General features: G+C 65.5%; 83 protein-coding genes, 1 tRNA gene, 3 pseudogenes and 2 riboswitches (1 of these 89 cut by a window edge). Of the genes and pseudogenes, 44 read left to right on the forward strand and 43 right to left on the reverse strand.

The features are described 5' to 3' along the window. On the reverse strand, positions 1-520 hold the 5' portion of the coding sequence (locus ACFVVI_RS32535; RefSeq protein ID WP_378628561.1) for a TetR/AcrR family transcriptional regulator. The gene continues 116 nt to the left of window position 1, outside the view; the window shows 520 of its 636 coding nt (coding positions 1-520); it begins with the start codon at positions 518-520; its stop codon lies beyond the left edge, outside the window. Positions 521-755: 235 nt separating this feature from the next. On the opposite strand from ACFVVI_RS32535, the gene ACFVVI_RS32540 reads away from it, so the two are divergent. Next, on the forward strand, positions 756-1,223 hold the full coding sequence (locus ACFVVI_RS32540; protein WP_379316189.1) for an SRPBCC family protein: 468 nt from the start codon (positions 756-758) through the stop codon (positions 1,221-1,223). A 266-nt stretch (positions 1,224-1,489) separates the two neighbouring features. Here ACFVVI_RS32540 and ACFVVI_RS32545 read toward each other — a convergent pair whose 3' ends face one another. Next, complete coding sequence (locus tag ACFVVI_RS32545) at positions 1,490-1,708, reverse strand: hypothetical protein (RefSeq protein WP_378990365.1); 219 nt, start codon at positions 1,706-1,708, stop codon at positions 1,490-1,492. Positions 1,709-2,097: 389 nt separating this feature from the next. On the opposite strand from ACFVVI_RS32545, the gene ACFVVI_RS32550 reads away from it, so the two are divergent. The 3 genes from ACFVVI_RS32550 (at position 2,098) to ACFVVI_RS32560 (ending at position 5,763) form a co-directional block, all read left to right on the forward strand. Further along, positions 2,098-2,526: a Fur family transcriptional regulator gene (locus tag ACFVVI_RS32550; RefSeq protein ID WP_387448510.1), complete on the forward strand. Its 429-nt coding sequence runs from the start codon at positions 2,098-2,100 to the stop codon at positions 2,524-2,526. Positions 2,527-2,548: 22 nt separating this feature from the next. Continuing rightward, entirely contained in the window at positions 2,549-4,780 is a 2,232-nt protein-coding gene (gene katG / locus ACFVVI_RS32555) for a catalase/peroxidase HPI (RefSeq protein ID WP_387448311.1), read from the forward strand. 497 nt (positions 4,781-5,277) lie between these two features. Then, entirely contained in the window at positions 5,278-5,763 is a 486-nt protein-coding gene (locus ACFVVI_RS32560; protein WP_378628534.1) for a hypothetical protein, read from the forward strand. Positions 5,764-6,024: 261 nt separating this feature from the next. Here the strand turns inward: ACFVVI_RS32560 and ACFVVI_RS32565 are convergent, their stop codons facing one another. The 5 genes from ACFVVI_RS32565 to ACFVVI_RS32585 all read right to left on the reverse strand — a co-directional run bounded on the left by ACFVVI_RS32565 (position 6,025) and on the right by ACFVVI_RS32585 (position 9,381). Beyond that, positions 6,025-6,561, reverse strand: coding sequence for a hypothetical protein (locus ACFVVI_RS32565; protein ID WP_387448315.1), 537 nt, complete (start codon positions 6,559-6,561; stop codon positions 6,025-6,027). Between the two features lie 135 nt (positions 6,562-6,696). After that, positions 6,697-7,023 (reverse strand): hypothetical protein, encoded by a 327-nt coding sequence (locus ACFVVI_RS32570; protein WP_387448318.1) that lies wholly within the window; start codon positions 7,021-7,023, stop codon positions 6,697-6,699. A gap of 545 nt (positions 7,024-7,568) precedes the next feature. After that, positions 7,569-8,528, reverse strand: a complete 960-nt coding sequence (ligD, locus tag ACFVVI_RS32575; RefSeq protein WP_387448321.1) for a non-homologous end-joining DNA ligase — start codon at positions 8,526-8,528, stop codon at positions 7,569-7,571. Between the two features lie 159 nt (positions 8,529-8,687). Next, positions 8,688-8,975 carry a DUF1905 domain-containing protein gene (locus ACFVVI_RS32580; protein WP_379315572.1) on the reverse strand — a complete coding sequence of 96 codons (288 nt, stop codon included), beginning with the start codon at positions 8,973-8,975 and terminating at the stop codon, positions 8,688-8,690. Between the two features lie 25 nt (positions 8,976-9,000). After that, positions 9,001-9,381, reverse strand: a complete 381-nt coding sequence (locus ACFVVI_RS32585; protein ID WP_387448325.1) for a DUF1761 family protein — start codon at positions 9,379-9,381, stop codon at positions 9,001-9,003. A gap of 76 nt (positions 9,382-9,457) precedes the next feature. Between ACFVVI_RS32585 and ACFVVI_RS32590 the strand changes: the two genes are divergently transcribed. Beyond that, positions 9,458-10,105 (forward strand): TetR/AcrR family transcriptional regulator, encoded by a 648-nt coding sequence (locus tag ACFVVI_RS32590; protein ID WP_378990374.1) that lies wholly within the window; start codon positions 9,458-9,460, stop codon positions 10,103-10,105. Positions 10,106-10,118: 13 nt separating this feature from the next. Here the strand turns inward: ACFVVI_RS32590 and ACFVVI_RS32595 are convergent, their stop codons facing one another. Continuing rightward, a complete protein-coding gene (locus ACFVVI_RS32595; RefSeq protein ID WP_387448328.1) occupies positions 10,119-11,327 on the reverse strand; it encodes an alpha/beta fold hydrolase in 1,209 nt (402 codons plus the stop codon). Between the two features lie 325 nt (positions 11,328-11,652). After that, entirely contained in the window at positions 11,653-13,098 is a 1,446-nt protein-coding gene (gene gndA, locus ACFVVI_RS32600) for an NADP-dependent phosphogluconate dehydrogenase (protein ID WP_387448331.1), read from the reverse strand. A gap of 165 nt (positions 13,099-13,263) precedes the next feature. Continuing rightward, a riboswitch (TPP riboswitch) is annotated at positions 13,264-13,360 on the forward strand. On the opposite strand from gndA, the gene ACFVVI_RS32605 reads away from it, so the two are divergent. The 4 genes from ACFVVI_RS32605 to ACFVVI_RS32620 all read left to right on the forward strand — a co-directional run bounded on the left by ACFVVI_RS32605 (position 13,351) and on the right by ACFVVI_RS32620 (position 16,726). Beyond that, positions 13,351-14,058, forward strand: coding sequence for a TenA family protein (locus tag ACFVVI_RS32605; RefSeq protein ID WP_387448334.1), 708 nt, complete (start codon positions 13,351-13,353; stop codon positions 14,056-14,058). It overlaps the preceding riboswitch by 10 nt. Further along, positions 14,055-15,077: an ABC transporter substrate-binding protein gene (locus ACFVVI_RS32610; protein WP_387448337.1), complete on the forward strand. Its 1,023-nt coding sequence runs from the start codon at positions 14,055-14,057 to the stop codon at positions 15,075-15,077. Before ACFVVI_RS32605 ends, ACFVVI_RS32610 begins: the two co-directional genes overlap by 4 nt. Next, positions 15,055-15,894 carry an ABC transporter permease gene (locus ACFVVI_RS32615; RefSeq protein ID WP_378990380.1) on the forward strand — a complete coding sequence of 280 codons (840 nt, stop codon included), beginning with the start codon at positions 15,055-15,057 and terminating at the stop codon, positions 15,892-15,894. Before ACFVVI_RS32610 ends, ACFVVI_RS32615 begins: the two co-directional genes overlap by 23 nt. Next, on the forward strand, positions 15,887-16,726 hold the full coding sequence (locus ACFVVI_RS32620) for an ABC transporter ATP-binding protein (protein WP_387448341.1): 840 nt from the start codon (positions 15,887-15,889) through the stop codon (positions 16,724-16,726). The genes ACFVVI_RS32615 and ACFVVI_RS32620 overlap by 8 nt, the downstream gene beginning before the upstream one ends. Here ACFVVI_RS32620 and ACFVVI_RS32625 read toward each other — a convergent pair. Next, positions 16,673-17,332 (reverse strand): DUF3159 domain-containing protein, encoded by a 660-nt coding sequence (locus ACFVVI_RS32625; protein WP_378990382.1) that lies wholly within the window; start codon positions 17,330-17,332, stop codon positions 16,673-16,675. The genes ACFVVI_RS32620 and ACFVVI_RS32625 overlap by 54 nt on opposite strands. Positions 17,333-17,499: 167 nt before the next feature. Beyond that, complete coding sequence (locus ACFVVI_RS32630; protein ID WP_378990383.1) at positions 17,500-18,075, reverse strand: hypothetical protein; 576 nt, start codon at positions 18,073-18,075, stop codon at positions 17,500-17,502. A gap of 406 nt (positions 18,076-18,481) precedes the next feature. On the opposite strand from ACFVVI_RS32630, the gene ACFVVI_RS32635 reads away from it, so the two are divergent. Next, a complete protein-coding gene (locus tag ACFVVI_RS32635; protein ID WP_378990431.1) occupies positions 18,482-19,315 on the forward strand; it encodes an alpha/beta fold hydrolase in 834 nt (277 codons plus the stop codon). 36 nt (positions 19,316-19,351) lie between these two features. Here the strand turns inward: ACFVVI_RS32635 and ACFVVI_RS32640 are convergent, their stop codons facing one another. The 6 genes and pseudogenes from ACFVVI_RS32640 to ACFVVI_RS32665 all read right to left on the reverse strand — a co-directional run bounded on the left by ACFVVI_RS32640 (position 19,352) and on the right by ACFVVI_RS32665 (position 23,208). After that, the gene (locus ACFVVI_RS32640) at positions 19,352-19,582 is read right to left on the reverse strand and encodes a hypothetical protein (protein ID WP_387448345.1); all 231 of its coding nucleotides are present in this window, start codon (positions 19,580-19,582) and stop codon (positions 19,352-19,354) included. A gap of 28 nt (positions 19,583-19,610) precedes the next feature. Continuing rightward, positions 19,611-20,603 carry an alpha/beta-hydrolase family protein gene (locus ACFVVI_RS32645; protein WP_387448514.1) on the reverse strand — a complete coding sequence of 331 codons (993 nt, stop codon included), beginning with the start codon at positions 20,601-20,603 and terminating at the stop codon, positions 19,611-19,613. A 6-nt stretch (positions 20,604-20,609) separates the two neighbouring features. Beyond that, positions 20,610-21,259: pseudogene (locus ACFVVI_RS32650) on the reverse strand (alpha/beta-hydrolase N-terminal domain-containing protein); the annotation flags it as partial. 355 nt (positions 21,260-21,614) lie between these two features. Continuing rightward, positions 21,615-22,193, reverse strand: a complete 579-nt coding sequence (locus tag ACFVVI_RS32655) for an XRE family transcriptional regulator (RefSeq protein ID WP_378990432.1) — start codon at positions 22,191-22,193, stop codon at positions 21,615-21,617. A 15-nt stretch (positions 22,194-22,208) separates the two neighbouring features. Then, a pseudogene (locus tag ACFVVI_RS32660) lies at positions 22,209-22,415 on the reverse strand (helix-turn-helix domain-containing protein); the annotation flags it as partial. 124 nt (positions 22,416-22,539) lie between these two features. Next, positions 22,540-23,208: a TetR/AcrR family transcriptional regulator gene (locus tag ACFVVI_RS32665; protein ID WP_387448348.1), complete on the reverse strand. Its 669-nt coding sequence runs from the start codon at positions 23,206-23,208 to the stop codon at positions 22,540-22,542. Positions 23,209-23,271: 63 nt separating this feature from the next. Here ACFVVI_RS32665 and ACFVVI_RS32670 point away from each other — a divergent pair, with 63 nt between their 5' ends. Together ACFVVI_RS32670 and ACFVVI_RS32675 are read left to right on the forward strand one after the other, a co-directional pair. Then, positions 23,272-23,574 (forward strand): hypothetical protein, encoded by a 303-nt coding sequence (locus ACFVVI_RS32670; protein WP_378990388.1) that lies wholly within the window; start codon positions 23,272-23,274, stop codon positions 23,572-23,574. Positions 23,575-23,692: 118 nt separating this feature from the next. Next, positions 23,693-24,043, forward strand: coding sequence for an Lsr2 family protein (locus tag ACFVVI_RS32675; RefSeq protein ID WP_378990390.1), 351 nt, complete (start codon positions 23,693-23,695; stop codon positions 24,041-24,043). An 88-nt stretch (positions 24,044-24,131) separates the two neighbouring features. Here the strand turns inward: ACFVVI_RS32675 and ACFVVI_RS32680 are convergent, their stop codons facing one another. Continuing rightward, positions 24,132-24,773 (reverse strand): hypothetical protein, encoded by a 642-nt coding sequence (locus ACFVVI_RS32680; protein ID WP_387448353.1) that lies wholly within the window; start codon positions 24,771-24,773, stop codon positions 24,132-24,134. A gap of 85 nt (positions 24,774-24,858) precedes the next feature. Beyond that, positions 24,859-25,842 (reverse strand): helix-turn-helix transcriptional regulator, encoded by a 984-nt coding sequence (locus ACFVVI_RS32685; protein WP_387448356.1) that lies wholly within the window; start codon positions 25,840-25,842, stop codon positions 24,859-24,861. Positions 25,843-25,951: 109 nt separating this feature from the next. Here ACFVVI_RS32685 and ACFVVI_RS32690 point away from each other — a divergent pair, with 109 nt between their 5' ends. Then, on the forward strand, positions 25,952-26,419 hold the full coding sequence (locus ACFVVI_RS32690) for a VOC family protein (RefSeq protein WP_387448359.1): 468 nt from the start codon (positions 25,952-25,954) through the stop codon (positions 26,417-26,419). Between the two features lie 28 nt (positions 26,420-26,447). Here the strand turns inward: ACFVVI_RS32690 and ACFVVI_RS32695 are convergent, their stop codons facing one another. Continuing rightward, a complete protein-coding gene (locus ACFVVI_RS32695) occupies positions 26,448-26,681 on the reverse strand; it encodes a winged helix-turn-helix transcriptional regulator (RefSeq protein WP_387448362.1) in 234 nt (77 codons plus the stop codon). 100 nt (positions 26,682-26,781) lie between these two features. On the opposite strand from ACFVVI_RS32695, the gene ACFVVI_RS32700 reads away from it, so the two are divergent. The 4 genes from ACFVVI_RS32700 to ACFVVI_RS32715 all read left to right on the forward strand — a co-directional run bounded on the left by ACFVVI_RS32700 (position 26,782) and on the right by ACFVVI_RS32715 (position 39,342). Next, the gene (locus ACFVVI_RS32700) at positions 26,782-26,958 is read left to right on the forward strand and encodes a VOC family protein (protein WP_387448365.1); all 177 of its coding nucleotides are present in this window, start codon (positions 26,782-26,784) and stop codon (positions 26,956-26,958) included. Between the two features lie 292 nt (positions 26,959-27,250). Further along, positions 27,251-29,344 carry an MMPL family transporter gene (locus ACFVVI_RS32705; protein ID WP_387448368.1) on the forward strand — a complete coding sequence of 698 codons (2,094 nt, stop codon included), beginning with the start codon at positions 27,251-27,253 and terminating at the stop codon, positions 29,342-29,344. Between the two features lie 309 nt (positions 29,345-29,653). Further along, positions 29,654-36,817: an amino acid adenylation domain-containing protein gene (locus tag ACFVVI_RS32710; RefSeq protein WP_387448371.1), complete on the forward strand. Its 7,164-nt coding sequence runs from the start codon at positions 29,654-29,656 to the stop codon at positions 36,815-36,817. Between the two features lie 35 nt (positions 36,818-36,852). Beyond that, positions 36,853-39,342, forward strand: coding sequence for an FAD-dependent monooxygenase (locus ACFVVI_RS32715; RefSeq protein ID WP_387448374.1), 2,490 nt, complete (start codon positions 36,853-36,855; stop codon positions 39,340-39,342). 83 nt (positions 39,343-39,425) lie between these two features. Here the strand turns inward: ACFVVI_RS32715 and ACFVVI_RS32720 are convergent, their stop codons facing one another. Both ACFVVI_RS32720 and ACFVVI_RS32725 read right to left on the reverse strand, forming a co-directional pair. Next, positions 39,426-40,283, reverse strand: coding sequence for an alpha/beta fold hydrolase (locus ACFVVI_RS32720; protein ID WP_387448377.1), 858 nt, complete (start codon positions 40,281-40,283; stop codon positions 39,426-39,428). Between the two features lie 47 nt (positions 40,284-40,330). Further along, the gene (locus ACFVVI_RS32725; RefSeq protein ID WP_387448380.1) at positions 40,331-41,800 is read right to left on the reverse strand and encodes a long-chain fatty acid--CoA ligase; all 1,470 of its coding nucleotides are present in this window, start codon (positions 41,798-41,800) and stop codon (positions 40,331-40,333) included. Between the two features lie 140 nt (positions 41,801-41,940). On the opposite strand from ACFVVI_RS32725, the gene ACFVVI_RS32730 reads away from it, so the two are divergent. Beyond that, a complete protein-coding gene (locus ACFVVI_RS32730; RefSeq protein ID WP_387448383.1) occupies positions 41,941-43,146 on the forward strand; it encodes a PucR family transcriptional regulator in 1,206 nt (401 codons plus the stop codon). 93 nt (positions 43,147-43,239) lie between these two features. On the opposite strand, the gene ACFVVI_RS32735 is transcribed toward ACFVVI_RS32730, so the two are convergent. Then, entirely contained in the window at positions 43,240-43,803 is a 564-nt protein-coding gene (locus ACFVVI_RS32735; RefSeq protein WP_387448386.1) for a TetR/AcrR family transcriptional regulator, read from the reverse strand. 104 nt (positions 43,804-43,907) lie between these two features. On the opposite strand from ACFVVI_RS32735, the gene ACFVVI_RS32740 reads away from it, so the two are divergent. After that, the gene (locus tag ACFVVI_RS32740; protein WP_387448389.1) at positions 43,908-44,888 is read left to right on the forward strand and encodes a zinc-dependent alcohol dehydrogenase family protein; all 981 of its coding nucleotides are present in this window, start codon (positions 43,908-43,910) and stop codon (positions 44,886-44,888) included. Between the two features lie 71 nt (positions 44,889-44,959). On the opposite strand, the gene ACFVVI_RS32745 is transcribed toward ACFVVI_RS32740, so the two are convergent. From ACFVVI_RS32745 to ACFVVI_RS32755, 3 genes are all read right to left on the reverse strand, one after another. Then, positions 44,960-45,754: an SAM-dependent methyltransferase gene (locus ACFVVI_RS32745; protein ID WP_387448392.1), complete on the reverse strand. Its 795-nt coding sequence runs from the start codon at positions 45,752-45,754 to the stop codon at positions 44,960-44,962. A gap of 603 nt (positions 45,755-46,357) precedes the next feature. Then, positions 46,358-46,693, reverse strand: a complete 336-nt coding sequence (locus ACFVVI_RS32750) for a YnfA family protein (RefSeq protein ID WP_387448395.1) — start codon at positions 46,691-46,693, stop codon at positions 46,358-46,360. Positions 46,694-47,036: 343 nt separating this feature from the next. Then, complete coding sequence (locus tag ACFVVI_RS32755) at positions 47,037-47,876, reverse strand: S8 family serine peptidase (RefSeq protein ID WP_387448398.1); 840 nt, start codon at positions 47,874-47,876, stop codon at positions 47,037-47,039. 199 nt (positions 47,877-48,075) lie between these two features. Between ACFVVI_RS32755 and ACFVVI_RS32760 the strand changes: the two genes are divergently transcribed. Beyond that, positions 48,076-49,170, forward strand: coding sequence for a hypothetical protein (locus ACFVVI_RS32760; RefSeq protein WP_387448401.1), 1,095 nt, complete (start codon positions 48,076-48,078; stop codon positions 49,168-49,170). Positions 49,171-49,201: 31 nt separating this feature from the next. Here ACFVVI_RS32760 and ACFVVI_RS32765 read toward each other — a convergent pair whose 3' ends face one another. The 4 genes from ACFVVI_RS32765 to ACFVVI_RS32780 all read right to left on the reverse strand — a co-directional run bounded on the left by ACFVVI_RS32765 (position 49,202) and on the right by ACFVVI_RS32780 (position 52,311). Continuing rightward, the gene (locus ACFVVI_RS32765; protein WP_387448404.1) at positions 49,202-49,429 is read right to left on the reverse strand and encodes a hypothetical protein; all 228 of its coding nucleotides are present in this window, start codon (positions 49,427-49,429) and stop codon (positions 49,202-49,204) included. A gap of 425 nt (positions 49,430-49,854) precedes the next feature. Further along, positions 49,855-50,787 (reverse strand): SDR family oxidoreductase, encoded by a 933-nt coding sequence (locus tag ACFVVI_RS32770; RefSeq protein WP_387448407.1) that lies wholly within the window; start codon positions 50,785-50,787, stop codon positions 49,855-49,857. A 52-nt stretch (positions 50,788-50,839) separates the two neighbouring features. Then, positions 50,840-51,463 (reverse strand): NADPH-dependent F420 reductase, encoded by a 624-nt coding sequence (locus ACFVVI_RS32775; protein WP_387448410.1) that lies wholly within the window; start codon positions 51,461-51,463, stop codon positions 50,840-50,842. A gap of 113 nt (positions 51,464-51,576) precedes the next feature. Continuing rightward, positions 51,577-52,311 carry an SDR family NAD(P)-dependent oxidoreductase gene (locus ACFVVI_RS32780; protein WP_379218653.1) on the reverse strand — a complete coding sequence of 245 codons (735 nt, stop codon included), beginning with the start codon at positions 52,309-52,311 and terminating at the stop codon, positions 51,577-51,579. Positions 52,312-52,537: 226 nt separating this feature from the next. Between ACFVVI_RS32780 and ACFVVI_RS32785 the strand changes: the two genes are divergently transcribed. After that, complete coding sequence (locus ACFVVI_RS32785; protein WP_387448413.1) at positions 52,538-53,449, forward strand: LysR family transcriptional regulator; 912 nt, start codon at positions 52,538-52,540, stop codon at positions 53,447-53,449. 154 nt (positions 53,450-53,603) lie between these two features. Here ACFVVI_RS32785 and ACFVVI_RS32790 read toward each other — a convergent pair whose 3' ends face one another. Further along, a complete protein-coding gene (locus ACFVVI_RS32790; protein ID WP_387448416.1) occupies positions 53,604-54,335 on the reverse strand; it encodes a hypothetical protein in 732 nt (243 codons plus the stop codon). Between the two features lie 94 nt (positions 54,336-54,429). Here ACFVVI_RS32790 and ACFVVI_RS32795 point away from each other — a divergent pair, with 94 nt between their 5' ends. Together ACFVVI_RS32795 and ACFVVI_RS32800 are read left to right on the forward strand one after the other, a co-directional pair. Then, positions 54,430-54,816 (forward strand): hypothetical protein, encoded by a 387-nt coding sequence (locus ACFVVI_RS32795; protein ID WP_387448419.1) that lies wholly within the window; start codon positions 54,430-54,432, stop codon positions 54,814-54,816. Positions 54,817-54,902: 86 nt separating this feature from the next. Then, positions 54,903-55,295, forward strand: a complete 393-nt coding sequence (locus ACFVVI_RS32800; RefSeq protein ID WP_387448422.1) for a hypothetical protein — start codon at positions 54,903-54,905, stop codon at positions 55,293-55,295. A 94-nt stretch (positions 55,296-55,389) separates the two neighbouring features. On the opposite strand, the gene ACFVVI_RS32805 is transcribed toward ACFVVI_RS32800, so the two are convergent. Then, positions 55,390-56,361 (reverse strand): DUF6670 family protein, encoded by a 972-nt coding sequence (locus ACFVVI_RS32805; protein ID WP_378990419.1) that lies wholly within the window; start codon positions 56,359-56,361, stop codon positions 55,390-55,392. A 523-nt stretch (positions 56,362-56,884) separates the two neighbouring features. Between ACFVVI_RS32805 and ACFVVI_RS32810 the strand changes: the two genes are divergently transcribed. Then, positions 56,885-56,969: transfer RNA gene (locus ACFVVI_RS32810), tRNA-Leu, on the forward strand. 733 nt (positions 56,970-57,702) lie between these two features. Here the strand turns inward: ACFVVI_RS32810 and ACFVVI_RS32815 are convergent. Continuing rightward, positions 57,703-58,611 (reverse strand): annotated as a pseudogene (locus ACFVVI_RS32815) (recombinase family protein); the annotation flags it as partial. Between the two features lie 1,759 nt (positions 58,612-60,370). Between ACFVVI_RS32815 and ACFVVI_RS32820 the strand changes: the two are divergent. Together ACFVVI_RS32820 and ACFVVI_RS32825 are read left to right on the forward strand one after the other, a co-directional pair. Then, positions 60,371-61,153: a DUF2637 domain-containing protein gene (locus ACFVVI_RS32820; RefSeq protein WP_387448427.1), complete on the forward strand. Its 783-nt coding sequence runs from the start codon at positions 60,371-60,373 to the stop codon at positions 61,151-61,153. Positions 61,154-61,598: 445 nt separating this feature from the next. Beyond that, positions 61,599-61,946 (forward strand): hypothetical protein, encoded by a 348-nt coding sequence (locus tag ACFVVI_RS32825; RefSeq protein WP_387448430.1) that lies wholly within the window; start codon positions 61,599-61,601, stop codon positions 61,944-61,946. Here ACFVVI_RS32825 and ACFVVI_RS32830 read toward each other — a convergent pair. Then, positions 61,931-62,449 carry a hypothetical protein gene (locus tag ACFVVI_RS32830; RefSeq protein ID WP_387448433.1) on the reverse strand — a complete coding sequence of 173 codons (519 nt, stop codon included), beginning with the start codon at positions 62,447-62,449 and terminating at the stop codon, positions 61,931-61,933. The genes ACFVVI_RS32825 and ACFVVI_RS32830 overlap by 16 nt on opposite strands. Positions 62,450-62,679: 230 nt before the next feature. Here ACFVVI_RS32830 and ACFVVI_RS32835 point away from each other — a divergent pair, with 230 nt between their 5' ends. From ACFVVI_RS32835 to ACFVVI_RS32880, 10 genes are all read left to right on the forward strand, one after another. Then, complete coding sequence (locus tag ACFVVI_RS32835) at positions 62,680-63,255, forward strand: hypothetical protein (RefSeq protein ID WP_387448436.1); 576 nt, start codon at positions 62,680-62,682, stop codon at positions 63,253-63,255. Between the two features lie 97 nt (positions 63,256-63,352). Next, positions 63,353-64,567 carry a hypothetical protein gene (locus tag ACFVVI_RS32840; RefSeq protein WP_387448439.1) on the forward strand — a complete coding sequence of 405 codons (1,215 nt, stop codon included), beginning with the start codon at positions 63,353-63,355 and terminating at the stop codon, positions 64,565-64,567. Then, positions 64,555-65,331: a hypothetical protein gene (locus tag ACFVVI_RS32845; RefSeq protein WP_387448442.1), complete on the forward strand. Its 777-nt coding sequence runs from the start codon at positions 64,555-64,557 to the stop codon at positions 65,329-65,331. Before ACFVVI_RS32840 ends, ACFVVI_RS32845 begins: the two co-directional genes overlap by 13 nt. Positions 65,332-65,414: 83 nt before the next feature. Further along, a complete protein-coding gene (locus tag ACFVVI_RS32850; RefSeq protein WP_387448445.1) occupies positions 65,415-66,665 on the forward strand; it encodes a hypothetical protein in 1,251 nt (416 codons plus the stop codon). Continuing rightward, positions 66,653-67,429, forward strand: coding sequence for a class II glutamine amidotransferase (locus ACFVVI_RS32855; RefSeq protein ID WP_387448448.1), 777 nt, complete (start codon positions 66,653-66,655; stop codon positions 67,427-67,429). Before ACFVVI_RS32850 ends, ACFVVI_RS32855 begins: the two co-directional genes overlap by 13 nt. Positions 67,430-67,478: 49 nt before the next feature. Beyond that, on the forward strand, positions 67,479-67,820 hold the full coding sequence (locus tag ACFVVI_RS32860) for a hypothetical protein (RefSeq protein WP_387448451.1): 342 nt from the start codon (positions 67,479-67,481) through the stop codon (positions 67,818-67,820). After that, on the forward strand, positions 67,817-68,296 hold the full coding sequence (locus tag ACFVVI_RS32865) for a hypothetical protein (protein WP_387448454.1): 480 nt from the start codon (positions 67,817-67,819) through the stop codon (positions 68,294-68,296). The genes ACFVVI_RS32860 and ACFVVI_RS32865 overlap by 4 nt, the downstream gene beginning before the upstream one ends. Then, positions 68,293-68,637 (forward strand): hypothetical protein, encoded by a 345-nt coding sequence (locus tag ACFVVI_RS32870; protein WP_387448457.1) that lies wholly within the window; start codon positions 68,293-68,295, stop codon positions 68,635-68,637. Before ACFVVI_RS32865 ends, ACFVVI_RS32870 begins: the two co-directional genes overlap by 4 nt. Continuing rightward, positions 68,604-69,254: a hypothetical protein gene (locus ACFVVI_RS32875; RefSeq protein ID WP_387448460.1), complete on the forward strand. Its 651-nt coding sequence runs from the start codon at positions 68,604-68,606 to the stop codon at positions 69,252-69,254. Before ACFVVI_RS32870 ends, ACFVVI_RS32875 begins: the two co-directional genes overlap by 34 nt. A gap of 314 nt (positions 69,255-69,568) precedes the next feature. Beyond that, complete coding sequence (locus ACFVVI_RS32880) at positions 69,569-69,985, forward strand: hypothetical protein (protein WP_387448463.1); 417 nt, start codon at positions 69,569-69,571, stop codon at positions 69,983-69,985. 28 nt (positions 69,986-70,013) lie between these two features. On the opposite strand, the gene ACFVVI_RS32885 is transcribed toward ACFVVI_RS32880, so the two are convergent. The 4 genes from ACFVVI_RS32885 to ACFVVI_RS32900 form a co-directional block, all read right to left on the reverse strand. Continuing rightward, positions 70,014-70,505 (reverse strand): inorganic diphosphatase, encoded by a 492-nt coding sequence (locus ACFVVI_RS32885; RefSeq protein ID WP_387448466.1) that lies wholly within the window; start codon positions 70,503-70,505, stop codon positions 70,014-70,016. Between the two features lie 22 nt (positions 70,506-70,527). Next, positions 70,528-71,064 carry a universal stress protein gene (locus ACFVVI_RS32890; protein WP_387448469.1) on the reverse strand — a complete coding sequence of 179 codons (537 nt, stop codon included), beginning with the start codon at positions 71,062-71,064 and terminating at the stop codon, positions 70,528-70,530. Positions 71,065-71,085: 21 nt separating this feature from the next. Continuing rightward, positions 71,086-71,172: riboswitch (Fluoride riboswitch) on the reverse strand. 99 nt (positions 71,173-71,271) lie between these two features. Then, complete coding sequence (crcB, locus tag ACFVVI_RS32895) at positions 71,272-71,625, reverse strand: fluoride efflux transporter CrcB (protein WP_387448518.1); 354 nt, start codon at positions 71,623-71,625, stop codon at positions 71,272-71,274. 5 nt (positions 71,626-71,630) lie between these two features. Next, complete coding sequence (locus ACFVVI_RS32900) at positions 71,631-72,134, reverse strand: fluoride efflux transporter FluC (RefSeq protein WP_387448472.1); 504 nt, start codon at positions 72,132-72,134, stop codon at positions 71,631-71,633. 543 nt (positions 72,135-72,677) lie between these two features. On the opposite strand from ACFVVI_RS32900, the gene ACFVVI_RS32905 reads away from it, so the two are divergent. Together ACFVVI_RS32905 and ACFVVI_RS32910 are read left to right on the forward strand one after the other, a co-directional pair. Next, entirely contained in the window at positions 72,678-73,559 is an 882-nt protein-coding gene (locus tag ACFVVI_RS32905; RefSeq protein ID WP_387448475.1) for a DNA-processing protein DprA, read from the forward strand. A gap of 28 nt (positions 73,560-73,587) precedes the next feature. Further along, a complete protein-coding gene (locus tag ACFVVI_RS32910; protein WP_387448478.1) occupies positions 73,588-74,046 on the forward strand; it encodes a DUF3085 domain-containing protein in 459 nt (152 codons plus the stop codon). A 183-nt stretch (positions 74,047-74,229) separates the two neighbouring features. Here the strand turns inward: ACFVVI_RS32910 and ACFVVI_RS32915 are convergent, their stop codons facing one another. Together ACFVVI_RS32915 and ACFVVI_RS32920 are read right to left on the reverse strand one after the other, a co-directional pair. Continuing rightward, on the reverse strand, positions 74,230-74,817 hold the full coding sequence (locus ACFVVI_RS32915; RefSeq protein ID WP_387448481.1) for an IS3 family transposase: 588 nt from the start codon (positions 74,815-74,817) through the stop codon (positions 74,230-74,232). After that, positions 74,814-74,978, reverse strand: coding sequence for an IS3 family transposase (locus tag ACFVVI_RS32920; RefSeq protein ID WP_387448521.1), 165 nt, complete (start codon positions 74,976-74,978; stop codon positions 74,814-74,816). Before ACFVVI_RS32920 ends, ACFVVI_RS32915 begins: the two co-directional genes overlap by 4 nt. Positions 74,979-75,578: 600 nt before the next feature. Between ACFVVI_RS32920 and ACFVVI_RS32925 the strand changes: the two genes are divergently transcribed. The 6 genes from ACFVVI_RS32925 (at position 75,579) to ACFVVI_RS32950 (ending at position 78,866) form a co-directional block, all read left to right on the forward strand. After that, positions 75,579-76,415, forward strand: a complete 837-nt coding sequence (locus ACFVVI_RS32925; protein ID WP_387448484.1) for a pentapeptide repeat-containing protein — start codon at positions 75,579-75,581, stop codon at positions 76,413-76,415. A gap of 327 nt (positions 76,416-76,742) precedes the next feature. Beyond that, positions 76,743-77,210, forward strand: a complete 468-nt coding sequence (locus ACFVVI_RS32930) for a DUF6301 family protein (protein ID WP_387448487.1) — start codon at positions 76,743-76,745, stop codon at positions 77,208-77,210. Between the two features lie 77 nt (positions 77,211-77,287). After that, positions 77,288-77,548 carry a hypothetical protein gene (locus ACFVVI_RS32935; protein ID WP_387448490.1) on the forward strand — a complete coding sequence of 87 codons (261 nt, stop codon included), beginning with the start codon at positions 77,288-77,290 and terminating at the stop codon, positions 77,546-77,548. A 477-nt stretch (positions 77,549-78,025) separates the two neighbouring features. Continuing rightward, complete coding sequence (locus ACFVVI_RS32940; protein WP_387448493.1) at positions 78,026-78,211, forward strand: hypothetical protein; 186 nt, start codon at positions 78,026-78,028, stop codon at positions 78,209-78,211. A 77-nt stretch (positions 78,212-78,288) separates the two neighbouring features. Further along, entirely contained in the window at positions 78,289-78,582 is a 294-nt protein-coding gene (locus ACFVVI_RS32945; protein ID WP_387448495.1) for a hypothetical protein, read from the forward strand. 155 nt (positions 78,583-78,737) lie between these two features. Then, the gene (locus ACFVVI_RS32950; protein ID WP_387448498.1) at positions 78,738-78,866 is read left to right on the forward strand and encodes a hypothetical protein; all 129 of its coding nucleotides are present in this window, start codon (positions 78,738-78,740) and stop codon (positions 78,864-78,866) included. Between the two features lie 149 nt (positions 78,867-79,015). Here ACFVVI_RS32950 and ACFVVI_RS32955 read toward each other — a convergent pair whose 3' ends face one another. The 3 genes from ACFVVI_RS32955 to ACFVVI_RS32965 are packed head-to-tail and all read right to left on the reverse strand — an operon-like array spanning position 79,016 to position 81,599. Then, on the reverse strand, positions 79,016-80,245 hold the full coding sequence (locus tag ACFVVI_RS32955; protein ID WP_387448501.1) for a hypothetical protein: 1,230 nt from the start codon (positions 80,243-80,245) through the stop codon (positions 79,016-79,018). Between the two features lie 48 nt (positions 80,246-80,293). Then, positions 80,294-81,223 carry a hypothetical protein gene (locus tag ACFVVI_RS32960; RefSeq protein ID WP_387448504.1) on the reverse strand — a complete coding sequence of 310 codons (930 nt, stop codon included), beginning with the start codon at positions 81,221-81,223 and terminating at the stop codon, positions 80,294-80,296. A 28-nt stretch (positions 81,224-81,251) separates the two neighbouring features. Further along, positions 81,252-81,599 (reverse strand): hypothetical protein, encoded by a 348-nt coding sequence (locus ACFVVI_RS32965; protein WP_387448507.1) that lies wholly within the window; start codon positions 81,597-81,599, stop codon positions 81,252-81,254. Positions 81,600-82,033: the final 434 nt, after the last annotated feature.

Genomic DNA, 82,033 nt, shown 5'->3' on the forward strand with positions numbered 1-82,033 from the left:
GCGCGGTGGAGAAGCCCGCGTTGAGCACGATATAGGCCATGGTGTCGACGTCGAGGCCGTGGGTCGGACCGAGCGACTGGATCAGGTAGAGCTTGATGAGCATTCGCAACCGCGGTTCGAATTCGGGGATCCCGCTGCCGTAGAACTGAAGGTCGGCCACCAAGGCGCGCACGAGGGGGCCGTTGGCTACGAGGATTTCGACGCCGACACGGATGATCTCGGCAACCGTGTCGCGCCGAGGTTTGTCGGCGACCGACTTGGTGAGCAACCGAGCGTATTGTTCCTCGGCCTGCACGAACAGGCTGTCGGTGAGTTCCTTGACGATCTCTTCCCGGTCGGTGAAATACCGGTACAGAGTGCCGATGCTCATGCCGGCCTCGGCGGCGATCCGGTTCGTCGAGGTGTTGCCGATACCTCGATCACCGAACAGCTGAGCGGCCACCTCGAGAATCCGCGCTTTGGTCTCCTTCGCGCGATCCTGCTGAGGGCGTTTGCGCTGTTGATCGGCGTGGGTTGGCATCAGGTAGACCTCGAGAGCAGGCGGAACAAGAGAGAGCGAGAACGCACACCGCCATGATCACGAAAACACCGGAATCGGTCAATTGCCACCCGAAGTCCGAGTGCCGCACTCCTGTTTGCGCTTTCGGGCCTCGGGTAGGCCGCCACTGTACGAGTTGCAGCGCCTCGAAGGCGCGCAGCTGCGAACGAATCCAGGCTGTGGCGGCGACGCAGGCAGGCTGGGGAATGGAGTACTCGTGAGCACAGTAGCCGCAACTGTCGATGTAGACGTCCCGATCCGTACCGCCTACAACCAGTGGACGCAGTTCGAGACCTTTCCGCAGTTCATGGAAGGAGTCGAGCAGGTCAGTCAAGTCGACGACCGGCACACTCACTGGCGCATCCATGTCGGACCGTCGACACGGGAATTCGACGCCACCATCACCGAACAGCATCCGGACGAACGAGTCGCGTGGAGGTCCGACGACGGGCCCAACCACGCCGGGGTAGTGACATTTCACCGTCTCGACGACACCCATACCCGGATCACCGCGCAAATGGATGTCGACCCGGAGGGTTTCGTCGAAACCGCCGCCGACAAGCTGGGCGTGCTCGAACACCGAGTGAACGGCGACATGAAACGCTTCAAGCAGTTCATCGAGACCGAGGGCCGCGCAACCGGAGCTTGGCGTGGCGATATCCCGCGCCCCGATGCCGGGATCTGAACCGCGACGTTTCGGGTGAGGCACTACGGGCCGCCGTGTTGGGCTGTCGCGCACCCTCAGGAGTTCGACCGGTAGCCGTGAAGATTGTCCGGCGGCCGACTTCCACGGTGTGATCGGCGACCGCTCGCAGTAGCGGCCCAGCAAGGTCACGTCGACATCCACCGCCTGAGTGCCGGGCGGCAAAGAAGGTCGAGTCCTCGGTTCCCGAGCCCGAGGTCAGGTGAGGGCTACCGCGATGCGCCACGGCGGCCGGCGACCAACAGGGATCAGAGCTGTTCGGTGTTCCGCAACGCTTCGGCTACCGCTTCGAGCCGCCACTGCGCCCGGCTGGATAATCCGGCGGCGCACGTACACAGCCTGCGCAGATCCAGGTCTTGGAGTTGGGCGACAAGCTGGTTGTCGTGCGTCACCATCGCCGCAACGGTCTCGATATCACCATTTTCAGGAGTTCTGTCGAGTTGCTGAGCTGGACCAGAAATCGGCATAAGCGGTCTCCTCGTGTCCCGCACGGCAAGGCCACCGGCGCGGCGAAAGTTCTTCTGTTGGGGTGCAGACGGAATTCCCTTCTCCGACAACATCAAACAGCCAGAAATCGACCCGATATCGCAAACTTCGGGCTATTCCGGGGTGTCGTCATACCCCCGTTGGGCACCGCCACCGCGGACTCGTCGCGCGAGCAGCGTCCGCCACCGCACCGGCGACGAACGCCACAGTCGCAACGACAGCGGCGACGCCGGGCCGGGCGGCGGGAATCCGTGCCGGGTGCGGAGCGCCGAAGCGGTCAGCGCGAAGACACGACGGCCAGCAAATACTTGACTGATTCCAGAAAACGCGGAAAACTGCGGATGTGCCCACGGACGCGGAGTTCCAGCAGATGCTGCGGGGAGTTTCTGTGCGGGTGACAGCGCCGCGCGTGGCGGTGCTGAGCGCCGTGCACGCGCACCCGCACTCCGACACGGATTCGATCATCCGTGCCGTTCGGTCCCGTTTGTCGGCGGTCTCGCATCAGGCCGTCTACGACACCTTGCGCACGCTCACCATCGCCGGGCTGCTCCGGTGCATCCAACCTCGCGGCCTGCTTGCCCGCTACGAGGCACGAGTAGGTGACAATCACCACCACTTGATCTGCCGAACGTGTGGCGCGATCGCCGACGTCGACTGCGCGGTCGGCGAAGCACCCTGCCTGACTGCCTCCGACGACCTCGGCTTCGTGATCGACGAGGCCGAGGTCATCTACTGGGGCCTGTGCCCCGAATGCGCGGACTCCGCGCTCAGCGAACACAACTCCGCTCCCAGCCTGTAAGACCCGTCCAGGAAGGAATATCGTGACCTCCGATAGCCGCCCACCCGCTCCTGACGCCGAAACTCTCAGCAACAGCGAGAGCGAGAACCCGGCGATCCCCTCGCCCACCGCGGACACCGACCGTCGCCCCCACTCCAACAAGGACTGGTGGCCCGAACAGATCGACGTCTCGGTCCTGCACGCCCACTCGTCCAAGTCCAACCCACTGGGCGAGGACTTCGACTACGCCACGGCATTCGCCGAGCTCGACGTCGACGCCCTCAAAGCCGATATCGCCGCGGTACTGACCGACTCGCAGGACTGGTGGCCCGCCGACTACGGCAACTACGGTGGCCTGTTCATCCGGATGAGCTGGCACGCGGCCGGCACCTACCGCATCGCCGACGGACGCGGTGGCGGCGGTCAGGGCGCCCAGCGCTTCGCCCCGCTCAACAGCTGGCCCGACAACGCCAACCTCGACAAAGCTCGTCGGCTGCTGTGGCCGGTCAAGCAGAAGTACGGCGACAGCATCTCCTGGGCCGACCTGCTCGTGTTCACCGGCAACGTCGCCCTCGAGTCCATGGGTTTCCAGACGTTCGGCTTCGGCTTCGGCCGACCCGATATCTGGGAGCCCGAGGAAGTGTTCTGGGGCCCGGAGGACACCTGGCTCGGCGACGAACGCTACAGCGGCGACCGTAAGCTGTCGGGCCCGCTGGGCGCGGTCCAGATGGGCCTGATCTATGTGAACCCGGAAGGGCCCAACGGCAGGCCTGATCCGGTGGCCGCGGCACGTGACATCCGCGAGACCTTCGCTCGCATGGCGATGAACGATGAGGAGACCGCCGCCCTGATCGTCGGTGGTCACAGCTTCGGCAAGACCCACGGTGCGGGCGATGCGAGTCTGGTCGGCGCCGAGCCCGAGGCCGCGCCGCTCGAGCAGCAGGGTCTGGGCTGGAAGAGCACGCACGGCACGGGCAAGGGCAAGGACGCCATCACCAGCGGCCTCGAGGTCGTGTGGACGGCCACCCCGACCCAGTGGAGCAACGGCTTCTTGCAGAACCTCTACGGGTTCGACTGGGAACTCACCAAGAGCCCGGCCGGTGCCTGGCAGTGGAAGCCTAAAGACGGTGCGGGCGAAGGCCTTATCCCTGATCCGTTCGGTGGGCCCGCGCGCACCCCGACAATGCTGACCACCGACCTGTCCCTGCGCGAAGACCCGATCTACGAGGCGATCACCCGACGCTGGCTCGAGCACCCCGAGGAGCTGGCCGAGGCGTTCGCAAAGGCCTGGTACAAACTCCTGCACCGCGATATGGGTCCGCTCAGCCGCTATCTCGGCCCGTGGGTGCCCGAGGCGCAGCTGTGGCAGGATCCGGTTCCCGCTGTCGACCACGCACTGATCGACGACCAGGACATCGCCGCGCTGAAGAACACGGTGCTCGCGTCCGGTCTGTCGGTCGCGCAACTGGTCAAGACGGCGTGGGCCTCGGCCGCGAGTTTCCGCAGCACCGACAAGCGCGGCGGCGCGAACGGCGCCCGGATCCGGCTCGAACCACAGCGCGACTGGGACGTCAACGAACCCGCCGAGCTGGCGAAGGTGTTGCCGGTTCTCGAGCAGATCCAGCGAGATTTCAACGCCGCTGCTCCCGATGGCAAGGCGGTGTCACTGGCCGACCTGATCATCCTGGGCGGTTCGGCGGCGATCGAGAAGGCAGCCGGCGATGCCGGTCATCAGATCACCGTGCCGTTCTCGCCCGGGCGCACCGACGCCACGCAGGAGAACACCGATGTCGACACCTTCGATGTGCTCGAGCCGCGGGCAGACGGGTTCCGCAACTACGTGCGTCCCGGCGAGAAGGCGCCGCTCGAGCGTCTGCTCCTGGACCGCGCCTACATGCTCGACGTGACAGCGCCGCAGCTGACGGTGCTGATCGGCGGCCTGCGTGCGCTCGGCGCCAACTACGGTGGCAGCGCACACGGTGTCTTCACCGACCGGCCGGGCGTGCTGTCGAACGACTTCTTCGTGAATCTGCTCGACCAGAGCACGGAGTGGAAGGCCTCGGAGTCGGCGGAGAACGTCTATGACGGTGTCGACCGGCGGACCGGCGAGAAGCGATGGACGGCCACCGCCAACGATCTCGTCTTCGGCTCGCACTCGGTGCTTCGCGCGGTGGCCGAGGTGTATGCGCAGAACACAGCGGGAGCGAAGTTCGTGAACGATTTCGTCGACGCGTGGGTCAAGGTGGTCGACAACGATCGGTTCGATCTGCGCTGACCTCTCGAACGCCGATGATTGCCGTCGGCGCCCACGATCGAGCCGACCGGGTGTCCCGGTCGGCTCGATTCGTTTCGAGCGCTTACTTGCCGAACTTCTGCTGCCCCTCGGCCGCGCGGGTCGTCGGTGAAGCGGCTCCGGAGAACGCCCTTCGGCGAAAGGCCTTGTGCAGTCAGGAGTTACCGCCCGGCCGCCAAATCTGCCGCAGATTCCCTGGTCGGGACACGTTATTAAATGTTTCTTGAGAGAGTGCACCGGCTGCGGCGACCACGTCTGCCGCCTGATAGCTTGACGGATACGAATATCGGATTCTGCAAAGACCCTCGCGGCGCCGGGGCGGGACCGTGCGCAGGATCGGAACCCTGCTTGTCCGCTGGGTCGACCCGTTCATGCGGATGTGTGCTTGATCAGGAGCTTGCTTTGTCCGGTGCCAGAAATCTGAATTCCGCAATTCCACAGCAGTGTCCACTCGGGGCAGGCCTGTCCGGTGAGCGCAGGTGAGCGCACCGGATTCGTGGTACCCGGCGCCGGCTCAGCACGGTCCGTTTCTTTCGCCGCAGGAATTGCTTGCCGCGATCAACGGGGGCGCCGATTGTGATCAGCCGCTCGCGCGCTGGGCTCGCACCCTCGGGTCGTTGTATCGGGACTGGCTGGCCGAACCGTCCGCCGTCTGGGTCGGTCGTCAGATCGCGGAAGTCGCGCACACCATCGATGTGTGGATCACCGCGCAGCTTCCGCGGCCACGCCCCGGCGCTCCGCGGGGAATCGACACGGTGGGCGGGGTGATCGGCCGGGTCGCGGAAGCCGCCACCTATGCCCACTGGGCGCTCCACAACGCCGAGGACGCCCAGCGACATCGAGCCTGGCACCATCTGGCCGAGATGCGGGAGGGCTACGAGGACCTGGTGCGGTTGGTCCTGGACGGTTCGGTCAACCTGCCGAAGTCGTGGCCCACCATCAGCTGGCCGGCCGCGGCGACATAGAAATCTGCTGGGTCTCCCCGTTTCGAAGCGACACACCGGGGTATCGCCCGCTTGTAAACCAGAGACCGCCACCGGGGACAGGATGACCGAACTCCTGACCGGTCGGCGGGCGGTTGCCGGGACCAGCGCGTCCCGTTCGGACGCTGCCCCAGACGACGGCCCCGGCAACCGCCAACCATGGTCGGCGAGGCAGGATCCGAGGCCACCGTGTCGATGGGTGCTCACAGCAGCACCGGACCCTGCGACAACAAGAGCTGGTGCCTAGATCGCCGTCGGAGCACCCGTCGCGACTACGGTCGCCACCTCTGATGCGAATCCACCTCCGGCCGGCGACAACGGCCAATCCGTGGCGAGACGAAACCTTGCGCCGATCATCGACACCGCGTTCAGCACCGCGTCGACACCGTCCCACCCTCTCGCGATCGCGCAGGTTTCGCCGTCGACCCGAAACAGACACAGCATGCCGTCCCCGCCGCCGGCCTGTACAGGCCGGCAGATGGCAATCGTGTGCCGGTCGCCTGCGTGGATGATCGTCTGCGTCGCCACAACATCGGCGTCATCCACGGCCTCGGGTCGATCACCTGCGGGTGGTACCGGAAAGCCGAGGTTCGCCGGGACGACAAAGCGCGCCGACGCGCCGCGATTCGCCTGCGCGAGCAAGTCGCCGATCTCGAGCAGAGCCCGGTAGAGCGCCGCCAGCGAATCGGGGCCTTCGGTGGTGCGCCGCGTGTCCGCCAGCCGATAGGCGCACTCCACCTTCCCGCCAACCGGTCGCGGCCGACTCACCTCGATGACCACGATCTGGCCGCCTTCGGTGACGCGCCGGGACAAGATCGGTACTTCGACGGACTTTCTCACAACGCCTCCCACTCATGGCATCCACGCGGGCTGCCGCGGATTTTCCTGGTGCAGTAGTACTGAGGCGGATATGACTCAGTCGCGCAGAGATCGGTGCTCGAACCGACGCCAGATCCGGGTGGTCTGCAGCCACATGCGAAGTCCCCACGAACCCAACAGAGCCGAAAGGAACATGTGCAGGCAAAAGGCGATGACGACGAGCTCTGCCCCATAGTCGCGGGTCCACTCCCCCATTGCCGAGGACGCGATGCATCCCGCCGCCACAAGCACGAACGACACAATGACGGCCAGCGGCGCCAACGGCGCCAACTCGTCGCCGCGTTCCTCGGAGATACCGCGCGGACCGTCGCCGTGTTCCTGTAGCGCGAACCGATTATCGAAGTGAGCTCTGATGTAGACCATGAATCCTCCCACCCGGCTACCCCAGCCGGACCATTTCTCTTACGCGCCCGTTCATTCCCCCTATAACGACGAGGAGCTCAGCCGAGATTTGCGGTCGCCGCAATCGGTGCCGCGATCTCGGTGACCCATACAGTGCCAGATGGTGGAAGTCGATGGAAGCAGAAACAGAAATTCCCTCACCTCCCGAAGGGCCGTTATTTGCCGGTGACAATTGGCAGGTTTCCCTGATACGAGGTCACACGCGGCAAGCAGGCACTTCACGCATCGGACAGGCAAGAATTTCACCGGCGTAGTTTATGCAATCGTGACGAATGTGGGCACGACATGACTTCGAGTAACCTGTCGCACCATTTGCTTCCCGCTGGAATCCCTGGCCCGAATCACACTCGGCACTTCCAGCATGAATTCTCATTCACTTGCGTTGCCACTTACAGACCGGCACACCTCGAACACAATCCACCGACCCGAGGCAGTGATAGCAGCCAGGCATCGACATCTGCGCTGACCCCGAGAGAACAGCACCGAACAAATACGCGCGCGGCCGGTCAGTTGCGCCCGGTCGGGGTTTCGACCTCGTCGACATCCTTGTCGAAACGTAGACCTCGCCAACTCGGATGCCGCAACCGGCCGTCGTCGGTCCATTCCGTGAACGCCACTTCCCCGACAAGTTTCGGCTGCACCCACGACACCCCGTCCGGGGTACGGCCGATGCCCGATACCGGCGGATCAGCACGGTGCAGCGGTGCGAGCTGTTCGGAGAGATCGGCGAGCATCGCGGCCGTGAACCCCGTGCCCACACTGCCGGCGTATTCCAGGCTGCCGCGATCATCGGGCACGGCGACCAGCAAGGATCCGATCTGCCCGGCACGGCGACCGGTGCCCTTCTTCCAACCGATCAGCACGACTTCTTGGTGGGTGACATTCTTGACCTTGGTCCAGGCGGGGCTGCGCTGCCCGGGCAGGTACCAGCTGTTACGACGCTTGCAGATGATGCCTTCCAGTCCGAGTTCCTGCGAGATCGCCAGGGCGTCTGCGGCGGGACCGGGGAGCAAGTGCGGGACGCGCCAATGCGGGCGGGTCAACCCGAGATGTTCGAGGAGCTCGCGTCGCTGGGCATAGGGCAATTCGATCAGCGGCCGGTCGCCGATGTGGAGAAGGTCGAAGATCATGTAGGTCGCCGGAGTCGATTGCGCGAGGGCGCGGATAGCGGCTGGGTTGCGCTGGTGCATTCGCGGCGCCAATGCCTGAAACGAGGATCGGCCCGCGTGCTCGATCACGATCTCGCCGTCGACCACGAACCCGGGCTCGGCCGGAGCGAGCCCGGACAGCTCGGGCCAGGCGACGGTGATGTCGTTGCCATTGCGCGACTCGAGCCGCAGTTCGTCATCGATGTAGGCAATGGCCCGGATTCCGTCGTACTTCACTTCGTATGCCCAGCGGTCACCGTCGGCAGGCAGATGACCCGCCGTGGCCAGCATCGCGGCATAGTGCGGCAATCGGGTCATACAGGCCTCACCATCACCTGATCGATCCCCTGGACACCGTCAGCAAACATTCAGCATAGCCCTGGTGCGTTACGCGCCGATGTCGCGACGACCAACTCGGCCACCGTGTGGCCGTCCCCGGATCCACTGCGCCCCAAGCAGGGCACCGCGCACCGTCTGTCAGCTCAATCGTTCAGTCAGCTCGACGGTGACTTCGTCGCCATCGGTCTTTCCGATGCGGCGGCGGATCTCGGCGGCGACGGGAAGCTTGTGGGTGCCGTCGCCGAGTGCCATGAACGACGATGTGAACGCGACACCGTCCACCGTTCCCTTCACCTTGACCAGGCCCCGGGTGCCGAAGATCCGCGCGGAGTCGGGCAGTTGCACGCATGTCCACGTGTCACCCGCCCTGACTTTTCCGAGGACAGCGGTGAACGTGATGTCGATCGGTCCCGGTGCGGTGTTCATGAGAGCTCCTGTCGGGGTGCGGGATTCAGACAAACATGCCGAGCACGACACCGCTGACGACCAACTTGAGGACCCAGTCGGTCATATGCACCAGAGCGGTCGGTATCGGCACGTTCTCGTGGACGATGGCGCCGGCGAGGATGGTCACCGGCAGTACCGCCACGATCGCACCTACCGCCGCCCCGGCGGCGATGCCATGCCGATCGCCGGCGACGAGCAGCGCCGCCAGCACCCCCGCGGCCAGCAGCCCACGCAGCACCACGAACAGCATCTGGACCGGCATGCCGATTCCGGGACGCGGGGTACTCGTCCTCGACACCAGCGCGGCGATCGGCGGTGTCGCGTACAGCACCGCGCTGATGACGAACGAGACGACCGCCGCAACGACGACACCTGCAACTATCATGGCCAACTCCTTGAGTACGATCCAGTACTTAATCTAGGAGGATGAATAAGTACTGTCAAGTACTAATATGGGGAGCATGACCTCTTCTGCTCGACGCCGTGGCCGGCCACCCGGGAAGTCCGGCGCCGAACTACTCACCGTCGCCCGCGAGGTTTTTCTCGAGCGCGGGTTCGCGGGATCGACGATGGACGAGATCGCCGCACGCGCCGGGATCTCCAAAACATCGCTGTATCGCGAACATCCGTCGAAAGAGGGCTTGTTCGCCGCGGTCGTGGAGCACTGGACCGCCGCCGGGCGTGATGCGATGCGACCCGCCCTCACCGAACTCGAGTCCGCCGAGGATGTCCGCGAGGGCTTACTCGTCTGGGCACGAACGCTGCTGGCCGGCGTCCTCTCGCCGACCGTGGTGGAAATGCGCAGGCTGGTCACCGCCGAGGCGGCCCGCCTGCCCGAGGTCGGGGCGACATATCTGCACCAGAGCTGGGTCCGCAATATCGGCGCTCTCGCCACCACGCTGCAGGCACTCGACGCACGCGACGTGCTCGCGATCCCCGACCCCCGGGCCGCAGCCGAACAGCTCACCTGGCTGGTCGTGGGCGCACCGCTGAACGCCCGAATGCTCGATGCCACAGCAATATCGGCGAACCCCCCCGGCGCAGCGATAGATCTCTTCCTGGCCGCTTACCGACCTGCCCTGACCGCATCCGAGCTCGGCGGTCCGTGATGCGGCCACGCCCTCAGGCGAGCGCCTCGTCCGCGAGCGCTCGCGCCGACTCGTCGGGCGCGTAGCTCGCCAGCGCGAGGACAAGGCTTCGGATCCCGGTCCGCGCGGATGGCGGCAAGTGCGCGTGGCGTACGACATCGAGCTCGTTGGCGATCGTCAGCACCGCGAAATCATGCAGTTCAGCACCCCCGACCAGCGTGGAGGTGCCGGTGAAGCGGTCGATCACCGACAGCGGCTCTCGCCCGAGGCCGCGGTATGTCCGTTCGCGGTCGCATCCGCCGTAGAGATAGACCAGGCCCTCGGCGTCGTACCCGATCACGGTCGCGAGCCGCGGCCGATCGGTTGTCGGCAGGAGTTCGACAGCGAATCCGTCCGTGCCATAGGACGCGTGGCAGATCGCGGCCAGACGGGTTCGCGGCGTGGCGTTCCATTCGACCACGAGGGCATGGACCCGGCGCAGGTGAGCGTGCAGAGTTCCGCCGGGATGTTCGATCTCTTCGGCACCGAGAACCCGCTGCAGGTCGAATGCGCTCTGAACAGCGTGGGCGGTAGCGAGCCAGGTGCCTGCGTGCTCCGAGACGATGCGTGCGAGCTCTTCGGAAGCCTCCCGGGCGACGAGGTGTCCGGCTTCCGGCACACAGGTAACCGTGACACGACGATCGGCGAGGAACCGATCCACTTCGGCGTCGGTGAGCGGCGACCGTCCGCCGCGCACGAGCAGCATCGGCACTTCCGAACCGACAGCCGTCGCATGCAGCGCAGGCCCCGCCGCGAGGCTGTCTTCCACCAGTTCGGTGCGTTGATCGCGAAGCCCGCTGTCACTGAGCCAGGCGCGTACCCGATCCGGATCGGAATTCGGCACCACATCGACAAGGATCAGACCGGCCACACGACCGGCAATATCCGGTTCGCCGAGCGCGGCGATGGCAGCGAGCCCGCCGACGGAAGCGCCCACCACCACGAGCGGGGCCGGCTCACGCCGCACCATGTCGGCCACGTCATCGGCAACCGCCCGAAGGACGGTCGCCTCCCCCGTATTGTCGCCGTGTCCACGCAAATCGAAGGCCACCGCCCGGAATCCGGCCGCGGCGATCTGCGACGCGACCGGTGCCCACACGCCGCGATCCTCGCCTCCCGCATGGAGCAACAGCACCGTCGGGCCCGCGCCGGTCACGGTGCCCCGCAGGGTGACATCACCCAGGGCGATGCTCATGTCGGTCATGAGTGAACCGATCGCCGGCAATCGAGGCCACCGCCGGCCGTGAGCACACTGTTCGGTCGCGGATTGTCCTTACGCGCAGCAGGTTCGGTCGCATTCATAATGCTCCTCGGCGAACTTCGGGAATGACGCTGTGTGGTTTCGTCGCAGACTTCGGAATTCGGGTCGACACCCGCCCCGCGTCCTGCGTCCCGAACGGGGACGTATCGATAACGCGGGGCGGGTTGCCGCCCTAAGTCCACGACCATCATCAGCGACAAACCACCAGCGGGTCAATCCTCGGTTTCCCTTGGCCGACCCCGAGATTCAGCCCACCGGCGGTCAGAGCTCAGCCCGCGACGACCTCGCTGCGGTCACCGCTCCACAGAGTGTGGAACTTGCCGTCGGCGTCGATGCGCTCGTAGGTATGCGCGCCGAAGAAGTCACGCTGGCCCTGGGTCAGCGCGGCGGGCAGGCGCTCTGCGCGCAGTGCGTCGTAGTACGACAGCGAGGACGCGAACGCCGGGACCGGGATACCGAGCAGGGTGGCGGTGGATACCACGCGCCGCCAGCTGTCGATCGCGGTCTCGATGGCCTCGCGGAAGTACGGCGCGAGGATCAGGCTCGGCAGGGCGGGGTCCTGCTCATACGCTTCCTTGATCCGGTTCAGGAACCGAGCCCGGATGATGCAGCCGCCGCGCCAGATCGTCGCCAGATCGCCGGGGTGCAGATCCCAGCCGTACTCGGCGCTGCCCGCGGCGATCTGGTCGAAGCCCTGTGCGTAGGCGACGACCTTGGACGCGTACAGCGCCTGCCGGATGTCCTCGGTGAACTGCTCGACATCGGTGGGCTTGTCGGCGAGCGTGCCCGAGGCGAGACCCACCGCGGCTTTGCGCTGGGCACGCGAACCCGACAGCGCCCTGGCGAAGACCGCCTCCGCGATGCCGGTCACCGGCACACCGAGATCGAGCGCGGACTTGACCGTCCAGCGGCCGGTGCCCTTCTGCTCGGCGGCGTCGACGATGACGTCGACCAACGGCTTGCCGGTCTTCGCGTCGACCTGCGCGAGCACCTGCGCGGTGATCTCGACCAGATAGCTCTCCAGGTCCCCGGAGTTCCACTGTGTGAACACGTCCGCGATCTGCCCGGCGTCGAAACCGAGCGCGTCACGGAACAGGTGGTAAGCCTCACCGATCAGCTGCATATCGGCGTATTCGATGCCGTTGTGCACCATCTTGACGAAGTGTCCGGAACCGTCGGGCCCGATGTGGGTGCAGCACGGCGTGCCGTCGACCTGCGCCGCGATCGACTCGAGCAGCGGGCCGAGCGATTCGTAGGATTCCTTGGGCCCGCCCGGCATGATCGCGGGACCGTTGAGCGCGCCTTCCTCACCACCCGAGATGCCTGCCCCGACGAAATTGAGGCCACGTTCGGCCATGGCGGCCTCGCGGCGAATCGTGTCGGTGTACAGGGCGTTGCCACCGTCGATGATGATGTCGCCCGGCTCCATCACGGCAGCCAGCTCCTCGATGACGGTGTCGGTCGCCTCGCCCGCCTTGACCATGATCAGCACCCGTCGCGGCTTCTCCAGCGCCGCGACGAACTCCTCCACGGTCTCGGTGCGGACGAAATCGCCGTCACCGCCGTGCTCGGCGAGCAGTGCGTCGGTCTTGGCCACGGAACGGTTGTGCAGCGCGACGGTGTAGCCGTGCTTGGCGAAGTTGCGGGCGATGTTGCTGCCCATCACTGCCAGGCCGGTGACACCGATGTGTGCACGCGCGGTAGAGGTCGACATTGATCAGCTCTCTTCGTTCGGCGATTCGATGGGTGCAGAAGACGAACTCCTTGGCAGGCAAGTTACTGGGTGCCGGTTCGCCGCCGAACACCTACCACCGTGACCGGGGCTACACGGCGAACCGGGCCCGGCCCGCGTGTCGGCGGTCGCTGCTAGTGTCGGTCGAGTTCTGACACGGGGTGTCTCGCGACCGCGAGGCTGAGAACAGACCCGCTGAACCTGTTCAGGTAATGCTGACGAAGGGATGTCACGGTGTTGCACGCCCACACCACAGATACCGGCCTGTTCACCGATCACCTCTGGGACCGCACCAAGGTCCTGCGGAGCGCGATCGATGAACTGGAATTCCTGCGGCACCTCGGCGAGGGCACCTTGCCGCTCGAGGTGTTCCGGACCTACATCGAGCAGGATTCGCTGTATCTGACCGGGTATTCGAAGGCGCTGGCGATTCTCGCCGCCAAGTCACCGGACCCGCAGACCGCGGCCTTCTGGGCCACCTCGTCCGCGAACGCCGCGGCTGTCGAGTCGGCCATGCACGACCAGATGCTCAGCGGCGGAGCGCTGCCCCCGCGGCAGGGCGAGCCGGAGCATTCCCAGACCTGCCTGGCCTACGTCTCCTACCTGATCGCCGCCGCGGCGACCGAGTCCTACGCGGTCGCGGCGGCGGCCGCGCTGCCCTGCTTCTGGATCTATGCCGACGTGGGACGCGGCCTGGCCGAGAGTGCCGCGAAGGTGATCGCCGCCGACGCCGCCCACCCGTATGCCCAGTGGGTCACCACCTACGGCGCGGAAGAGTTCCAGCAGGCTGCGGCCACGGCGCGATCGCTGGTCGACGCCGCTGCCGAGTCGGCGAGCGAGCGTGAGCGGGCGGCGATGGAGAAGGCATTCATCCTCGCCGTGCGCTACGAGCTGATGTTCTGGGACACCGCCCTGCACCCGCAGCCCTGGCCTGCCGGATGAGCGGGCGGCTGCGCCGCGCATTCGCGGTCATGGCAACCACCGTCGCGACCCTGTCGCTGGTCACCGCCTGCGGTTCGGGCGGTGGCTCCGACCAGACCATCCGCTTCGCGCTGGATTGGACGCCCAACACCAACCACTCCGGGTTGTATGTCGCCTTGCAGCGCGGCTACTTCGCCGACGCCGGTCTGGATGTGCAGGTGCTGCCCTACAACAACACCTCGGTCGACACGGTGGTCGATGCGGGGAATGCGGAATTCGGGATCAGTACCCACAATTCGTCGACGTTCGCCCGCGCCTCGGGTGCGCGCATCCAGTCGGTGCTCGCACCCCTGCAGCACTGGGCGACCGGGATCGGCGTGCGCGCCGACCGTGCCGACCTCGCAAGCCCGAAGAATCTGGACGGCAAGACCTACGCCGGTTTCGGTGACCCGGGTGAGAAGGAGTCACTCGCACAGGTCATCCGCAACGACGGCGGCACCGGCGAATTCACCTCCGTCATGCTGGGATCGTCGGCATACGAGGCCGTCTACTCCGGGAAAGCGGACTTCACCGTCTCGTATCTGGCGTGGGAGGGCATCGAGGCCGAACACCACGGCACCCCGATGAAGTACTTCCGCTACACCGATTTCGGATTCCCCGACTCCTACGCCATCGTGATCGACGCCAACGAAGGCTGGCTCGCCGAGAACCCCGACCGCGCGAAGAAGTTCGTCCAGGCCCTGCAACGCGGCTACCAGTTCGCCGCGGACAACCCGGACGCCGCCGCCCAGGACCTCATCGACGCCAACCCGGGCGCGTTCAACGACGAGAAGCTGGTCTTCGACAGTCAGCGCATGCTGGCCGACCAGTTCATGAAGGACCCGAACGGGCGAGTCGGCACTCAGACCGTGGAGCAGTGGTCGGCGAATTCGCGATTCCTGTACCGCAGTGGCCTGCTCAACGGGCCCGACGGTAAACCACTGACCACCGAGCCCGACTGGTCGACATATTTCACCGATGACTACCTTGCCAACCCGTGACGGGTCCGTAGACGCGCAAGTCCTGTCCGGCGACCGTCCCGGTCGCTGGGCCGGGATCCGGTGGGCGGTGCCTTCGATCGTCACGGTGGCGGTCCTCGTGGCCGTGTGGCAGATCTATGTCATCACCAGCGGTGTGCGTCCGCAGGTGCTGCCCTCGCCGGTGCGGGTGGTCGAGCAGGGCTGGGCGCATCGCGACGAGATCGCCACTCACGCGGCCGCCACCTTGCAGGTGACGCTGATCGGTTTCGCGGTCTCGCTGAGCGCGGCATGGGTACTGGCGGTGATCGTCGACTTCTCACCCTGGCTGCGACGCGCGTTGGTGCCGTTGTTCGTGGCGTCGCAGACCGTGCCGATCGTCGCGATCGCACCGTTGATGATCATCTGGTTCGGGTTCGGCCTCCTGCCGAAGATCCTGGTGGTCGCGCTGGTCACCTTCTTCCCGATGGCCATCGGCCTGATCGAAGGGTTCGCCGCGGCCGACCGTGACGCGGGCGCGCTGCTGCGCAGTATGGGCGCCTCCCGTGTGCAGGAGTTCCGGTATGTGCGGCTGCCCTCCGCGCTGCCGCGGTTCTTCACCTCGTTGCGGATCGCGATCACCTACGCGGTCGTCGGTGCGGTGTTCGCCGAATATGTCGGCGCCAGTGTCGGTCTCGGCATCTATATGAGCCTGCAGAAGAATTCGTTCCGCACCGATCTGGTGCTGGCGGCGGTCTTGGTGACCGCGCTGCTGAGTATCGCGCTCTACCTGACGACGTTCGCGGTCGAGCGCCTCGTCGCGCCGTGGGCGCGCGCGGAGAACAGGAGCCGGCGTGACTGACACCGAAGGCGACCGGATCGTCGTCGACCGACTCACCAAGTCGTTCCCCCAGCCCGGTCGTGGCAGCCCTGGCCTCGAGGTGTTGGGCGGGGTGTCGTTCGCGGTCCGATCGGGCGAGTTCGTCACGGTCATCGGCCCCAGCGGCTGCGGCAAGAGCACGGTGTTCAACATGCTGGCCGGACTCGAATCCCCCGACTCCGGCAGCGTCGGCTTCCACACGGCCGACGGCGAAGACACCGCGTCGCACTGCGCCTATATGCCGCAGAAAGACCTGCTGTTCCCGTGGCGAACCGTCCTCGACAACACCATTCTCGGTTTGCGTGTGCAGGGTGTCCCGAAAACAGAGGCCAGGCGCCGCGCGCGCGAACTGTTTCCGATATTCGGCCTGTCCGGTTTCGAGGACGCCCGCCCGTCTCAGCTGTCGGGCGGGATGCGACAGCGGGCGGCACTGCTGCGCACCGTCGTCCAGGAGCGCGAGTTGCTGTTGCTCGACGAGCCTTTCGGCGCGCTCGACTCCCTGACTCGCACCGAGATGCAGTCGTGGTTGCAGGAGGTCTGGCAGCGCTACCGGTGGATGGTCCTGATGATCACCCACGATGTCCGTGAGGCGGTCTACCTGTCGGACCGTGTGATCGTGCTGTCGGCGCGGCCGGCCACCGTGCGCCGCGAACTGCGCATCGACCTGCCGCGCCCGCGCGGGTTGTCCATGATCACCGCCCCCGAATTCGTCGCGCTGGAGGAAGAACTGCTCGCGATCCTGCACGAGGAGTCGCGTCGCTCACTCGAGCAGTCGCTGGGTCGAGCGACGAAACGCCCAGACGACAACCACTAGCGCCAGCGCCAGCAGCGGTGTTCCCATGACGATCTTGGCGGTGGCCAGCCACCCGGCTGCGTCGATGTCGTAGAGCCAGCCTTGGACGAAGTAGCGTGCCGCGAACACCGCGGCGAGGGCGAGGGTGGCGATATCGTGCCCGCGCAGGGACGGGCGGTCCTGCCGCCAGGCGAACTCGTTGCCGTGCAGCATGTTCCACAGCACGCCGGTCAGTGGTCGGCGTGCCAGCAGCGAGACGAGTGCGACAACGGCGCCGGCCAGACTGGCCCAGATGCCGACCAGGAAGAATCCGCCCGCCGAGCCGGTCCACGCGGCGACGCCACCGGCGACGACGACTCCGACGAGCCCGCCGCTCGCCTGGACGACCGGCTCACCGCGAACGATCCGACATCCCATGATCACCACCGCGACGGCGACGGCGGACCCGATGGCAATAGGTAGTGCCACCAGCGCATTCGCCACGACGAACGCAATGACCGGTATCGCCGTGTAGATCATTCCCGTGGTGCCGCCGAGTTGGTCGACCAGCCGCTGTGCGGGGTCGGCCGTCGATACACGCGAGGCGGCGGACTCGTCGACGTCGCGGTGGGATTCGGGCTGAATCATCGTGCTCTCCAAGCGGTTGCGCGAAAAGGTGTTGTACGAGGAACAGCTCCAACGTTCGTCGTCGCGAAGGTCGGAAACCAGTGCGCGCCAACACCTTTTCCGATGACACCCTCATGGATGCGACATGACATCTGTCACGACAACCGGCTCGGGATGACCTGCGGTGCTCAGCGCATGGGTTCCATCAGACTCAGCAACCCGAGATCCTCGGCGAGCGCGCCGTCCTGGCCGAGCGCCGCGAAGTCGGCCTCCACCTCCGACAGGGCGAGCTTGCCCGCGCGCACCGCGCGGTAGCGCACATACGACCAGAGGAAGACGTCGAGGTTGTCGAAGCGGGTCCCGCCCTCGAGAACCTCTTCCTCGTGAAACCACACCGCGACCTGACCGGTGGTGAGCACGACGTACAGGTTGCCGCCGCCGTCGGCCCCGAGGGAGAACACGTCCTCGTCGGTCAGTTCGGTCGTGTAGTCCGCGTCGAGAATTCCGCAGCCGTTGCCGGCGAAGTCGAAAGCGTAGGACCAGTCGAAGATGTCGAGGAACTGTGGCAGCCGACCGGAACGGACCCGGCGGTCGAAGGCCGCGAGTGCGGCAGCGCCGGCCGCGGGCAATCGTTCGAGAAACGGTTCCACCGAACGAGTTCCGGCGGAGACGACGACAGGTTCGCCGTCACCGAACCAGCGGGCGAGATCGGCGTCGAGGCCACGATCGGTATAGCCGACGAGGTCGGCGAGGGTGAGCGTCACGCCGAAATTGTAGAAACGACCACCGACATGCGCGCGTCTTCCTTCGATCAGGAGAACTCAGCGCCGCTGCGGTCCGAACAAGCGGACCTGGGCCACCGCTCAGCCGACTTCTCATGGGCACGAACCATCGATTCGCGATCCAGCGGCTGGTCCGATCGCATGTCGCGGTCGGGATGTCGGATCACTCAGTGTATTTTCGGGACTCGAGCAAGTGGCCCGCCGACTCGTTGTCGACGTCGTGCTGCTGTATCCGAGTGCGATCCGGTTCGGTCTCACCGGGCCGGTGAGGAACACGATGGACGCCCGCGATGCCGCCAGGTTCATCCGGGTGAGGCACCCGCGTCTCACGGTGCCGGTGAACTACGAAGCCTGGACCCGTTCGATCGAAAGTAAGGGTGAACTGATCATGTCCTCGTCGACCAACGTTGCGAATCCGCGCCGGCGCCGGATGCTGAGCGTCGTGGCAGCGGCGATTGTCGCGCTCGGCCCCTTCGTCCCCGCACTCGCGACCGCCGACCCGGGCGAACCCACCGTAGTTCTGGTGCACGGCGCCTTCGCTGACGCCACCAGCTGGGATGGCGTCGCCGCCGAGCTACGCGGACGCGGCTATCGTGTTGTCGCAGTGGACAACCCGCTGCGCGGGCCGCGCAACGACGCGCAGGCGCTGCAGGGCGTGCTCGACTCCATCGACGGCCCGGTTGTGCTTGTCGGGCACTCCTACGGCGGGTCGGTCATCACCAACACCCACGACCCCAAGGTCAAGGCCAACGTCTACATCGCGGCATTCGCCCCGGCGCAGGGTGAGTTCGTGCTGGGACTGATCGACCCCATCCGGTTCCCCGGCAGCCAACTGCTCCCACCCGCACTGCAGGTACGGGTCGTGGACGACCCCACCGGGATCGCGGGCAAGAATGTCGACGGCTACATCGAGGAACCGTATTTTCGCGACATCTTCGCCCAAGACGTCAGCGCCGAGACCGCCGCGAACATGTATGCCCATCAGCACTCGGCGGCACTGAACGCCAATTTGGAGCCCTCCGGCTCACCCTCGTGGGCGAGCACACCCAACTGGTACCTGATCTCGGGTGAGGACCGCGTCATCCCCGCAGCCGCGCAACGGTTCATGGCTGGACGTGCCGCGGCCACCACCCGCGAGATCAGCTCCTCGCATGCCTCGTTGGTCTCCCAGCCGATCGCCGTCGCCGACACCATCGCGGAGGCCGCGGACACGGTTCGATAGCCGAGCCGACCACGGCACCGGCGACCGGCCGAGCATTCATTTGCGGGCGCGACGGGTGGTGAGAACTCCGGCGATCCAGCCGACGAGGAACATCGCCAACAGGATCAGCCACATCGGGGAACTGACCGTGATCAACAGGATCTCGACAGTGACCTTTCCTCTGTTCTCCAACACGAACACGACGGCGAAGATGCTCAACGCGATGGCGACCCATTGGGTTGGTGACACGCGACTCAGCAGGGACCGCTTTCCGGCGGCGTCGTTCATCAGAGTCCTCCTTTCGACGGGGTGGCGTTCACTCGGCGCCACGCAGGATCTCTCGTAAACGCTCGGTGTCGGCGACGGTCCAGTCGGCCGGTGACAGGATCGCGGCCCAGGCATCGGCGATGTCGGCTTGGAAGGTGTGGCCGTGCCCGTCTGGCACATCGACCGCGACTGCCATGTCAGCCGACACCTGCAGAAACGTCACCACCGGGATCCAGCGGGTGCTCGGCAGGACATCGCGACCGCGTTCCTCGGTGAGCCAGTCAGGTTTCTGGAACAGCAGTCGCGGTGTCCACCAGGTGATCGGGTCCGAGGCGTGCTGGAGATAGACCACCTTGGGTGCGATCCACACGGCGCCGGGACGGGCGAGATCCGGAGTGTCAGCGACGAATCGCACCGTGTGCCCGTCCCGGTAGATCGGCAGCCACTGCGGGGAACCCGGGTCTCGTCGTGCGGTGGCATCGCGCCACACCGGGTTGGTGGCGGTAGGACCGACGAACAGGACGCCGTCGGTACGGGCCGCCATGTCCTGGATACCGGAGAACGCCGCCTCGCCGCCGAAAGATCCGAGGCTCTCCCCGAAAACCACCAGCTTCGGCCGGCGATCGACCGGCAAGAGGTCCCACTCGGCGTGCACCGCCTCGAACAGCGCTTGTCCGGCCTGTCGAGCTCGTTCCTGGTCGACGACGAAGGACAGCCAACTCGGTAGGTAGGAGTACTGCATACTCACCAACGCACTGTCACCGTTGGCCAGATACTCCAACGCCGAGGCAGTCGACTCGTTGATCCACCCGGTTCCGGTGGTGGTCGCGACACCGAGGACCGCTCGTTCGAATCCACCGGCCCGACGCAACTCGGCAACCGCGAGATCTGCTTCGGCTCTGATGCTCTCCGCGGAATCGAGGCCGGTGTAGACGCGAATCGGCTCGCGCGCGGGCTTTGCGCTGAACGCGGTCAGTTCACTCGCGGTGGGACCGTTGGACACGAAGATCCGACCCTGCCTGCCCAGCGAGTCCCAGCTCACCAGCGAGCCGGGACCACCGGACCGCTCCGCGAGAACGGGCTCCTCGGTATCGGGCGAGCTCTCGTCGTTCACGGCCTTGAATGTCTCGTTGAGCATCGACATCCCACGTCCGCGACCACCCCGTTGACCGCGGCGACAGCCAGTGCGACCACCACCACACCGCCGAGCACCGCCGCGACGCGCGGCGGCATCACCCGCGCCAACAGCCCACCGACCCCTCGCGACAGCGCCCAGCACAACCGCGCTATCGCGATCAATACCGCGAACACGACGGCGGCGATCACCACGATGATCGGATAGGCGTGCCAGGCAAGTCCGCTCACGCCCATGAGCGAACGCAGATCACTTTGCCAATCGGCGTACCAGACCAGCACCGCGACCGATCCGAGGCAGGCCACGATGCCCAACGCCCACCGCGCCACCGACGGCGCGGGCCCACGCTGTCGTTGCAGCATCCACCGGATCAGGGCCGCGACCGCGATGCCGAGTCCGTAGCCGAAGGCAGCGGCGGCACCGGTGACGATTCCTTGGAACAGCGGTCCTCTGGGCAGCAGTGACGGCGTCAGCGACAACCACACCAATACCAACGCCCCCACGGCCCCACCGAAATGGAATCTCCGACCGGTCGGCATCGCGGCATCGGATCTGCTGCTCATCAGCCGACCCGACGTCGGTGGTATCTTCGCGTGGAATTCATTTGTTCCCCTGTGATCGGCCAACGACCCACCGGCGCACGGAATTCACTACCGAACCCGGTGCAGCTCTGTCGCGCAATCAAGCCGACACGAGGCCTGGTCCGGGATTCTTTCAGTGGTGTGAACTATACGACCCGGTGATGCCACGACGCGGAATTCGGGCAATCGACACCGATATGTGAGCTGAACGCGGGTCAAACGTGGTAGCCCCATCCAGTACAACCACTGGACAGAACAAAATCCTGAGAAGGCGCCGCACGTCGAGGTCGACGACCGGAGCATCGGGCCTCGACGGTGGTCGGCAAAGATCGGTCCGCTACACGTTCGATACCCTCGCCATCGGAAGGTCGCGGCGAATCCCGACAAAGGCGCGCAACCAGCCCGGATAATCCACGACATCGACGTCGAACACCTGAACGAAGAGACTGACCGGTCGTGGCGCCCCTGATTCGCGGAGTCGGATCGGCGGCAGCTCCGAGGTGAACGTCACTTCGCCGGCGTTCCATATCGAGCAGAACTCCGGGTAGGCACCGAGCTCGTCGAGAAGCTGCTCTGGCCAGTCGGCGTGGCCGAAAGTGCCGATTCGGCCACGTAATCCGCTCACCGTCGCCTGTGCGACGGTGTCCCAGTCCACGAAGACCTGCCGGGCAATCTCGTTCCCGAACAACCAGTGCAGCCCATTTTCCCCGACGCGCAGCCCGGGCAACATCGACTGTGCGGCGCTGTTGAGCGCCAGGATATTGCCGCGGGCGTCGAAATATCCCGCCACTCCGCCGCGCTGCGCTTCGAGTATACGAAGCGCGTCGTCGCTGATTCGGGCGCGCAATTGCTCAACCGTGGGAGTCGACGTGATCGGCAGCCCTGCCAGGTCGAACAGGTGCCGTCGCTCGGTCATCGTCAACGCACGGGCTCGACCCAGGCAGTCGACCAAGGATTCGACGACCGCACGCGCTGGATGATCCCGGTCACCCCATTCCAGGTGGGTGACATAGCTGGCGCTGACTCCTGCCGACACGGCCAGTCGCTCGCGTGACATTCGGCGTTCGTCACGCAACCACCGCAAGAAGCTGCCGAATGTCGGCAGCGTCAGCAGTTCCGGATCGTGCGACCTGGTCATTTGGTTCACGGCACTCACTCCCGTTCGAGCCTTGCCTACGCCCTGCACGATAGCGACCACAGCACGTTACCGGCCCGGAACACGCAGGTTCGGACCGGTGACAAGGGTGCTTTCCTGTGCGGCGCTACCGCGCGACCTGCCGATCGCGCAGGAGCAGTCGGATCCAGGCATCGGCCAGCCAGTCACGGAAACGCTCTGCCGTCCAATGGCGTTCGCCTACGAGCAGTACCCAGTACTCGGTTGCGTTCATGCTCCAGATGATGTCGGCGACCTCGTCGTCGGACAGATCCTCGCGCAACTGCCCTGTACTGCGCAGGTCTGCAGCGAATTCACGCATGTTCGCTGCGCGGCGCTCGCTGATCTCGGCCCATACGCGCGCGCACGACGCGTCGGTCGTCGCCGCCTCGCGTAGCGCCAGGAAGATCGGCGCGAGGCGTTGCTGAATGATGACCAGCGCGTCGGCATAGATCGCGATCTTGTCCTCGGCCCCGTTCGCCTCTCGGATTGCCCGCACGTACTCGCGCTGCCGAGCCGGAATCGCACGATCGGTCCCGGACAGAGCAGTCTCGACCAACTCTCGGAGCAATACCGGCTTGCGTCCGATCGATGCGTAGACCGTGTCCACGGAGACACCTGCGTGCGTGGCGATCTCAGCCACCGTGGTGGCGGCATAGCCCCGCTCCACGAACAGCGCTCGCGCCGCCGCGAGGATCGCGTGACGCGTATCCGCGGCCTGCGCGGCGCGCCGAGGGGCGTTGTATCGACGCTTGTCTGCCTTGACGTTCTCGCTCATCGGCGCCTATTCTACCAATATTCATCCGATACCTATTCGGGTGAATTCAGAAGGGATCCGGCCATGGTCTACGCCTACATTCAAGATGTCCCTATCGGCGAGGAGCTCTACAACCGGATCATCGAAGGACTGGGCCCGGAACCACTCGACGGCTCGCTACTGCACCTGTGCGTGCGTCGCGACGACGGCGGACTGCGCTATATCGACGTGTGGGAGTCCGAGGCGCATTGCGCTCGCGCCTTCGACGAACGCATCCACCCCGCCGTCGATGCCGCCTTCGCGGGCGCCCGTCCCGGCGAGCCGACGATTCAACACCTCACTGTCGTCCACGCCACCGGCTCGCTCCTGATCGCGAAGGACACCTGACCGTCGACGCTGCGCTTCGCGCCCTTCTGCTGCCTGTGCACTGGCACTAGGCGCACTCGACCCGCATTCGGCTACTACGATCCGGGGACACCTCCGCACCCGAATGAGAAGGATTCCCATGGCGCGCAAAATCATTGTCAGCCTTATCGACGACTTCGACGGCACATCCGAAGCCGACGAGACCGTCACATTCGGAATCGACGGAGTCGCCTACGAAATCGACCTGTCCGAGACCAACGCCACCAAACTGCGCGAAACGTTCGACCAGTGGCTTCCCTACGCCCGCCGAATCGGCCGCACCAAGACTTCCACCGGTCGACTCTCCGCGAAAACCGCGGCGAGCACACCGATTCGACGCAATGATCTCACCGCCATTCGTGCGTGGGCCGGCAACAACGGCCACCCGGTGTCGACTCGCGGACGGATCTCCGCAGACGTTATCGCCGCATACGACGCAGCGTCTGCATAAAGCACGACCGTTGTCGTGCTGAACGTTCGCCGGTTGCGACGGGTGACCCGGACACAGTCAAACGTCCGGGTCCAGCACCGCTCCCCGTTCAGATCTCGGCGAGGACCGCAGCATCCACATACCGCGGATCACGGGCGATCGCGGCAAAACTCGACTCACTTTCGGCACCGACCGATTCCTGCACCTCTGCCAACCGGACGAGTAGATCGAAATAGCTCGCCTCAGCCGGACGCAACTCCGCGATCGTCGCCGTGAGATCGAAATCGGCGGCGAACCGCGCCCGGTCGAGACCCACCAACAGCGTCGCCAGCCACCCACCCGAATCCGCCGCGAACATCGACCCGCTGGTTTCGGCCCAGAACAACACCGCGCTCGGTGCCATGTCAGAGCTCAACCGCCCCGCTGCGGCGAGCATCACCAGCGCGGTATAGATGTTCGACTCGCAAAAACCGAAGTGCATCAAATACGCCTCGAGCGCTCCGGCCCGATACCTCAGTACATAGGTCAGCCCGCCGGTGTCCTCCCCGAAGCAGTCGGCGAAGTACTCCCGAGGCGTGATCCCCTCCTCGGCCTGCCGCCAATCCGGCGCCTTGCCGTCCCAGAACCACCCGTCATACATCGCGCCGTGATTCTCGATGGTCTCCGGCCCCGGCGCCGGTGTCGCCAACCACTGCTCGAATGCCTGTCGCTCCATGGGAATTCGAGCAGCAACGACAAACGTGTCCGACACAACCGGCTCCTCATCTCGACGGCACCCACCATCGCGGGCCCACGCGCCATCCTAAGATCTCGCACCCACTACTTCGGCGGCCTGATCACACCGACGGCGCCCGCGCGGCCCGCTCGGCGCGCCGGGACAGCGCCGCGAAGGCATCGCGTAGCGCTGGGGGGCCGATGACCTCGATGTCGGTGTCGAAACGCGCCAGTGCCGCGGCGAGCGCCGCCCAGGACCACGAACCCATCGACAGCCTGGTGCGCCCCTCGCCCAGCGCCTCCACGACTGCTTCACCGGCGAACGGAGCGACCCGGGTGGCGGGAAGATCGAGGATTACCTCACCGTTGCACGGCCAGACATCGTCGCTCTCAGAGCCTTTGAACCGCGCGGAGAGAAACGTGACGACGTCTCCACCTGGTAACTCCCGAGCTGCGAAGCGCGGGCCGTGGGGGATGCGCAAACTCATCCGATCGACGCGAAAGCTCCGCCAGCCCGCGCGCTCGGGATCCCAGCCGATCAGGTACCAACGCCCGTTCCGAACCACGAGATGATGGGGTTGGACGCGGCGCGGCGCGCGCAACTCGGTTGTGTGTGCAGACCCCTGATAGTCGAAGCGCACCTCCGCCGCGGATCGAATCGCGGTGCTCAGTTCCACCAGAATTCGGGTGTCGACTTGGATATCGGCACCGCTCGCGGCGAGCTCGAGCGCGTCGACTCGCGCCCGCAACCTCGCCGGTAGGACCTGTCGCACGGTGGCGAGGGCTCGCGCGGCGCCTTCTTCGATGCCCGCCCCGGTCCCGACCGCGATGCGCAACGCCACCGCGAGCGCGACGGCTTGCTCGTCGTCGAACAACAGCGGCGGTAGTTCACTGCCTGCCTCCAGCCGGTAACCGCCCTCGGGGCCCTTGATCGCCTGGATGGGATAGCCGAGCTCGCGCAGACGGTCGACGTCGCGGCGCACCGTGCGCGCGCTGACGTCGAGCCGCTCGGCCAATAGAGCTCCTGGCCAGTCCCTGCGGACCTGCAGCAAAGACAGCAGCGAGAGCAGGCGGCGAGAAGTCGCCGTCGAAGTCGATGTCGGCATGGTTCCAGATTGCCAGGAGTAGCGGACATTCCCTGTCCGCTACCGGTGACAGTGTGGAATTCGTCGCCCCCCCGGCGGCGCACACCACTCGAAGGGACACTGATCAGACATGACGGTCAATACTGTTGCCCACCTGAATTTCCACGGCCAGGCCCGTGCGGCCCTGGAGTTCTACCAGTCGGTATTCGGTGGCCGGCTGACCCTCGCCACCTACGCCGACTTCGGCATGCCGACCGAACTGCCCGACGCCGCCAAGGTGGTGTTCGGTCAGGTCATTGCCGACAACGGATTCCGGGTCATGGCCTACGACGTGCCCGGCCACGACTCCCCTGCCGCTGCGGCCGCGCCCACCACCCGCCGCGACAACGGCACCACCATCACCGAGGAGCGGTTCTTCCTTTCGGTGCGCGGCGAGACCGTCGAGGAGGTCGGCGCGCTGTGGGAACGCCTCGCCGAGGGCGCGACGGTGATCGAGGCATTCGGCCCAGCTCAGTGGGCGCCCGCCTTCGGGATGCTGAGCGATCGCTTCGACGTCACCTGGATTCTCGACGTGGCAGCCGACTACGTCCCGGCTTGAGCCGTGGTTCGGGGTGCACAGTGATCGGTCAGCGAGGGTCCGCGGTGGGATGGGCGGCGAGCAGTGACTCCAGGTGCGTGCGCGACCAGCCACACAGTTCGTGCACGGTCGTGAGCAGGTCGATCCCGGCCGCGGTGAGCGAATAGTCGACGCGGGGGTTGGCGGAGTGGTGGTCGTAGCGGGCAACGACTCCGTCGGCTTCCAACCCACGTAGCGTCTGGGTGAGCATCTTGTAGCTGATGCCGTCGACCGACCGATGCAACTAGCGCTTGCTCGAGGTAGGTGACAAAGAGTCGGGCGTAGGCCTTGTCATCGCCGGGCCGCAAGACGCGGTCAGCGCATACCGCGACACCATCGGACCGGTGATCGTGGACGACCTCGACGCGGCGAGGCAGTTCGTCATTGACATCGGCGGCGAAATCACCGGCGGACCAATTGTCTCGGCGACAGGTCGGGTGGTGTACGCGCGCCACCCGGACGGCACGAACGTCGAATACGTGCAGTGGGCAGCCGGCATCCGCTCGCACGTGCTCGACTGACAGCGGCGGGCCGCTCGAATCCAACTCAGAATCCTGTCGCTACGACAAGTTCTCCGGCGGAAATTCTCCGGAGGATGCAGTGACAGGGGCCGTTCGCCGCATCGATACTTGCTTCGACCCGGGTCGCGGGATGGCACCGGCGCCGCCCCCTCCATGCCCGGGGTCGCGGCGGTAGTGATGGCCGTCGCGATGAAGTCGGCGCCGGAGTGCACGTGCGGGGCCCGCGATGAGATGAGGGACGGTGCGAGTACTCGCGCGGACAGCTGTTGGTCGACCGAAGACCGTGATCGCGGTGATCACGCTGTTACTCGTTCTCGCGGGTGCGGGTGGCGCCTCGCTGCAGCAGCGATTGTCCGGCGGCGGGTTCTGGAACGCGGACGCCGAATCCGCGCGCGCCGCGCGGATCTTGGCGGACGAGTACACCACAGGAACACCGAATGTCATTGTGCTGGTCGATGTTCCGGCCGCAGGAGGAACCGTCGATACACCCGCGGTCGCCGCCACCGGTCTACGGCTGACCACCGAGCTGGCCGCGGTATCCGGTGTGCGTTCGGTGAGCTCGTACTGGTCCACCGGATCGCCAGAGTTCCTTCGCACTACCGATCGCGGCAAGGCGCTGGTCGCCGTGGACGTTCCCGGTGACGAGATCGTGGTGGACACCGTGGTGTCCCGGCTGATCGACAGCTACCGGGATCGGGACTACGGCGAGCTCCACCTGCGGCTGGGTGGCGCCGCGGTGAGCTATCACGATGTCACCGAACAACTGTCGCATGACATGAAAGTCAGTGAGGCAGTGACGATTCCGATCCTGCTGGTGCTGTTGGTGCTGATCTTCGGCAGTCTGATCGCCGCGGGACTGCCGCTGGTACTCGGCGTGGTGTCGATCATCGGCACCTTCGGAATCCTGCGTCTGCTCACCGAGATCACCCAGGTTTCCAGCTATGCGCTGAACCTGACCACGGTGCTCGGACTCGGTCTCGGCATCGACTACAGCCTGTTCCTGGTCAGCCGATTCAGAGAAGAGCGCCACGGTGGTCGCGACGTACCGACCGCGGTGCGGGTGACCGTGCTGACCGCCGGGCGCACGGTGCTGTTCTCGGCCGCCACGATCGTCATCGCGATGCTGGCGATGCTGCTGTTCCCGATGCCGTTCCTGCGTTCACTGGCCGCGGCCTGCCTGTCGGTGACACTCTTGGCCGCGCTCGCGACCGTGACCTTGCTGCCTGCCCTGCTCATGTTGTTCGGGCACCGCATCGACTCACTCGACCTGCGTCGAGGCCTCCGGCGGCTGCGCGGGCGAGCCGACCCAGCACCGATGCGGCCCGAGAACGGTTTCTGGTATCGCACCGCACGGCGAGTTACCGCGCGCCCCTGGGTATTCGGTGGTGCCGCGCTGCTGGTGGTGGTCTTGCTCGGCGTCCCGTTCGCCGGGTTGCGATTGGGACTGACCGACGACCGAGCATTGCCGGTGACGGTGGAGAGCCGTCAGGTCGGTGACGTGCTGCGCGTCGAATTCCCGGCGACCTCGGCGGGCCGATTCGATGTGGTCGTCGACGGGCCGATCAGCGCGGACGAACTGGCCCAGCTGACACAACGCATACAGCACCTCTCGCATGTGCGGCTGGTCCGTGGCCAGCCCGGGCCCGAGGGCGCACATCTGACGGTGATCCCCGACGTCGACCCGTATTCGCCGGCAGCCGAAACCTTGCTCGATGACATCCGGCGGACCGATTCGCCCGCGCCACTGCTGGTCGGCGGCGCCACGGCCGAGAACACCGATACCAAATCCGGATTGGCAGGGCGCCTGCCGCTGGTGGTCGCACTCATCGTGGTCGCGATGCTGGTGTTGCTGTTCGCGTTCACCGGCAGCGTGGTGATCCCGTTGAAGGCGGTGCTGCTCAACACGTTGAGCTTGTCGGCGACCTTCGGTGCGATGGTCTACATCTTCCAGGACGGGCATCTGAAATGGCTGGTCGGCGATTTCACCGAGATCGGCTATCTGGCCGCGCCCGTACCGGTGCTCGTCTTCTGCTTGGCCTTCGGATTGTCGATGGACTACGAGGTGTTCCTGCTGTCACGGATCGCCGAGGAGTACCGGACGCGCGGTGTGACAGCCGACGCGGTCGCGTACGGACTGGAGCGCACCGGCCGCATCGTCACCGCGGCCGCCGCGCTGATGGCGATTGTCTGTGTGGGGCTGGCCTTTTCACAGGTCGCGTTCACCAAGCTGATGGGCGTGGGCTTGACGCTGGCGGTGCTGATGGACGCGACCGTCGTCCGGGGCGTGTTGGTACCTGCCTTCATGCGCCTGCTGGGCGCCGCGAACTGGTGGGCACCGCCGTTCCTGCGACGAGTCCATCGTCACATCGCCGTGCGTGAGAACTGACCGATCGCCTGCGCGGCGGTTTGGCTCCCGGTGCAATTCTTCGGCTCCGTATTCGTCTCACAGGACCAAATATCCGGACAATCCGGCGTTCCGCCGGTCCATTTCCGCGATAAGTGACTTCCGTTACCGCACAACAACATTGGCTATCGACCAACCCGAATGACACAGTGAAACGAGCGCCGTTTGGGCGCACGGACCACTCGTGAATCGCCCGATCAGCCGGGCGAAGACCGCCACCGGACGGAATTCGGATCGCTGCAGCGCCGCGCGATCGAGCACATTTCAGCTCTTCACCTCAGGGGTATATCCATGTCCGTTTCCATGCGCCATCCACTGACTGCCTATCAGCGCGACATCTGGACGATCGTGGAACATTTTCCCGGTCTGCCCAGCTACCTCTCCAACGTGGTCGGCCGCTTCTCCCTCGCCGTCGACGTCGACGTGATGGTCGCCGCGATCGAGCGGACCTGGGCGCGCAACGACGGTCTGCGGCTGCGGTACCGCGTCCTCGACGGTGTTCCCTACCAGGAGCTCTCGTCCGACCCGATGCCGGAGGTCCAGGTCATCGACGTCGGTGCTGCCCCCGATCCACATGCCGAGGCGCAGCGCCGGATCGAGGTGCTCACCGGTTCGGCGATCGACCTCACCGGGGCGGTGCCCTTCCGGGCGCACATCATCCGCGTCGGCGCGGAGGCCTCCTACCTGGTCTTGACCACCCACCACGTCGCCGCCGACGCGACCGGGCTGTTCCATATCGGCGCTCAGATCCTCACCGACTACGCCACGACGATGACCGGGAATCCGATCGAGCTACCAGGGTCCTCGTTTCTGGGATGCCTGCCGTTCGAACGTGATTATCGGGCAAGCGATCAGTACCTGCTCGACCGCGACGCTCTGGTCGCCGCGCTGACCACCAGCACCCCCGCACTGTTCGACCGGCCCCGCGCCACCGAGGGGCTGGCACCGGTCACGGCGTACGAGTTCACGCTGGATCGCTTGCTGGTCAACCGGATTCGCGAATCAGGGCTGTCGCTGTACCCGTATTTCTGTGCGATGCTCGGCCTCTACCTGTCGCGTGTCCTGCGCACCGACGAGGTCGCCATCGGTATCCCGTTCGGTAATCGCGCCAACCCCACCGAGCAGGCCACGATCGGTCACTTCGCCAACACGCTGCCACTGTCCATCCGGACAGCGGGCCCTCGCACCGTGCGCGAATTGGTGTCCGCGGTGAAAGCCGATGTGCGCCGCATGAAGCAGCACGAGCGTTATCCGCTCGGCGATCTCATGGGTGAGCTGCGCCGCCTCGGCAACCCGGCGAGACAGCTGTTCGACGTGACGGTCGCCTACCCGCGCCTGCCCTCGGCCGCGGGCTTGATCGACGGACTCGAGGAAGTGCAGCAACCCTCCCAGGGGTACAGCCCGCTGGCGATGGCCTGGACGATCTCGGAGATCGATGACGACGGGCCGCTGCTGATCCGCCTCGATCACGCCGCCGACATCTTCGATGCCGACTACCCGATCGAGTCCGTCGCCGAGCACCTGATCGCGTTGCTGCACGCCGGGATCGACGCTGTCGACACCGACCCGGCGCTGCTGCCGATGTTGTCGGCGGCCGAGCACGACCTGCTGGTCGACCGCGCTCGCGCGACGACGCGCCCCTACGAGGACCAGACCACCGTCATCGCCCGCATCATGGCGCAGGCCGAGCGCACGCCGGACGCGGTCGCGGTCCACACCGCGACCGCCGACTCGATCACCTACCGCGGGCTCACCGACCGTGCCGCCGCCCTGTCCGGTGTGCTCCGCGATTCCGGGGTCGAGGCCGGCGATCTGGTCGCGGTGCTGCTCGAACGCGGTCCGGACATGCTCGTCGCGATCCTGGGCGCTGTGCACGCCGGAGCCGCCTATGTCCCGGTCGACCCCGGCTATCCTGCCGACCGCATCGCCTACCTGCTGGCCGACAGTGCCGCCAAGGTGGTGCTGACCGACACCGAGATGTCCGGCGGGCTCGTGCTGTCGCCAGAGAACTGGTCGACGGACACCCCGGCGCGGACTCCGGCCCCGACCGGCACCGACCCAGCCTACGTGATCTACACATCCGGCTCCACCGGTCGTCCCAAAGGTGTGGTGGTCGAGCATCATTCGGTGCTCAACCGGATCGGCTGGATGCAGCGGCAGTATCCGCTGGGCCCCACCGATGTGATCCTGCAGAAGACGCCGTCCTCGTTCGACGTGTCGGTGTGGGAGCTGTTCTGGTGGGCGCTCGAGGGTGCCCAGGTGGCGCTGCTGCGGCCGGGCGGTGAGAAGGATCCCCGTGAACTGCTCGCCGCCGTCGCCGACTTCGGTGTCACGGTCATGCATTTCGTGCCGTCGATGCTGACGCCCTTCCTGGATCTGCTCGAGTCCGACCCGACCGCGGTGGACGAGGCCGCCGGTCTGCGGACGGTGTTCTGCAGTGGTGAGGCGCTGCTCCCCCATCAGGTCAACCGGTGGAATCAGACTTTCGCCGGGCTCGGTGCCCGCGCGCCACGCCTGGTCAACCTGTACGGCCCGACCGAGGCCACCGTGGACGTGTCCTATCACGACTGCCCGGTCGACCCGGCCCGAACGGTGACCCGCGTACCGATCGGCCGACCGATCGACAACACCCGCCTGTACGTGCTCGGCCCGTCCGACCAGCCTCAACCGATCGGCGTCGCGGGCGAATTGTGCATTGCCGGAGCCGGTCTGGCGCGCGGCTACCGCGATCGCCCGGAATTGACGGCGGAGAAATTCGTCGCCGACCCGTTCCACCCGGGCGAGCGGATGTATCGCACCGGCGATCTGGCTCGCCGCCTCGCCGACGGTGAACTGGAGTACCTGGGACGCATCGACCGGCAGGTGAAGATCCGGGGCAACCGGGTCGAGCTGGGCGAGGTCGAGAACGCACTGGCCGCACTGCCCGGCATCACCGCCGCCACGGTCATCGACCGGGCCGCCCCCGACCGCGCCACCTATCTGGCCGCCTACTGCGTGGCGGCATCCGCACCGGAGCCCGCAGCACTGCGTGCTGCCTTGTCGAAGACATTGCCGGAGTTCATGATTCCGTCGCTGTTCGTTCGCGTCGACGCGATCCCGCTGACCCCGAGCGGCAAGGCCGACCGCGCCGCGCTCGCGGCGATCACCGCCGAGAACTCGACCGTCGAGCACACCGCACCCCGCACACCGGTCGAGGAACAGTTGGCGCTGATCTGGCGCGAGGTGCTCGACCGCGAGTCGGTGTCGGTGTTCGATAATTTCTACGACCTCGGTGGCGACTCGATTCTGCTGCTGCGTGTGCGAGCCAGGGCCGAGGCCAGGGGGCTGGTGATCAGCGCTCGTGACATCGCCGAATGCCCCACCATCGCCGAACTGGCCGAGCGGGCGGGCACCGGTGCTGTCGTCGCGACCGCTCTCGCCCCGTTCGAGCTGGTGGCCGGGATCGACCGAGCCCGCCTACGGCATGTGGTGGACGCGTACCCGTTGACCAGGTTGCAGCTGGGCATGCTGTTCCACAGCCGCGAACGTGCCGAATCTTCGCTCTACCACGATGTCTTCCGGTATTCGCTGCGGATGCCGTGGGACGAGGCCGCACTGCGTGCCGCGACGTCGCGATCGGTCGCCCGGCATCCGATGCTGCGCACCTCCTTCGAGCTCGCCGGCTACTCCGAGCCGCTGCAACTCGTGCACGCCCACCTCGATCCCCCGTTGACGATCGTCGACCTGCGCGCGACCGAAACCGACCAGGCCGAGGCATTGATCCGTGACCATATCGAGCAACGACGCCTGCGCCGGTACGTCTTCGACCAGCCAGGCCTGTTCGATCTCACGGTGTACCGGCTCGCCGACCGGATCGATCTGGTGCTGGCGTTCCACCACGCCATCCTCGACGGCTGGAGTGTGGCGACGCTGATCTCGGAGCTGCTGGCGGACTATCGGGGCGCGGGCGAGTTCCCCGCCGAGCTTCCGTCCTTCGCCGAATATGTTCGTGCCGAGCGTGATTCGCTCGACGATCCGGCCGATCGGGAGTACTGGGCACGGGAGTTGGACGGTGCGGAGACGATCGGTGTCCCCGGACTGCGCCCCCATGTCCCCGTGGATGCGACACCGACCGCGGGCCCGGCGCAGGCCCGTGTTTCGGTACCGGTTGCGGTCGGCGCCGACTTGCTGGCACGCGCCGACGAAGTGGCCGCCGCCGCGCATATCCCGGTCAAGGCAGTCCTGCTGGCCGCGCACCTGTGCACCGTCGGCCTGTTGTCCGGTCGCACGGATGTGACCACCGGCGTCGTCACCCATGGGCGGCCCGAGCGCATCGATGCCGAGCGCATGGCCGGACTGTTCCTGAACACGATGCCACTGCGGTTGAACTTCAGCGGCCGCAGTGGGCGTGAGGTGCTCACCGGTGTCTTCGAGCGCGAGCGCAACAGCGCACAGCACAAGCGGTTCCCGCTCACCGACATCCAGCGCGAAGTAGGCGTGGTCGTCGACACCGCGTTCAACTATGTCCACTTCCATGCCGCGGGCGCGGCCATGGACGCGCTGGACGTGACTTTGCTCGGCATCGACATTCGCGAGGACACCAACTTCGCGCTGCTGGTGAACGTGATCCGCAACCCGCTCGACGGAACGCTGGCACTGCGCGTCGACGGCGACCCCGCGACCTACACCCGCGACCAGCTGGTCGGCATCGGTGAAACCTACCTGCGCGTCCTCGACCTGCTCACCGGCGATCCCTCGGCCACAGTGGACTTCGGCTCGCTGGCTCCCTCCCCGGAGACGCTGGTCGCCGCACCTGCCTCTGGCACGGTGATCGACCTCTTCGATGCCCGCGCGGCCCGCACACCCGATGCGGTTGCCGTCGAATTCGGCAGTCGGGCAATGACATACGCGGAGTTGCTCACCCTATCCAATCGGGTCGCGGCAACACTGGTGGCGCGCGGGGCCCGCCGGGGCGACCGCATCGCGGTGGCCGTGGACCGATCACCCGAGCAGATCGCGACAGTTCTGGGAATCGCCAAGGCGGGCGCGGCCTGCGTGCCGCTCGATGTCAGCTATCCGACCTCGCGCCTGCACGCGATGCTGGACCAGGCACAGCCGTTCGCGGTGATCACCGGCGCCGGCCACGAGACTCTGGTGCCACCCCGGTATTCGCGACTCACCCTCGACGAACTGCTCGCTCCCGGAAGTATTGCCGAACTGCCGGCGAGCGATCCCGAGGCCACCGCGTACGTGTTGTTCACTTCCGGCTCCACCGGGACGCCGAAGGGTGTGGCCATGCCGCATCGCGCGCTGGCCAATCTGATCCGCTGGCAGCTGTCGACCGCCAGCGGGACACTCCCCGGTGTCGAACGGGCCCCGGCGACCACGCAATTCGCCCCCTTGTCGTTCGATGTGTCATTCCAGGAGATCTATTCGACCCTGTGCGGTGGGGGTCGCCTCATCGTGCTGAGCGAGGAGCAGCGCCGCGATCTACCTGCCCTGGCCCGCGTACTCACCAGCACCGGCACCGAACGGATCTTCCTGCCCTATGTGGCCTTGCAGCAACTGGCCGAGGCCGCGATCCGGCTCGGCACGGCACCGACCGGGCTGCGGGTGATCATCTCCTCCGGCGAGCAACTCCGCGTCACCGACGAGATCCGGGCGCTGTGCGCGGCAGGGACCGAAGTGCTGCTGGAGAACCAGTACGGCCCCACCGAAACCCATGTCGCCACCCGATACACGATGACCGGCGACCCGGCGCTGTTCCCGGTGCTGCCACCGATCGGCACCGCCATCGACGGCGTGGAGATCCTCGTCCTCGACGACCGGCTACGCCCGGTTCCCCACCACGTGCCCGGCGAGATCTACCTCGGCGGTGCCGCCCTCGCCGACGGCTACGAGCACCGGCCCGATCTCACCGAGGCCGCCTTCGTTCCGCACCCGTTCGCACCGCCGCGCCGGCTGTACCGGACCGGCGATATCGGTCGCCGGCTGCCCGGCGGCGAGGTGATCAGTGACGGTCGCCGTGGTGGACAGGTCAAGATCCGCGGTCACCGGGTGGAACCGATGGAAGTCGAGCTGGCGCTGCACCGCGTCACCGCGGAGCTGCCCGGCGTCAGCGAAGTCGCCGTGGTGGCGCACACCACCGTCGCAGGGGCCTCCAGCGCCCACACCGTACTGGTGGCGTTCCTGGTCGGCTCCCGTGCCGGTGCCGACGAGGCGGAGATCTCCGCCGCACTGCGGGAATGGTTGCCGGACTACATGATTCCCAGTCGGCTGGTCTGGCTCGACGCGATGCCACTGACTCCGAGCGGCAAGCGAGCCGACGCGGTCCTGGCCGCAATGGCACTGCCCGCCGCCACCTCGGCGGGCCGGGTTCGCCCGCGCACGCCCGCGGAATCAGGGCTGGCGGCACTGATGGCCGAAGCACTCGGCCTGCCCGAAATCGGCGTGCACGACGACTTCTTCGCTCTCGGCGGTACTTCCCTGACCGCGATGCGCCTGATCGTGTCCATCGAACAGCGCTACGGGGTGTCGCTGCCGGTCTCCACCCTGGCTACCGGCCCCACAGTCGCCGCCCTGGCCGCGCAGCTCGACGACCGTGCCGAGGCGGGTGTCGATCCGCTGGTGCTCCTGCGACCGGGTACCGGGACACCGCTGTTCCTCGTGCACCCGATCGGCGGAAATGTGCTCTGCTACATCGAATTGAGCAAACACCTACCCGATGGGCTGCCGCTGTACGGCCTGCAGGCCGCGGGTCTCGAGACGGGCAGCACCCCGGCCGAATCCATCGCGGAGATGGCGAGCAACTACATCGCGGCACTGCGCCGCGTCCAACCGGCGGGGCCCTATCATCTGGGCGGCTGGTCACTGGGCGGGATGGTCGCCTTCGAAATGGCGCGCCAACTGTCCGAGGCCGGTCACGAGGTGGGCACCCTGGCGCTGATCGACACCATGACGGTGCGCCACGGCGACGGCATGCCGGTGCCCGAACACGCTCTCTACGAGTTCTTCCTGTGGGAACTGCTGTGGCTGGCGCGCGGCGCCGACACCGCGGTGATCGAGATCCCGCAGGAGCTCGACACCGACGATGCGGTCTTCGACTTCATCCTCGACACCGCCGTCGAAGCGGGCGTGCTGCCGCCGACCGGATCCCGTGCGCTGGTCCGGCGGTTGTTCGAGGTGTTCGTGGCGGGGTGGCGCGCGATCGACGCCTACCGGCCGCAGGCCTATGACGGCGACATCACCCTGTTGCGCGCCGCGCTGCCGCTGCCGCAGGTGCTTCGTCCCGCCCATGATCGGGCGGGCACACTGCACCGAGACCCGACCAACGGCTGGGATGCCTACGCGGCAGGACATCTCGAGGTCGTCGAGGTACCCGGTGACCATCTGACGTTGATCCAGTCCCCGCACGTCGCCGAGGTGGCCGCCCGACTGGCTCGATTGCTCGAACAAGCGGCAGCGACCGCATCATGACTCTGACGAATCCCGCGACACAGCAAGGAAATCCAGTGAACTCACCCGTGAAGTCGGCACTAGTGGTCGGCGCAGGCATCGGCGGTCTCACCGCCGCCGCGGCCCTGCGCCGGGCCGGAATCGATGTCGTGCTGTGCGAGCGCGGCCCGGAACTGCGCGCGGCCGGATTCGGTCTGTCGGTGCAGTCGAACGCGATGAACGCCCTGCGCACCCTCGATCTCGGCATCGACGAGGAACTGCTCCGAGCGGGCGCACAGGCGCGATCGTTCACCTTTCGCCGGCCCGGCGGTTCGGACATGCGACGCATCGACGTGTCCGGCATCGACGCCGAATTGGGCGCTCCCGCGGTCGCACTCGCCCGCAAAGACCTCCACGACGTGCTGCTGGCAGCCTGCGGCGACGACCTGCGGGTAGAGCTCGGCGCCGAGGCGGTCGCGTTCACCGAGACCGCCGACGCGGTGCAGGTCGAGTTCACCGACGGCCGCACCCTGAACGCCGATGTGCTGATCGGCGCGGACGGAATCAACTCCGCGATCCGCGCCCAGCTGCACGGCGCCGAGGCTCCGCGGCCGGGCAAGTTCGTGTGCTGGCTGGCGCTGGTGCCGTTCGCGCACCCAGCGATCGAGCCCGGCGCCTCGATCCACTACTGGGGCAGGGGCATGCGCTTCGGCATCCACGACATCGGACACGGCAATGTCTACTGGTGGGCCACCCTGACCACCACCGCCGAGCAGGCCGCGGACTGGCCGCACGGCAAAGACGATCTGCTCGCCAGATTCACGGGTTGGGCGCCCGAGATCACCCAGATCATCACCGCCACACCGGAATCGGACATTCTCGCACTGCCCGCTCAGGACCGCCCGCCGCTGACCGCGTGGGGCAGCGGCCGGGTGACCCTGCTCGGCGACGCCGCCCACCCGATGCTGCCCAGCCTGGGCCAGGGCGCGAACTCGGCGATCGAGGACGCGGTGGTGCTCGCGCACGCGCTGGCCACCCACGACGACGCTGCGGCCGGACTGCGGGTCTACGAACAGCGGCGGATTCCGCGCACCACGATGCTCGTCGACGGATCCCGCAAGCTGGGCCGCCTCGAACAGACCCGCAATCGTGCGCTGATCGTCGTTCGCGACGGCTTCATCGTCAAGAGCGCCGAAGCGAAACTGCAGGCCAGTCTCGCCGAACCGATGACGTGGCCCGGGCTGGGCGACCTCGAGCCGGTCGCCGCGCTGCCGCGGCCGTTGTCCACGCTGGAACGCTGGCACTGGACCGTGGATCAGGTGGCGCCGCTGCACATCGTCTCGCGAGTGCGCGTCACCGGCGACCTCGACGCCGATACGGTCCGCGCCGGTCTGGCCGCGCTGACTCGGCGGCATCCGATGCTGCATGCCGAAGTGCGCAGCGATGACGGCCGCAATCCACGCTTCGTCCCGGTCGCGATTGCCCCGATTCCGTTGCGCGAGGTGATATCCGAGGACTGGGCCGCCGAGGTCGACGCCGAATTGCGGACACGATTCGAAGCAGAGGCACCGCTGCTGCGCGCCACCTTGATCACCGTCGCACCGGACGTCCACGACCTCGTGCTGACCTCCACATACACCATCGCCGACGCGGTGACCGTGCTGTCGTTCGCCCGGCAGGTGCTCGAGCTCGCCGCCGAAACCGGCGGCTGGGTTGCCGAAGTGCCCGCGCCACCCGCGCCGGAAGCGTTGTTCCCCCGGCCTTTCCAAGGCTGGCGAGGCAAGCGCAAGGCCATCGCCCGGCTGGCGGCCGACGGGGTGCGCGATCTGCGGGTCAAGCCGGTGCGAGTCAGCGCGGGCACCGAAGTTGCGCCCACGCAGCGTTTCACCAAGCTGACGCGGCGAGTGGTGGACGGGACCCGGTACCAGGCACTCCTCGACGCCTGCGCCACACGCGACGTACCACTGTCGGGTCTGGTCGCCGCCGCACTCGCGCGCGCCGCCGGAAACGACGCCGATGCACCGCGAGCCCACTTCCCGGTCGGTGTCTCGGTGCTGTTCCGCGAGCAGCTCGAGCGACCGCTCGACGCCACCCACACCGGTGCTTACCAGGCGATGATCGCCCTTCCCACACCGGCGGGACAACCGCTGTGGCAGACGGCCACCGACTTCGCCACCGACTTCGCGAGTCGTATCGAACAGCGCCAGCACCTGGCCAACCTGGGTGGAATCGGATTCATGCTGCCCAAGACACCGGCGCGACCGGACAAGGTGGTCGGCCTGCTGGACGCCCGCGGGCCGGGCAATCTGTGCCTGACCTTCGTCGACACTCGTGACTTCCCTGCCCGTATCGGCAACTGGGAGGTCTCTGGCGCCGAAGTCGTCTCCGGCATGTCGATCAGCGGTCTGATGATGCTGACCGTCGGTCACGGCACCGACGCGTTGTCGCTGAATCTCGGCTACATCGACGGACTCCTGTCGCCCGAACGCGCCGACGCGTTGATCGACACCGTCGTCGACGCTCTGCTCAGCGTGGTTCCCGCACCGGAAGTCGCTGCTGTGCACTGAGTTCCGCCCACGACCGACCACGGCACTGCGGTATCGATCTCGACATCGAAGTGCCGTGGTCGTTCGGATCGACGCGCCGGCACCTAGATCACCGGAACGCGGTCCCGCGAGATCCACGCGATGAGTTCGTTCTCCACCTCGTCGCGATTGATCTCGTTGAGGATTTCGTGGCGGGCGTTCGGGTACACGCGGTAGGTGATGTCGCTGAGCCCCGCGTCGCGGTAACGCCGCACCTGCAGATCACTCAGTCGCGCACCGTCATTGAGCGGGTCACTGCCGCCGACCATGACATACAGCGGCAGGTCTGTCCGGATGCCGCGGGGCCGGGCGAGCCGTTCGTTGCCCAGCTTCGCCAGCGATGCCATATTCACCGCATCGATCTCGAATCCGCACCACGGGTGGGCCAGGTAGGCGTCGACCTGGGCCTCGTCGCGGCTGAGCCAGTCGGCGGGCGTGCGGGTCGGCTGGAACTCCCGGTTGAACAGGGCGAGCAGGTCGCCGTCGGCGGCGGCGATCTCGACGAACAGTTCATCCACCGCGGTGGTACCGCACAGGACCGCGGCATCGACCAGCGCGTCGTGATCGAGCAGGTACTGCTGGACCGCGAACGAGCCGAGGCTGTGCCCGAACAACACCACGCGCCGATCGGAATGGAGCTCGCGCAGGATCGTGGTGAGCGCCGCCATGTCCTCGACGAGCAGATTCCAGCCGTTGTCGCCGAGGTCACCGGGTGCACCGGCCATGCTGTGTCCGTGTCCGCGATGGTCGGCTGCGTAGACGGCGTAGCCGAGCGCCACGAGACGTTCGGCGAGATGGCTGTAGCGCGCGGCATGTTCTCCCATGCCGTGCGCGATCTGGACCACGCCGGTGACGTCGTCGCCGGCGGGCAGCCAGGACCGGACGTGGATGGTGGTGCCGTCACTGCTGGGGTAGCTGAACATGGATCACTCCTGTGTGATGTGCGGACAGTGTTGTGCGACAGCGGCTTTCACGGAGCGGTGATGGCGCGTTTGAGGATCTTGCCGGTCGGCCCGGTCGGCAGGGCGTCGAGTAGCCACACCTGCCGCGGGTATTTGTAGGCCGCGACCCGATCCCGGACGAATTCCTGGATCTGCTCGCCGGTCGTGCTCGCGCCGACGCGCAGGGCGACGGCGGCCACGATCTCCTCGCCCAGATGCGCGTCGGCGATCCCGATGACCGCGGCCTGGGTGATCTCGGGATGCTCGTAGAGCACCTCTTCGATCTCGCGCGGATACACGTTGTAGCCGCCGCGGATGATCATGTCCTTCTTGCGGTCGACGATGTAGAGGTAGCCGTCCTCGTCGCGGCGGGCAAGGTCACCGGTGTGAAACCAGCCCTCAGGTATCGCTGTGGCGGTGTCGGCGGGTCGGCGCCAGTACCCCAGCATCACGTTGGGGCCGCGCACCACGATCTCGCCGATTCCGTCGATGCTGTCGACGAGTTCGACCTCGACGTCGCGGATCGGCGTACCGATCGAGCCTGGTTTGCGTGGCTGTCCCACATGGTTGAACGCGACCACCGGACTGGTCTCCGACAACCCGTATCCTTCGAGAATCACACAGCTGAAACGCTGTTCGAAGCCGTGCAACAGCTCCACCGGCAGTGAGGCGCCGCCGGAGACGCAGCGGCGCAAGGTCGAGACATCGGCCTCGGCGGCGCCGGGGTCGTGCAGCAGCGCCGAATACATCGTCGGCACACCGGCGAACACCGTCACACCGTCGCGCGCGATCGCCTCGAAGACCGCCGCGGGCTCGAAGCGCGGCACCAGGGTCAGGCAGGCGCCGCTGCGGATCGCCGCGTTCATCGCGCAGGTCTGGCCGAAGGTGTGGAACAGCGGCAGGCAGCCGAGGATCACGTCGTCGGCGCCGATATCGAGCACGGTCGTGGAATAGACGTCGGCGTTGTGGACCAACCCGGAATGTGACAGCGCGGCGCCTTTGGGCGTGCCGGTGGTGCCGGAGGTATAGAGGATCACGGCCGGTTCCTCGGCGGTGATCGAGCGATCGTCGCGGCGGGGGTCGTGCCCGGCGAGCAGTTCGGCCAGAAGGTCGGCGTCGATGGTGAGCGCCGTGGTCCCGGCTTCCTGCGCGCCATGCGGACCTTCACCCGGCCCGTCGACCCAGTCGAACAACAGCGCCGCCATTGAATCCCGCAGGTAATAGGCAACTTCGCGCGATTTGAGCAACGGGTTCATCGGCACGACCACCGCGCCGGATCGCAGGATGCCGTAGTACAGCACGACGAATTCCGGCACGTTCGGCAGCATCAGCGCCACCCGATCCCCTGGCTCGATCCCATGCTCGCGCAGAAAGGCGGCGACCCGAGCAGTGCGCTCCTCGAGTTCCTCGTAGGTCAGCACGGTCGTCCCCGAGCGCAGCGCAGGCCGGTTCGGGTGGCGCAGCGCGGAGTGGAGCAGGTTCTCGCTCAGAGCGGGCATCGGCAGATCCTCGGGGACGAAAGCGGTCGACAACGCGAAAATCGTCGCACCGCTGTGACCGCGATCCCATGGATCGCCGGACAACATCGCCGCGAAAGCATTGTCCGCGGAAACAACCACACCCCCGGTAAGCTGCGGAAATGGTCCGAACATCGCCACCGAGCCCGATCGTCGACGTCGCCGCGGCACTGCTCGCGCGCATCGACGATCTCGGACTACAGCTGGCCCGGCGATTCGTCGACGAACTCGAGACCTACCGCAACGAGAACCAGGTTCCGTTCGACACAATCCGCACCTCCTGCACCCGCAATCTGACGCTGATGGTGCAGCACTTCACCACCGCCGAACCGGTGGATCCCGAGCCGCCGAAGGAAACCGGCAGGCTGCGCGCCCAGCAGGGTGTGCCGCTGGCCGAGACCCTGCACGCCTTCCGGATCGGCTTCGAATTCCTGTGGTCGGAACTGGTCGCCGAAGCCAGACGGCATCCGGCGGTCACCGACGCCGTCCTCGTCGATCTGGCGGCCGAGGTCTGGGCGCTGGCAGGCGAGTACTCCGTCGCCGTCGCGGCCGCCTACCGGGAGATGAGCTCAGAACTCGTGCTGCAACGCGAGCACGAGCGGTCGGTGCTGGTCGAGGCGTTGTTCACCGGCGTCATCGCCGACCCGGCCACCCTCGGCGAGGCCACGCGCGTTCTCGGGCTGCCGCCGCGGGGACGCTACGTGGTGGTCGCCGCGGAGGTCAGCGCCGCGGGCCGGGAGGCGCTGCCCGGCATCGAAACCGAGTTGCGCCGTGCGCAGATCATCTCCGCTTGGCGACTCCGCCCGGATCAGCAGATCGGCGTTCTCGCGCTCCCGGCGAATCAGGAGTCCACCACGCTGGCCACATTGCGCAAATTTCGAGCACGCGTCGGCATGAGCCCACCGTACGAGTCACTCACCGACACCCCGCAGGCGCTGCATTTCGCCCGGCTCGCGGTGGTCGGCCTCGGCGATCACACCTCCGGCGTCGCCCGATTCGACGACAATCCGCTGGGCATGGTCGTCGCCGCCGCGCCACTGGAGGCTGCGCGCATGGTCGACCTGCGCCTCCACGAGGTGCTCGCCCTCCCCCACGACGACCGCCACCGCCTCCTGGAAACCCTCGAAACCTGGTTCACCGCAGGCGGTTCCGCGGCCACCACCGGCGAACGGCTCTACCTGCACGCGAACACAGTGCGCTACCGCCTACGCCACATCGAGAAACTCACCGGCCGCTCCCTCACCGACCCCGCCGCAGTACGCGATCTCGGTGCGGCACTACAGGCTTGGAAGGTACTGGCCACAGTACGCGCGGATCAACGCCTGTAACCTGAGGTCCCGGAGTTCGCCCTTACCCGTGCTGGCGATCCATTCCAACCTTCGCGCCACCTGCTGTCCTGCCGCACAAGGGGTTGGCGAGGGTTACGGTCGGCGTTCGAGGGCGCTCAGGAAGCTTTCGGCAGCATCCTGGACCCGGTTCCGGTCGCCGGTAGTGAGTAGGTCGAGCAGCAGTCCACGAATCGTCGCGATCACCAATGTAGCTGTGCGAGAGGCAGTCTCGGGGTCAACGTCGGGGGCCTTGCGCAATGAGGTCATCCAATCGGTGACGACGTGGTCGAGGAAGTCCGCGAACTGCTGGGGGGCTTGCAGGGCGCGGCCGTAGGCGGCGAAGAACAGCCGGAACTCCGCCTGCATGCGTGGGTCGGAGGTTCGAGTCCAGGCCGCGCGTGCTGCCGTCGCCAGGTCGGGATGCGGACCCGCCGCATCACTGGTGGCGGCGAACATGCGCCGCCGTAACCGCTCGAGGACGACCTGGAGCATCTGCTCCTTGGTGCCGAAGTGGTGCACCAGCGTGGTCGGCGAGACGCCGAGGCCGGCGGCGACGGGCCGCCACGACAGCTCGGAGAGCCCGTGCTCGACCATGTAATCCACTACCGCGTCGAGCAATTCGTCCCTGCGCTGATAGTCGACCGGACGTCCTGCCATCACTTGCCTCCCGATCCACCACGATTGACATTCCTAGAACGACTGTACTATCTATATTCATAGTACGACTGTACGAGAAATAGATGAGCGGTCAGGAGCCCCCCATGTCACGAGTCGTCGTCTTCGATGAGACCGGCACCCCCGAAGTCCTGCAGATCGTCGACGAACCGGTCGGCGACCCCGGCCCCGGCGAGGTGCGGATCAAGGTCGAAGCCGTCGGTATCAATCGACTCGACCAGATGATCCGCGCGGGCATGTCACCGCGACCGATCCGCCTGCCACACGCCCGCCTCGGCATCGAAGCGACCGGCACGATCGACGCCCTCGGCTCGGGAGTCGCCGGATGGGCCACCGGTGATGCGGTCATCGTCACGGCCGTGCCCGACATGGACACCAACGGCACCTACGCCGAACACCTCGTCCTCCCCGCCGACCGGGTCGTCGCCAGGCCCGCCGGCCTGGACGCCATCAGCGCAGCAGCGTTGTGGGTGGCGTACTCCACCGCCTACGGCGCGCTCGTCGAAAAGGCCGGGATGCAACCCGGCGATCACGTCCTGATCACCGCAGCCTCCAGCGGTGTCGGCCTGGCCGCCATCCAGATCGCCAACCAGATCGGCGCCATCCCCCTGGCCGTCACCCGGAGCGCAGCAAAAGAACGCACCCTGCTGGCTGCCGGTGCCGTCGCCGTCATCGTCACCGACCGCGACGATGTCGTCGAGGCCACACACCGACACACCAGCGGCATCGGCGCCGACATCGTGTTGGACTCGGTCATGGGTCCCGGCCTGGCCGAACTCGCCGATGCGGCCAAGCGATTCAGCGGCAGGCTGATCACCGTCGGCTGGCTGGATCCCCGGCCGGCACCGTATCCGGCCAGCCCCATCACCATGATCCGGTACATGAGCTTCGAGCACACCCTCGACCCGGCTGCCGTGCACCGCATCACCGCATTCCTGACCGCCGGCATCCGCACCGGCGCCCTGCGCCCCATCATCGACACCGTGTTCGCCCTCGGCGACATCGTCGCCGCCCACCGCTACCTGGAACAGGGCCACCACACCGGCAAAATCGTTGTCACCGTTTGACGCCGACGCCGCCGGGCGTCCTCGCTCCTACTGTCGTCCCGATCTCGTTGGGCGCGAGGCACACAGTGCGGTCATCGGTGGAGTCGGCCCACTGCAGCGTAAGCACTCAGATCCGACGCCGCGCGGTGTCGCGGCGTGGTGGAGAGTGCGCGTACCCCGCTGCCGGGGACGGGTCGCCACCGGTGTGGGGCGATCAGGCCGGGTGTGACGAGTCGGTACCCGGTGAGCATGGCCGTGATCTCGTCGCGCCCGCGTGCGTGGTAGGCGATGCCCGCACTGCGGAAAGTTTGGGTGGCTGAGTGGATCTGGTGAGTGTGGACGTCGTCGGTGACGTGGGTGAACACCATCCATGTCCCGGAAGCAAGGCGGTCGGTCAACGCCGTGACCATCGCGGGAGCGTCACTGATCAGTTCCGCGGTCCCCGACACAAACACCGCGATCGGCCTGGCTGTGTCCATCACGGCAATGATGTCGCCGAGGACCGCCGAAGTGTCGGTCAGATCGGTATCGGTAAAGAAGCGGTTCGGACCCGTCAGCAGGGCACGGCCGTAGGCGGCGACAACGGGGTCGTTGTCGATGTAGAGGATTCGGGTGAGGTCGTCGTTCCGGTCTCCCGCGATTTCGTGGATGTTCGGGGCGTGCGGGTAGCCGCAGCCCAGTTCGACGAACTGGGAAACCCCGTGCTGGTCGATCAGGTACTCGACCGCGCGCAGGATGAAGCGACGTGATTCGGTGATCGCGGGCGTGATCTTGTTCGCCGCCAGGCTGGTGGCCAGCGCGTGGTCAGGCGCGTAGTGGTCCTTCCCACCCAGGATCGCATTGTGCAGTCGCGCGGGGGTGGGCCGGTACGGGTCGGCGGTGGTCATTGCGGGCTCCTGCCGCTTGGGCATCGCAAGTTGTGCCTGTTGTTGCGGTGCAACAGAATTGGATGAGCTAGCTAGCGAGGCCATTGGGGATAGGTCATCGCGGCGCTGCTTCCGCGTCGTAGGTCATCAGCACGAGTCGACTCCTGTCGAGTTGTTGCACCGTTGGAGTTCGTCGGCGCCTTCGGCGTGGGGCCCTTCAATGACTTAGACGCCGCAAAGATGAATTCGGTTCCCTTGCAATGGATATCGGTAGAGTTCGGCTCCTCCGGCGTTGGGTCACCGGTCGACTTGGTGGCATTCAGGTGGTTCGGAAGCGCATGAGGCAGGGCCGAGATGCGGCGACATCGCCAGGCCCGGAAGGTCAGGGCAGCAGGTTAGGCGAGCACCGCGAAAATTGTTGCGGGCGAGCCGCTCCTACTGCTGAATAGCCTCACGGATCCGATCGGCCAGCACCTGGGCCCAGCGGCGATGAACTTGCGGCCCGTACTCATTGCCTTGTTGATTTCAGGCAGGCTGTACCCCGACGGTTTCCCCGGGGCTGCCCGGCAAATCTGTCCATCTACCGATTGCCGTCGACGATGTGTCTTGCGACTGACCAGCCGATCAAGCGGCGCGCGGCGCGTACATGATGACTGCGACACCGACCAGGCAGATCACCGCGCCGACTACGTCCCACCGATCGGGACGGAAGCCGTCCAGCGCCATCCCCCACAACAGTGATCCGGCGACGAACACGCCACCATAGGCTGCGAGGATGCGTCCGAAGTTGGCGTCGGGCTGCAACGTTGCGACGAAACCGTAGATCCCCAGGGCTATGACTCCGGCGCCGATCCATGCCCAGCCACGATGCTCACGCACGCCCTGCCAGACCAGCCAAGCACCGCCGATCTCGGCGATTGCAGCAAGAACGAACAGCAGGATCGAGCTCACCACGGTCATGGCCAGAGCCTAGATATCCGGTTCAGGATGCTGTGATCGTGGTGGCGTACCCGTAGACCGAGCCCGAACACGATGACCGTCCTCGTGATCGATTCAGTAGCCACAGCCGCTGTCTCCCATACTCGATTGCGGTTCAGGTCGTCGAAAGGGACTGGGCAGATATGGCTTTCGCTGCATGCGAGCAGGTCATCACAGTCTGCGGCAAGGGCGGCGCGCAATGTGTTACGTACCGCGGTCAGCTTGGCGAGCTTCGCGTCGATGTCAGCTGGTTTCTAGGTGGCGCGGGCCTGTAGCCCAGCGACGCCGCTTTGCCGAACTGGGTTGCCGCGAGCGATCGGCGACTTCAATCCCTAACTGATTTCCGCCGCCGCGCCATGTATTCGATCGCAGCAGTCCGACCGTATTCGGTCATCAAAGTAGTCGCGAGCCCTCCCGCAAGTACACACGCGACCGAGGTCCCGCTGCGGGTTCGCAGCAACCGTCCGCGGACAGGTGCGCGGACCCGGTCGCCGCGCACGAACAGGTCCACCTGCGGTTCGCTCACACAACCAGGTAGCAGCGCACCAGTCGCGGTGCATGCCCCGACTGCCAGGCATCGTGGGTCACTCGCCGGGAAGAGGATCGGTCCTGCTGCCGAGTTGCCCGCTGCCGCGATCACGGCGATCCCGGCGTGGGTCGCTGCCCGCAGCGCGGCGGTCAGTCCGGCATGAGCGTTGGGCTGGCCCAGCGGGATCACGATCACGTCTGCACCCGAAGACGTCAGCCATCGAATGGCGGTGGCGACATCATCGGGCCGGATGACGCCGTCCGCTGACGCGGTGCAGGCAACGTTCAGGCGCGCACGTGGCACGGTTCCGCGCAGTCGAAATATGCCCTGTCCGACCAACAGCGATGCGGAGAAGGCCCCGTGTTCGCGGAACCACAGTGGAGCAGTCCGTCCGCCACCGAACCACCGGACGGTGATGCCGACGCCGTCCAGGTCGGCAACCGACTGATCGAAGCCGCCTTCGATCAGTCCGATCGTGAGGCGCGTCTCCCGTTCCTCGGCCATCGAGCTCGGCCACCACACGACGCGCGGATCGTGCGCGGCGGCTAACTGCGGCCGCAGATAGTCGACCGCATCGATGACGGCCGTGCGCTCGCGCTCCACCGTCGACCTCGAATTGTCGTTGATTCCGCACATCCGGAGCACTTCCTTCGATCTACCCACGGGCTACTGACTGCAGCCGTTCATCACCTCCACAGCAGCATGTGTCGCGAACGCGCCGACCGCATCCGGGCTACCACGGTGCCCTTTTCGGTGTCAGCACCGAAGTGCGCCAAAGAATTCATACATAGTGTCGAGTTCTCATCGAAGTGATGAAACACGAAAGGAAATCGACATGGCCATCAACAGCATCGATTCGCAGCTCGGCGATATCATCGATCCGAAACTGCGCAAAATTGGCGAGCGCGTGGTTCGCCAGCTCGAACTGGCGGCAGATAAAGTCGCCGCACACGCTGCCGACGCAGCACGGTTCCCGCTGCCCACTCAACGAGATTCCGCCGAGAATATTTTGGCGAGCTGGTTCGACACCATGCCCGAAAAGAAGCGGGCCGCCGCCGGAGTCGCCGCTATCCAGCGGGTGAATACCACCGCGATCCGCACGGCGCATCTCGGGGAACTGGCCGGGGTAGATCTGCAGACACGGACTCCGATCGCCTCGCAAGGCTCCGCTTTCGCCATCCCCAACCTGAAGTTCTCCGCCGCGGACCTCGCGAAACTGCAAAATCCGGCGTTCCTCGGCACATTGCGCGGGATGATCCCCCAGCATGCACCCGCTCGAGCGACGCGGTCGGATAGCCTCCTGCTGCGAGTGACCCAGATCCGCTGCGCCAACGAGACCAACAGCCCGTTCGGCGGTCACATCGGCGAAGACGACATGTGGCTCGGTGGCACATCTGTCGATGAAAGCGGTGACACAAAAACCATCAAGCCGATCAAACTCGGGAGTTTCAACAATAAGGAAATCAAGCACTACAATCCCCCGCGAACCTTCACGAATTTCGATATCACAGAGCGCGGAAATTCCTTCCCCAAGGCCTATCTCGTGACACTCGTGCTAGTCGAACGAGACAATGGTAAGGCTATGCAAACATTTCTGGATCGGGTCACGAAGGAGATCAAGAAGCAGGTTCAGGACGCTCTGGTCAAGGTGGGTACGACCATCGGAGGGCCGTTCGGGCTGGTGGTCGGAACCATTTCCGCCTGGGTATTCGGCGAGCTGATCGACTACATTTCCTCGGGATGGCGGGACACTGTATTCCGGCCCCTCACTGTCACTGCCCACATCGGCTCGTACGACAGCGTATGGGTCAGCTCCGGCCGCAAGGACAGCACGGATCGAATGCTGGAGACCAAGGCGCCACAGGCGCGGTATCAGCTCTGGTACGACTGGTTGCTGTACAACTCGACAGCCGGGTTAGGAATCATCTAATGCCGCGTCAGGCGACCTTGGTTGGGTAATTTTACCGCCGGATCTTCGCACCGACAGCGAAGTTTCGGGTCGGGCGGGCGTGCTGGTTGTGCCAGCGAATGTTGCCGCCGATCGCCGTATCCTGCACGACAGGGCTGCGGCGATCGGTGCCGTTGAGCGCGAAGCAACGGAACGCCGCGAACTCGCCCGTCTTCGCTGGTCTGCCCCCGTTCCGTCTTCGGCGCAAAGGGCCGCCCTTCTCGTCGAAGTCGTGGATCACTTCTACACCTACGCTTCCGACATCTAGCCGACCCGCCTCAGCCTCCGACCATGTGCACGCCGCCGGGCGCCCGTGGCCGGTCTGACGGCGCAACAATGTCTGATCAAGGTTGGGACAACATTCACCTCGCCCTTTCGAACTGCGCACCATCGCCAGACGGCATCCGACGCCGCGGCTCCGGCCATCGGGGGTGTTGAGGTGGTACCACTCGCTGGGGTGAGACGTTTGTTATGCACCCCTGCTCACGTCGGTCGGGTTGGAGCAAAATGGCGGGTGGAACAGTCTTTCCTGTCCTTTCACAACAGATTTCGATTTCCACGGATGCCCTGACGCAGCGGGTTGAAAGTCCGCGTCGCCACAGCGAACTCACGACTGATCACAAGGACTGCCGCCCGATCGTGTGGCAGTCCTTGTGATCAGGCTCCCTACCCGGGGAAGTAATGGCCGTTATCCAAATCGGCGAGCAGGCCGGGCTGAGCGGGTTCCCAGCCGAGGGTCCGGCGGGTGATGAGGTTGGACGCCGGGTAGCTCTGCGTGACTATGTTCGCGAGGAACCCGAAGTATCCCGGCACCATCAGTACGTCCGAGGGAATGCTCACGACGGGCAGGCCCAGTCGGCTGCCGATGGCCTCGGCGATATCCCGGAGTGGGATGGCCCCGTCCCCTACCGCGTGCCAGTATCTGCCGGCCGGCCCCTTCTCCAAAGCCAGGCGGAACACGGGGGCGATATCGCGGACGTGCACGGCGTTCCACAGGTTCGCGCCGTCTCCGGGGTAGCCGACGAAACCCTTCTCCTTCGCGAGCGCGATCAGCTGCACGAGGAACCCGCCACGATCGGTCGTGCTGTGCGCGATGTTGGCAAACCGCACGACCGAAGACCGCACTCCCTGCTCAGCGAGGTCGACTACGGCGGTTTCCACGACATTGCGAACCCGCAGGGTGCCCTTGTACTCATCGCCGCCCGGAAGGGCCGGGTCCTCCTCGGTGGCCGGCCGGCCCAGGTTCCCGGCTGAGCCGATGCTCCCCGCCGCGACCAACGGCTTTCCGGTTCCCGCGAGTGCCTCGCCGTAGGCGAGGATGATCGGGAGTTCCGCGGCGGCCACGGCGTCGAGCCCGCCGGAGGGAAGCAGGTCTTGCCGGTGCGCGACGTGAATGACGCCCTCGGAATCCGCGGCCGCGTCTTTGAGCCCGTCGAGATCCTCCAGGTCGCCGCGGCGTACCTTCGCGCCGAGCGCGGACAGGGCCGCCGCGGCCGTGTCCGACCGGGCCAGGCCGGTGACCTCGTGCCCGGCGGTGACGAGTTCGGGGATGATGTACGAACCGGAATGGCCGGTCCCGCCAGTGACGAAAACGCGCATGTTATTGCTCCTTGTGCGTGATGCGGCGGAAGAAATGGCGGTGCGCGCCCACTCAGTCGGCGATGTCTACGCTGAGGGCGACGTCGAAGCTCCCCACGCCGTGGCGGGCCAGGCCCATCAGCAGCGGACCGACCCCTTCCAGCCAGCGCGCCATCTCGAGTCCGCCGACATCGAAGGGACGCAGTCCCAGGCTCTCGATGAGCGCCGACACGCCGGCCTTGGCCCGCGCGTCATCTCCGGCGAAGAACACGTCCAACGGACGGCCCTGGGCGATGATGTGACCGAAGACGGTGTTGAACGCCTTCACGACGTGCGCGCTCGCGGGGGCGGCCTCGGCGATCTCTTGCGCACCGGACGTACCGTCCGGAGTGACGAGCCCGGTGGCGTCGGCGTTGAAGGTATTGGTGATGTCGATGATGACCTTGCCTGCCAGTGCATCCCCGTACCGGGCGACGACCGATACCGCGCTGGTGTACGGCACGGCGAGGACGACGATGTCGCCGGCAGGGACGGTGCCGAATGTCCCGGCCGTGGCACCGCCGCCTAGCGCGGCAGCCAGGCCCTCGGCCTTGGCCGAGTCGCGGCCGAGGATCTGCACAATGTTGCCGCCGGCGACCGCGCGAGTGGCGATGGCGTGGGCCATGGTTCCCAGACCGATGAAACTGATGCTGCTCATGGATGTGTCCGTCCTTCTCTGATCTGAATCGAACTGCTCGGACCGGGGCTCAGCCGGTGAACTCGCCGACACCGAGGGCGAAATCCCAGTGGCCTACCCCGTTGCCGTGTGGTTCAGATGGCGGTGGTGCCGCCGTCGGAGACCAGTTCCAGACCGTTGACATAGCTGGAGTCGTCGGACGCGAGAAATAGTGCGACGGTGGCGATTTCTTCTGGGCGGCCCATTTTCCCGCGGGGGATGAGCGACTCGAATTCGGCCCTGGTGGCCTCGTCGAACAATTCTTCTTGTTTGGCGGTGGCGACCTGGCCCGGGGTCAGGACGTTGACCCGGATCTTGCGGTCACGCAATTCGTTCAGCCAGACGCGGGCCCAAGCCTGTTGGACGGCTTTACTTCCGGCGTAGAGGCTCCAGCCGGGGAAGGCACCGAGGGAGGCGTTGGATCCGGTCATGAAGATCGAGCCGTTGTCGTTGATCAGCGGCAGTGCCTTCTGCACCGTGAACAGGGTGCCGCGCGCATTGAGCCAGAAGGAGCGGTGGAACTGTTCCTCGGTGATCTCGCCGAGGACGGCGGGTTCGCCCGTCCCGGCGCTGGCCCACAGCACGTCGATCGAGCCCTTTTCCCGCTTGACGGTGTCGTACAGGCGGTCCAGGTCGTCCAGATCGGACGCATCACCCTGGACGGCGGTGACGCTGCGTCCGATCAGCTCGACGGCGGCGTCCAGCGCTTCCTGGCGCCGGGCCTGGATGAAGACGTGCGCTCCTTCCTCGACGAACAGTTTGGCGCCGGCCAGTGCCATGCCGGTGGATCCGCCGGTGATTACCGCTACCTTGCCATCGAGCTTTCCCACGATAACTCCCTTGAATTGATGGGTATCCGAAACAGTTCGGTTTCTTGTTGCGCTCGTCAATGCCGTCGAATGACGCGATGGAGGGGACCGATCACTGACGTGCGAATTCTGGTTCGATTCCGAATTCGCTTGCGCCCCATGAACGATGCCACTGGGTCGAGTTGGCGTCCAAGACCCAATTCAGCCGTGGTGATACCTTGGAGGCATCACCGGACCAGGAGGCGCCATGGATCTGGATCTGCGCAAGTTGCGCTACTTTGCCGCCGTCGCCGACAGGCTGCACTTCGGCCGCGCCGCCGATGAGCTGCACATCGCGCAGCCGGCGCTCAGTCGGCAGATCCGTGCGCTGGAACACGATCTCGGCGCAGAACTGTTCACCAGAGATCGCCACGGCGTAGCGCTGACCGACGCGGGCCGACAACTGCTGGCCGACGCCGGTCCGCTGCTCGCCTCCGCGCACGCGGTCCGGCGCCGGGTGGCCGTCGCCGCCCGCGGCAGCCATCGGCTGGTGGTCGGCTTTCGGGTCGGCATTCCGGTCATCCCAGCGGCGCGGGCGTTCGAGGCTCAGCATCCGGACGTGGTCGTGGACGTGCAGCGCATGGAATGGGACGACCAGGCCCCGATGCTGCTCGACGGCCGCGTCGACGTCGGCTATGTGCGGCTGCCCATCAACGAGACCGGTCTGCGCCTGACTCAGCTCTACACCGAGCCGCTCATGGTGGTGCTGCCCGCCGATCACCGGTTGGCAGGCAAGGAGGAGGTCTCCGAGGCCGACCTGGCCGGTGAGCCGCTGATCTGGCATGCCGACGCGAGCACGCAGCCCACCACGCGCCCGCTCCCCGACTCAGGGCTTCGGGTGCGCGGCGTGGAGGAGAAGCTCGAACACGTCGCGGCGGGCCGCGGAATCTCGTTCGTGGGGCGTTCGGAGACCGTGTTCTACTCACGTCCGGACATCAGCTACGTGCCCGTCCCGGATCTGGCGCCCGACCAGGTGTACCTCGCGATGGCGGCATCGCGCACCTCACCGCTCGCCGACGACTTCTTCACCGCAGCTCAGGCGACGGCTGAGATCACGGCGGAATGCGGGAACTATGAAATGTGGCGGCGTCAAAGCGATGCGGTTTCACAGCACGGCTGAGCAGTCGCGTGCGCTCGGCACCTGGTGGTCCGACGGCCCATTTCGCACCCCGCTCCGACGGCCGCAACTGCATCGTCGGCGGCAAACGGAGACTTCGCACCAATCCGATTCTCTGGCGCTGGGTGACCCGACCGAACGCTCCGGGTACGCAGCATCAGTGATCCGCCGGATCGTCCATGGCTGAGGATCGCATTGCATCGGCCAGTTCGCCGATGTTCGCGAATCTCTTGCCCGGCACCGCCATTCGACCGGTCGGTTCGCCGTTGAGCCAGTACACGATCTTCTCGTCGTCAGGCTCGACGCCATACATCCAGCCCACCGCATCCGTGGCGCGCGCGAGCTCGGCGAAAATCCGATGGAACGCGGGGGAACGACTGAACAGGAAGTGCGTCGAGGTCGACCATGAGAAGACGCGTATCCGTGCGCACGAGGGGACGAACCGACTGGCGAACTGGACCTTCAGTCGCACGTTGACCTGCGTTGTCCCGGTCGTGACGAGGGCGCCCCGCGCGAGTTGTTCCTCGGCGGTGAGTTCGAAGAGGTCCACCATCTCATCGGCGCTCAGATCGTCTCGGTAGCGGTAGAACTTCCCCTCGATCTCAGTGAACATGACCGACTCGAAAAGCTTGTACCGGTGGGCGATCTCCTCGTCGACGTCGACTCGCATCGCCAGCAAGAGATCGAGGTCGTTGCCCCTCCTGCAATCAACGAACGACCGGTCGACGATTCCGCCAACGCGATAGGGCAGGTCCACTTGCCGTCGGTCGGGCAACAACACTTTCGTTGCGACCTGCAGCGGTCGAGCGGCTCGATCGGCCAATATCTGCAGTGCGTGCTCGACCTCCGCGGGCCGGACATAGATCTCGTAGTCGACTGCTGTTCCCACCGCACTCCCCCTCGAATCTCCCCGCCCATAATGAATCAGGTTCGACTGACTGTCATCCGAAATTTTCATGGCAGCGACGAGGGGGAAATCACACATGTCGAGGCACGATTGCGACGACGAACTGGCCCAATTCCTCACGAGCGTCGGCGCAGCCTGGTACGCGATCGCGTTGGACGAGATCATGGGGTGGGCGACAGCGATCGGGGGATTTCGCCCAGGCCGTGTCGGCGGCGAGGGCTACATCGTTCGAGGTGACGAGCTCGGGCCGGAGTTCGCCGACTGGATCCAGCACTGCGCGACTCACCCGGACGCACGCGACACCCTGACCATCGTCGTGTCCGATATCGCCCCTGATGTCGTAGCTCGCATCCAGATTCTCGGAGCACGCGCAACGACACAAGTGCCAACGCAGCAGGAGCGGGTGGTCATCGCCTACGACGAGGTGAATATCGAAACGGCCCGCCAGACACCGACGCCATGAGCTCGGAACCGTCGTCGTGGCGAAGTCGACGTTTCGCGAGGACACTGAGGAACGGAGCACCCAACTCGTCCCCAGGAGCAGATGCGATGGCTACCAATGAACCTTTCGGCATCGATCCGCAAGATTTCGAACGTGCGCTGCGCGAGGCAGGAACCGAACTGCGTGACCTGCTCGGAAAAGCTGGTGACTATCTGAGCCACGTCGATCGTGCCGACGTCGGTACATTGACGTCGCTGTTCGGTCAGTTCTTCCAGCCGGAGCAGCCACGTCCGCCGATGCCAGAGGGCGAGACCACCGGCGACACCGGCAGCGGGGTGTGGGCGATCTTCAGCATCGGCGACACCGGCCAGGCCAGCGTCGACCAGGTGTTTCCGACCGAGCTCGAGGCTTTACGCGCACATCGTGACAACACCGACGATCGCCGGCGGGTGCGGTTTCTGCCCTACGGGGTTCCGGCAAGCGTGTTGGACGCGCCCTGAGGGACCGGACAGCTCCACGGCGTCGCGCGACGCCGTGGATGCCGAATCACGGTGAATCTTCAGGTCGAGACAACGATGCTGGAGTGTGCCGTGGTCACTGCCCCGGTTCGCAGTCGATCCACTCCAGATAGCCGCTTCCCGTGACCGAACGTCGGCCCTGCCAGGTTCCTCGGTAGGTGTAGGCGCCGACATAGCCGCGGCCGTGCCCGTAACGGAGCGGGCTGTCGACTTCGGCGTCGAATGTCAGGACCTCCGCACCCGCCGCATCGCGCACCCGCCAGCGCAGTTGTTGCGGGACGCGCATCGGGCGGCCGCGAGGATCGACCAGCGGTTTCGGCTGATAGGACAGAACCGTCATGGCGACGTCGTCGTACACCCGCGTTGTCCCGTCGACGCACCGTACATGCGCGAGCAGGCACGCGACCGCGCCGGCGGCGCGAACCTCGGTGAGCAGCACCTGCGTCGAACTGTCGAGGTTGATGATCTGGTAGGTGAAGAAGTCGACGGGGAGCTTGCGTTGTGTCGGAAGCGCCTGTGCCGTAACCGATTGTGGCGACATGCAACGGGCGTATTCGAACGTGCACAACGTCTGTTCGATGGCGACCGTGCCGGTCTTGTCGGTCAGGGTTCCGGTGGCGGTCGCGAACAGGCTGAGGTGGTCGTAGAAGGGGGTGCGGACGAACCACGAAACCTGGTCCGTCGCTCGGATATCGAGGCTCACGTCGAAATCGTCATACTGACCACGGACGTGGAAATAGGGATACGCCCCGGTGATGCTGAGCTCGCGGCCCCAATCGAGACGGGAGCCGTCGTCGGCGAAAGAGCAGTCGCGTCCGGTGTCGTAGGCGCGGTAGTGGTGTTGCCCCTCGGCAGCAGTAGACGACAGGACGGTGGCCGTGTCGCGGGCGTCATCGGCGGCGAGGTAGTCGTTGTCGAAGGCCAGTGCACCAGTCGCACCGATGAAGGTCATCGTGTTCAGGTAGCGGTGCGGGCCGGGTAGCTCGGGGAGGAACACTCCGTAGTGCGTCCATGCCCACCGCCGGGACTCGGCGTGCGGTCGCATCATCTCCGGTGTCCTGAACGGCCTGGTCGAATCCAGGACGCGCGAGTCGATTCGTGGCAGGACTGCGTCCAGTATCGGGCGTGCGAGACGATCGAGTACGCGCGATCGACGGTCGGCTGCGGGGTGCTGAGTGAATGCCGTGGGGTGTTCCATGAGCGCCATTGCTCCTTCGCTGGACGGCCGGGCCCGCGCCTGCCGGTGAGAGCCACATGTGTGTGTTACCGATAGTCACGGGTAGAATTGACTGATTGGTAAATTACGCTCGGGATTCCGAACCGTCAAGAGCGACCGAACGCTATCGGTCGGCCTCCCGACCTGGGCTACGCGATGGAGTGGTCGCTTCACGGTGGTCCAACCGACACCTGGACGGCGCCGGGCGCAGACCAACGCCGAACCACACCGCGGACCCCCGGTATCCCGCGCCGGTCTGATCTCAGCGCCCAGTGCAGAACCTAAACAAACAGCAGGTCAGCTAGGCGATTTGGTTTCCGACGGCGCGTCGGATAATCTTTTGGCACACCAGCAAGTCCGGGTGGCGGAATGGCAGACGCGCTAGCTTGAGGTGCTAGTGCCCGTATTAGGGCGTGGGGGTTCAAGTCCCCCTCCGGACACGTTCTTTACGCACACGGATGGTATCGCTTCGGCGATCACCATCCGTGTGTTGTCGTTGTAGGTCAGTTTCACGCCGAGTTGTCGGTACACCTGATGCTTGTCGGCAGGATCTGATCGGCGCAGGGCGTTGAGTAGTCCGCCCAAGGAGCTGACCAAGTCTCTGATCTCGTCCCTGCTCATCGTCGTGTGTCCGGTTGCTTGCTGATTCAGCGCGGCAAGACGACTCTCGGTGACGTGCTTCTCGCTGAGCACCTGACTCGTCCAAGAGGCCACGAGTTGTGGATCGGTCCCCGCTTCGAGCGCCTCCCGATAGGTTTCCAGTCTTCGGTTCTGCTCAGTCAGCAGCCGTTGAGCCACCTCGACTTCGGGATTGTGCTGCGATCGGACGCTCTCGAGCATCTGCAGCGAGTGTTCGATCCGCTCCGGGGCGAAGGCATGGGCAAGCCACTCGTCAACGGAGCCAACGATCTGCTCCTCGCGTAGGTAAACGGTCGGCGAGTGGTCGATCTTGTTGGCGATCGCGTACTCCGAGGGGTAGCGGCAGCGATAGTGGGGCTTGTCGTGATTCCAGTTGCCCTGCATCCGCCGCCCACAGGTTTCGTGGAAGATGAGGCCCTTGTAGACGTAGGTGTACTTGCGCCGAGAGGTGACTCGCCCGGTTGTCTGAGGGCCACGCGATTTAAGGAGAAGCTGCACCTGCTCGAATGCCGAGCGGTCAACAAGGGCCTCGTGTGCTGGCTGATCCGAGAAGACCCACTGATCCTTGGCGTTCCACGCCAAGTGTGTCTCGTGCCCCAAGGCGACGTCTTCGACATCAATAAGCGATTCCTGCTTTCGTTGCTTGTTCCAAACCTCGTAGCCGGTGTAGCGGGGGTTGGTCAGAATCGCTCGGACCGCGCTCTTGGACCAGGCGATACCCGAGCGGTGACGATTGCGCGCAGGATCGTGAGCCGAAGGGCTAGCGATGTCATCAATCGTCAGTTGCTGGGCGATGGCAAAAACACCCACACCGGACAGATATGTGGTGAAAATTCGTTGGACCACGGGCGCAGCGACAGGATCCGGCTCGAGACGGTGCAGCCTCTTGCCATCGGCGGCTTTGCCCGGATGCGGATGCGGGCCGGCGTCAGCGAGCCGGTAGCCGTACGGAGGTCGACCGCCGAGGTAGCGGCCTTCCACCCGCGCTTGAGCTGCCATGGCAGCGCGGACTCGGATCTTGATCCGGTTGCGTTCGCCCTTGGACATTCCGCCGAAGACTGACATGATCATGTCGTGGGCTTCGGAGTCCGGGTCGATCTGGCCACCGACCTCGGGTACCCAGAGTTGGACACCGTAGTGAACAAACACGGGAAAGGTCAGTCCGAACTGGTTGCCGAAGAACGCACGCTGAGGCTCTCCGATCACTACCGCGTCGAAGCCGCGGTCAGGGTTCTTGAGTAGCTCGAGAAGTCGGCTGGCCTCGGGTCGCCGCTTCCACGGGATCGAGCGAGACTCGCCAACATCGAAGAACTCGGCGACAACCCGGCCGTGGCGCTCGATCAATGCGTTGGCACGCCCGAGTTGCCAGTTGCGGGAAGCTTCTGGGTCTTGTTGATCTTCTGTCGACACGCGTCCGGCGAACGCGAACCTGAGCTGAGTCATGATCTCTCCGAACTGTCGTCGTCTGGGTCTGAACGCGGGGTTCGCTGCAGCAGCCGCAAAAGTGCAGCTGCTGCAGCAGCATTGAGAACGGGCAGGTCCCGAGGGACGACGACGCGGACCGCGTCGGGATCGGCACCATCATCACGCTCGACCGGGCGGTTAGCCGAATTCGGCGAAGAGGGTTGATTGGAAGATGACATGACAGACTCCTGTAACCCCTGTCAATGGCTCTTCCACAGTCCATGAAACCTGAATTTTCGTCTGGGCGCCAGTCAATTCACATGATGCGACGAACCGTCGCTGGTCGACTGGGCGCTGATTTGGCCCATCCTGTCCCTGTCAAGCTCACGTCGCTTCTGCTGTCGCCTGATTGGATCGCTTGCAGGTCAGGACATTTGCCGACACCGGGTGTGCGCACGACAGGGTCCGACGGCCATAGGTCCAGAAAGTCTTCCGCCAAGGTGTGTGCGCACGCGTCGAAGTTGCGTAGCTGCAGGTAGCGTGATCGCGACATGGGTCACGCACAGTTCAATTGCGCCGCTACGCGCATGGCCGGACCGCGAGCCGCGTCTCCCCCAGTTATCCCGCGGCCCGCCGTAACCGGATCGTGCAAGACGCTGAATATCTATGTGCACATGATCGTGCGCACACTCCTGTTGAGCTCTGCGCGCCGTGCGCACGCCGAAGTCGATACTCCGTTCAGTCGATCCGCATTGCGGTCGGCGGACCTGAACGCATCGAAGGGGCTACATCTCGTCGTCGCCTCCAGGGGCCCGTGGAGAAGTCGTCGTTTCGCACAGACGTCATGCGCCGTGTCGTCACAGATTTGGTGGCCGCGCATCTACCTACCCGGGGACTGCAGCGCGGACAGCAATCGCACGGCCAAGCACGCTCTGCCCACAGGTGCGCGTCGAGAATTTCGGCAACGTCGCATGGCGCACCAGCGTACGCACCGTTTCCACGGCTGGCGAGGCACGACGCCACCTCGCAAAAAACGATGGGCAAAGTCCGCAAGTACCGCGGATCACACGCACCACTTACTACCGTCGTGAGATCTTCGTTTCCGTGACAGACTCGCGAACCCGAAGACTGTCAAGATCGAGAACACCGTAGGCCTTACAGATCTGGGTAGGCGACCACCGGCGAGCTCGATCGCCCACTCATCGCTATCCTCATCCAGCCAAAAGCCTGCTCCAGAAGCTGGGTTCGGACTCGACGGGTTCGTTCTGGGGGTTCTGGCCGTTTGAGCTGGTGAGTGATGCCCGAATTCGCAATGTGGTGAACCGACAATTGCATGTTTTCATTCGCATGTCTACATTACTTGATGCTATCTGCGCACGTGGAAGCCGACTCCCTCAGCGCCGACCTAGCTGAATTCGCTCCCCTATCCCGATCTTCCGGACTGTTGGACCGCCGTACGAGGCATACCCGACGCCGTAGTCGTTGCCCGCGCACCCGAGGAACTTCTGTGTGCCAATCGTCCGACCCGATGAGACCACCCGAATGGCCGATCACACCCGTTGCCATCGCGGTGCTGAAGGCAACCGTCGCGCTCGGAATGGCCTGTCCTGTCGGCTACCGCGTGGCACATCCGATCACCGAAATGTCCTGACCATCAACACCCCGATCGAGGGGACCAGCCATGCAACCTTCATCACCACCATCTACACGAACTCAGCCGACTGCCCGCGAAGATGTGCGCACGGGCCGTGCGCACGTCTTCTTCTGGACCGAGCTCTGCATCGCCGCCGGAGTCAGCGTGGTCGGCAACGCAACCCAAGCCGTCCTGCATACGACCGTTCTGCCTGCAGTCGCGGCCACCGTCGCTGTCATCCCTCCTCTGGCCTTGCTGGCCGCGGTGCACGGTGTCGCCCTGCTCACCCGTGCGCACACCGCCTCCCCTACCGCTCGCCGCGCCGCGACCGCGCTGACCGTGGTCATCGCCGGCGGCGCGTTCTGGCTGTCGTTCACCGCGCTGCGGGCTCTGGCGATCACCGCTGGTGTGCCCGCCGCCGAAGCGTGGCTCTGGCCGCTCATCGTTGAGGGCAGCATGACCCAAAGTTCTCTGGCCCTGCTGACGTTGGCTCACACGCAGCAGCCCGACACCGACACGGAGTTGGCAACCTCCGCCCCAGCACCACAGCCCACGCCCGAACTGCCCGCATCGCCCAGTGCCCCAGTCGCATTGCCGGCCCCACCGCCAGGCGCCTCCAAGCCCGTCGAGGATGCCGCCCTCGAAGGTCCTGCGGGCCACGGCCCCGATCTCGAGGTGTTGGCCGCATTGATCTGCGAACAAGACCCTGGCGGGCGGCGCGATCGCGGCACTGTCACCACGGTTCTCACGCACCGCTATGTCGACGAGTGGAATGCCAGTCGTATCTCTCGCGAGCTCGAATGTAGCCGCTCGGCGGTCAGCCGAATCCTGCGCGACGCCGAGAGGCTGCGTGCGCACGCAGCCACCGACTGTGCACACGCCGAGGTCGAGCCGCCGACTGTGCGTGCGCACCCCGACAGCGATCGTGCGCACGCAAAAAGCCTATGACCGGTTGGGCCAGACAATATTTCAGCACGCGCACACCCCCGCCCGAAACTATGCCGATGTGGTTCAGGCCACATCGACACTGAACGCCATCCGGTGTTGGATCGATGCACGGTTCGTTGCCAGGCATCACCTCTCGTGTACTAACTCCAGCGAAACCCACGTCCTTGGGGGACCAGTGAACCTCGATATCCACTGCCCGCAATGCGAAAGCATCGACTTGGTCCAGAGCGTGCCCGCCGCCATGTCAGAGGGAACCCACAGCGGTTACAGCACTGGCATGCATACCGGAATGGGATTCGCTCCAGGAGGCCTCGTTCCTGTCGTTGGCGCATCGACACACGACTACAGCCACAGCTCTGCGCTCGCGAGAAGCTTGGCATGGCAACCGGTCCTGCCCTCGGCAGGACGGCTCTCGGTTCTTGGGTCGATTCTGCTGGTGTTCGTCATGATCATGTTCGCCTTGTGCAGTGCGGCGATGCTCGAGAAGCCACTGCCGAGCAATCCCATCCGAATGATGGCGTCGCTGCTCGGTTTCTACCTACTTCCGATTCTGCTGTCGATCCCCGTCGTAGCGGTCCTCACCGTCGCGTTTCGGCGTGCGCGCCGAAACGGCAAGGTCGACGCCGGGCGTAACCGTGCGCGTGGAGTCTGGAGTCACGGCTACTACTGCCACCGATGCGGTGTCGCCTACTGGCCCTACCCGACAGAGCCCGGCATCCCCTACCGCATCGCACTCGCTCCGAGCCAATTCCGTTGGCACGTCTGGAACACCGGTGGCTACGCCAAGCTCTGACCTCTCAGCGGGTCCACGGCCAATGCTGCCCGCGAACTCTTCTGACCAACCTCGCCCCTGTCGTCGATAGCAAGGCCAGGCACGGTACTCAGGCCGTCGGGATCGATTCGTGTTTGCTCGGATGCTCGGGCCGAGGCCATGAGTTGTCGCACTTGTTTGCTGGTCAATTCGAGTAGTTCGCCGATGCCTGTATCCGACTCGCCCAGCTCCCGCATTGCCGTCACCGCACCGGCCTGCTGCCCGCGCCACCGAGCGACCTCGGCCTGATGCTCGCGTTCTAACTGTTCGATCCGGCTGCGGAGCTCTCCGACACGCTGATCGCGTATCGCGGTGCACCGACGGATCGATCCTGAAGCGTGCAGGTAGGTCTGGACCGCGTCCATCGTCGCGGTCTCGCGGCGTTCGGCTGCGTCACGCCGAACCTTCATCACGTTATGGACCTCGTCCAAACGCCGACTCAATTCGGGATCGCGCTTGGAACGTCGTTGTTTGCCAGCAGGCATCTCAATCTCCTGAGAATGGCCCGACCAGCGGCTCTTCCACTTACAGACTACGCCTCCGCCAGCGGGGCTTGCCAGTGCTGTGAAGGGAACCACGTCTGCCACAACATCTCTCAGTCGAAACGGTGGTCCGCTGAATGTCGCACGTTGCGGCGGGTCGGACCCAGTGGTCTTCGCGCCGCACCCCAATACGAGCGTTCGCCCGTGGCACCGATTGCGCAGAACGGACACCAATGACCGACGCACTCAACAGGATCGAACTTGCGCTCCGCGAGATTGCCGGACCAGAGTTCACCAGGGCCCTCACAACGACACTCGCGCAGCAAGACTGGGCTGAAGACGAGATCAGTCGAGCGCAACAGCGGCATCCCGATGTGGCTGACGTATTGCACCACAGCTTTTCGTTGTTGACCGCGACTGAGGAACGGATGGCGACTGAGTTCGTTTACCGGGCCCATGCTCGGGAGCTCATCGAGCGGGTCGCGACTGGAGTCTCGACCAAGCCCGGAACCTCGGTCGAAGTCGCATTGTTGCTGATGCGAGTCAGCCTCGTGACGCCGTTGAACACCACAGCGTTCGGCCTGTACATGCGGATGTGGCGCCAAGCAGGACTGCCCGATCTAGGTGGTCCAGTCGAGGATCTTGACGGGCACTACGAAGCCATCAATGCCAGCGGGATCGATGACTTCGAAGCCACCGCACGCCGCAAGCTCGCAATGGCCTCACGTGTGCTGACGCTGGTTACCTGCGAGGGCCTCCATCACGGCGAACCCGTCGACTGCCGTTTGGCCTCCGCCCGCGCCGCCTGACCTCGCGCTCAAACGCGCGTCATCGCGCCTGTCTCTTTCACGCCGTACCCGGGTTTCGGGTGCGGCGTTCGTCGTTTCCTGGAAGGGGTTGTTTGCTGTGCCCGAGATCGATCTGCTCGACCTGTGTGGGATCTGTCGATCCCGTGATCCCGACACCCGCGTCGGCGTGGACGGCGGACTCGTTTGCGCACGCTGTGTGCGGAGCTGCCCGCAGTGCTACCGCTGCCGTGCCCGCTCGATCACCCTCACCGACACCGCCGAAGCAGGACAAGTGTGTTCGATCTGCGTGAGCAGGTTGCACCCGTGCGCGACGTGCTCGGACGTCACCTTTACAAATCTGCCGGTCGATACCGGTGGGTTCGTGTGCGGGATCTGCGTACACCAGCTCTACGACCAGTGCTTCCAATGCGAGCGCTACACCCTGCACAGCCGCTACGTCGTCGGCAACCAACGCGCCTGCCCGGAATGCGCTCGGTTGCAGCGATCGTGCCGCGACTGCGGCACGCTGATCCCGGGGCGGCGCGACTGCGACCGTTGCGCTGAACCGCACGCGTTGTGGAACTACTCCTACCGGCCCGATCCGATCTTCCACGGCACCGGGCTGCTGTTCCTCGGGCTGGAACTGGAAGTCATCGTGCCCGACGATCGCTTCGACGACGCGATCGCTACCGCCACCGACGCGCTCGGTTCACTCGGGTATTTGAAGCGCGATTCCTCGATCCGACCCTCGGGTTTCGAGATCGTGTGCCACCCGATGACCTACCAATACGCCCTGACCGAGTTCCCCTGGCAGCTCCTCGACAAGCTCGCCCGGATGGGGTGCGAAACCGACGACGGTGTCGGTTTGCATGTCCATGCTTCCCGGACCGGGTTCACCGGGCCCGCCCACATCTTTCGGTGGATGAAGCTGGTCTATCGCAACCAGGACCCGGTCTCGATGCTGGCCCGGCGCGTCAGCCGCTACGCCCCGTTCGAACCCGACACCCGCGCTCGCGCGAAACACCTCGCGAAAGGCTGCCGCCACGCCGTCGGTTTGCCGCGGTACCAAGCGATCAACCCACACCCCCGCGACACCCTCGAACTCCGGGTCTTCGCCAGCTCCCTCGAAACCCGCCAAGTACAAGCGGCATTGGCGTTCACCGAAGCCTCCATCCGCTACACCGCCGACCTCACCATCTCCCAAATCCACGCCGGCGGGTGGAACTGGGACCAGTTCACCGACTGGCTGACCCACCGCCTCGAATACGCACCCTTGGTCGCCGAACTCGCCGATCTGGCCCGCGAACAGGAGATTTTGCTGTGTGCCTCCTGACCTTCATCCCCGCCTCCGTCGCCCCCGACCCCACCGCGTTGCGCCACGGTGCCGAGTCGAACCCGCACGGGCACGGGTTCGCGGTCATCGCCGGGCAGGCGATCGTGACCGGCCACGGCATGAACGCCGACGAGGTGATCGACATGTTCGCCCGCGTCCGAGCCCAGCACCCACGAGGCCCGGCGCTGTTTCACTCCCGCTACGCCACCCACGGCATCCGCACCGTCGACAACTGCCACCCCTTCCGCCTCGCCGGAGACCAACGAACGGTGCTGGCGCACAACGGGATCCTGCCAAAACGAGTCCACCCCGGCCCCTACGACTGGCGATCCGATACCCGCATCGCCGCCGAGGACTACCTCCCGTCCGAGCCGTTCGGGTCGATCGACACCCACCGCGGATTCCGCGGGCTCGAATCCTGGCTGGGGTCGTCGAAGATGCTGATCCTCACCGTCGACCCGGCCTTCGATCAGCAGGTGTACCTATTCGGGGAGCCGAACGGCCAGTGGGACAACGGGATCTGGTACTCAAACACCAGCTACCTGCCACTGAGCCAGCGCTACCCCCAGCGGTACGTCTGCGAGAACTGCGACGACATCGCCCTCTACCGGGTGAGTCGCTACTGCACCAAATGCGGGTGGTGCTTCGCCTGCGAAAACCGGTTCCCGCACTGCGAATGCCGCCAACCCCGCGCCCGCAGCACACGCCACCGCGCACTCAACCGATCGATCGCCCTGCCCGCGGCGCGCCCGCCGAGCACCTAGCGGACCTGCCCCGCCCCAACACTTTTCACCTCAGCCTGCACCCGTCGGTGCGGGCTTTTCGTCGTTTTCAGGGAAGGAATTCGATGCCCACCGCTGTCATAGTCGACCTCGCCGAATGTGAGGCCTGTTCCACCCCACACCCGCCTGCGGAGCTGGTCGAAACCGCTGAGGACGACCGGCTCTGCTCAGGTTGCGTCGCCGATCTCGAGCTGTGCGCGGGTTGTGATCTCCCCGCGCGTGATACCGCGTTGACGACCGATGACGAGTACCGGTGTGTCGGTTGCCGATCGGCTTTCAGTGTCTGTGACGACTGCGACCGCTACGCCCGCTACAACGTCGCGGTCATCTCCGGTGGCGATGTGTGCGAGTCCTGCGCACTGGAGTACTCCGCCTGCGAGGACTGCAACTTCGCTGCCGCCGAGACGATCTCGATCAACGATGGATGGTCGGTGTGCGAGGACTGCCGCCGCGACTATCGCGAGTGCGACCGGTGCGAGACCCTCATACGCGGCCGCGACGACTACTGCGACGACTGCTACCACCCCGACCACTCACTGGTCCACGACTCCGAGTACATACCGCGCCCGATCTTCCACGGCAGCGGCCCGTTGTTCCTGGGCCTCGAGCTCGAACTACACACCACACCAAGTGGTTTCGACGACTCGGTCGAGACCGCGAACGACCAGCTCGGCCGTTTGGCCTACCTCAAGCACGACGGCTCGATCAGCTGCGGATTCGAGCTGGTCACCCATCCGATGAGTTTCGACTACGCGATGGCGGAGTTTCCGTGGTCGGTGCTGTCGCGGTTGCGGTTGCTGGGCTGCCACACCGACGACGAGGTCGGCATCCACGTGCACCTGTCCCGGGCCGGTTTCGACTCCCCGGCCCACGTCTACCGCTGGCTCAAACTCGTCTACAGAAACGAGGACGAGGTCACCACGCTCGCGCGCCGACAAGATTCGCAATGGGCGGGCTTTCATCCCGACATCCGCGCCAACGCCAAGGAACTCGCGCACGGCGGCCGTGGATGGGGCCGCTATCACGCCATCAACACCCGCCCCACGCACACCTTCGAGCTGCGGATCTTCGCCAGCTCACTGCAGCGCCAACAGGTCCAGGCAGCCCTCGGCTTCGCCCACGCCTCCGTGGAATACACCCGCACCCTGCGCGCCTACGACATCACCCGCAACCACGGGTGGGACTGGACCACCTTCACCGAATGGGTCGCCACACGACCGGAGTACGCGGCGCTGACTGCGGAGCTTACCGCACTCGGCGCGATCGGATCGGGTGTGTCCGCCGGCAACCAGGAGGACCTCGCATGTGCATCCTGACCTTCATCAAACCCGGCATCGTCGCCGACTTCGACGCCCTCGACGCCGGGGCCATCGCAAACCCACACGGGCACGGCTGGGCAATCCACGCCGGGAACCGGCTCATCGTCGGACACGGGCTGGATCCGAAAACCACGATCACCGAATTCGCCCAAGCCCGCTCACTGTTCCCGGACGGGCCGGCGCTGTTCCACTCCCGCTACGCCACCCACGGCAAACACACCACCGCGAACTGTCACCCCTTCGCTATCGGCGGCGACAAGCGCAGCGTGTTGGCCCACAACGGGATCCTGCCCGAGCACGTGCACCCGCTGAAGGGTGATGATCGCTCTGATACCCGGATTGCGGCCGAGGACTTCCTGCCCCGGTTGCCGTTCGGGTCGCTGGATTCCTGGGCAGGGCGCACCCGGTTCGAACGCTGGCTCGACACCGACAAAGCCGTGATCCTCACTGTCGATCCCGCCTACAAACACCCCACCTACATCTTCAACGAACAGCGCGGGCACTGGCGCGCGGGCAGTTGGTACTCCAACCACACCTACGACCTAGGCCGCTTCCCCCAAGGCGTGGTCTATGACTACAGCTTCGACGAGGGCTACTGCGAAAACTGCCTCGTCGACCTCGACGGCACCGACGGACCGCACTGCATCAACTGTGGCTTTTGCGTGCAATGCCAGCGGCCCTACCCGCGCTGCACGTGCGCCTGCCCCGACGAGGCCGAGCGCTACGCCGACTTACTCGACATCGAACTCGAAACCGCTTGACCCCCAACATTTCTTGCTCCGAGTGGAGCTCTGCGCGAAGGACCCCTCGATGACACATCCCCTGACGATTCCTCCCCTGCGGTACCGACTGCGCGCCGCACTCACCCAACTGCGCGGCAACGAAACAGCGTCGGCGGCCGATCCCGTGACCGGTTCGATCGAGTCGACGCTGGTGGTCGCCGCACTGCACGAGGCCCGCCACCACCACCGGCCGGTCACACTCCGCACCCGCGGTGGACACCTGATGCCCCGGTTGAGCGTGGACACCGTCCACGCCCGCCACGCCAGCCTGGCCACCGACTCCGGCGAAGCGGTCATCGTGCCGCTGCGATTCATCGAATCCGTACAGCAACTACGCGCCACCGCTGACGGTGAGCGGGGGCTGTTGTGAGCACCACCGCCCTCGGCGCGGCCGAGCCCTCCCGCTGGACCGCACGCCTGCACCCCGTCCCCGATCCCGCGCGCGAGGTCATGGTCGTCGGCTGGCACGCCGCGTTCGCCAACTCACCGGCCGCTGGCATCCCGCTAGCGGTGTTTCCCAACGCCGAACCCAGCCCTGATCACGAGCCGACGATGGCGTTGGTGCGTATCGAACACGCCACCGCGATCGACACCATCGCACCCGATGGCACCCACGAAACCAGTTGGGGTCCAGATCCGTTCGGGATCGCCAAGACCGGGATCAGCTGGCGGCTGGTCCCCGCACACCGTGACGGGGATGGCCGGTGGGTGATCGCACCGGGTTGGTGGGCGGCAGGCGGTGAACAAGCAGTTCTGTCGAACTCGGTCACCGTGCGTGTCGGCGCACCGACTGTGGTGCCGGTCTATGACCACGACCCGCACACCGGGAAACGCTGGGCATCGTGATCGCCCACGTCGGTGAGCTCACCGCGTGGATGCGCGCCCAGATGCCCGCCCTCGACGAAGACCGGTACCTGCCCTGGAACACCGGCACACCGACCGCCGCGTCGCTGGTCACGCTGATCCACGTCCGAATCCAGACCCCGTTCACCCCCGACCGGGCCACCACGGTCGTCCTGGTCGCCCACCCCTGCACCGCCGACGACACCGACTCTGGTGCCGGATCGACCGATTCGAGGACCACTTGCCCAACAATCCCCGCTGTCCCGCCTCACGCTCGGCTGCGCCCGAGCGTGTTCCGATCCCCGCGCGCTTGGCGCACTCGCCAGTCTCGGCGGGGCTCGTAGTCCCCTACATCACCCTGGCACACCGCGATCGGACCCGACCGATCTGGGGCCGGATCGACGCGCAGCGCCTCGGCCAGGTGCTGCACAACAAGCGATGCCAGGTATGCGGCGAACCGCTGGACGCGACTCTGGTGCTGATGATCCGCCCGTCGGACTACGTGCGCGGTGTGGCTGTGGAGCCTGCCTTACATCCCGAGTGCGCTTGGTACAGCCGACGTGCGTGCGTGATGCTGGCCGGACACGTCGACCGCTACAACCCCACCGGCGGCAGCCCGCTCAACCGGTGCGGCGATCCGCTGTGTCGTTGCCGGTTCTGGGCCTCTGCCGAAGACAACGACGCCACGCCGGGCCGTGAGGGCAAGCCCGCCGAAGCCTGGTACGAGGCCTGGATACGGTTCGACGACTACCACATATTCACTGTGCCTGCCGACGAATCCGGGCCCGCCGCAACCGGAATCGCACTTCGCCGGGTGCCGTTGCTGCGGCTGCGCAAGGTCCGCGATCCCGCACCCGACGGCGGTGCCGCCGAATGGATGGACCTGCTCGCCAAGATCGTCGCCGCTCGAAAGCTGTGGAACAACCTGGTCGTCGGCGAACACCCTGACAACAATCCTTGATTCCCGACCGATCCAGTAACGAGCCGCCCTCACCCCGCATCCACATGTTGTGGATAACTCTGTGGACAACCACAACACCTTCGACCCAGAACCTCGCTATCGAAAATGTGTTCGAATGCGAGTAACGTGCCGAATATGACCCCGCCGCCGCCACCGGAATCGACCGCAGCCGCCCAGGTCGCAGTCGGTCGGCATCTCCGCGCCGCGACCGCCTGCGGTGCAGTCCTGTCAGCCGAGCAGATCGATGACGTCCTCGCCCGGCTTGACGCGCCCCGGCAACGCCAGTTCCGCGTCGACGGGCTGAATGCGGTGAAATGGCCCTTGCTTCCGCGGTCGGCGAAGGGTTGTCAGGGCTACCGGCAGGCCCCACGATGAACAGCTCGTCGGCGTCGTTGTTCGAGTCCTGGCCGCAGGACCCGACAGCGCCGATGTGGCGGATCGTCGACCCACCACTGCCGGTCACCGTCGAACTCGGGACCGCGATCGTGACCCGACCGGCCCACTTCGGTGTCAACAAGGTGCGCCTCGGCATCCGAAAAGGCGGCCTACGCCTGGCAGACACCACACCTGGCCTCCTGCGCGCGTGGGCAAGGGTCGCGGACGGGACATGGCTCGGGCTCGTGGCTTTCACCGTGCCCACAGGGAACGGTCAGGGGCGTCTGCTGGTCGAACAGTGGTGCCCCCAACACGCACTGACCCCACAGAACCCGCCGTCGTTGTCGCGACGCTGATCGAACCCGGCCGGGTGCACCCGAGGCATCAGTGATCTGTGTCGTGGCCGAGGCGTGCGATCGAGGCGTGCACCTCAGCTTCGGCATCCAGGCGAGCAACCCACTGCGAACCGGTCACGAACTTGGCGGGCTCGAGATCTTTGTAGTGATTGAAGAAGTGCTCGATCGTCGCCAGGTCTGCGGCGGGCACGTCATCGAGATCCCGGACGTGGTCCCAGCGCGGGTCGTGTGCGGGCACGCACAGGATCTTGTCGTCACCACCGTGCTCATCGGTCATCCGGTACATCGCGACCGGGCGGGCCCGCACGATGACGCCGGGGAACACCGATTCGGCCAACAGCACCAGGGCGTCCAGTGGATCGCCGTCGGCGCCGAGGGTGTCGTCGATGAATCCGTAGTCGGTGGGATAGGCCATGGGCGTGTAGAGGTAGCGGTCGAGCCGGACACGGCCGCTGTGGTGGTCGATCTCGTACTTGTTGCGTGATCCCTTCGGGATCTCGATGGTGACGTCGAACTCCACGGAGGTCCTCCTTCCTGGCAATTCACTGCCCGGTGGTGGGGGTTGTCCGGTCGGGGACCAGCAGGACGGGCCGGTGGCTGTGGTGGATGAGCTGGGCCGAGACCGATCCGCCGAGGAGCCGTTCGACCAGCGGCATGAGACCTGCTCGCGGTGTGCCGATCACGATCATGGCCGCGTCGTGGGTCTCGGCGATCGAGCTCAGGACGTGGGCGGGTTGGCCATGGTGGCAGTGGTAGGTCCAGTTGCCGCCCAGCGCGGCCAATCGCGAACAGGCCTCGTCGCGTTCGTGCTCGATCACCGCGGTGATGGCGTGGTCCCAGTCGGCGGCGTCGGAGTCGATAGGCAGGTCGTCGGTGTCGATGACGTGAGCCACGTGGAGGTGGGCGTTGAGCTGGCCGGCCAGCCCGATCGCGAACTCGAGGGCGGCGTGGCTGGTGTGGTGGCGGTCGAACCCGACGACCAGGTGACTCGACGGCGGACGAGGGCCAGCGGGACCGTCGACTCGGGTCGGAGTGCGCCAATCATGCTGCGCGGGTTCGGGATCGCTGTTGGAGGTCATTGTGGGCGGACTCCTTCCTCAAAGGGGGAAGGGACCATCAGCTCCCGACCGGGGGCGGTTCAGACGTTTGTGGGGCAGTCTCGGCGGAGTTCCATCGCCGCTATCGATCATAGCGGTGCCGGGGACCGGTAAATAGCTCTGACCTGGACTCACACCGATGTTCCCAGCTTTCGCGCAATCTGTAGCCGATGAGGACGACACCGGGGGTCATCGGATGAGCGCGGTGGTTGCGGCGAAACCCAGCACGGTCATGGCCAGGCCGCCGGTGAGGCTGATGATCACGTTGAGCGCGGCGTGGCGGTAGCCGTCGCGTTCGGCCAGACGCAGGGTTTCGTAGTTGAAGGTGCTGTAGGTGGTGAAGGTCGCGCACAACCCGGGCCCGAGGAACATCGCCCACGGGGTGGACAGTGCGGCAGCGGTGAGGATGCCGATGATCAGGCAACCGGCGAAGTTGACCGTGATCGTGCCCCAGGGCAGGACTGTGTTGTGACGGGACTGGACCGTGCGGTCGAGCAGATACCGCGCCGGAGCGCCGATCATCGCACCGACAATGACGAGCATGGTGTTCACGCGACACCGCCCTCGGACTGGACACGATCGAGCAGGCGGCGGGTCACCGCGATGGTGAGCCCGGTGGCAGTGAGCGCGGCGAACAAGGTGGTGGCAAGGTAGGCCAGCGCGGTCACCGGTGCGTGCCCGAACAGGGTGTGGATGTCGTTGCTGTAGGTGGAGAAGGTGGTGAATCCGCCGATGACGCCGACACCGAGGAACGGGCGCACCAACGGGTGCGCGGTCCAGACCTCGGTGACCACCACCATCAGCACACCGAGCAGCATGCTGCCGATCAGGTTGATGGTGAACACCGCCCACGGAAACCCGTCCGGCGCTGCGGGCCAGGCTTGGGTGAGCGCATAACGGGCTAGGCCGCCGATCCCGCCGCCGAGGGAGATGACGGCCAGGATCGCGCCGTGGCTGCGAGCCAGTTCGCGCCGTTGGCGGGGCTGACCCATGTCGATATCGGGATCGACCGGCTCAGCGGGGTGGTTGATCAGCGAACGCGCTTCGGGCATGCGGGTCTCCTACTCCATGACCCGCCGTATGGCAGGTCTGATGGGGTAGGGACTGTTGGCGGCGCACCGCAGTTGTTCCGGATCATCATGTCCGGAGCGGCGAGCCCCACCGCCGCGTGTTTTCGACTGTAGTCGAGCGTGACCCGGCAGCGGTAGCCCGGTGTCACTGACATCACCCGAGGATCCGACCTCGCCTAGCTGGTGTTGTCCTGGTCAGCGGTGTGATAGCTGCAGACCTCAACTCCGCGTCGTTTCGAACACCGCCGACACCCAGGTACGGCGTCCCAGCCTTAGAACCGGTCGACGAGGCATCCGACCAACTTTCGCAATCGACCTCGAACGCAGAGCAAGTCTGGGCTTTTGGCAACTTCTCGCGAGTGAACAGGACCGGCCATGCCCACCGCCTCAGTGGGGCAATCGGGCAATGCTGAACCACATCCCGTCCAGCAGGTTCGGCCGTACATGTCCTGTCCCGAAACGACTGCGGCGCATGCACTTACGCGCCGTCGCTTCCCCGTCTCAGTCCCGAAAGGTTCTCCGACCATGGACTCGTCCACCACCGCCGAACGCGCTCGCCATCTGGGGTGGGCGATCATCGCCCGCGCCGCCCTCGATCATCGCGGCGCTGTCTCGATCCTGCTCGCCGCAGAGGGACCGACCGGGGCTGCCGAAGCCCTCACCCGGACTACGCCCGGCCTGACCGTGCGCGCCGCGGGCGATCTGTCCAACGCCGCCCATATCGGTGCCCGACTGATCACCCCCGACAGCCCCGAGTGGCCGCGGCAACTCACCGAGCTCGACGACCCGAGCGTCAACAGCTCTGCCCCGGTGGCATTGTGGGCGCGCGGAGCAGGCCACCTCGGCCCAGCCGGTCCTCGTGGGCTCGCCGTGGTCGGCGCGCGAGCGTGTACCAGCCACGGGCGAGCGGCCCCCTACGAACTCACCGCCGCGGTCGCGGCACAGGGTTCGGTGATCGTCACCGGCGGCGCCTACGGCATCGACACCGCCGCGCTGGACGCCACGCTCAGCGTGGACGGATCCGCGATCGTCGTCACCGCCAGCGGTCTGGGCCACACCTATCCCGCATCCAACAGCGACCTGTTCGAAAAAGTCACCGGGCGTGGGGTGTTGGTGTCGGAGTACCCGCCCTTCGACCGCCCGACCCGCGACCGGTTCCTGCACCGCAACCGGGTCATCGCGGCCCTCGCCGGGTCGGGGATGGTGGTGCCCGAGGCCGGGATCCGCAGCGGCACCCTCAACGCCGTCGGCTGGGCCAACCGACTACACCGCCCGGTATTCGCCCTGCCCACTCCCACACCGAGCGCCCCCGCGTGGGCAGGCTGCGCGGCCATCATCGACGACGGCCGCGCGCACCTGGTCACCGACGTCGACCAGCTACTCGTAGGGCTGGGCGCCGGACGCTGAATCATCCACCGACAGAAAGGGATCGCTGATGAATGTCAGAATGGGCAAGTTCGAGTTGTGGTTCCCGCTGCGCCAGGTCAGCGTGATCGCTGAGCACGCGATGGCCACGACCGAGCACTCCTGGCCCGCGTTTGCCGACGACCAACCCGACCCGGTCCCGCCGGCGTTGGTGTGGAAGAAAGACCAAGGCACCTACCTCCTGTCCAACGGCACACCGCGCCAACTCGCCGACCCGGCCGAACCAGAAGGCGCGACGCAAGTGGTCTACGCGGCAGGCTACGAGGACCACTTCGACTTCTCGCCCACCGCGGTCGGCGGCGACGACTTCGCCGAATACATCTCCCTCACCAAAGCCCACGACGGCATCACGTTGATCGAGATGATCCGCTATCACACCGCCCGCGGCGGGCTCCTGATCTTGACCGTGTATCCCGGAGGCACGTACGGCATCGAATTCAGCTCGGCGGCTTCCCCGTTCGATCGATAGAGAAGGCCCCGCCAGCGCGGACCACTCCTGACCTCGGCCGGCCCGTTGGGTTGTGCCTGACCACCGTATCTGTCACCACTCGTAACGCCCGATCTGGTGAGGCGCGGTGCGTTGATCAGCAATCTGTCACCAGATTTCGATCACTGTTGTCACTGAGGTTCTCCCGCTAGTCCGGAGAGCGGATTATCTGGTTCCAGCAGGAACCCGGTGATGATAGATGGCTTCGTACTCGTCGAGTGATCGCCAGCCGAGCTTCTTCTGGATCCGCTGGGTGTTGTACCAGCCATCGATGTAGGCGAATAGGGCGTTCTCGGCGTCTTCCCTTGTCCGCCAACTGTTCCGATACACCAACTCGGTCTTCAAGGTGGAGAAGAAATTCTCCATGAGAGCGTTGTGGTAGCTGTCACCGACCAACCCCCTGGACTGCGCGATCCGATTGTCGGCCAACCGGTTCGCGAAACGGATCGCCGTGTAAGTCGACCCGCGGTCGGAATGATGAACCAGCTGCCCGTCACGAACATCGCGCGTCCAGACCGCGCACTCGAGAGCACCGAGGACCAGCTCGGTGTCGCAGCGGTCCGAACACTTCCAGCCCACGATCCGATTCGAGAAAGCGTCCCGGACCGCGGCCGGCCAGAACACACCCTCACCGCAGACGATGCGGGTGGCATCGGCAACCCACAAGCGGTCCGGCTCGCCGGCAGTGAAGTCACGATTCACCAGGTCCGGAGCCGGGATGGCACGCCGATCCTGCAGGGTCGAGCCCGTCACCACTTCTTACGCAGGAACGCGCCCTGCAAACCCGCCCCTCGCATCAGTCGCTCGACTCGTTTGCGTCCGACCGAGAACCCGCGCCGAGCCAGAATCGCGTGGACGCGTGGTGACCCGTAGGTTCCGCCGGAGCTGGTATGGATATCGACGATCTCGGCCAGGAGCTCTTGGTCGGCAAGTTGGCGCCGCGACGGCGTCTGCGCCTGCCGCAACCAGACGCGCTGTTCCGCTGATCCCGTCTTCGGTGAAACCGGGGCGGAGCACCATCGAGGCGGGGGTATCGGCCACCTGTTGCCCACGCGAGTCCGACCGTCTTCGTGCTGGCCGCCCGAGATTGCCCAGGGACCGGGCCCTTATCGGCGGCCGGGCCGGGGGTTCGGCGTGAATCGCGGACAACCAAGTACCCGGTTACGCGCGTTCACAGCCATAAGGCGAGAGATGCTGGTGCAACCAGTGACTTTGCTGGATTCCCCCTGGACAGTAGGTGGTGGGTTTTGAGCACTGACGACAGCACCTCCGGTGAACTCCCGGCGGAATCCGCCGCTGACTCCGTGACGCCGCCCGCGCTCGGGGCGGAATCAACACCGCAACCTCAACAGCGCCCCGGGATTGGCCACATTCTGTCGTCAGTACTTCGGTGGGACGGATGGGCTAGGGTCGCGGCGATCGCGACTGCCCTAACCGCGGTAGCTGCCATGTGGTTCAGTGCCCAATCACTACAGTCCACGCGTGACCAGTACGGGCTGTCCGAGCAGGGCCAGGTGACTGAGCGGTTCACCAACGCTGTTGAGAACCTCGGCTCCGACAAGATCAACGTTCGGCTCGGCGGTATCTACTCACTGGAGCGCCTAGCCAAAGACTCGACCAAAGACCAGCCGACAATCATCGAAATCCTCAGTGGATTCATCCGGACACAAGCCCCGGCCAACGCGCCGGACTGCACCCTGCCGGACCTGGTTCGTGACGACAGCATGCCGAGAGGTTGGAAGTACGCAGGTCCGCTTCCGAAGACGGCAATCGATGTTCAAGCAGCACTCACAGTCCTCGGCCGACGGAACGTCGATCACGATGCGGATGCATTGCCCAACCTCAGCGGAACGTGTCTGGCCGATGCGCGCCTGACGGGCTACTTCGCCGGCGCCGCCTTCGACGGAGCAAAGATGCCAGGCGCACATTTCGATGGGACCGACCTGAAGTGCGCAACTTTCGGGCATACCGAACTCGCGACAGCGACTTTCTGGGCTCGCGATCTTCGTTGGGCCGATTTTTCCTCGGCCGATGCGACGGGCGTGGAATTCAATAGTAGCGACCATCGGGGCGCAATCATGCGGGGCGCGAACCTCACATCCGCTGTCCTCAACAAGGCCATACTCTTACTCGCAGATTTGACCGGCGCGGACCTCTACGGCGCGGACCTGACCGATGCGCTGCTCCACTGGCAGACGACCGGGGGCGAACTCGGTCGCGCCAATCTGACAGGGATCTTCTACACCCCACAAACGCGGTGGCCGACGAACTTCGATCCGCCGAACAGCGCCGATGGGGTTCCTAGTCACTTCTTGGACGCTGCACAGTGCCTTCGGGAGCGACCGCGCTAGAGCCAGCTGCCCAGGTTCTCCTCCGTCGGGCTGGAGATGAAACGTATCGGGTGGCATCCCTATCAGCTGGTGAGATGCGCCGCGTTGATCACGCGATCTATCACCAGATTTTCATCGCTGTGGTCACCACCCGCCGTTGTCACCGCCCGCCCGGTTGACAGTTGCTTGGCGCGTTGCCCGTCATAGACCGTCCGCTCATGCCGAATTGAGGGTCGTGCGCCCGGTGGTACAGGTGTTTCAGGGGTGCCTGTCTGTACCGCCGGGCGGTGGGGCTGGAGAGCTACACTCGCTTGCCGACTGTGTGACGAGGCTGAGGAAACTGTGGGCTTGAATGGTGATATCGAAGGGGCGGTTCGCGTCGCGAAAGCCGCCAAGGCTTTTTCTTGGACCTGGGCAGACGAGGACGTCGAGCGGTTCCGGAGCGTAGTTGGATGGGAGTTCCTCGGGAGGAATCGCGAATCCTATTCTCTCGCTACCGATCTTGATGTAAACATCCCTCACGCTGACGTATCGTGCGACGGGTTCCTGCTCAGGAAGTACGGAGGAGATCGCGAGTCGATACTGCAGATCTCGGTTTATGTCACCGACATAGCGAAGGATCAGGTAGAGCACCTTCGACAGCTGTTCGATCAATTCTCGGCCCAATTGACCCGGGAGCTAGGTGAGCCGGACGAGAAGATCGCAGGCGAGAAGATCGAATGGTCAACGCCCAGCGGGATCATTGCCCTAATGGGCGGCGCCATGAGCATCCACCTAGAGGTCGTGAATCCCAGATATCGGAAATGGGGACGATGATTGTGCGTGGTATGAGGATAGAGCCGAAGAAGACCCGATGGACGAGTGACCCCGGAACGGCCCACCATACTGATCAAGTGGCGGACGACGAAGCATCGAAGACCGATTGGATCGTCACGTTCCCCGACTATCCGCAGTCCAAGGACTCACTCGCGCGAATCGTCGATGCCGATGGTGGACGGGACGAAGCAGAGAATTCGTACTACGAAGCGTGTGCTGACCCTGGCTACGTTCATCAGGAGACGATGCAGCGTCGGTTCCGCGGCCAGTACTTCCGCAGACTTCGGCGCCTGGCAAGCCGTGATCGCTTTCGCCGCCCTCCGGGCGTCCGAGACTGACGGATCTGCGAGCGATCGGCAGGGCATCGTCGAGAGTGCTTCGGATCGAACGCGCTCTTCTGCCGCTGGGCGCGCGGTCACGAACGTCCGCTTCTGTCGCATATCGCGCGTTCTCGGTGACAGGTGTCCTGATCAAGTGACAGATGCGGTGGTCAGCCAGATGAGCACTCCTACTTCGTGACGGCACTGGTCCAGCCCGTAGGTTGCGGGCCGGACCAGCATGCACCACGGCTGGGGTATCGGCCTCGGGCTGCTTGCGGTACATCTCGCGAATTGCGAGTGCCAGCATCGTATCCGGTTACGCAGGCTAACGAGGTGCGCGTGTCCCAGAAGTCGACGGCGGGCTCGGGGATCGGGGTCGACTGAGACAGGATCCGACATCGCGGTGCAGGCGGGGCACCCTTTGGCGCGACGCCGCATCCTTGTCGTCGGCACCACCTCCCTACCTTGGTACGGCCGTCCCGATATCTTGTGGGAATGAGTTTTCAGGTAGGTGACCGGGTGCGTGTGCTCGGCAAAGCCACGGTGACCGATCTCGAGGTGCTCGAGGTCGACGCCGACGGGGTGCCCGACCGCATCAGGGTCAAACCGGTCGCCGATGTTCCTGGCAGCATCACCTGGGTCGCGCGCGCCGAATGGCTGGTTCCCGCTCCCACCGACTAGTGACCCCGAATAGCCCGCCAGGTCCTATCGCGCGAATGCCGTGTGTGTGGTTACGGTGATCAGCGTGGTGGCTGATGATGGCGATCCGATCCCCGCTGAGCAAGCTGCGATCGTGGCGTTGGTGGATCGATCAGATCGAGCCCGATACCGACATCACCGCCGACAACGTGCATCGCGGCTTGGTCGCTGAATCGTCGGACCCGCCGAGCCTTCGCGACGTGCGTGCGGTGCTCGACATCCTCGCGATGCCGCACGTCGGGTTCACTCCCGGCGAATCAGCGGCAGCAGTCCTGAACCGGATGCGTCATCTGCTCGAGATCGCGGAGAGCCCTCCCCCACCGCTCGACTACAGGAGCGACAAGCCCTACTGACCCTCGGTATGGTTGCTGGCTGTCGTACCGGCCCGCCACCCGGACACTCACCGCCAACCGTCATCGTTCTCGGTGCCGGACGACGGTCGGCCACCGACGAAACTTGGCAGGTGTCCAAGTGGAACCGGGAATGCGCTCACTGCGTCACAGTAGGCATGAACCTCACGCCGATCCCCCCGTACGAGCCCGCCCCGACCACCGCTGCGCCGCGCACCGACATCACCGTGGATGACTACCTCACCCACGTCGAAGACGACAATGCTGTTGCCGACACCACGACGTAGACGCCGCCGTGGCCCGGCATGAAAATCGGGTCGGGCCACTAAGCCGGCGCCCACCAGCGCCGCGTCGGGCACCGTTCGTTAGGTAACCCGGGGTGCCGGACCTTGGATCCGACAGTGAAGTCGCGGATCGGTCCGGCGTTCTGGTTCCTTCAGGCGGGACGGACCGGCGATCTCGGTGCCACCGAGACCGCAATGGCCTTCTCGGACAACAGCTTCCTCGTGTCGGCGGTGGACACGTACAGCTCACCCACGACGCAGTACTCCGGTGTCCGGCGTTCCGGGTGATTGTCGTACTCGGGGTCGCCCGATGAGACACAGCGCGGCTTGTCGATGGTCAGCATGGTGCCGAGCGCGTCGAGCTGCCTGACGACTTTGCTCGTAGGCCAGGTGTCGACGACCCAGGATCCGTTGTCGAGGACCCACCGCGTGCTCGTTGTGTTGATCGCCCGCTGCTGGATGCTGTTCGGGATTGGCTCACATTGCCAGGCGGTCACCTCGGCGTGGAATGTTGAATCGAAGGGGCTCCACGTCAGGTCGCGCAGAAGAAGCCCGCCCTGAACGGCATACTCATAGCCGGGTGGATACGCGTTGGTCATGTCTGTCGTGGCGACTTTGCCATCGGCGGCAACGACAATGACAGGGCTGTCTTTCGCGCAGCCGTGGCCATGTGTGGCTTGGACGATCGCGATGCCGCTGACGCCATCGGCTGGATTTTCGGGAACTGCCATGACGGGCGTGTGGCCGGAGTCGATGCCGGTGGCGATTACCTGCGAGTCGCTACCGTCGGTGCCGATCGTCTGAAGCTGGAGTCGGTGGTCCTGTTGGCGATCGCGGCTCACGCTGGCGATCTGTCCCAGCAGGTACTTGCTTCTCATCTGCCCAATGACCTGCCATTGACCGCCGTTGACGAGGTTGGGATCGCGCGCGGGCACGCGGACTTCTTCTCCGCGCTTCGCGTCGGGTGTGTACAAGTAGGCGTTTCGCCATGGCACCGACAGGACTACGACGCCGTTGGCGCCGACAGGCACCAGTCCTTCACACTCGCATGGGACGCGGCCCTGTGCCCCATCTCGGGTACTGGTGAAATTGAGGTACTTCGCGGTTTTCGTGGAGCCCTGGATCGGTTCGATCACGAACGAGACCAGGTAATCACCCGAGTTCGTCCAGACGACACTCGTTTGTTCAGGATTGCCGAAGTCGTAAGGTTGTGAAATCTGGGCCAGTGTTGTCTGTCCACGGACCAGTATCAATTCATCGCTGGTGTAGTAGTAGAAGACTGAATCCTCGGCAATCGCACCGCGGACAGGCCCAGAAGCAGGACCCGTGCTACACGCCGCGGCCATCGCGACCGCAGCGACGAGGGCTCCCAGCCGACCCATCCACGCCCCTCGGTCCACAGCTCGACGCCGCCCGTTTCGGTGCTTCATCTATCGCCCTTCGAAGGTCGAAGGGTCAACCGACTGCCAGCCATAGGTTTCGTCCTGCATGTATGCGGCTTGATACCCCGCCAGAGGGAACTTCCCTGCGACGGCGACCTTCGAAGTCACTTTGAAGGGCTGTCCATGGTCATCGACCACATAGGTCGATTCACCGTCGCTTGCCGTAACTTTCACCTCCAGCCGGAAGGAGCAACCGTGACGCGAGGTGAACGCACCAATCGTCAGGGTCGTCGACTTGCCAGCGGTCAGCGGGAGACTGTTCTTCTTGAAGAACGGCTCGCCAGCGGGCCGTTTGGCAATGATCGGCTGGGCCAACGCTTCGGGCGAGTCGAGATTCATTCCGATCTCGACATTTGCGTCGACATTTCCCTGAGAATAGCCGTCGAAATAGGTTCCGTCGAACGGAGTTCCGCACTCCTTCAGGGCGCGGATACCGGTGATTCTTACCTCCTCCGAACGTTCGGTGCTGACGGTCATCACGATCGTGGCAACGTCTTCCGGGACACCGCCGGGTACCACTTCAACGAGAGCCTGACGCCCGCCAGCGTTCGACACCGAGTTGATCGCATCCAATTCCGATGAGCTGAGTTTGCGTCGGTCTTCCAACACGAACGTTCGGTCTCCGCTGGGGGATCCCGGTGGCCCGGTCACGCTCTGCACCACGAAAGCGCTGCCATCGGGTCTCGATTCCCACCCGAACAGAAACCAGACAGCAGCCGCTCCAGCGACCAACACACCCGCAACACCTGCTGCTACGACACCCGTTGGTGCTTTCCGCTTCGGCGGGGGGCCGGCGTATGTGACATGGTCGGCGTAGATCCTGTGGTCGTGGTGGATGCCGGATACGGCATGCCCACCGGGGCCAGCCGTCGCGCTTCCCGAATCCGCCACCTCGGATTGAGATCGCCTGAACTTCATGCTCCGCCCTCGTCGGGGATCGAATGATCTAGTCGACGTCGGCCCCGGACACAGCCGAGCCGCCGAGCCGTGCATCTGCTTTGCCACTGTCGACGACAGCGACCTCACCATCGTGCGTCGCGGCCACCTTCGCTCCTGAGACCGCGACTCCGTTCGGGCCGGAAATCGCATTACCGGATTTCTTGACCTTGACGCTCTTTCGGGGCTTCGCGCCCAAAGCGGCCCAGATCGCGACCCCTACTCCGGCCACACCGGCTAGCGCCGCGACCGCGGTGAACACTTTGTTCGCATCGTCCCACTTCAACACGATCAGTGCTGCGGCTAGCACCGTCACGGTCAGAGCGGTCAGGATCAAAGCAACGCGTCCAGCGGTCATGGCACCATCATTCCCCTAACCCGCTCTCGCCGTGAGCCTTTCGAACCTGTTCTAGATGTAGCAAACGGGGTGCTCGACAAGTCCTGGATACGAGCACCACAAACACTGACCCCGCGGCGAACGGCCGCTCAATCGAGGAAGGGTCCCCGCCCGATCCCCCGAGTCCGCCGGGCAGCTCGATGCCGTTGATAGCGCGCTCGATCAACTCGATATCCCATTCGCCATCAGGCTCGGTACCTCACTGTGGCTATCGCAGCGACCCGGCCATGGGCGACCGACCGGGGTCTCGATCTCGTCGATGCCTCGTCCACCCGTAGCCCTCTCCAGCCCGGTTGTGCGTGGCCGGTCACTGACCTGGTGCTACCACCGAGTGGGTAGACCGCTGCATGCAGTACTGAGGGTCGTGCCTGTGTGGCCGGGCTGCACATTGCGAT

It is taken from the genome of Nocardia sp. NPDC058114, from assembly GCF_042884695.1.
In the GTDB taxonomy this organism is placed as follows: domain Bacteria; phylum Actinomycetota; class Actinomycetes; order Mycobacteriales; family Mycobacteriaceae; genus Nocardia.

Excerpts from the sequence above, each read along its gene's own strand:
- ACFVVI_RS32640 (WP_387448345.1), bottom strand. The coding sequence starts at position 19,582 with ATGAACGACGCCGCCGGAAAGCGGTCCCTGCTGAGTCGCGTGTCACCA.
- ACFVVI_RS32665 (WP_387448348.1), bottom strand. The coding sequence starts at position 23,208 with ATGAGCGAGAACGTCAAGGCAGACAAGCGTCGATACAACGCCCCTCGG.
- ACFVVI_RS32675 (WP_378990390.1), top strand. The coding sequence starts at position 23,693 with ATGGCGCGCAAAATCATTGTCAGCCTTATCGACGACTTCGACGGCACA.
- ACFVVI_RS32805 (WP_378990419.1), bottom strand. The coding sequence starts at position 56,361 with ATGATGCGACCGCACGCCGAGTCCCGGCGGTGGGCATGGACGCACTAC.
- ACFVVI_RS32750 (WP_387448395.1), bottom strand. The coding sequence starts at position 46,693 with ATGACCGTGGTGAGCTCGATCCTGCTGTTCGTTCTTGCTGCAATCGCC.
- ACFVVI_RS32635 (WP_378990431.1), top strand. The coding sequence starts at position 18,482 with ATGTCCTCGTCGACCAACGTTGCGAATCCGCGCCGGCGCCGGATGCTG.
- ACFVVI_RS32545 (WP_378990365.1), bottom strand. The coding sequence starts at position 1,708 with ATGCCGATTTCTGGTCCAGCTCAGCAACTCGACAGAACTCCTGAAAAT.
- ACFVVI_RS32745 (WP_387448392.1), bottom strand. The coding sequence starts at position 45,754 with ATGACCACCGCCGACCCGTACCGGCCCACCCCCGCGCGACTGCACAAT.
- ACFVVI_RS32740 (WP_387448389.1), top strand. The coding sequence starts at position 43,908 with ATGTCACGAGTCGTCGTCTTCGATGAGACCGGCACCCCCGAAGTCCTG.
- ACFVVI_RS32795 (WP_387448419.1), top strand. The coding sequence starts at position 54,430 with ATGTCGAGGCACGATTGCGACGACGAACTGGCCCAATTCCTCACGAGC.
- ligD (WP_387448321.1), bottom strand. The coding sequence starts at position 8,528 with ATGACCCGATTGCCGCACTATGCCGCGATGCTGGCCACGGCGGGTCAT.
- ACFVVI_RS32580 (WP_379315572.1), bottom strand. The coding sequence starts at position 8,975 with ATGAACACCGCACCGGGACCGATCGACATCACGTTCACCGCTGTCCTC.
- ACFVVI_RS32670 (WP_378990388.1), top strand. The coding sequence starts at position 23,272 with ATGGTCTACGCCTACATTCAAGATGTCCCTATCGGCGAGGAGCTCTAC.
- ACFVVI_RS32860 (WP_387448451.1), top strand. The coding sequence starts at position 67,479 with ATGACACATCCCCTGACGATTCCTCCCCTGCGGTACCGACTGCGCGCC.
- ACFVVI_RS32725 (WP_387448380.1), bottom strand. The coding sequence starts at position 41,800 with ATGCCCGCTCTGAGCGAGAACCTGCTCCACTCCGCGCTGCGCCACCCG.
- ACFVVI_RS32960 (WP_387448504.1), bottom strand. The coding sequence starts at position 81,223 with ATGAAGTTCAGGCGATCTCAATCCGAGGTGGCGGATTCGGGAAGCGCG.
- ACFVVI_RS32770 (WP_387448407.1), bottom strand. The coding sequence starts at position 50,787 with ATGCGCGTTTTCGTCACTGGCGGGACCGGCCATTCCGGTTCGTACATC.
- ACFVVI_RS32850 (WP_387448445.1), top strand. The coding sequence starts at position 65,415 with ATGCCCACCGCTGTCATAGTCGACCTCGCCGAATGTGAGGCCTGTTCC.
- ACFVVI_RS32825 (WP_387448430.1), top strand. The coding sequence starts at position 61,599 with ATGATCATGTTCGCCTTGTGCAGTGCGGCGATGCTCGAGAAGCCACTG.
- ACFVVI_RS32570 (WP_387448318.1), bottom strand. The coding sequence starts at position 7,023 with ATGGTCTACATCAGAGCTCACTTCGATAATCGGTTCGCGCTACAGGAA.
- ACFVVI_RS32735 (WP_387448386.1), bottom strand. The coding sequence starts at position 43,803 with ATGGCAGGACGTCCGGTCGACTATCAGCGCAGGGACGAATTGCTCGAC.
- ACFVVI_RS32905 (WP_387448475.1), top strand. The coding sequence starts at position 72,678 with ATGGACTCGTCCACCACCGCCGAACGCGCTCGCCATCTGGGGTGGGCG.
- ACFVVI_RS32625 (WP_378990382.1), bottom strand. The coding sequence starts at position 17,332 with ATGATTCAGCCCGAATCCCACCGCGACGTCGACGAGTCCGCCGCCTCG.
- ACFVVI_RS32785 (WP_387448413.1), top strand. The coding sequence starts at position 52,538 with ATGGATCTGGATCTGCGCAAGTTGCGCTACTTTGCCGCCGTCGCCGAC.
- ACFVVI_RS32720 (WP_387448377.1), bottom strand. The coding sequence starts at position 40,283 with ATGTTCAGCTACCCCAGCAGTGACGGCACCACCATCCACGTCCGGTCC.
- ACFVVI_RS32760 (WP_387448401.1), top strand. The coding sequence starts at position 48,076 with ATGGCCATCAACAGCATCGATTCGCAGCTCGGCGATATCATCGATCCG.
- ACFVVI_RS32550 (WP_387448510.1), top strand. The coding sequence starts at position 2,098 with ATGCTGCGGGGAGTTTCTGTGCGGGTGACAGCGCCGCGCGTGGCGGTG.
- ACFVVI_RS32685 (WP_387448356.1), bottom strand. The coding sequence starts at position 25,842 with ATGCCGACATCGACTTCGACGGCGACTTCTCGCCGCCTGCTCTCGCTG.
- crcB (WP_387448518.1), bottom strand. The coding sequence starts at position 71,625 with ATGCTCGTCATTGTCGGTGCGATGATCGGCGCTCCGGCGCGGTATCTG.
- ACFVVI_RS32800 (WP_387448422.1), top strand. The coding sequence starts at position 54,903 with ATGGCTACCAATGAACCTTTCGGCATCGATCCGCAAGATTTCGAACGT.
- ACFVVI_RS32655 (WP_378990432.1), bottom strand. The coding sequence starts at position 22,193 with ATGACCGAGCGACGGCACCTGTTCGACCTGGCAGGGCTGCCGATCACG.
- ACFVVI_RS32610 (WP_387448337.1), top strand. The coding sequence starts at position 14,055 with ATGAGCGGGCGGCTGCGCCGCGCATTCGCGGTCATGGCAACCACCGTC.
- ACFVVI_RS32585 (WP_387448325.1), bottom strand. The coding sequence starts at position 9,381 with ATGATAGTTGCAGGTGTCGTCGTTGCGGCGGTCGTCTCGTTCGTCATC.
- ACFVVI_RS32910 (WP_387448478.1), top strand. The coding sequence starts at position 73,588 with ATGAATGTCAGAATGGGCAAGTTCGAGTTGTGGTTCCCGCTGCGCCAG.
- ACFVVI_RS32590 (WP_378990374.1), top strand. The coding sequence starts at position 9,458 with ATGACCTCTTCTGCTCGACGCCGTGGCCGGCCACCCGGGAAGTCCGGC.
- ACFVVI_RS32690 (WP_387448359.1), top strand. The coding sequence starts at position 25,952 with ATGACGGTCAATACTGTTGCCCACCTGAATTTCCACGGCCAGGCCCGT.
- ACFVVI_RS32615 (WP_378990380.1), top strand. The coding sequence starts at position 15,055 with ATGACTACCTTGCCAACCCGTGACGGGTCCGTAGACGCGCAAGTCCTG.
- gndA (WP_387448331.1), bottom strand. The coding sequence starts at position 13,098 with ATGTCGACCTCTACCGCGCGTGCACACATCGGTGTCACCGGCCTGGCA.
- ACFVVI_RS32945 (WP_387448495.1), top strand. The coding sequence starts at position 78,289 with ATGGCGATCCGATCCCCGCTGAGCAAGCTGCGATCGTGGCGTTGGTGG.
- ACFVVI_RS32710 (WP_387448371.1), top strand. The coding sequence starts at position 29,654 with ATGTCCGTTTCCATGCGCCATCCACTGACTGCCTATCAGCGCGACATC.
- ACFVVI_RS32755 (WP_387448398.1), bottom strand. The coding sequence starts at position 47,876 with ATGTGCGGAATCAACGACAATTCGAGGTCGACGGTGGAGCGCGAGCGC.
- ACFVVI_RS32855 (WP_387448448.1), top strand. The coding sequence starts at position 66,653 with ATGTGCATCCTGACCTTCATCAAACCCGGCATCGTCGCCGACTTCGAC.
- ACFVVI_RS32835 (WP_387448436.1), top strand. The coding sequence starts at position 62,680 with ATGACCGACGCACTCAACAGGATCGAACTTGCGCTCCGCGAGATTGCC.
- ACFVVI_RS32950 (WP_387448498.1), top strand. The coding sequence starts at position 78,738 with ATGAACCTCACGCCGATCCCCCCGTACGAGCCCGCCCCGACCACCGCT.
- ACFVVI_RS32890 (WP_387448469.1), bottom strand. The coding sequence starts at position 71,064 with ATGACCTCCAACAGCGATCCCGAACCCGCGCAGCATGATTGGCGCACT.
- ACFVVI_RS32730 (WP_387448383.1), top strand. The coding sequence starts at position 41,941 with ATGGTCCGAACATCGCCACCGAGCCCGATCGTCGACGTCGCCGCGGCA.
- ACFVVI_RS32775 (WP_387448410.1), bottom strand. The coding sequence starts at position 51,463 with ATGAGCAGCATCAGTTTCATCGGTCTGGGAACCATGGCCCACGCCATC.
- ACFVVI_RS32940 (WP_387448493.1), top strand. The coding sequence starts at position 78,026 with ATGAGTTTTCAGGTAGGTGACCGGGTGCGTGTGCTCGGCAAAGCCACG.
- ACFVVI_RS32965 (WP_387448507.1), bottom strand. The coding sequence starts at position 81,599 with ATGACCGCTGGACGCGTTGCTTTGATCCTGACCGCTCTGACCGTGACG.
- ACFVVI_RS32880 (WP_387448463.1), top strand. The coding sequence starts at position 69,569 with ATGGCCCTTGCTTCCGCGGTCGGCGAAGGGTTGTCAGGGCTACCGGCA.
- ACFVVI_RS32900 (WP_387448472.1), bottom strand. The coding sequence starts at position 72,134 with ATGCCCGAAGCGCGTTCGCTGATCAACCACCCCGCTGAGCCGGTCGAT.
- ACFVVI_RS32955 (WP_387448501.1), bottom strand. The coding sequence starts at position 80,245 with ATGGGTCGGCTGGGAGCCCTCGTCGCTGCGGTCGCGATGGCCGCGGCG.
- ACFVVI_RS32595 (WP_387448328.1), bottom strand. The coding sequence starts at position 11,327 with ATGACCGACATGAGCATCGCCCTGGGTGATGTCACCCTGCGGGGCACC.
- ACFVVI_RS32830 (WP_387448433.1), bottom strand. The coding sequence starts at position 62,449 with ATGCCTGCTGGCAAACAACGACGTTCCAAGCGCGATCCCGAATTGAGT.